Here is a 112,204-nt window from a genome sequence, read left to right as displayed (position 1 = left end):
AATGCGTGTGCTTGGCAGGGCTTTCAGTTGCTCCAGGCGCGGCGCGAGCGTGAAGGCGTCTGCACCCATTGCATAAAGGCGGCCAAGGCTGCCACCGGCTTGCGGCCATTGGCTGACCACGAGTTGGCGAGTTGGGTCTTCGGTGTTGAGCATCCAGGGCGTTTCGGAGAACTGGATGCCTTCCATGTCCAGATACTGGGCCTGGTTGTATACGCCGCTGTTGAGCGTTGATGTGGCGTAGACCGGCATATCACCTGCGTACTGGAATACCAGCGTAGGTTTGATTTGTTGGGCCTGCTGAGGTGTGGCTGCAAGGAACATGAAGTCAACATCCTGGCGGCGTGAAGGTTGTGCGGCGACTTCGGAGCCAAGCTTTTCCTCGATGCTCTGGCTGCGCGCTTCGCTTTGGCGAAGCTGCAGAAGCTTGCCAATTTGCTGGGCCAGTTCAACCGGTTGAGCAATGCTCTGTGCTGCAAGTAGCTCGCCGCCTTGGGCTTCCCAGCTCTGGCGGAACGCTGCTAAAACGCGATTGCCCCAGTCACCGCTCGGCGCAAGCGCGATTGCGCGGCGCATGCCGTCAGACCAGGCGCGGCGTGCTGCTTCGCGTGCCTCATCTTCAGCGGCCAAGCCAAACTGGAACAGTTGAGGTGGACTTTCTTGTTCGCTTTGGCTGTAGTTCAGGGCCAGGGTAGTGATGGGCAGTTGTTCGCGGCTGCTGAGTTGGGTTACCAGTTGTTTTTCCAGTGGTCCAACAACCAGCTGTACGCCGGCGCTTTGCGCCTGTTGGTAGAAACTGTCCATGGAGCTGATGCGCGAGCTGTCATAAACCTGTACGTCCGGTAGGGTTTCACCCGCTTGCTGGGCTTGATAGTACGCGGCCATGAAGCCGTCGCGTAAGGCTCGGCCCACGCTGGACAGCTTGCCTTCTTGGGGCAGGAGCAGGGCAATCTGGCCAATTGGCTCGCTCGACAGTTGCTTCAGGTCTTGCAGGGGCTTGGGTAATTGCACGGCTGCCGGGTGGGCTGGGTGAGTGGCGACCCAGTTATCAATTGCGGCTTGCTGCTGTTCTAGAGTTGCCGCGCTTTTCGACGCGCTGGCAAGTGCCAGCCAGCCCGTCAGGTCGGCATCGCCGGTGGTTTGCAGCTGGTCTGCAGGCAGGCGTGAGACCAGAGCCCAGATCGCTTCATGGTTGCTTGCGGCTGTTGCATCGCTAAGCAGGGGCGCGATGTAGATGCGCTCACGGGCTGCGGCAAGCAATTGGCCGTCTTGCTCAAGTGCTTTGGCGCGGGTCAGCTGGCTGCGGATCTGTTGCTCGACCGGAAGCTCGCCGAGACGCTCGAAGCTTGGATGGCTGAGCGCTTGCAGGGCGGCCTTGGGGTTTTTCCGTGCCAATGCCAACTCGGCAGAAAGGGTGCTGGCGAATATCTGTTGGGCTGGTTTGAGTGTTTCAAGCTGGACTTGTTCCAGAATGCTGCTGGAGCGGCCAATATCCTTTTGTTTGTATGCCAGGTCTGCTGCAGACAGGCGCAATAAATTGGCTTCTTCGGTCTGCGCATCTCCAGCCTGCTGGAGCAATTGCTCGATGCTGGCTTGAGGTGTGCGTGGTAGTTCACCGACAGAGTTTGATGAGCTGGCGCAGGCGGCAAGCAAGCCGACTAAGCAAAGGAGGAGAAGCGGACGCAGGCGGGCGATCATGTAAGCGTTCCTGATACTTGATCAAATGAGGGGTGAATTGTACCCAAGCTATGCCGAAGGTGCGATGTCGGCAGCGCTATGGAATCTCTTAAAAACTACTGCGCTAGGTATTACTGCGTTGAAAAACTGCTCAAAATGCTCATTTAGGACAACTAAACTGCGCTTTTTCGCACCTTTTCGCCTTGTACTCCCGTCGCTCGCTACTTTTTTCAGAAGATTCCATAAACGGGCTACAATGCGCGTTTTAGTGATAAATGAGGCGTGTGCAGTGACTTCTACAGATGCGTTGAGTTCAGGTTTGGGCACGCTTTATGTGGTTGCAACGCCAATTGGTAACCTTGAAGACATAAGTAGTCGTGCTTTGAAGATCCTGGCTGAAGTGGCACTTATTGCCGCCGAGGATACCCGGCATTCGGCGCGCTTGATGCAACACTTTGGTCTGACAACGCCACTGGCGGCCTGTCATGAGCATAATGAACGTGACCATGGCGGTAAATTTCTACAGCGATTGCAGGCGGGGGAAGACGTCGCGTTGATTTCTGATGCGGGCACGCCATTGATTTCCGATCCTGGTTATCACCTCGTTCGTCAAGCGCGTGCTGCGGGTGTTGCGGTGGTGCCGGTGCCGGGTGCGTGCGCATTAATTGCTGCGCTGTCGGCTGCCGGGTTGCCGTCTGATCGCTTTATTTTCGAGGGCTTCTTGCCTGCTAAGTCGGTGGGACGTCGCTCACGCCTGGAGCAGGTTAAAGAAGAGCCGCGCACGCTGATCTTTTATGAGGCGCCACACCGAATTGCTGAATGTCTCGAAGATATGCGTTCGATCTTTGGTGATGAGCGTCCGGCATTGTTGGCTCGTGAGCTGACCAAAACCTTTGAGACCCTCAAAGGTTTACCATTGGCCGAGCTGAGTGCGTGGGTTGCGGCAGATGCAAATCAGCAGCGTGGCGAATGTGTGGTATTGGTCGCGGGCTGGCAGGCGCCTGAAGGTGAGGCGGCTGTCAGTGCCGAGGCGGTGCGGGTGCTTGATTTGCTGTTAAAAGAGATGCCGTTGAAGCGAGCGGCGGCTTTGGCGGCTGAAATTACCGGCGTGCGAAAGAATCTGCTTTATCAACTGGCGCTGGAGCGACAGGCTGAAGAGTAACTGGCTCGGGCGTGTCGTTTGGACGGTTGTGCATGGAGTTTGAGTCGCCATTTTCGGCGCGCTTGATTGCTGATTTTACCGTCGATATTTGGGTTTTTGCCGCGCCGGTGCTCGGTTACGCTTGTTCTAATGTGCAAGTGCAATTACCCTATGCGGCGGAGAGTCGATCGGACAGTCGCTGCTGTGCTTCGTTTACGAGGTGCGGGGGAGGAAAGTCCGGGCTCCATAGGGCGGAGTGCCAGGTAATGCCTGGGAGGCGTGAGCCTACGGAAAGTGCCACAGAAAATAACCGCCTAAGCGTTTCGGCGCCGGTAAGGGTGAAAAGGTGCGGTAAGAGCGCACCGCACGGCTGGTAACAGTCCGTGGCTAGGCAAACCCCACTCGGAGCAAGACCAAATAGGGTTTCATTGGCGTGGCCCGCGCTGAAACCGGGTAGGTTGCTAAAGGCGTACAGTGATGTGCGTCGTAGAGGAATGACTGTCCTCGACAGAACCCGGCTTACAGATCGACTCTCCACCTTTCTTTCTAGTAGTACGCTTGGTGTTCTTCCTTGCGATTCTAATACCTAAATAATCTTACTCTTAACAAACTACTTTAAGTTTGAAGCGCAGCTATGTGTGTGTGCTGATATTTAGTCTTTGAATGTCGGCTAAAGCTGTTCTCCCACCTTCGTAAAATTCGCTAAATCTCCGTTCTATAAGGGTTTTTCCCTGTTTAAGCACCTTGACGGTGGGGTATGCGCGTTCCTATAGTGTGCGCAGGTGGTAAGAAGTGGCGGAAAGTGGGTTTTTTGGGCATGGATAGCTAAATAACAAGGGGAAACGCAATCGTGTTTCGTGGAGCCAACACCATAAGTCTCGACGCAAAAGGTCGACTCGCGATGCCAAGCAGGTATCGGGACGAGCTCGTGTCGCGCTGTGCTGGCCAGTTAATTATCACGATTGATGCGATTGACCCTTGTTTATGTGTGTATCCGCTACCCGAGTGGGAGCTGATTGAAGCCAAACTTCGTGAGTTGGCCTCTTTCCGTGAAGAAAACCGTCGTTTGCAGCGCTTGTTGATCGGTAATGCGGTTGACCTTGAGCTTGATGCCAGCGGTCGCTTTCTGGTGCCGCCACGCTTGCGCGAATACGCCAAGCTGGACAAGCGCGCCATGTTGGTCGGCCAACTCAATAAATTTCAATTGTGGGATGAAGACTCCTGGAATGCAGTGGCAGACGCCGATTTGGCAGCCATTAAGCAACCGGGTGCTTTGTCTGACGATCTACGTGACTTGATCCTGTGACTATGAATAGCGATTTTCGCCATATAACCGTGCTACTCGACGAGGCTGTCGAAGGGCTGGCTGTGCGAGCAGATGGTCGCTACATAGATGGCACGTTTGGGAGGGGTGGGCATAGCCGGCTAATTCTCGACTCGCTTGGCCCTGATGGCCAATTGCTAGGATTCGATAAAGATCCCCTGGCAATCGCCACGGGGAATGCGCTAGCGGCCGAAGACGGCCGCTTTGTCGTTGTGCAGAGAAGTTTTGCGGAACTTTTTGAGGAAGCGGCTGTCCGCGATCTGTCGGGTAAGGTCAGCGGCATTCTTCTGGATCTGGGTGTTTCCTCGCCTCAATTGGATGACGCCACGCGCGGCTTTAGCTTTCTCAATGACGGCCCGCTGGATATGCGCATGGATCCGTCGCGTGGCGTCAGCGCGGCGCAGTGGATTGCCTCGGCCAGCGAAGAAGAAATTGCCCGGGTTTTTAAAGAGTACGGCGAAGAGCGTTTCTCCAAGCGCATGGCGCGCGCCGTGGTCATGCGTCGTGCGGAACAGCCATTTGAGCGTACCGCTGATCTGGCGCAGGTGCTAACCGTTGCCAATCCTGCGTGGGAAAAAGGTAAGAATCCGGCCACCCGTGCTTTCCAGGGCTTGCGCATTTACATCAACAACGAATTGGGTGATTTGCACCTTGGGCTTGATGCTGCGCTGGAAACCCTGGAAGTCGGTGGGCGTTTGGTGGTGATCAGCTTCCACTCGCTGGAAGACCGTATCGTCAAGCAGTTCATGCGTAAGCACGCCAAGGGCGAGCAGGACAAACTCCCCCGTGATTTGCCGATTATTCCAAAGGCCTTTGAGCCGCGACTGAAACTGATCGGTAAGCCGGTTTTCGCATCTGAAGCCGAGCTCAAAGCCAACCCGCGCTCGCGTAGCGCGGTCATGCGTATCGCGGAGAAGCTGCGATGAACCTGCGCATGGTGAAATCCTTTCCGCGTGGCAGCCTGTTGATGCTGGGACTGTTTGTTGCAGTGCTCGGCTCATCGCTGGCTGTGTCCTATTGCGCGCATTGGAATCGCCAATTGCTCAACGAGCTGTATTCCGAGCTAAGCGTGCGCGATAAGGCTCAGGCCGAGTGGGGGCGCTTGATTCTTGAGCAAAGCACCTGGACTGCGCACAACCGTATCGAAACCTTGGCCAGCGAACAGCTGAACATGCGCATACCTGACGCCGCCGAAGTGCGCATGGTGAAGCCATGATCAAGCTCGAAGGCGCGCTCTATCCGTGGCGATTCCGCCTTGTATTGCTGCTTTTGGCGGCGATGGTCGGTGCAATCGTTTGGCGCATCGTTGATCTGCAGATTTTTGATCACGATTTCCTTCAGGCTCATGGTGATGCGCGTAGCGTTCGCCATATTCCGATTCCCGCACATCGCGGCTTGATGACTGATCGTAACGGTGAGCCGTTGGCGGTAAGTACGCCGGTAACTACCCTTTGGGCCAACGGTAAAGAGTTGCAGGCCGCGAAAGGTATGTGGCCGACGCTGGCTGAAGCCCTGGGTCAAAATCCGGATGATTTCGCCAAACGCCTGCAAGCTCACGCCAACCGTGAGTTTATGTATTTGGTACGTGGCCTGACACCGGAGCAAGGCCAGAAAATTCTCGACTTGAACGTGCCCGGCGTTTATTCGATCGAAGAGTTCCGTCGTTTCTATCCCGCAGGTGAAGTGGCTGCTCACGTGGTTGGTTTTACCGATGTAGACGATCGCGGGCGCGAAGGTATGGAGCTGGCGTTCGATGAGTGGTTGGCGGGCGTGCCAGGCAAGCGTCAGGTGCTGAAGGATAGGCGCGGCCGCTTGATCAAGGATGTGCAGGTTACCCAGAACGCCAAGGCCGGTAAGGCATTGGCGCTGTCTATTGATCTGCGCCTGCAATATCTGGCGCACCGTGAGTTGCGCAATGCATTGGTTGAGTTCGGCGCCAAGGCGGGCAGCCTGGTGATGGTTGATGTGAAGACCGGGGAAATCCTGGCTATGGTCAACCAGCCTACCTACAACCCGAATAACCGTCGCACCATTCATCCGGCGGCCATGCGCAACCGGGCCATGACTGATGTATTCGAGCCGGGCTCGACGGTTAAACCGTTCTCGATCAGCGCAGCGTTGGAATCAGGTCGCTGGAAACCGACCGATACGGTAGACGTAGCGCCAGGCTGGCTGCGTATTGGCAAGTACACAATTCGCGATGTCTCGCGCAACAGTGGTGTGCTTGATCTGACCGGTATCCTGATTAAGTCGAGCAACGTCGGGATCAGCAAAATCGCATTCGATATCGGCGCAGAGTCGATCTACAGCGTTATGCAGCAAGTTGGCTTCGGGCAAGATACTGGTTTGAGCTTCCCGGGTGAGCGGGTTGGCAATCTGCCGAACCATCGCAAGTGGAGGCAGGCCGAGACCGCAACTCTGGCTTATGGCTACGGCCTTTCGGTAACCGCTGTGCAGCTGGCGCATGCCTATTCAGTGCTCGCCAACAACGGTCGCTCAGTGCCTTTGTCGATGATTCGCGTCGATAAAACCCCGGACAGCGTTCAGGTGATTCCCGAAGACATCGCCAAAACTGTGCAAGGCATGTTGCAGCAGGTAATCGAGGCACCGGGCGGAGTCTATCGCGCCAAGGTGCCTGGCTATCATGTGGCGGGCAAGAGCGGCACGGCGCGTAAAACTACCGCTGGGACCAAAGGCTATACCCCACATTCTTATCGTTCGTTATTTGCCGGTTTTGCTCCTTCGCATAACCCGCGTATTGCCTTGGCCGTAGTGATTGATGAGCCGACCAAAGCTGGCTATTACGGCGGTCTGGTTTCGGCGCCCGTATACAGCCGGGTCATGGCTGGTGGCCTGCGGTTGATGAACGTGACACCAGACAATCTGCCATCTGAAGAAGATGTGAAAACAGTTGATGCAACATCGAATAAAGGAGGGCGCGGCTGATGCCAATGCCTCTTAATCAGCTGTTACCTAAAGCGAGCAGCAGTGTTTTGATCCGCGAGTTGACGCTGGACAGCCGCAAGGTGCGTCCGGGCGATCTGTTTCTGGCTGTGCCGGGTTTGAATCAGGATGGTCGCGAGCACATCGCCGATGCGCTTGAACGTGGTGCAGCCGCCGTGGCCTATGAAGCTGGCGGAGCCTTCGACATGAGCGTCGATAATGCTGAGCTGGTTGCAATCAAGGATTTGGCTGGCCAGCTATCGGCGATCGCCGGGCGCTTTTATGGCGAGCCAAGTCGCGGTCTGCACATGGTTGGCATTACCGGCACTAACGGTAAAACCAGTGTCAGCCAGTTACTGGCGCAGGCGCTGGATATGCTCGGCGAGCGTTGCGGGATTGTTGGCACGCTTGGCAATGGTTTTTATAACGCTCTGGCCCAAGGCCTGCATACAACGCCTGATCCTATTGGCGTGCAAGCGGTGCTGGCTGACCTGAAAAAGTCTGGCGCCCGTGCGCTGGCGATGGAGGTGTCCTCGCACGGCCTGGATCAAGGCCGGGTTGCAGCGCTTGATTTCAACATCGCAGTGTTTACAAACCTGTCCCGTGACCATCTTGATTATCACGGCACCATGGAAGCTTATGCCGCTGCCAAGGCCAAGCTGTTCAACTGGTCGAGCCTGCGTTGCCGGGTAATCAATCTGGATGATGCGTTCGGTCAGCAGTTGGCGCTGCAAAAGCATGAGTCGCGGCTGATCAGCTACAGCCTGGATAACGCAGATGCCTATCTGCATTGTCGTGATGTGCAGTTTGATGACCACGGCGTGCGCGCTACATTGGTTACTCCGCGTGGCGAAGGCAGCCTGCGCAGCTCACTGTTGGGTCGTTTCAACCTGAGCAATTTGCTAGCAGTGGTGGGGGCCTTGCTTGGGCTGGACTACGCACTGGATGAAATTCTTAAAGTGTTGCCAAACTTGCAGGGGCCAATTGGTCGCATGCAGCGCCTCGGTGGAGTAAATGTCGCTGGGTTCAAGCAACCGCTGGTTGTAGTTGACTACGCGCACACGCCGGACGCCCTGGAGAAAGTGCTAGAAGCCCTGCGCCCACACGTCCAGGGCAAGCTGCTCTGTGTGTTTGGCTGTGGCGGCGACCGTGATCGCGGCAAGCGACCGTTAATGGCAGCCGTAGTTGAGCGCCTGGCTGATCAGGTCATCGTCACTGATGACAATCCGCGTAGCGAGAAGCCTGAGCAAATCTTCGCCGATATTCGTGACGGTTTGGTTAATGCCGACAGCGCACAATTTATTGCCGGTCGTGGTATTGCCATCGCCCAAGTGATCAGCGCAGCAAGTGCTGACGATGTTGTGCTGCTGGCAGGTAAGGGCCACGAGGACTACCAGGAAATCAACGGTGTGCGTCAGCCATTTTCCGACTTGCAGGAAGCGGCCAAGGCCTTGACTGCTTGGGAGGTGGCCCATGCTTAAGGCATTGCGACTGAGCGAAATCACCGATGCACTGAATGCACGTTTGATTGGTCAGGACTGCGCCTTTGCCGCTGTCGGAACTGACAGCCGCTCGATCAAGCCCGGACAGTTGTTCGTAGCACTGACCGGCCCGAACTTTGATGGCCACAATTATCTGGCTGAAGTTAGTGCCAAAGGCGCAGTCGCCGCGTTGGTTGAGCGTGAAGTGCCAGACTCACCGCTGCCACAGTTGCTCGTCGCCGATACGCGCCGTGCCTTGGGCCAGCTAGGTGCACTAAATCGTCAGGCATTCGGCGGGCCATTGGTTGCGGTGACTGGGTCCAGCGGTAAAACCACAGTTAAAGAAATGCTCGCCAGCATTCTGCGCGAAGCCTTTGTTGAACATGGCGACGCAGTATTGGCCACTCGCGGCAACCTGAATAACGAGTTGGGTGCGCCACTGACGCTGCTGGAACTGGGGCCTGAACATAAGGCTGCGGTAGTCGAGCTGGGCGCATCCGGGGTAGGTGAAATCGCTTATACCGTGGCCTTGGCTAAACCCCATGTTGCGATCATTACCAACGCTGGCACCGCGCATGTGGGTGAGTTTGGCGGCCCTGAAAAGATTGTTGAAGCCAAAGGCGAGATCCTGCAAGGCCTTGATACTGGCGGCGTGGCAGTGCTCAACCTTGACGATAAAGCCTTCGCGATCTGGGCTGAAAAGGTTAAAGACAAGGCGTTGTTGAGCTTCTCGCTGAGCAACAGTAATGCGGACTTCTTCGCCAGCGAAATCGCGCGCGACTGCCGCGGCTGCCCAAATTTCCACTTGCACAGTGAGCAAGGGCAGGCTCGTATCCAGCTCAACTTGCTCGGTGAGCATAACGTCGGCAATGCCTTGGCTGCGGCAGCTGCTGCAAGTGCATTGTCCGTTCCGCTGGTTGATATCAAAACTGGCCTTGAAGCACTGCTTCCGGTCAAAGGTCGCGCCGTAGCGCAACTGACTGAAACTGGCATGCGCGTGATTGATGACAGCTACAACGCCAATCCCGCATCAATTTGTGCGGCGATTGACATCCTCGCCGGATTCTCCGGGCACAAAGTGCTGGTCCTGGGTGACATGGGCGAGTTGGGCGACTGGGCCGAGCAAAGCCATCGCGATGTGGGTAATTACGCAAAGGGCAAGGTTGATGCGCTATTCGCCGTTGGCCCGCTGATGGCATACGCCGTAGAAGAATTTGCAAGCAATGGCCGGCATTTTGCCGATCAAGCCAGTCTGATCGAAGCCTTAAAGGCCGAGAGCAGCGACACCACAATTCTAATTAAAGGTTCACGCAGCGCCGCGATGGAAAACATCGTGGCGGCGCTTTGTGGCACGTCTGGGGAGAAACACTAATGCTGCTGCTGCTGGCTGAGTACCTGCAACAGTTCCACAAGGGCTTCGCAGTGTTTCAATACCTGACACTGCGCGGAATTCTTGGCGTGCTCACCGCACTGGCCTTGTCCCTGTGCCTGGGGCCCTGGATGATCCGCACCCTGCAAATCCGTCAGATTGGCCAGTCGGTGCGCAATGATGGCCCGCAGTCGCATCTGTCGAAAAAAGGCACGCCAACCATGGGCGGCGCACTCATTCTTTCGGCGATTGCTGTCAGCACCTTGCTTTGGGCAGACCTTAGCAACCGTTATGTCTGGGTAGTGCTGGCGGTGACCTTGCTGTTCGGTGCCATTGGTTGGGTCGATGACTACCGTAAAGTGATCGAGAAAAATTCCCGTGGCTTACCGAGCCGCTGGAAGTATTTCTGGCAATCGGTGTTTGGTCTGGGCGCAGCGGTTTTTCTGTTCGTCACTGCACAAACGCCAGTGGAAACCACGCTGATCCTGCCACTGCTTAAAGATGTCAGCATTCCTTTGGGCGCTGGCTTCGTGATCCTGACGTATCTGGTTATCGTCGGCTCGAGCAACGCGGTCAACCTGACTGATGGCCTCGATGGCCTGGCCATTTTGCCAACGGTGATGGTCGGCGGCGCGCTGGGTATTTTTTGCTACCTGTCGGGCAACATCAAATTCGCTGATTACCTATTTATTCCCTATGTGCCGGGTGCTGGCGAGTTGATCGTGTTCTGTGCCGCGTTGGTCGGTGCCGGGCTGGGCTTTCTCTGGTTTAACACTTACCCGGCGCAAGTTTTCATGGGTGACGTGGGCGCGCTGGCGCTGGGTGCTGCATTGGGCACCATTGCCGTGATTGTGCGTCAGGAAGTGGTGCTGTTCATCATGGGCGGGGTGTTCGTGATGGAAACCCTGTCGGTGATCATCCAGGTTGCATCTTTCAAGTTAACCGGCAAGCGGGTTTTCCGCATGGCGCCGATTCATCACCACTTTGAACTCAAGGGCTGGCCTGAACCACGCGTCATCGTTCGTTTCTGGATCATCACCGTGATTCTGGTGTTGATCGGCCTTGCCACTCTTAAACTGCGCTGAGGACGAGATGAGTCTGATTGCTTCTGATCACTTCCGCATTATTGTCGGCCTCGGCAAGAGCGGCATGTCTCTGGTGCGCTTCCTGGCGCGCCAAGACGTGCGCTTTGCTGTGGTTGATACGCGTGCGAACCCGCCGGAGCTGAGCGCCTTGCGTGAACAGTATCCGCAGGTGGAAGTGCGTTGTGGTGATCTGGACGTCGAATTCCTCTGCCGTGCCAGCGAGTTACTGGTTAGCCCGGGTATTGCGGTTTCAACTCCGGCGCTGCAGGAAGCGGCAAGCCGTGGAGTGAAAATCTCCGGTGATATCGAGTTGTTCGCACGTAACGCTAAGGCGCCGATCATTGCGATCACCGGCTCCAACGCGAAAAGCACAGTCACTACCTTGGTGGGTGAAATGGCTGCGGCGGCCGGTAAGAAGGTTGCGGTTGGCGGTAACCTGGGCACGCCAGCTCTTGATCTGCTTGGCGATGACGTTGAGTTGTACGTCATGGAATTGTCGAGCTTCCAGCTGGAGACCACTGATCAGCTGAATGCTGAAGTCGCGACTTGCCTGAACATCAGCGAAGACCACATGGATCGCTACAGCGGTTTGCCGGCTTATCACTTGGCCAAGCACCGCATCTTCCGTGGCGCCAGGCAAGTGGTGGTCAACCGTGACGACGCTTTGTCGCGTCCGCTGATTGCCGATCAAGTGCCGTGCTGGAGCTACGGTCTGGGTAAGCCAGATTTTCAGCGCTTTGGTCTGATCGAAGAAAACGGCGAGAAATACCTTGGCTTCAAGTTCGACCGCTTGATGCCCGTGCGCGAGTTGAAAATTCGTGGTGCGCACAACCAGTCAAACGCATTGGCGGCACTGGCCTTGGGTCATGCTGTTGGCCTGCCGATGCCGGTGATGCTGGATACGCTCAAAGCATTCGCCGGGCTTGCGCATCGTTGCCAATGGGTTGGCGAACGCAAAGCGGTTAGTTATTACGATGACTCCAAGGCGACTAACGTTGGCGCTGCCATCGCCGCCATAGAAGGTTTGGGCGCCGATATCCAAGGCAAGTTGCTGTTGATTGCGGGCGGAGACGGCAAAGGTGCTGATTTCTCGGCGCTGCGCCAACCTGTCGCCAGCTTCTGTCGAGCGGTGGTGTTGCTGGGGCGTGACGCTGAGCGCTTGGCGCAGGCGCTGGGTGATGCCGCACCATTGATTCAGGTCAAAACCCTGGAAGAAGCCGTTTTGCGTTGCGCTGAACTGGCCGAACCGGGCGATGCAGTATTGCTCTCGCCAGCATGCGCAAGCTTCGACATGTTCAAGAACTTTGAAGAGCGCGGGCGTTTGTTCGCGCAAGCAGTGGAGGGACTTAACTAATGTTGTCCTTACTGCGTCCTTATCCTTCGCCACTGTTCAGCCGTCGCGGCTTTGACATGGACTTTGGCCTGCTTGCCGGTTGCTTGGCGCTGCTGGGGCTGGGGTTGGTGATGATTTCATCGGCTTCAACCGAAGTCGCTGCGGTGAACACAGGCAATCCGCTGTACTACATGATTCGCCACCTTATATACCTGTTGATAGGTTTAGGTGCGGCAGTGGTTGTGGTCATGATTCCGCTGGCGACCTGGCAGCGTTGTGGTTGGATTTTGCTGATTGCCGCCATTGGCCTGTTGGTGCTGGTGTTGATTCCGGGTGTGGGGCGTGAAGTGAATGGCTCGATGCGCTGGATTGGCTTTGGTGCATTCAACGTTCAGCCTTCTGAGGTCGCCAAGGTGTTTGCGGTGATTTACCTCGCAGGTTATCTGGTGCGTCGTCAGGAAGAGGTTCGCGAAAGCTGGGCTGGTTTCTTCAAGCCTTTTGTCGTGCTATTGCCGATGGCGGCCCTGTTACTGGCAGAGCCAGACTTTGGCGCCACCGTTGTGATGTTCGGCGCGGCGGCGGCAATGCTGTTTCTTGGCGGTGTTGGCCTGTTCCGTTTTGGACTCATGGTGTTGTTGGCCGTTGGTGCTGTCACGGCGCTGGTACAAGACCCGTACCGCTGGGCGCGTATGACTAACTTCGCCGACCCATGGGCCGATCAGTTCGGTGCGGGTTACCAGCTCAGCCAGGCTTTGATTGCCTTTGGTCGTGGCGAATGGTTTGGCGTTGGCCTGGGCAACAGCATTCAGAAGCAGTTTTATCTGCCAGAAGCACACACTGACTTTGTGTTCTCGGTACTTGCCGAAGAGCTAGGTATGGTCGGCGCGCTGGCGACGGTTGCTTTGTTTGTGTATGTCTGCGTCCGTGCCCTGTACATCGGTCTTTGGGCTGAGCGTGCCAAGCAGTTCTTTGCGGCTTACACCGCTTATGGTTTGGCATTTCTGTGGATTGGTCAGTTCTTGATCAATATTGGCGTGAACATTGGTTTGTTGCCGACTAAAGGCCTGACCTTGCCTTTCCTGAGTTACGGCGGCAGCTCGCTGGTTATTTGCTGCATCAGCCTGGCGTTGCTGCTGCGTATCGAGTGGGAGTGTCGCAATCAGTTTGGCAGTGAAGACGTCGAATTCGATGAGTCTGACTTCGCCGAAGAACAGCCGGGCAAGCTGAGTGTCGTCAAGGAGGCCAGTCATGCGCGGTAATGTGCTGATAATGGCTGGCGGTACCGGCGGGCATGTGTTCCCGGCATTGGCTTGTGCGGCTGAATTCAAAGCCCGTGGTTACAGCGTTCACTGGTTAGGGACGCCGCGCGGCATTGAGAACGAATTAGTGCCTGCCGCCGGTTTGCCGTTGCACCTTATTGATGTGTCGGGCTTGCGCGGCAAGGGTAAGTTGTCATTGCTGAAAGCACCCTTTCAATTGCTCAAAGCATTGTTTCAGGCGCGCAAAGTGATGCGCAAACTTGAGCCTGTTTGTGTGCTGGGCATGGGGGGTTACGTCACGGGTCCCGGCGGCTTGGCTGCCAAGTTGGCCGGCGCGCCATTGATCATCCACGAACAAAATGCTGTGGCCGGTACGGCTAACCGCAGCTTGGTGCCATTTGCCAGCCGTGTGTGCGAAGCCTTCCCGAACACCTTTACGGCGTCGGACAAACGTCGCACAACCGGTAACCCTGTACGTGAAGAACTGTTTCTTGCAACCCCGCGCGACAGTTTGCAGAACCGCAAGCCACGGTTACTGGTGATGGGCGGCAGTTTGGGCGCCGAACCACTTAACAAAATACTGCCAGCAGCTCTCGCGCTTGTACCTGCTGAATTGCAGCCTGAAGTGTTCCATCAGGCTGGCAAGCAACACGCTGAAATTACTGGCGAACGTTATCGCGAGGCAGGCGTCGAAGCGCAGGTCGCACCGTTTATAAAAGACATGGCCCAAGCCTACGCCTGGGCTGATCTGGTGGTTTGTCGTGCTGGCGCGTTGACCATCAGTGAGTTGGCTGCAGCAGGGCTGGCTGCATTTTTGATTCCGCTGCCCCATGCCATCGACGATCACCAGACACGCAATGCAGATTATCTGGTAAGCGAGGGTGCAGCCATCCTCCTGCCACAACGTTCCACTGATGCAGCCGCGCTTGCTGCACAGCTGACCGAGGTTTTGATGCACTCCGAACAACTGACCGCAATGGCCGCCAAAGCACGTCAACTGGCGAAACCTGACGCAACCCGCACTGTCGTCGATATCTGCCTGGAGGTGGCCCGTGGTTGAGAATCAAAAAGCTTATCCGCAGCCGGAGATGCGCCGTATTCGCCGGATCCATTTCGTTGGCATCGGTGGCGCAGGCATGTGCGGCATTGCCGAGGTTTTGTTGAATCTTGGCTATCAGGTTTCAGGCTCTGATCTGAAAGAGTCTGCAGTGACTGAGCGTCTGAAAAATTTTGGTGCGCAGATCTTCATCGGTCACCGCGCAGAAAACGCCGAAAGCGCTGATGTATTGGTGGTATCGAGTGCAATCAATACTGCGAACCCGGAAGTTGCCGTTGCCCTTGAACGACGCATTCCAGTGGTGCCTCGCGCCGAGATGCTTGCCGAGTTGATGCGCTACCGGCATGGCGTTGCGGTTGCCGGCACCCACGGCAAAACCACCACGACCAGCCTGCTGGCTTCGGTATTTGCCGCTGGCGGTCTTGATCCAACCTTTGTGATCGGTGGTCGCCTTAATGCTGCGGGTACGAACGCACAGCTTGGCACCAGTCGTTATCTGATTGCCGAAGCAGATGAAAGCGATGCCAGCTTCCTGCACCTACAGCCGATGGTTGCGGTTGTTACCAACATCGACATGGACCACATGAGCACTTATGAGGGCGACTTCAATCGCTTGAAGAAGACCTTCATCGAGTTCCTGCACAACCTGCCGTTCTATGGCCTGGCTGTGATGTGTGTGGATGACCCTGTTGTGCGCGAAATCCTGCCGCAGGTGGCGCGTCCAACCATGACTTACGGCTTTGATGAAGGCGCCGATGTGCGCGCAATCAACGTTCGCCAGCAAGGCATGCAAACCTTCTTCACCGTGTTGCGTCGTGACAGTGAGCCGCTTGATGTATCGGTCAATATGCCCGGCAACCACAACGTGCTCAATGCCTTGGCAACTATCGCCATTGCAACAGACGAAGGCATCTCTGACGAGGCGATCGTACAGGGCTTGTCGGGTTTCCAGGGCGTTGGCCGACGTTTTCAGGTGTACGGCGAGCTGCCAGTTGAAGGCGGTGAAGTGATGTTGGTCGATGACTACGGTCATCACCCGCGTGAAGTGGCGGCAGTCATCAAGGCGGTACGTGGCGGCTGGCCAGAGCGTCGCTTGGTCATGGTTTATCAGCCACATCGCTTTAGCCGTACCCGCGATCTGTACGACGACTTTGTGCAGGTGCTGGGCGAAACCAATGTGTTGCTGTTGATGGAAGTGTATCCAGCCGGTGAGGAGCCGATTCCAGGCGCCGACAGCCGACAGCTGTGCCACAGCATCCGTCAACGCGGCCAGTTGGACCCTATTTATATCGAGCGCGGCGTTGACCTCGCTCCGCTGATCAAACCACTGCTGCGCGCCGGGGACATTCTGCTGTGTCAAGGCGCGGGCGATATCGGTGGTTTGGCTCCACAACTATTGCAGAGCCCGCTGTTCAGCGCGGCTGTAGGTAAGTCGAAATGAGTGGCCAAGTGTTTAGCGGTTTGAAGTCAGAGCTGCCTGTCAGTGCTTTCGGTCGTGTTGCCGTGTTGTTTGGCGGCAAGAGCGCTGAGCGTGAAGTTTCACTGAAGTCGGGCAAGGCCGTGTTAAAGGCGCTGCAAGCGGCGGGCGTTGATGCGTTTGGTATCGATGTCGGTGATGACTTGCTGCAGCGTTTGCTTAACGAAAAAATCGACCGCGCTTTTATTGTTCTGCACGGCCGTGGCGGTGAGGACGGCAGCATGCAGGGCTTGCTGGAGTGCGCCGGTATTCCTTACACCGGCAGCGGCATCCTCGCATCGGCTTTGGCCATGGACAAATTGCGGACCAAGCAAGTGTGGCAAAGCCTTGGTTTGCCGACGCCGCGCCACGCTGTGCTGGCAAGCGTTGAGGATTGTCAGGCAGCGGCAACCGATCTGGGCTTTCCGCTGATTGTCAAGCCTGCTCATGAAGGTTCGAGCATCGGCATGGCCAAGGTCAACAGTGCTGAAGAGCTGGTCGCTGCATGGAAAGACGCGAGCCAATACGACAGTCAAGTACTGGTCGAGCAGTGGATCCACGGTTCTGAATACACCATCTCGATGTTGCGCGGTCAGGTGCTGCCGGTGATCGGTTTGGGCACGCCGCACAGCTTTTACGACTACGACGCCAAGTACTTGGCCAGTGACACTCAATACCGCATTCCCTGCGGCCTGGACGCCAGCAAGGAGCTTGAACTTAAAGAGCTGACCAAGCGTGCTTGTGATGCAGTCGGGGTGCAGGGGTGGGCGCGTGCAGATGTGATGCAGGATGCCAACGGTGCTTTCTGGCTGCTCGAAGTCAACACGGTGCCGGGTATGACTGATCACAGCTTGGTGCCGATGTCAGCGAAGGCTGCCGGTTTGGATTTTCAACAGTTGGTGTTGGCGATTTTGGCCGACAGTATTGAGGCTCGGGGTTAAGTCATGAACGCCTTTGCCCGCCATCAGCCAGGAGCGACCGGTGCACCCGTGCGCGGTAAGCCTGCGCAGCGTGGCGCCAGCCGGTTGGTGGCTAAGGAGCCGATTGGTTCGCGCTTGCGCAAGCCTGATCTGACCTTCCTTAAGCGTCTGACGTGGCCGCTGTTGCTGCTGGCTCTGGGCTTTGGGGCTTATGAACTGTCAGTGCGCTTGATGCCTTATGCCGACCGGCCGATTGCCAAGGTCAGTGTTGAGGGTGAATTGAGCTACGTCAGTCAGGATGCGGTGCAGCAACGAATCGCACCGTTTATCAAGTCGAAGTTTTTCAGTGTCGACTTGACCGGGATGCGCCATGAGCTGGAACAGATGCCATGGATCGCCAATGCGACTGTGCGCCGGGTATGGCCCGATCAGATTGTGGTCAGTCTTGAAGAGCAAATGCCGATCGCCCGCTGGGGGGATGGCTCGCTGTTGAACAACCAGGGCCAGGCGTTCGCGCCAGAAGGTTTGGCCCGATACGAACATTTACCGCAGTTGTACGGTCCTAAGCGTGCGCAGCAACGGGTTATGCAGCAATACCAAGTGCTGAGCCAGATGTTGCGGCCTATGGGCTTCTCAGTTGCCCGGCTTGAACTGCGTGAGCGTGGAAGCTGGTTTTTAGTGACATCGCAGGGGGTTGCGCTGCTGTTAGGGCGTGATCACCTGGTTGAAAAAATGCGCCGATTCATTGCCATTTACGACAAAGAATTGAAAGAGCAAATCGCGAATATCGCGCGTATCGATCTGCGTTACTCCAACGGCCTGGCCGTTGCGTGGCGTCAGCCGGTAGCGCCCACAGCGGCTGAAACCGCTGCTGTGCAGTGAATCAGGAGAAGGCAATACACATGGCAAACGTTGAGAGTGGCAAGATGATCGTCGGCCTCGACATTGGCACCTCTAAAGTGGTGGCACTGGTGGGTGAAGTTACCCCGGACGGCCAATTAGAGATCGTCGGTATCGGTACGCATCCATCACGCGGCCTGAAGAAGGGCGTGGTGGTTAATATTGAGTCGACGGTGCTGTCGATCCAGCGTGCTGTCGAAGAGGCGCAGCTGATGGCGGGCTGCCGTATCCACTCGGCATTCGTCGGCGTCGCTGGCAATCACATCCGTAGCCTCAACTCCCACGGAATTGTTGCGATCCGTGATCGCGAAGTCAGCCGCGCCGATCTTGAGCGTGTGCTTGATGCCGCCCAGGCGGTCGCCATTCCGGCAGATCAACGTGTGCTGCACACCTTGCCGCAGGATTACGTAATCGATAACCAGGAAGGCGTTCGTGAGCCACTGGGTATGTCTGGCGTGCGTCTGGAGGCCAAGGTTCATGTGGTCACTTGCGCAGTGAATGCCGCGCAGAATATCGAGAAGTGCGTGCGCCGCTGTGGCCTTGAAGTTGACGACATCATTCTTGAGCAACTGGCTTCGGCCTACGCAGTGCTGACTGACGACGAGAAAGAGTTGGGTGTTTGCCTGGTTGATATCGGCGGCGGTACGACCGACATCTGCATTTTCACCGAAGGTGCTATTCGCCACACTGCGGTGATCCCGATTGCGGGTGATCAAGTCACCAACGACATCGCCATGGCGCTGCGTACACCGACGCAATACGCCGAAGAAATCAAGATTCGCTATGCCTGCGCACTGGCCAAGCTGGCCGGCCCTGGTGAAACCATCAAGGTGCCTAGCGTGGGTGATCGTGCCCCACGTGATCTGTCTCGCCAGACGCTGGCCGAGGTGGTTGAGCCGCGTTATGACGAGCTGTTCACCCTGATTCAGGCAGAGCTGCGGCGCAGCGGTTATGAAGATTTGATTCCAGCAGGCATTGTCCTGACCGGCGGCACCTCGAAGATGGAGGGCGCGGTTGAGCTGGCAGAGGAAATTTTCCATATGCCGGTGCGCCTGGGTGTAGCTCAAGGCGTTAAAGGTCTGGGTGATGTAGTGCGTAATCCAATTTATTCAACAGGCGTTGGCTTGTTGCTGTACGGCCTGCAAAAGCAAGCCGACGGAATTTCCATGTCTTCAGTTGGCAGCAGTGGCTTCAGCGAAGACAAAAAAGAACCCGTACTTGAGCGTTTAAAGCGTTGGGTACAGGGCAACTTCTGATTTATCAGAAGTTGTTTAAGCGTGTGTAGTAGGCGTTACAAAACTAGAGTGTAAAGGAGAGGGAAAATGTTCGAACTCGTAGATAACATCCCGCAGAGCGCAGTTATCAAAGTTATTGGTGTCGGTGGCGGTGGCGGTAATGCCGTGAACCACATGTGCGTCAGTAACATTGAAGGCGTTGAATTTATTTGCGCCAACACCGACGCTCAAGCGTTGAAGAATATTGGTGCGCGCACCGTGCTGCAACTTGGTACTGGCGTGACTAAAGGTCTGGGTGCTGGTGCTAATCCAGAAGTTGGCCGTCAGGCCGCTATGGAAGACCGCGAGCGTATCGCTGAAGTGCTGCAAGGCACAGACATGGTCTTTATCACCACAGGCATGGGCGGCGGTACCGGTACCGGCGCTGCTCCAGTGATCGCTGAAGTTGCCAAAGAGATGGGTATTCTGACCGTTGCCGTGGTAACGCGTCCGTTCCCGTTCGAAGGTCGTAAGCGTATGCAAATTGCTGAAGAGGGCATCCGTTCTCTGTCGCAAAGCGTTGATTCGCTGATCACTATCCCTAACGAAAAACTGCTGACTATCCTCGGCAAAGACGCCAGCTTGCTGTCGGCTTTCGCTAAGGCTGACGATGTATTGGCAGGCGCCGTGCGCGGTATCTCCGACATCATCAAGCGTCCAGGTATGATCAACGTCGACTTTGCTGACGTTAAAACCGTGATGAGCGAAATGGGCATGGCGATGATGGGCACTGGTTGCGCCAGTGGTCCGAACCGTGCGCGTGAAGCAACTGAAGCGGCTATCCGCAACCCACTGCTGGAAGATGTAAACCTGCAGGGCGCGCGTGGCATCCTGGTGAACATCACTGCTGGTCCTGACCTTTCGTTGGGTGAATACTCCGACGTGGGTAACATCATTGAGCAATTCGCTTCCGAGCACGCCACCGTTAAAGTCGGCACCGTGATCGACCCGGATATGCGCGATGAGCTGCACGTAACGGTTGTTGCAACGGGTCTGGGTGCGAAAATCGAGAAGCCGGTAAAGGTTATCGACAACACTGTTCAGGTTAGCGCTGCGCCGGTTTCGGCTCCGTCAACCTCTCAGTCGGCTCCAGCTGCGACTGCTGCACCACGTGGCGAGCAAACCGTTAACTACAAAGACTATGAGCGTCCAACCGTTCAGCGTCAGAGCCACGGTGCTGCGACTGCAGCTAAGCTGAATCCGCAAGACGATCTGGATTATCTGGACATTCCTGCGTTCTTGCGCCGTCAGGCCGATTAATGAAATGTATCAGGAGCATTAGGGTGATTGGTATTCAGCAAAGGCCGGTTCTGCTATTATCGCCGGCCATTGTTGAAAACAATTCGCAACTAGCGCTATAGCGGCCAGAGACATGATCAGACAACGCACCTTAAAGAACATTATCCGCGCCACTGGCGTCGGCCTGCATTCCGGGGAAAAGGTTTATCTGACCCTGAAGCCGGCACCCGTGGACACCGGTATCGTGTTCCGACGTACCGACCTAGACCCCGTCGTAGAAATTGCTGCGCGGGCAAGCAATGTCGGTGAAACCACCATGTCAACCACGTTGGTTAATGGTGACGTCAAGGTGGATACTGTAGAGCACTTGCTTTCGGCCATGGCAGGCCTGGGCATCGATAACGCCTACGTCGAACTCTCTGCATCCGAAGTCCCGATCATGGACGGCAGTGCGGGTCCTTTTGTTTTCCTGATTCAATCCGCAGGCCTGCAAGAGCAGGAAGCGGCTAAGAAATTTATCCGAATCATTCGCGAAGTGACTGTGGAAGAGGGCGACAAGCGCGCCACCTTCGTACCGTTCGAAGGATTCAAGGTAAGTTTCGAGATCGATTTTGATCACCCTGTTTTCCGTGACCGTACGCAAATGGCAAGCGTTGATTTCTCCAGTACATCCTTTGTTAAGGAAGTCAGCCGGGCGCGCACATTTGGTTTTATGCGCGATATCGAGTTCCTGCGTTCGCAGAACTTGGCGCTCGGTGGCAGTGTAGATAACGCAATCGTGGTAGACGAAAATCGTGTGTTGAACGAAGACGGCCTGCGTTATGAGGACGAGTTTGTTAAGCACAAGATTCTAGATGCGATTGGCGATCTGTATCTGCTGGGTAACAGCTTGATTGGTGAGTTCCGTGGTTTCAAATCTGGACACGCCCTGAATAACCGTTTGCTGCGCGAGCTGATTGCGCAGCCGGATGCTTGGGAAACTGTGACCTTTGATGATCCGAAGAATGCGCCAATTTCCTACATGCGTCCTGTGGCTGCGGGTTAAACCGAACACTCTCCGCTTTACGCTTAAGGCCACCCTCAGGTGGCCTTTTTTATTAAATGTTTCGATGCAGGGAAGTTGCTACAAAACTCCAGCTAGATTTTCGTTGGGCTTGTTGGCTCGTCAGTGAAGTCAGTCGGCGGGTTTGGTGTGCTTGGCCAGTCGCTCAAGGGCTGCGCGCAATGTTGGGTCGCTTATACCTTCGGCTGTGGCTTGAATATTCTCGGCTGCACTGTCCGATAGGATAATTGTGCGACGTCCCGCACGCCTTTCAGCTGTTGGCGGTTGCACCTTGAAGTGGATCTTGGTTAATGTCGCGAACGCTTCGAGCGTCTGCAACTGTTTGAGCAGGCGTTTTTGCTGATAACGCAGGCGGGTGGCCCAGTGACCATCCGTGACAATAAGAAGCAAACAGCCTTCACGCCAGGTCGCTACATGACAGTGTTCTCTGGCAGCAGGTTGAAGCTGGCTTTCAAGCAAGCGCTGCAGTTGATCAAGCCGCTGAGCTTGATTAAACAAGGCTTGCAAAGGCTTCGCCTCGCGCAATAGCGCGGCAGGAGCTTTAGCTGGCAACGGACGAAAAGTCATGGCTGGACGCCTACGTTTGTGGAATCGCCATGGTAGCAGAAATGCTGCTACTGACTTGGGCTCCACTAAAAGGGGAAGTCGTGCAAATAATTTTACTCAGTCGGCGCCATGGCGCTGCCCGAACACTAAGCTTCGATTTAAGGTGGTTGGTAGCAGGAATATTCATATTGGTGGGCGTTTCGCTCAGCCTCGGCACCTTTGTCGGTGTGCAGATGTCACCTCAAACCGAGGCGATTGCGCATGATGACAGCCAAATAATTAACCAAGCGCTGGATGAGCAGCGTGCCGAAGTGGGTGCTGTGCGCGTAGATGCTCAGCGTCAACTTGACGCATTCGCTGTCTATGTTGCGGAACTGCAGGCACGTTTAACGCGCCTCGACGCGCTAGGTGAGCGCCTGACCGAGCTGGCAGATATAGACTCAAGCGAGTTCGACTTCTCGCTGAACGTAGGGCAGGGTGGGGCTGAAGATGCTTATGGTAGCGCTGCCTATGCACCACCCGCATTCATGAGCACGCTGGATGATCTGGCTTTACAGCTCGACAGCCGTGAGCAGCAGCTAGAGGTGCTTGAGCAGTTGTTGGCTGAGCGCCGGCTCACCGAAGCTGAATATTTGGCGGGCCGTCCAGTCTTGCAAGGGTATGTCTCCTCACCCTTTGGACGCCGTATACACCCGTTGACCGGGCGTGCCACTGTGCATAAAGGGGTTGATTTCGCCGCTAAGGCAGGCAGTCCTGTGATTTCTGTAGCGGCGGGCGTTGTAACCTTTTCCGGGCGTAAAAACGGTTATGGTAATGTGGTTGAGGTTAGCCATGCGGATGGTTATACAACCCTTTATGCGCACAATAAACGCAACGTGGTGCAAGTCGGTGATCTGGTCAAACGAGGGCAAACAATTGCTCTGGTTGGTAGCACCGGGCGCTCTACGGGGTATCATGTGCACTTCGAAGTAACCAAGCTTGGTCGAGTGGTAAACCCTTCCAGCTACATAGCTCGTGTAAGCGGCAACTGATAACGCCGCTTTCATCATCTTCGTTTCCGGGTAGAATGCCCCCTTCGCACGCAGCCATTAGGGCTGCATGGGCGACTCTTGGGCCGCCCTCCATCCATACGTGTGGGAAGAACCTGTCGATATGTTTGCGCCTTTGTTGAAAAAACTCTTTGGAAGCAAGAATGAGCGTGAGGTTAAGCGCATGCTCAAGGCGGTTCAGTCCGTTAATGGCTTTGAGGAGCAGATGCTTGCACTCACGGATGAGCAACTGCGTGCCAAAACCGATGAGTTCAAAGCCCGTTTAGCCAAGGGTGAAACGCTTGATCAGCTGTTGGCCGAAGCCTTCGCTGTGGCCCGTGAGGCCGGTAAGCGTGTAATGGGCATGCGCCACTTTGATGTACAGCTGATCGGCGGTATGACCTTGCATGAAGGCAAAATTGCCGAAATGCGCACCGGTGAGGGTAAAACCCTCGTAGCAACTCTGGCTGTGTACCTCAATGCGTTGGCCGGTAAAGGTGTGCATGTGGTTACGGTCAACGACTACTTGGCCCGTCGTGACGCCAACTGGATGCGTCCACTGTACGAATTCCTTGGTATGTCGGTCGGCATTGTTACCCCATTCATGCCGCCTGAAGAAAAGCGCGCCGCCTACGCTGCTGACATTACCTACGGTACCAACAACGAGTTCGGTTTCGATTACCTGCGCGACAACATGGCGTTTAGCCTTGAAGACAAGTTCCAGCGTGAACTTAATTTCGCGGTAATCGACGAAGTCGACTCGATCCTGATTGACGAAGCCCGTACCCCGCTGATCATCTCGGGTCAGGCTGAAGACAGCTCAAAAATGTACGTTGAGATCAACAACCTGATCCCGCGACTTGAGCTGCACGTCGAGGAAGAAGAAGGCGTGGTGACTAAAGAAGGTCACTACACTGTTGATGAAAAAACACGTCAGGTTGAACTCAATGAACAGGGTCACCAGTTCATTGAGGATATGTTGACTCAGGCCGGTTTGCTCGCTGAGGGTGAAAGCCTGTACTCCGCACACAATCTTGGCCTTCTGACTCACGTCTATGCTGGCCTGCGTGCGCACAAATTGTTCCATCGCAACGTCGAATACATCGTGCAGAACGATCAGGTCTTGCTGATCGACGAGCACACCGGCCGTACCATGCCGGGGCGTCGTCTATCCGAAGGCTTGCACCAAGCGATTGAAGCCAAAGAAGGCCTGAACATTCAGGCTGAAAGCCAGACGCTTGCGTCGACCACCTTCCAGAACTATTTCCGCTTATACAGCAAGCTCTCCGGCATGACTGGTACAGCTGACACTGAAGCGTTTGAGTTTCACCAGATTTACGGGCTTGAGGTCATGGTTATCCCAACCAACCGTGCGCTGGCGCGTAAAGACTTCAATGACCTGGTCTACCTGACTCAGGAAGAAAAGTACGCTGCGATTGTTGCGGACATCCAAGAGTGTCAGGCGCAAGGTCGCCCAATTCTGGTGGGTACTGCCTCGATTGAAACTTCCGAGTACATGTCGGCCTTGCTCAACAAGCAAGGGATCGAACACAAGGTTCTCAACGCGAAGTTCCACGAAAAAGAAGCAGAAATCATTGCTCAGGCTGGCCGTCCAGGCGCGCTGACCATCGCCACCAACATGGCTGGTCGTGGTACTGACATTCTCCTGGGCGGTAACTGGGAAGTTGAAGTCGCTGCGCTTGAAAACCCAACTGACGAACAAGTTGCTCAGGTTAAGGCTGACTGGCAGAAGCGTCATCAGGCGGTGATTGAGTCGGGCGGTCTGCATGTGATTGCCTCGGAACGTCACGAGTCGCGACGTATCGACAACCAGTTGCGTGGACGTTCCGGTCGTCAGGGTGACCCAGGCTCCAGTCGTTTCTATCTGTCGCTTGAAGACAGCCTGATGCGTATCTTCGCCTCTGATCGGGTGAAGAACTTCATGAAAGCGCTGGGCATGCAGCCGGGCGAAGCGATTGAGCACCGCATGGTGAGCAACGCTATTGAGAAGGCGCAACGTAAGGTTGAAGGTCGTAACTTCGACATGCGTAAGCAATTGCTCGAATTTGATGACGTGGCAAACGAACAGCGTAAAGTGATTTATCACATGCGTAACACGCTGCTAGCCTCGGAAGAAATTGGCGCAACCATCGAAGAGTTCCGCCAGGAAGTTCTAGAAAGCACCATCAATGAGCATATTCCACCGCAGTCCCTGCCAGAGCAGTGGGATGTAATCGGTCTGGAATCTGCGATTTATACTGGTTTCGGTATTAACCTGCCGATTCAGCAGTGGTTGGATGATGATCACAAACTCTATGAAGAAACCCTGCGTGAGCGCATTCTTCAGGAGCTGATCAGCGCTTATAACGAGAAGGAAGAGCAAGCCAGCGCGGAAGCTCTGCGCACCTTCGAGAAGCAAATCCTGCTGCGTGTTCTTGATGACCTATGGAAAGATCATCTGTCGACAATGGATCACCTGCGTCACGGTATTCACTTGCGCGGTTACGCCCAGAAGAACCCGAAGCAAGAGTACAAGCGTGAGTCATTCACCTTGTTCCAAGAACTGCTTGATTCGATCAAACGCGACACCATCCGTGTGCTTTCGCATGTTCAGGTTCGTCGTGAAGATCCGGTCGAGGAAGAAGAACGTTTGCGCCGCGAAGCTGAGACCATGGCCGCACGCATGCAGTTTCAGCATGCCGACGCTTCTGCTCTAGATCAGCCAGAAGTTGAGCCGCAAAACGATGAGGCGGCTGGGACGGCTGTACCAGTACGCGCCGATCAGAAGATCGGACGTAATGAACCTTGTCCTTGTGGCTCTGGCAAGAAATACAAACATTGCCACGGGCAGTTGGGCTAATTGACATGACCTTGGCTCGCCGCTGGCTGCCAAGGTGATTGAAAGTAGTTAAGCTCGACTGACCCGTAAACGCCGCGACCGGTTAAGCCGATCGCGGCGTTTTACCATCCAACTAACCGCACGACGCTTCAACATCTCAAGGAGTTTATTCATGGCTGTAGGTCTTGGCCCGCTGTCTACCCTACACCCGGTTGCAGGCTTTGAACTGGGAATCGCGAGTGCTGGCATCAAGCGCCCGGGGCGAAAAGATGTTGTCGTCATGCGCTGCGCTGAAGGCTCAAGCGTTGCTGGCGTATTTACTCTCAATTCATTTTGCGCAGCGCCGGTGATCTTGGCTAAAAAGCGGGTACTCGGCTCGGTGCGTTACTTGCTCACCAACACGGGCAATGCCAATGCGGGTACCGGTGAACCTGGGTTGGAAAATGCTGCGCGTATCTGTGCCAAGCTGGCCGAGTTGGCCGGTGTAGATGAACAGTCAGTCTTGCCGTTCTCAACCGGTGTGATTGGCGAGCCGTTACCTGTTGAAAAGATCGAAAGTGCCCTGCAAGCGGCGCTTGATAACCTATCAGAGAACAACTGGGCGGATGCCGCAACGGGCATCATGACTACCGACACCTTGCCTAAAGGCGCCAGTCGCCAGTTCGTTCATGAAGGCGTCACCGTTACCGTCACTGGTATCAGCAAGGGCGCTGGCATGATCAAGCCCAACATGGCGACCATGCTCGGTTACATCGCCACTGATGCCAAGGTAAGCCAAGGCGTGCTCCAGGATTTGCTGCGTGATGCGGCGAACAAGTCGTTTAACCGCATTACCATTGATGGCGACACCTCAACCAATGATTGCTGCATGCTGGTCGCAACCGGCAAGGCTGAGCTGGATGAGATCAGCCAAGCCAAAGGCGCTTACTTTGCGGCCTTGAAACAGGCCGTGTTTGAGGTGTGCATGGAGGTTGCTCAAGCCATCGTCCGTGATGGTGAAGGTGCGACCAAGTTCGTTACTGTTGTTGTTAATGGTGGCGCGACGCATCAAGAGTGTCTGGATGTGGGGTATGCCGTTGCACATTCACCACTGATCAAAACCGCGCTGTTCGCATCCGACCCTAACTGGGGGCGTATTCTTGCCGCAGTTGGCCGTGCGGGTGTAGCGCAGCTTGATGTCAGCAAGATTGATGTATTTCTTGGTGATGTATGTATCGCCAGTAAAGGCTGTCGGGCAGAGACTTATACCGAAGAGCAAGGTTCGACGGTGATGGCTGAAGAAGAAATCACCATTCGTATTGAACTCGGGCGTGGCGCGAGCAGTGAAACCATCTGGACCACCGACTTGTCGCATGAGTACGTAAAGATCAACGCTGAATACCGCACCTGATCTAGGCCTCGACCTGGCGCAGGGGTGTTCTATTGCCCCTGCGTTGCCATGACCAACTCTAAGTCACCGGAGAGCACCTATGTCGCTGCAATTAGTTATTGGGGATAAACGCTATTCTTCCTGGTCATTGCGTGCGGCTCTTGCACTTGAGCTGGCGGGTGCCAGCTATTCTGAAATACTCATTGTGCTGAACCAACCCGATACCGCTCAACGCATTGCCTTGCACTCTCCGACCGGTAAAGTGCCTTTGCTGAAAACAGCAGAGGGCCCGGTTTGGGATTCCTTGGCGATTGTTGAATATCTCGCTGAACAACATCCAGAGCTTTGGCCGCAGGACACTTATGCCCGGGCAGTGGCACGCAGTGTGTGCGCGCAAATGCACAGCGGTTTCGCGAGCTTGCGAACGCACATGCCGATGGATCTGCAGCGTGACCAGCCGTTGGCCCATATGCCTGCGGAAGTGGCTATCGATATTCAGGTGGTATGTGCATTGTGGGCCGAGTGTCGGGCTGCATTTGCTCAGGATGGTCCATTCCTGTTTGGTCAGCCAAGTGCTGCTGATGCTTTTTACGCGCCGGTGGCCAGCCGTCTGCGCAGCTACCAGGTTGAGTTGCCGCCTGAAGCGCGTGCCTATGTTGAGACCATCTATAACTGGCCAGCTTTTCAACGCTGGTACAACGCAGCGCAAGAGGAACAGTTTGGGTGAAACGAGTACATGTTGTCGCGGCTGTTATTCGTGGAAACGATGGCCGGATCCTGATTGCCAAACGTGCGGATGAGCAACATCAAGGCGGTTTGTGGGAGTTCCCTGGCGGTAAGGTGGAGTCGGACGAAGCTGTCGAAGCCGCGCTTGCCCGTGAGCTGAGCGAAGAACTGGGTATTGTGCCGACGGCCGCGCAGCCGCTGATACAGATCATGCACGATTATCCAGACAAGCAAATTCTGCTCGACGTCTGGAATGTCAGCGCTTTTCAGGGTGAGCCCCATGGCGCAGAAGGTCAGCCATTGATGTGGGTAACCAACCGGCAACTTCTGGAGTACCAGTTCCCGGCGGCGAACAAGCCGATCGTGGCCGCCGCACGGCTGCCTGAACACTACCTGATTACCCCTGAGGGTCTTGATGCGGGCGAGCTGTTGCGAGGTATCAAGCGCGCAGTAGACGATGGCGTTCGTCTGATACAGCTGCGAGCGCCAGACATGTTTGACCCGCAGTATCGCGATCTCGCACTCGATGCGGTTGGTCTCTGTGCTGGCCGCGCTCAGCTGATGCTTAAAGGCCCGCTGGAGTGGCTCAGTGATTTTCCTGCGGCAGGTTGGCACCTGACTTCGAAGCAACTGCGCCAGCTGGCCTCCGGTGAGCGGCCTATTCCAGTTGAACGCTGGTTGGCCGCGTCATGTCATTCGGCTGAGGAGTTGTTGCTTGCACAACGGTTAGGCGTTGATTTCGTCACGCTGTCACCGTTACAGGCAACAAAAACGCACCCTGACGCCCAGCCTCTGGGTTGGCAGTACGCTGAGGCGTTGCTGGCAACAGCGCAACTGCCGGTTTATTTGCTCGGCGGTGTCGGCCCTGAAGATCTAACACATGCGCGCCAGCTAGGTGCACAAGGCGTGGCTGGCATTCGTGCGTTTTGGCCACAGTGAGTATTCCCCTGCAATGACAGGGGCAAGCTGCTTGCACGACGCACGGTTGATGCAGTGCCAAATTAATCATTTTTATAGCTGAGGGGCACCGGTGAGTAGTACTAAAGCGTGGCTGCGATCTTTCTGGCCCGCGCCGATGGCAATCAGCAAAAGCCAGCAGGCAGTTAGTTGTCTTGGCGCTTTTTTCGGCTTGTCGTTCACGGCCTGGTTTTGCCATTCAGTCCTTGGTGCATCGAGCTTATGGCTTATAGCGCCAATGGGGGCCTCCGCTGTACTGTTGTTTGCCGTGCCTTCGAGCCCGCTGGCGCAACCATGGTCAATCCTTGGGGGGTGTATCGTCTCGGCGCTGGTAGGTGTCAGCTGTGCGCGCTGGTTGGGGCATAGTGGCTGGGTTGCAGGTTTGGCGGGAGGGCTGGCAATTGGCTTGATGTTCGCCTTGCGTTGTCTGCACCCGCCTGGCGGTGCAGTGGCTTTGTCCGCGGTATTGGCTGGAGAACCTGTCGCCCAGTTGGGTTATCACTTTGTGGTTTTTCCGGTAGCGATTAATGCTGCAGCGATGCTGTTGATCGCATTGTTGTTCAATAACCTGTTGCAACGGCGATACCCACACCGGGCGAGTGATCATCAAAACCCACACAAAACCATCGATGCCTTGCCGCGTGACCGGGTGGGGTTTACTCCTGACGATCTTGATGCTGTGCTCAATGCGCGCGGAGAATTGCTCGACATTGCCCGTGATGATCTTGAGGAGATTCTTCGTCAGACTGAAGAGCGTGCTTACCGTCGCCGGTTTGGCGAGATACGTTGCGGCGACATAATGTCAGAAGATGTTCTCAGTGTGAGTGCGCAAACATCTGTCAGCGCTGCGTTGACGATAATGCTCGAGCACCGTCTGAGTGCGCTGCCGGTCATCAACCAAGGCAAGCAACTGCAAGGCATGTTGAGTTTGCATGATGTGGTGGCGACAGCAGATGTCCAAGGCAATTGTGAGCGCATCATGCAGCGCAATGTGTTGACCTGCAAAAGCGATTGGCCGGTTTCATATTTGCTCGAAAGCCTTGGCTCTTCAGTTGAGCATCGCATGCCGGTTCTAGGGGAAAATAAGGTATTGCTGGGTATCGTGACTCAGACCGATCTTGTCGCCGCGTTGTATCGGAGCGCACTAGAGAAAGCCGGATAACTCTTATGTGTCTGGCTAAGGTGTTCTAGCGTGCTTTGATGTGCGTGCCGGGCAATCCATGTTCTAGCAAGAGAGCTGTTTTTTATGGCGTCAGTGCTGAGTGTCATCCTGCCGATTTTTGCGTTAATTCTGGCAGGCTTTGCATGTCGAAAGCTGAAATTGTTGGGGCCCGACGCCGCCTCAGAAATTAATCGAATGGTGGTCTGGCTATGCTTGCCAGCCATGCTGTTTGAGGCTACAGCTACAGCCTTGTGGTCGCATATATGGCAGCCTGAATTTATTTTGGCCTATACCATAGGCACCTTGGTTGTGTTCATTGCTACCGTGTTTTGGCGCATGCGTAAGTCCGGTGATTTGGCTGATGCCAGCATTCAGGGGCTGAGTGCTTCGTACGCTAACACCGGCTATATGGGAATTCCGCTGTGCATACTGGTATTTGGTGACGATGGTTTGGAGCCTGCACTGATTGCCAGTTTGATTGTGATCTGCGTGCTCTTTGCGCTGTCAGTTGTATGCATCGAAGTGGCTCTGCAAGGCGAGAAACACATGTTGCGTGCAGTGCGCAAAGTTGCCTTGGCACTTGCTAAGAATCCGCTGGTTATTTCCCCTGTTTTGGGTGGGCTTTGGGCTTATTCAGGGGTGCCGTTACCTACGCCTGTACATTCCTTTCTGACCTTGTTGAGTAATGCCACGGCGCCTTGCGCGCTTATTTCGCTGGGCCTGTTCTTGGCGCATAAACAGTCGGGGCAAAGTCAGGGGAGTATTCCATTAGTGTTGCTTAAGCTGTTTTTGCACCCGTTGCTGGTCTGGATTCTGGCATTCTGGGTGTTTCAGTTGCCACCGTTGTGGGCAATGTCGGCAGTGTTGTTGGCCGCGCTGCCAACGGGTACTGGCCCCTTTATGCTGGCCGACTTTTATCGTCGCGATGCAGCCGTTGTCTCTAACAGTATTTTGTTGTCGACGGTCGGTTCTCTGATCACGCTGTCGCTGTGTTTGTTCTGGATTGAATCGATTCGTCATAACGCTGCTTTCTAGACGTTGCAGGTTGGTAAAGCAAAAAGTGTGAGCTTGCTGTCGCTAGTTGTGAGCGAAAGGTTAAACCTATTCAAGTGCTTGACTGATAACCGCTGTAACGACCGGCGCATCGACCACTACGCGGAGATTGGTGTTTAATACCCGGGCATAGTATTTCAGTAGCGTTGCCCGGAGGCATGATCAAGATGCGTATTCTTGTGGTTGAAGACAACCAAGACATCCTCGCCAATGTAATGGACTACTTGACCATCAAAGGTTATACGGTCGATTGTGCTCAAGATGGTGTCAGTGGTTTGCACCTGGCCGTTACGGAGCACTACGACTTGATCGTGCTGGATATCATGCTGCCGCGCATGGATGGCTATCAGGTGTGTAAGCGGCTACGAGAAGATGCTCTCAGCGAGACGCCTGTGATCATGCTGACCGCCCGTGATGCGCTGGATGATCGGTTGCAAGGGCTGGGTGCAGGTGCTGATGATTACCTGCTAAAACCCTTTGCGTTGTCTGAATTGGTTGCGCGTATTGAAGCCGTATTGCGCAGAAGCCATGGCAGTCGTAAGCGAAAGTTGCAAGTTGGGGACCTTGTTTATGATCTCGACACCTTATACATCTCGCGTGCTGACCAAGCCTTGAAGCTAAATCCTCTTGGCCTGAAACTGCTGGCTGTACTGATGCAAAAAAGCCCCGCAGTGGTTCGCCGTGAGGTGCTGGAAGAAACCCTCTGGGGAGACCATTGCCCAGATAGCGACAGCTTACGCAGCCATATCCATCAGTTGCGTCAAGTCCTCGACAAACCATTCGATAAACCTTTGCTACACACCATTCACGGCGTCGGCTATCGCCTTGCGGAGTCCGCTGATGGTGGCTAAACAACCACTACTGAGACGCATTGTTATTGCTTTTGTGGTGATGACTTTTTGTGTCAGTGGACTCTTTTCGTTGAGTATTGTCGCGGTTGTTCATTTCATTGAGGAGAACTTGGTTTCACAAGAGCTCAATGAGGAGTTGGTCGGTGTTTTACAGCACGATCTGGCCAACGGTTTGCCACCACGCCTTGACTCACGTACGCGCTTTTTTGCCTCAGACTTGCCTCGTTATGCAACGCCGCCACAGTTTGCAAAGGCCGAAAAAGGTTTTTCTGAAGTGGTAGACGAGACTCAAGCCTTCTACATTTTTAGACGTGATATTGAAGGGCAGAGCTTCTTTTTAGTGCAGGAGCAGCAAGAGTTTGAAGAGCGTGAAACGGCGCTTTATCGCGCAGTTGTTGCGGGCTTCGTGCTCAGTGTGATTCTGTCCTGGATACTCGGCTTGTGGCTGGCCCGCAAAATCGTCGCGCCTGTTGTGCGCTTGGCCAGCCAGGTGCGGCACCGCGATCAGCTACATCAACTTGCACCCAATATTGCACCCGACTATGCCGATGATGAGGTCGGGCATCTAGCTCAGGCTTTTGACAGCACGTTGGGGCAGTTGCGTAAATCGCTCGAACGCGAGCGATTGTTTACCAGTGATGTAAGTCATGAATTGCGGACTCCGCTAATGGTCATCAACTCATCTTGTGAGTTGCTCGATGTGGCGACCAATCTTGAGCCGCGTCAGCGGGATAAGATCCAGCGCATTAAGCGGGCAACAGATGAGATGAGTTCATTGGTGCAAACATTCATACTCTTGGCTCGCGCTACCAGCAGTGACTCCATTGAGGGCGGTCGGGCAACGTTACGAGCAGTCGCCGACGAGCAGAGTACGCGGTGGGGCGGGATGATCAGAGAAAAAGGCCTGACATTCGAAATGATCGATCAGGGGGCTGATAATACGAGCTACAACCTGACATTTTTGCGTACCGTTATGTCCAACCTGCTACGCAATGCTTTGCATTACACAGAGACAGGAGGCGTACGTCTGGAGTTAATGGCGGATGGTTTTTGTGTTGCGGACAGCGGCGTGGGGATTCCATTAGAGCAACATGAGCAAATGTTCAAACCCTTTGTGCGCGGGCAGCAATCACGAGGTGAAGGTTTAGGTCTCGGTTTGTCTTTGGTCAAGCGCATTTGTTCTCATGAAGAATGGGTCGTTAGTGTCAAAAACCTGGAACCATCCGGAAGTGAGTTCAGAGTGTTTTTAAAAGCGGCGGAGTAATATTTCGCATTACTTAAAAGCCCTGAACGGTGAAAAGTCGGCTGGTTTCACGATTTTTTCACGCTGTCTTGACGGCAGCATGATGAATTGCCGGTTAGCTTTGATTCACGTCATTCAAGTGAGTCAAAGCTATGTCTAAAGCACGCCCAATAGAGCTCGAGTTCTCTAGCAAGTACGATCGCGAGCACGCCAACATGTATTTAAACAAGCACAAGACAGGCTTGTCTCGGCGCATGTCACACTGGCGTGAGGTACAAATTGCCCGTGCTGCATTGAAAATGGCAGGTGATCCAAGCTTGGTTCTGGATCTGCCATCGGGTGCCGGGCGTTTTTGGCCGATGCTCTGTGAACAACCCAACCGCATGATTTTGGCTGCCGACAATTCGCAAGACATGCTCGATGCCGGTATGTACGGGCAGCCAGCTGAGGTTACCGCCCGGGTCAAGCCGTTTCAAACCTCGGCCTTTGCTATCGACCTGGGTGAAAACGCAGTCGACTGCATTTTTTCGATGCGACTGATGCACCACATCGGCAAATCAGATCACCGTCAGGCCATGCTCAAAGAGTTCAGGCGCGTAACCCGCGATACCGTGGTTATGTCCTTGTGGGTGGATGGTAATTACAAAGCGTGGAAACGTAAGCGTAGCGAGGCTCGTCGTCCTGCTGCCGAACGCGATCCTTTGCTGCAAAACCGTTTTGTGATTCCACGCGAGACCATCGAGGCAGAGTTCAAGCAGGCCGGTTTTAAAATTGTCGGCCATAAAGATTTCATTCCGGGTTATGCCCTGTGGCGTATATACGTTTTGCGTAAGCTCGACTAAGTCTGCCCGAAACACGGGTGCGCTTGATGACGCTGAACTACGGCCTTGAATTGCTATGTTCACAGCCGTGGCTCAAATACGGACAGGCGGTGCTTATTGCCGCGTGTCTGCTGGCACTGGTCGCCGTGTTGAGCATGATTGCTCTCGTTTGGGCGGTAATTTTGCGCTAGCTGTTGCGGCGCTCGACGCGACTACGGCCTAATAGGCCGGCGCTGCCTGTGTATCCGTTGTCGAGAGTCTAAATGCCTGTTCAAGCCCGTTCTCCTTCCAACATGCGTCCCAGCACCGTCCACTTGCCGCAGGGCCAGTGGCTGACGGTTCTGGATTGCCTGTGCGCGCATTTTTCCGGGGTTACGCGTGAGGTCTGGATTGACCGTTTTGCGCGTGGTCGCGTGCTCGATGCTGATGGTGTTTCGCTCGGCTTAGAGCATCCTTATAAAGCCGGGCTGCGTGTGCATTATTTTCGTGAAGTGCCTTCTGAAATAGTCATTCCATTCGACGAAGTTGTTTTGCACTTTGATGAGCATTTAATGGTTGTCGACAAACCGCATTTTTTGCCGGTGATGCCTTCCGGAGGCTACGTTGAACAGACCTTGCAGGCGCGGTTGACCAAGCGTTTTGCCAATGCGGATATTGTGCCGTTACACCGCATTGATCGGCATACCGCGGGCTTGGTGCTGTTTTCGACCAATGTACAAACTCGTGGGTTGTATCAAGCGTTGTTTCGAGAACGAAAAATCACTAAGCGTTATGAAGCCCTTGCCAAGGCATTGCCTGAGCTGACATTTCCGCTGTTGCGCAAAACGCGCTTTGGGCCTGGCGAACCATTCTTTCGCATGCAAGAAGTTGAGGGTGCTGCCAATACCGAGACGCGCATAGAAATTGCGCAGAAGTTGGGTGATCAATGGCTGTATGCGTTGTATCCGGTGACGGGTAAAAAGCATCAACTGCGTGTACATCTCGCCGCATTAGGTGCGCCAATCTGCAATGATCCGTTTTACCCCGAGGTGATAGATGCTCCCGGCACTCCTGATGACTACAGCAAGCCGCTGAAACTGCTGGCGCAGGGGCTGGAGTTTATTGATCCGGTTAGCGGTGAGGAACGCAGTTTTCGAAGCCAGTTGAGTTTGCTCTGAGCAGTTCTCAGGGTAAGACCATGCGAAGCGTGTCCAGCATTGCTTAGCCAATACACCGAATATCTGTAGCCGCATTTGGTGGCTGGTAAAACGCCAGCCACACTACGCTACTTATTACTCAACGAGTTTTGGTGCTGCTTGCCAGAGCACTTCGCTGACGTGTTGGTGCCGGGCGATGATTCTGGCAGCAACGAACAGTAGATCAGACATACGATTTATATAAGCCAGCCCGACCTTGCGCATAGGCTCTTGTGCGTTCAGATGCTGGCAACGCCGCTCAGCACTACGCGCCAGACTCCGACAAATATGTGCTTGCGCGACGAGTTTTGAGCCGCCAGGGAGGATGAAGTTCTCAAGTGGGCCGAGAACTTCATTCCAGCGGTCAATAGCCTGCTCCAGGCGTTCAACTTCAGCCGTTTGCAGAGCTTGGTAGTCGGGCATTGCCAGCTCGCCACCCAAGTCAAACAAACGGTGTTGGCAGGGCTCCAGCACCTCGATTACATCGCTCAGGTCTGGGTGCTGGCTTGTTAGCTGTTGCAACTCGGCAATCAACAGGCCGATATGACTGTTTAGCGTGTCAATTTCGCCCATGGCTTCAACTCGGGGGTGATCTTTGGTCACTCTCCGGCCATCTGCCAAACCGGTTTCGCCGGCGTCGCCGGTGCGCGTATAAATTTTTGAGAGGCGAAAACCCATGTTTATAAACCTGTGGCTTGAGGTGGGGCTATCAGTGGTAAGCGCAGAATAAAACAGGTGCCTTTATCCTTGTTGGCCTGTACTTCCATCTGCCCTTTGTGGTTGTTGGTGATAATGAAGTAAGACACTGATAAACCCAGCCCAGTGCCTTGGCCTACTTCCTTGGTGGTAAAAAACGGTTCAAATATACGTTTGCGTACAGATTCGGGCATGCCGATACCGTTGTCTTCAACTTCAATGATTGCCCAAGGTGGACTCAGGCGAGTGCGTAAGCTTATTCGTCCTGGAGTACGTTGATCATCGCGCTGATGAATAGCTTGGGCTGCGTTCTTCAACAGGTTGAGCAAAACCTGCTCTAGCTCGTTTGCAGTGACCGGTACCGGGCCAAGAGTGTTGTCAAATTTGCGCTCGATAATCAGGCTCTTGAAGTCGAAGCGTTCGGCCAGGTCAAAGTCATTACTGGCAATTTCGAGTGCTTGGTCGATAAGTGCAGGCAGTTGACAAGGGATTAATTGACGGTTGCTCAACCGGCTAAAATTGAGCATGTGGCTGACTATTTTAGAGGCCCGCGTACCAGCCTGCTGAATGCCCGCGAGTAACTGTGGAATTTCTCTGGCTTGCAAATAGCGGTCGATGGCATCGAGTGAGATATTTTCTTGTGCCGCTATGTTGCGGTTGCGCTCAAGCTCTGGCGACAAGCGCCGGCGAATGTTTTGCACGTTATGCAGTATGGCGCCGAGCGGATTGTTGATCTCATGGGCCATGCCTGCAGCTAAGCCACCTACCGATAGCATTTTTTCGGATTGAACCATGACCTCTTCAAGGTTGAGGCGCTGGGTAATGTCGTCAATTCGGATCACTACGCCACGGCCGCTAACGCCGGTCAGAGGGTAGAACGTCAGGGCGAAGTGATGTGGCTGACCCTCTCGGCTCCAGGTAATTCGCTCAATTTTCTCGACCTTATGTTTATCGATGGTGCGCTTGAGTTGGTTGAGGTAAAGCTTAAGGTGTGGAAAGGCTAGGAACACTGGCTGGTTAAGGGCTTCATCTAGCGTGGTCCCTGACAGAGCACTGGCCTCCTGATTCCATTGCGTGACGTAAAGCTCGTCATCCAAGGCAATAAGCGCGGAAGGCATCGAGTCGATGATGCTGTTGAGATAGTTCTGAAAGCCGGTGAGTTTCTTTTCAATTTTGCTGCGGAACTGAACTTCCAGCTCGAGCTTGCGGTTTGAATGACGGGTTTCTTCTGCGAGTTGCTGGGCTTGATCGAAGGCTGTTTGCGACTCGTCACGGGCGCGCTTGAGTTGTTGCTCACGTGCCTCGATGCGCATCATCATGGTATTAAACGCATCCGCAAGACTGCCGATTTCGTCTTTATTTCCGCGCTTGGCGCGCAAGGAGTAATTTTCTTCGCGGGTCACTTGGCGCGACAGCTCTTCGAGCTTACGAATTGGTTTGGTGACTAAACGACGGATCTGTCGAGCAACCAAAAACCAGAGCATTGCGCTAACGGCCAGAATCAACAGGCTGGCTGTCAACGTACCGGTGTAGAAGGCGCCCGGTAGCTCGCTGGAGGCGACCAGCAGCAGATGACCGGGCCGCCCATTAAGCTGCGGCAATTCGATTAGTTGATTGCTGCGAAATTCGGTTACACGCCAAGAGTCCAGCTCCTCGAGGCGTTCAGGCATCTCGAGCTTTTCACCGCGCTGTAACTGCGCGAGGCTGCGCCCGTTACTGCCGTAGATCACCGCGCCACGTAATGGCGGGTAGTCGTCCAACCGCTTGAGCACCGCTTGCGCCTCGCTGGCTGAGCTTAAGGCTTTATGGCTCAGCTCGGGGCTGGCGATGATTCGTCCGAGCGTGTGCATCGCTTGCGGCGCCATGCTTTGCTGGGAAATCCAGTAAGCCGCACTGATAAAGGCCAAGTTGGCAACCAGCAACACGGCGATGACGAGCACCAACAGTGCTGCAAGCATTTTTCGGCCAACGGGTAGGTTTTCTAAATGCTGGCGCAGGGACATAACAGGAGAGGTCGCAATGGCTAGAATGCTATGAGGGTAGCGTGGTGCTAGTGGCGGGGCAATCCGTGTGCATCAAGGTACTGGCCAAGTCGTTCGTTTAAGGCATTCAAATGCGGTAGTTGCAGCTGTTGGCGTTCAGCGGCGACGCAGGCGTAACCGATCAGATAAGCAATCTCAGTGCGGCGTCTTTGGCTGACATCCTGATGCATTGATGAGTAGTTCGCGGCGGTGGCGTTGATCACACGTATTACTTGTTCATGCAGACCTGTTGCAGCTGTCGACATGCCGCAGGCGTGAAGCAATTGGCTCAGCTCATTACACAGGGTGGCCACTTCAGCCTGGTGTTCAAGCAATCCACCATTGCGGCAGTTGTATAAAACTGTCAGTGGATTGATCGCGCAGTTGAGTGCCAGCTTGCGCCACAAACGACTGACTATGTCCTCTGCCCAGTCGTGATTGATCTGACTTTGCAGTAAATCGCCAAGCCAAGACGGTGGTTCAGGCTGCAGTGGGTCGCCCAACCATGTGTGGCCGCGTCCAGCAAACACAGTGCAAAAATCGGCCTGACGAAATGCCCCTTCAGTACTCGAAGCCAAAATGCAGCGGGCTTGGGGGATCAGTGCCGCTACACGCTCCTGACTGCCGAGGCCGTTTTGCAGCAGGATAACCTCTGCATCGGCCGTAAGCAGGGGCGCGAGTTGGATGATAGCCGTTGGCGCATCGTAGGCTTTGCAGGCCAGCAGTAGTCGCGAGATAGGGCCGCAGTCATCAATACTGACAGCAGGTATTGGGTAGCAATGAGGTTGATTGTCTTCGACCAGGGTCAAGCCACCGGCGCTTTGATAGCTAGCAAGGCGCTGCTGGTCGCGTAAAATTAACTCTACATCGCAACCGGCTCGAAACAGTCTTGCCGCCCAGAGGCTGCCAAGAGAGCCTGCCCCGAGGATATGCCAGCGCATACTCAAGCGGTCTCAGGCAAACGCATCGCAGCGACTCGGCCGCTGGCGTAGGCATCGGGTAACAGGCGCTTGGCACTGTTGATCAAGTCGGCTGGGCTAACGGGCAAGTTGCGGTTGTCGAGCCCGATCAAGCAAACCCCCGCCTTGAGGCTGATAAAGCCTTCACTGGTCTTGAAGGCTTTGAGGTTAAGGCCCTCGTGCAAACGCTTGAAGCTGCTCGGTGAGCACTCTTGCAGGTTGGACAGCAGCGTAACCAGACCAAAATGATTGTCATCTATGCGGGTCAGCACATCGAGTGGACGAACCAGCTGTTGCAAGCGCCTGCCAACACTGTGTAGAAGCTCGTTGTAGAGGGGTTCACCGTATTGTTTACGCAGTTCGTTAGCTTCTTGTAGACCAATCAGCAAGTAACCCAGCGCGCCACCGCGTGACTCGACATTGCGCAAGCCTGTGTCGAGTTTTTGCTCCAGGTAACGCAAATTTCCAAGGCCTGTAAGCGAATCAACCAAGTTGCGCTGTTCGAGGCTGGCGATATTGTCAGTCAGTAGACGATTTTCGATCAACAGGCGTTGCAATGTACTGCATAGGCGGTCAGCGGCGTACACGCGCGGCACCAGTTGCTCGTTCATCACGGATTTGTTGATGAAATCATCCACGCCGCTGTCAAAGGCTTCGCTAAGAACGTTTTCCCCTTCCTTGCCAGTGAGCAAGATCACGTAGGTGTAATGATCGGAAGTCTCATCCAGCTGGCGCACTTGGGAGGTGAGCATTAGGCCGTCTGTTTCGGGCATTAACCAGTCGGCAAGGAGCACGCTTGCAGGGCGTGCCTCAAGCTGCTTGATCGCCTCGTTGGCGCTGGTGGCGAAGCGGATATCAATGTAACCGGCCTGGTTCAGCATGCGGCCGATGATTGCGCTGGAGAACTTGGCATCGTCCACCACCATGATGCTGAGGTGTGGGTTGGGCATTTAAAACTCACAAAAGGAGGTGTGATCTGGGGCCGTCGCTGGGCAGTCGATGTCGCTCCCGATATATAATGGCTAGGATTTTTACTCGTCAAGCAATCAGCGGCCCATTCGTGATGTGGGTCGCGCCAAATACAGGAGGAAACCTATGCCTTCGTTCGACGTGGTGTCCGAGCTAGATAAACACGAAGTGACTAACGCCATCGACAATGCCATGAAAGAACTGGAACGTCGTTACGATCTTCGCGGTAAAGGCAGCTTCGAAGCCAAAGATTTAACGGTCACTTTAACCGCTGATGCAGATTTTCAGCTTGAGCAAATGGCTGAAATCCTCAAACTCAGTTTGGTGAAGCGCAAAATTGATGTGCAATGCCTTGAGTTCAAGGATGCCTACGCTTCCGGTAAGTCCATGAAGCAGGAAGCCAACTTGCGTGAAGGTATCGACAAAGAACTGGCGAAAAAAATCGTCGCGCACATAAAAGATGCCAAGTTAAAAGTACAGGCGGCCATCCAAGGCGAGCAGGTTCGTGTCACCGGCAAGAAACGTGATGACTTGCAGGAGGCTATTGCCGTATTGCGTGCGAAAGAGTTTGGTATGCCACTGCAGTTCAACAATTTCCGCGATTAATCCATACTGGATTGAACCTTGGCGGTGCTTTGTCGTCGCAAAAAGGTGTTATAGCAATTTCATCGCCATGGCTTGCCGTGGCGATTTCGTTTTACGCATTGGGTTTAGTGCGTGTTTGTTTATAAAGGGAGTGCTCCATGGATATAACTGTCGATCAAATTCTCACGATGTCCGAGGCATGGTTGCCAATCATCGTCAGTTACAGCTTGAAGTTTGGTTTAGCCTTACTGACCCTGTGCATCGGCTGGTGGTTGATCAATTCATTGACTCGCCGCGTTTCCAAGCTGCTCAGTGCGCGTAGTTTTGATCCTGCACTGAATGGTTTTATCGGCAACTTGGCCAATATCATCCTGAAAATACTGCTGATAATCAGCGTTGCGTCGATGATAGGGGTTGAGACCACTTCATTTATTGCGATGATTGGTGCCGCAGGCTTGGCAATTGGCTTGGCGCTGCAAGGCAGTCTGGCCAACTTTGCCGGTGGCGTGCTGATCATGATGTTCCGCCCGTTTCGGGTGGGTGACTGGATCGAAGGGCAAGGGGTGGGCGGCACTGTCGATACCATTCAGATCTTCCACACCACACTGAAAACTGCGGATAACAAAGTGATTATTGTGCCGAACGGCAGCCTGTCGAATGGCAATATCACCAACTATTCACGTGAACCCAAGCGTCGTGTTGATATCGCCGTGGGCATCGATTACTCAAGCGACATCAAAAAAGCCCGAGAAGTGTTGCTGAAAATCGCTGAGGACCCGCGTGTACACACCTTGCCAGAGCCTGTGGTGTATGTGACGGGGTTGGGCGAGAGTTCGGTTGATTTAGCGTTGCGCGTTTGGGTCGCGACGGGGGATTACTGGCCAGTGACTTTCGATTTCACTGAAAGAGCCAAAGTGGAGTTGACTGAAGCGGGTATCGGAATCCCGTTCCCACAACGTGTCATGCATATGGTGCAGGCGCCTGCGGCGTAAGCTTTTCCAAGCACCGGTGACGAATACAACCCAGTCAGACAGATGATTGCCAAATGTCTGGCTGGGTTGTTCAGGTTTTTAATCAGTCGGGCAGTTCGCTCAGTTTGCGACCAAATTCCTGTTCGTAAGCGTCTTTAAGGATTTTCCAGTCGGCTGCGCTCCAGTTGGAATGGCGGCGCAACTGCTTCATGTCGTGCAATGCGGCTTGTTTGCTGGTCAAGCGCTGGCGACACTTTTCAAGGTCAAGTAGCGCTGCATGCGGTTTGGCCGCAGCCCCTTCACCTTCAACATAAACAAACACATGCTTGGCATAGATGCAGCCATGCTGCCAGCGTGCACGGTTGAGTCTGGCGATGTTGATGCCTATGGTTTTTAGCAATTGGGTGTGCAGGGCTTCACCATATTGCTCGCGGCCGCCAGCGGCGTACCAGTCTTCAATGGTTTGGTAGCCTTCCAAAGCCGCAGTGATCAGCAAGCCACGCTCATTGCTGGTTGAGCAGTACACAATCTGCGGCACATTCACACCAGCCTGTCTTGCGCCGATTAGCGCATCGCGCTCACGCAAAACAGTCAGGCGACCGAGTGGATGTAACCAACTGCGGTGAATGTGTCCCGTTTGGCGCTTGGCGTAGAGCAGGTTGCCGTTGTCATCGTAGATGCGCTGTACACCACTTTCTCCACCACGACGAACGTTGGGTTCTTCAACCCATTCGCCTTGTTTTTTCCACCATGAATCAAACACATTGTTTTCAGAGGTGGAAGCTGGGTGTTGCTCTGCCTGCATGCTGCGCTCCGTAGCGTAAAACCAATCGCTCTACGCCTCTGTCGTGCAATCAAACTGAGTTGTTGCGTCGTCGTTGGCGTAGCGTTGTTTTTATTGTTATTTGGATTAATAGAATTGTCTTGAGTGAAAAAATTCAAGGTGATTGCCAACGATACCATCACTTTGTTGCAGGATTGCAGCAGATCAATATTAAGTTTTAGATAATGTGTCTGTCAGGCATGAGGTGGTGCTTTTGCTTGCACCACCATTGCCTTGAGAGATTCAGGCCTGCTCGGTCGAGCGTGGCGGCTGGGAGGGGCTGGCTGGCGCAGACGATTCGCCATTGGTTTGTGAGCGTTCACGGCGCCACTGAATGATGATCAAAAACAGCGTTGGCAAACCGAGCAGAGCAGTTATCAGGAAAAAATGCGGGTAACCGAACTTCTCGACCATAACCCCGGAGTAGCCCCCAATCAGCCTCGGCAGCAGCAACATGATGGAGCTGAGCAGGGCATATTGAGTGGCTGAGAACTTGAGGTTGGTCAGGCTCGAGAGATAGGCTACAAACGCCGCTGTGGCCAGGCCTGCGCTGAAGTTGTCGGCTGATATGGTGATAATCAGCATATCCAGATTCGCGCCCATGCCGGCGAGCATAAGGAACAGTAGATTAGTCGCTGCTGACGCTGCACCGCCGATAAGCAAAATCGGCAGAATGCCAAAGCGGACGATCAGCAACCCACCAAACCCTGCGCCGAACAGGGTCATCACCAAACCAAACAACTTGCTGACGCTGGCGATTTGATCCTTGGTGAAGCCTTGGTCGATATAGAACACGTTAGCCATAACGCCCATCACCGTATCGGACATACGGTACGTGGCGATCAGCCCGAGCAGGATGAAGGCTTGCCAGCGATAACGCATGGCAAAGTCGTTCACTGGTGTCAGTACCGGTGCCAGGCTGCGGCGGCCCATTGATGACAGGCACAGGGTCGTCAGAATGGTGTAGAGCAGGGCGCGCAGGAATGCGCGATCGGTCAGCAGCAGGTCTAGCATGCTCATCTGACCCGATATAACGCTGGCGAAGTCGGTGTTATAAAGCTGCGTGAACATCGCGGGTACCGAAACCAGCAGTACGATCAGTACCAGTACCGAGGCAATCTGATGGCTAAAGCCATAGCGAGCAGCTGCCAGTTGTGTGCGGATCGGCACGTCGGGTTCACGCATCCACAGGCTGGTAATCAGCGCAGGCACCATCAGCAGAGCAAATACCAAGTAGGTGCTCGACCACGCGCTGAACTGATAGAGCTGTGTGGTTGAGCCGAAACCTTCGGCGAAGTACAGCGCGCCTGCAGTAGCAAGCAGTGCGGCGATGCGGTAACCGGCCATGTAGCTGGCGGCGAGGGCTGCTTGACGGCTGTCGTCCACAATCTCAAGGCGATAAGCATCGACTGCGATGTCTTGGGTGGCGGAGGCGAACGCGACCAATACCGCAAGCGCAATCAGCCAAGTCAAACGGGTTTGTGGATCACACATGGCCATGCCAGCCATGCCGATAACAATCAACAATTGCGAAAGCACGAGCCAGGAACGGCGACGCCCCAGACTCCCCAGTAGCGGCAGACGCCACTGGTCGAGTAGCGGCGACCAAACCCATTTAAAGGCATAGGCAAGGCCGATCAGGCTAGCAAAACCGATGGTTTCGCGGGCGACACCGGCTTCACGCAGCCATACTGACAAAGTGGAAAACACCAGCATGTAAGGCATGCCTGCGGCGAATCCAAGTAGCAGTAGTACCAGTGTCGAGGGGCTAGAGTAGGCGTCGAGTGCTTCGCGCCAGCTTTTTTGAGGCATTAGGCAGGTTTCAGCTTAGAGAAATACTTAACAAAGGGCGCACTCTAACCGCTGTGCTCCATTGGACGCCAGCCGTGCTGTCGGATATCCACTTTTTCTCCTCGAATAGTGATGCCTTCGGCCCGTAATCGAGCGCGTTGCTCTGCCCCAGAATGGCTGCCTGCACTTAAGCTCAGTCTGCCTCCTGCGGCAACTACTCGATGCCACGGCAAGCTGCTGCCGTCTGGCAGTTGGCTTAACGTGCGGCCCACCCAGCGCGCGGCACGGCCAAGGCCCGCGAGTTCGGCCAGCTGGCCATAACTCACTACACACCCCTCAGGAATTTGTGCGAGCACGGTATACAAGGCTGTTTTACGCTCCTGTTGACTTGCGTTGGATGATGGCAAGGCGGCATCCTTGGCTGATTTAACCTGTTCCAGGTCTGGGTGATCAATCATGTGGCTGCGTACCTGCTTGCTCTTAATTTCGTTGTGGGTTGCCGCGCCGCTTATGGCCGATACGGTCTGGTTGAATAATGGAGACCGTCTTAGCGGCGAAATTATCCTGCTCGATGGTGGGAAACTGTCTTTAAAGACCAAGTATGCGGGCCAAGTATTAATCAACTGGTCTGATATCGAAACACTCAGCTCAGAGCAACCGCTACTCATTCGCCGCCAAGGTTTAGACAGCAAACATAGTAAGCAGCTAGCAGCGGCGGGCAAAGGAATGGTGCGGATCACCGATGTCACGACGCAAACCGTACCGCTGGCCAGCGTGACGCGTCTGGTGCCTGCGCGTGAGTTTCTTCAGGATTTTACGTGGGAGGGCAATCTTGACGCCAAGCTTGATCTCGAACGCAAGGATGATAAGTCCGATGAGTTCAGGCTCAAGGGCGACACGCGAATCGAGCAAGGACGCTGGCGGCAGGTGATGAATGGCGAATATGAACGTGAGACTAAAAACGATCGTGTGACCGATGACAACTGGAACCTTGAATACGATATCGATCGATTTTTGACCGAGCATTGGTTTTGGCGTCTGGGCGGTGAACAGCAAGTCGATCACCTTGAATTTGTCGAAAAACAGCAAATTATCGGCACCGGTCCCGGCTATCGGTTCTGGGATGATTCTCTGGGGCGTTTTGATTTGATTGGCCAGGTCAACCACGTCAAGTTTGACTACCCCGGTGGCGATTTGAGTTTTCGCACATTCTCACTGGTTTGGGATTACAAGCGCCTGCTGTGGGGGACTCGTCTGGAGTTCTATACCAATGCGGAAGTCCAGTTCCCTGAAATCAGTGAAATTGACTATGTCTATGAAAGTGAGTTTGGCCTGCGTTACCGGCTAAATGACTGGGCGCGGGTGTCTATTTTGTATGAGCTAGACCGCATCGAAGCGCAAGCTGGTGATAACACCGATGAGAACTTTTTGATTGGTGTTGGCGTGGGTTGGTAGGTATTACTTGAGTCGGTTGGTCGGGAAAATCCTGAACTTGACTGGAAAAGCTCGGTCTGTGCTTGTTCAGGTGTCGCGAAAGTAGATAATGCGCGACTTTTTCTAGAATCTGAGCAGTCATAGTCCATCTATGTTTTCACAAACAGTTTCTCGTGCGTTACTGAGCATCACATTGTCCTTGGTTGCCTCGCCACTTTTAGCTGACACAGTCTGGCTTAAAAATGGCGACCGCCTGACCGGGACAATCAAATTCTTTGACGGCAACAAATTACTCCTGCAAACCGATTACGGTGGAGCGATTCCGTTGGCGTGGAGCAAAATCAAAACGCTTGAAAGCGACCGTGAGCTGTTGGTCAAGGAAGACGACATCCATGGTGAACGAGCCAAGTCGCTGCGGGCTGGCGAGGCTGGGCAAGTAGTGTTGGTCAATGGCGAGGCGCCGCGCACTATTGAGCTGGCAAGCATCACCCAGATCATGAAGCCTAAGCCGATTGTCGAAGACCTGACGTGGCGCGGTAATATTGATGCGGCGCTTGATTACAAGCGAGCAGATAGCGATACCGATGATTACGACATCGACCTGAAGACCCAGGCGCGTCACGGTCGCTGGCGCCACAATGCGACAGCAGGTTACAACCGTGAACTCTCGGATCATGTGGTCACAACGGATAACTGGGACGCTGAATATGCCCTTGACCGTTTTCTTGATGAGCACTGGTTCTGGCAAGGGCGTCTTGAGTACAAGCGCGATAAAGTCGAAGAGTTAGAGCGCCAACGTACGGTCGGTACGGGTCCCGGCTATCAGTTCTGGGATGACGAGTTGGGTGCTTTCTCTGTCGCGGGGCTGATCAACCGGACTGATTACGAGTATGCCAACGGCGACGAGTCAAACTTCTACGCAATTAGCGGCAAGTGGGATTACAACCGCTATTTGCTGGGTAAAGCTGTTGAGTTCTTCACCACGGGTGAGGTCGGCAAGCCGCTTGATAACGTAGCCGAGTACACCTTTGATGCTGAGGTCGGACTGCGCTACAAGGTAACTGACTGGGCTTCGCTCAATATGAAGGCCGAGAAAGATCTGGTCAGTGGCGGCGACTCCGACAACGAGTTGGATGAAACCCGTTATAGCCTCGGTTTCGGCGTTGGTTGGTAGTATCGAGTAAACGTAATTAAAACGCCCCGCAATGCGGGGCGTTTTTAGTTGCACGTGCTAGTCGCGCGCAGCGATTACAAACGCAGACCGCCATCAAGCTCAAGAATACGGCCAGTGTAATAGTCGTTTTCAAGGATGTAGGCGACCGAATGGGCGATTTCAGCTGGTTTGCCCAGGCGGCGCAGCGGAATACCTGAGGTCATTTTTTCCAGCGCTTCTGGCTTCATGCTGGCAACCATTTCGGTTTCGATAAAGCCAGGTGCAACGCCCGCAACACGGATACCGTAGCGCGCCAATTCTTTGGCCCAGACTACGGTGTCAGCAGCCACACCAGCCTTGGCGGCTGAGTAGTTGGCCTGGCCCATGTTGCCTGCGCGTGAGATCGACGAAATGTTGATGATCGCGCCTTGATTCTTCAGTTCAACCATCTTGGCCGCGACTTCACGGGTGCAAAGGAACACGCCGGTCAGGTTGACGTCGATAACGGCTTGCCACTGAGCCAGGCTCATTTTGCTCATCTCACCATCTTTGACTTTGATGGTCAGGCCGTCGCGCAGAATGCCAGCGTTGTTAACCAGGCCATTGATGGCGCCGAAGTCTTCAGCGACTTGAGCGACCATGTGCGTGACTTGTTCTTCATTGGCGACGTTGCACAGGTACGCGCGCGCCTCAGCACCCAGCGCTTTACAGGCAGCCACCGCTTCATCGAGGCGCTCTTGGTTGAGATCGACCAGTGCCAACTTGGCACCTTTGCTCGCCAGGTATTCGCCCATGGCACGGCCCAGGCCTTGGCAGCCGCCAGTGATGATGATGACTTTGTCTTGCAGTTGCATGGAGGTTCCCCATCTAAAATGTGTGTATGCCCCTGCGGCAGCCAGTCATCCCCCTCGAACGACTAGCCGCTTCACTCAAAAGAGGCGAAACCTGCTGAACAAAAATATCGGCAGCGCGTAAACTGCTCGTTTCAACGGGTGTTTCATATTGGTTTTTAAGCATTCAGTTTCGCGGAAGCTGGTTGCAACAGCCATTCCAATTTCTTTTTTGTGACGGATTCTTTGCAGGGAGTCATATTATGAGCTTAAGCGCGGCTAAGCATGCCCGAGAATTGCTGCTCAAGGAATACCGCGGCGTACTCTCGACACATTCCAAGAGCATGCCCGGCTTTCCTTTCGGCTCAGTGGTGCCGTATTGCTTGGATGCGCAGGGCTACCCGCTGATCCTTATCAGCCGCATCGCCCAGCACACTCATAATCTACAGCGTGACCCAAAGTGCTCGATATTGGTCGGCGAGCGTGCCGCTGAAGATGTTCAGGCCGCAGGCCGCTTGACCATTTTGGCCGAGGCTCGTCGACTTGAAGATACTCAATCGATTGAGGCTGCAGCCGAACGCTATTATCGCTATTTCCCCGAGTCTGCAGATTACCATCGGGCTCATGATTTCGACTTCTGGCGCCTTGAGCCAGTAAGAAGTCGCTATATCGGCGGCTTTGGCGCTATTCACTGGGTTGATCAGGTTACGTTGGCAAACGAGTTTGCTGGCGAAGCTGAGCTGAGCATGCTCGAGCATATGAATGCCGATCACAGCAAAGCCATCGCCCACTATGTCGAACTGGCCGGTTTACCGGCTCAGCCTCCGGCGCAAATGGTGGGTATTGATAGCGAAGGCTTTCACCTGTCTATCGCTAAAAGCATCTATTGGCTGGCTTTTCCAACAATTTGTAACACTCCTGGTGCGGTGCGTCAGGCATTGGTGGCGCTGGCTCACGCCGATGAATGGCCGGGAAATAATGCTGCTTAAGCTTGAATTAAGTGCGCGAACCCATACTTCATCCTCATAGGAAGCTGTTCTTCCGTTAAGGAAACTCTGATGCGTGCTTTTTTGTTTTTGTTTCTGTTATTCCCGCTCATAGAGCTGGCCGTATTGATTAAAGTCGGTAGTGCAATTGGTGCGCTGCCGACTATTTTGCTGGTAGTCGGCTCTGCCGTACTGGGTAGCATACTTCTGCGTGTAGCCGGTATCGCTACGGCATTCCGTGCTCGTGAGCGTCTTGCTCGTGGTGAACTGCCAGAGCAGGAAGTACTTGAAGGTCTGATGATTGCTGTCGGCGGTGGTTTGCTGCTGCTGCCAGGTTTTATCAGCGATATCTTCGGCCTGTTCTGTCTGATTCCGTTCACTCGTCGAATCTTCGTCGGTAAAATTCGTGCCCGGGCCGCCGAACAGGCGGCACGTCAGCGCGCATTTGCCGATGATATTGCTGCGGCGCAGCGTCCGGCGGACTCGCGTCCTAATGTGCTCGAAGGTGAGTACGAGCGTCGCGACTGACATCGTAGCGATTGCAGCGATCGTAGCCTTATGTTGAACGGAGCCCGTGCCTAGCGCGGGCTTTTCTTGAGTGCCTGTTATGGCCCAAGTGAGCAGGCTGATTCGGCCTGCGGCTCGAGCCTGTAAATGCTGGCGTTTATGTAAAAAAAATACATGGCGCCCTTGAAATCCTCTTTTACGCCCACATGTAGCAGACACCGCAAGGTTTTCTGTCATTTAGACAGAACAGACTTCAGCGTTGCGCATTGCGCAACGCTACCGGCAACGCCGGACTTTGCTAACCGTCGGTGAAGACACCGGCTGATAAAACAATCTATTGGGAGAGATCGACAATGAAGCTTCGTCCTCTGCATGACCGCGTAGTGATTCGCCGCAGCGAAGAAGAAACCAAGACCGCTGGCGGTATCGTGCTGCCAGGTTCCGCTGCAGAAAAGCCTAATCAAGGCGAGATCGTTGCCGTAGGCACTGGTCGCGTGCTGGACAACGGCGAAGTTCGTGCACTGGCCGTCAAGGTTGGTGACAAGGTTGTGTTCGGCCCTTACTCCGGTAGCAACACCGTCAAAGTTGATGGCGAAGACCTGTTGGTAATGGGTGAAAGCGAAATTCTGGCTGTTGTTGAAGCCTGATTTCCACGAATCTCCGTTTAACCGTCAAGAATTGAGGAACCATTTCCATGGCTGCTAAAGAAGTTAAATTCGGCGACTCCGCCCGTAAAAAAATGCTCGCCGGTGTAAACGTCCTGGCTGACGCTGTTAAAGCAACTCTGGGCCCTAAAGGCCGTAACGTTGTGCTGGAAAAGAGCTTCGGTGCTCCAACCATCACCAAAGACGGCGTTTCTGTTGCTAAAGAAATCGAGCTGAAAGATCGCTTTGAGAACATGGGCGCTCAGCTGGTTAAAGACGTTGCCTCCAAGGCGAATGACGCAGCAGGCGACGGTACAACTACCGCCACCGTTCTGGCTCAAGCTATCGTCAACGAAGGCCTCAAAGCCGTCGCTGCTGGCATGAACCCAATGGACCTGAAGCGCGGCATCGACAAAGCGACCATCGCTATTGTTAAAGAATTGAAGAACCTGTCCAAGCCATGCGCTGACACCAAGGCTATTGCTCAGGTTGGTACTATCTCGGCCAACTCCGATAACTCCATCGGCGACATCATCGCTGAAGCCATGGAAAAAGTCGGTAAAGAAGGCGTGATCACCGTTGAAGAAGGTTCGGGCCTGGAAAACGAATTGTCTGTTGTAGAAGGCATGCAGTTTGACCGTGGTTACCTGTCGCCGTACTTCATCAACAAGCCAGACACCATGGTTGCTGAGCTTGAAACCCCGCTGATCCTGCTGGTCGACAAAAAAATCTCCAACATCCGCGAAATGCTGCCGGTGCTGGAAGCTGTTGCCAAAGCCGGTCGTCCGCTGCTGATCGTTGCTGAAGACGTTGAAGGCGAAGCCCTGGCGACTCTGGTTGTGAACAACATGCGCGGTATCGTGAAGGTTGCTGCCGTTAAGGCCCCGGGCTTCGGTGATCGTCGTAAAGCCATGCTGCAGGACATCGCGATCCTGACTGGCGGTACTGTGATTTCTGAAGAAGTCGGCCTGAGCCTTGAGAGCACTACTCTTGAGCACTTGGGTAACGCCAAGCGCGTGATTCTGAGCAAAGAAAACACCACCATCATCGACGGTGCTGGTCAGCAGGTTGATATCGAAGCCCGCGTTGCTCAGATCCGCAAGCAGGTTGAAGACACTTCTTCGGACTACGACAAAGAGAAGCTGCAAGAGCGTCTGGCCAAACTGGCTGGTGGTGTTGCGGTAATCAAAGTCGGTGCAGGCACCGAAGTTGAAATGAAAGAGAAGAAAGCCCGTGTTGAAGACGCCCTGCACGCTACCCGTGCTGCGGTAGAAGAAGGCGTGGTTCCTGGCGGTGGCGTGGCATTGGTTCGCGCTCTGCAGGCCATCGTTGACCTGAAAGGCGACAACGAAGATCAGAACGTTGGTATCGCACTGCTGCGTCGCGCGGTTGAAGCGCCACTGCGTCAGATCGTTGCTAACGCAGGCGACGAGCCTAGCGTTGTAGTCGACAAGGTCAAGCAAGGCGAAGGTAACTACGGTTACAACGCTGCGACTGGCGTATACGGCGACATGATCGAAATGGGTATCCTCGATCCAGCTAAAGTGACTCGTTCGGCGCTGCAAGCTGCTTCCTCTATCGGCAGCCTGATGATCACTACTGAAGCGATGATCGCTGAAGTAGCTGACGACAAAGCCCCTGCAATGCCTGATATGGGCGGCATGGGTGGTATGGGTGGCATGGGCGGCATGATGTAATCCAGCCTGCACCTGGTACCTGAAAACCCCGCGCAAGTCGCGGGGTTTTTTTATGCCTGATAAAAGCCACTAATGAGCTTTAGTTCGAGGCAATTGACGCTTTCTTCACGATCGATCTGTAAATATCGATTACAGATTGAACCAATCATGGCGCATGAGGTTCAGAACCCTGCCGATATTCCTTGAGTCCTGCGCATGTTGTTGCTTTATTCACCTGCAGCCTTGATTTAAGCGTCTACCGTTTGTCGCCTAAGCTGACAAAATTAAGCTAGGTGATCTACGTTAATACAACGCGTTTGGCAGCGCTATCAAGAGGTTGCGGTAATGAAGTTAGAAATTGCTCGAGGTTTGTTTCTGGTCGCCGCACTCGGTGTGACGTCTATAGCATTCGCCGCGTGGAGTGAAGGCAGCCCGCAAGTCATTACTGGCTTCAGTCAGGGTTATTGCCCAATGCCAGTCAGTCAGCGTATGGATCAACAAACCAAACCTGATCATGACCTGCTGTTATTTATGTTCGGCATGTCCCAGCCCGTACGCTAGGCCACCACAAAGCATCGCGCGAGTGGATTGTTCGCGGCGTATGTCATCAGGCAGTGTCTTCAGCCTCAACAAAAAGCCCCGCGAGTGCGGGGCTTTTTGTGTTCAAGCGCTTTATGGCGCTATAGGTTGAGTGGTTAATTCAGGCGCAGGTGCATCAGCTTTGGTGTCCGGGTGTGCAATCAGGCTGTACACACATGGCAATACGAACAAGGTGAACAAGGTGCCGACAGTCATGCCGGTGGCAATCACCAAGCCGATGTCAAAGCGACTCACCGCGCCCGCACCGGTCGCTAGAATCAGCGGCACCATACCGAAGACCATTGCGGCGGTGGTCATCAGTACTGGACGCAGACGAATTGCGGCTGCTTCCTCAATAGCCCGACGACGAGACATGCCTTTTTCCCGGCGCAACTGATTGGCGAACTCGACAATCAGAATACCGTGCTTGGTAATCAGCCCGATCAAGGTCACCAAGCCGACTTGAGTATAGATATTCATACTCGATAGCCCGAGAAACAGCGGTATCAATGCTCCGCAAATCGACAGCGGTACGGTAACCATAATCACCAGCGGATCGCGGAAGCTCTCGAACTGCGCAGCCAGCACTAGGAATATCAGTGCCAAGGCGATACCGAAGGTTGTATACAGCGCGGCGCCTTCTTGAATGTACTGACGTGCAGAACCCGCGTAGTCAAACGAGTAGCCAACAGGGGCTTCTTCCTCCGCGATCTGGCGAACCGTGTCGATGGCCTCACCCATGCTGACAATCGGAAAGCCTTGGATGATTGCCGAGTTAAGCTGCTGGAATTGGTTGAGCTGAGTCGGCCGTGCACGGTCGCTGACTTTAATCAGCGTCGACAGCGGTAACAGTGCGCCACTTTCACTCTTTACGTAGTAGCTGTTCAGCCAATCGGCGTTATCTCGGTAAGCCCGCTCGACTTGAGCGATAACCTTGTAGCTGCGGCCCTCGATAGTGAATCGGTTGATTTCGCCTTCGCCGAGCAAGCTGGAAAGGGCGGTGCCGATATCTTCCATTGACACGCCCATCTGCGCGGCTTTTTCGCGGTCGATATCAACCACCACCTCTGGCTTGTCGAATGCGAGGTCAACGTCAAGGAAAGCGAACTTCCCGGATTCTTCTGCACGCTTTTTGATCTTGTCAGTCAGTGCCAGCAGTGACTCGTAATCATTCGGTGTGTTGACCACAAACTGAAATGGCAAACCTTCTCCCGTGCCTGGCAAGGAGGGCAGGTTGAAGGCAAATACCTGCAAGCCCGGGATCTGGTCGAGCTTGGCTTGCACCTCAGGCAGCAATTCCATTTGGGTGCGTGAGCGTTGGTCCCAGGGTTTCAACTGGAAACCGCCAATACCCGATTGCACACCGTTAAAACCATTGATCTGGAACCAGGAGTTGTACTCTGGGATGTCCTTGAATATCGGCAGGAATTGATCGGTGTACTTGTTCAGGTAATCAAGGTTGGTCGGTTGCGGCGCATTGGCAAACATGAAGATGATGCTTTGATCCTCTTCAGGCGCCAGTTCGCTTTTGGTGAATTTGAGCAACACCGGAATCAAACACATGACGATGATTGCGAACACCAGAACCACAGCGCGGGTTTCAAGAGTGCTGTGCAAACTGCGCTGGTAACGGTTTTTCAGTGCATCGAAGATTTTATCCAGCTTGTGGGTAAGCCCGCTGGGCTTTTCTTCATGGCGCAGCAGTTTCGAGCACATCATCGGTGACAACGTCAGGGCGACGATACCGGAAATAATCACCGCACCTGCAAGGGTCAGGGCAAACTCTTTGAACAGCGCCCCGGTAAGCCCTGAAAGGAAGCCAATAGGCGCGTACACGGCAGCCAAGGTAATGGTCATTGAGACCACCGGCACAGCGATTTCGCGTGCCCCTTCGATCGCGGCATCGAACGGGGTTTTACCTTCTTCGATATGGCGGTGGATGTTCTCCACCACGACAATCGCGTCGTCCACCACCAGACCAATCGCCAGTACCATCGCCAGCAGCGTCAGCAGGTTGATCGAGTAACCCATGAGCTGCATGAAAAACAGCACGCCAATCATCGACAGCGGGATGGTGATCACCGGGATCAACACTGAACGCAGCGCACCAAGGAACAGGAACACCACAACGATGACAATCAGGACTGCCTCGCCGAGGGTCTTGACCACTTCATCAATCGAGGCCTGGATAAATAGCGTGGCGTCGTAGGCGATCGAGACTTTGAGGTTTGGCGGTAGCTGAGCCTCAAGCGATGGCATGATCTTGCGAACTTCCTTGATCACGTCCAGCGGGTTGGCGCTCGGGGTGCCTTTGATACCGATGTAAACCGAGGGAATACCATCAAAGGAACTGATCGAATCGTAGTTTTCCGCACCCATTTCAACGCGTGCAACATCGCCGATCAGAACCCGGCTATCGCCATCGGTTTTCAGCGGGATTGCAGCAAAGCCCTCAACACTCTTGAGGTCGGTTTCGGCATTGATGCTGGTAACGACATATTCGCCTTTAACCTCGCCAGCCGCGGAGAGGAAGTTGTACTTGCGTACGGCCGTATTTACATCACCTGCGGTGATTCCATATGCGGCCATCTTCACCGGGTCGAGCCACAAGCGCATGGCGAATACCTGATTGCCGAGAATCTCGGCCTCGGCCATGCCCGGCAGAGTCGCCAACTTTGGTTGGATAACGCGTGACAGGTAATCAGTGATTTGCGGGTTGGTCAGTTCATCACTGTAAAAACTCACGTACATCAACGCAGAGGCATCAGCTGCTTCTTTTGAGAGCACTGGGTCTTCGGCGTCTTGCGGCAACTGGTTCTTGACCTCGTTGGCCTTGGCCAGCAACTCGGTAAACAAACGGTCGCTATCAGAACCAATACGCGCGTAGATCGAAATCACCGAGAAGTTCTGGCGACTTACCGAGGTCATGTAATCAATGCCCTCGGCGCTGGCCAGGCTTTGCTGCAAGGGCTGAGTGATGTAGCCCTGAATAGTCTCCGCATTCGCTCCGGGGTAGGAGGTGGTGACGGTGATTAGCGCATTCTCGAGTTGCGGGTATTCGCGAATAGTCAGTTTATTGAAGGCCTGCAAACCGAGCAGGATAATCAACAAACTGACCACGGTCGCCAAAACTGGGCGCCGAATAAATGGGTCAGTAAAAGCCATGTCTGATTCCTTGGGCTGAGCGCCGCTTATTGTTCGGCGCCAGACGTGCTGGCCGTTGCTGAAGGTTGGTCGGCGATTTTTACGTGAGCATCGTTATCGAGTTTTAGCTGGCCCGAAGTCACCACCCGTTCACCGGTCTGCAAACCTTTCAAAATCACCACTTGGCCATCGCGCCGCTCGCCAGTTTCAACTACGCGCCGCTGGGCAACCAACTGGGGTTGGCCATCCTCTTCTTTGACCACATTGCCTTGTTCGTCTTTCTTTTCAGAGATCACATACACCGAGTTGCCATACAGGGTGTAGGTGATGGCTGTTTCAGGAATGACTTTCTGCGCACTGTTGTCAGGTAACAGCAATTGCAGGTTGGCAAACATGCCCGGCAGTAGTTTGTTGTCTGGGTTTTCAAGCGTCGCGCGCACTTGTACGTTGCGCGTGCTGTCCTCAACCTTAGGGTTGATCGCAGAAATAGTTGCGGTGAAATTTTGCTGCGGGTACGCCGCGACACTGAAGCTAATGGTCTGGCCAAGGGCTATTTTCGGGACATCTTGCTCCGGGAGGAAGAAGTCCAAATACAGCTGCGAGATGTCCTGCAAGGTGGCGATGTAAGTGCCTGATGAGAGGAAGTCGCCTACGTCTACCTGACGGATACCGATGGTTCCGCTAAAGGGGGCAAGTATGCGTTTCTTCGCCAGCAATGCTTCCAGCTGTTTGACACTGGCACTGGCCTTGGCGTTCTCTGCTGCAAGGCGGTCGTATTCACTTTTTGACAGGTTCTGTTGAGCGACCAGTTTTTTCCCGCGTGCAAACTCCACGCGTGCGAGATCAAGGTCTGCCTTGGCGGTTGCCAGGTTTGCAGTTTCAACATCGCTGCTCATCTGAACCAACGGCTGATCTTGCTTGACCTGCTCGCCTGAATTAAACAGCACGCTTTGCACAATGCCGCTGACCTCAACTGTCAGGTCAACACCTTGAAATGCCCTTAGAGTGCCGATCGCGGGAATACGTTGCTGCCACGGGCGCTCTGCAACAGTGCTGGCACTGACACTGATCGCTGGCGCGGGGGCTGAGAACATTTGGATTTGTTGGTAGATGGTGTAGCCCTTGTAAGCGCCCAGAGCGAGCACTACCAGAACAACGACGCCTATCATTATTAGCATCCGGCGAAGCAACATGTTGCATATCCTTGGCAGGTAAAGGGAGCCTAAATTATTGGCCAAGGTGGAACATTAGTGCCGTTGTGAGGGCAAGTCAAAGCCTGCAATTAACAAATGATTTCGGTGTGTGCGCGATCTGGCAAGTTCGCCTGTTTTCGTTGCGTTGCCTGCATCTTCAGCGCTGAACGACGCAATAGGCATGCAACCATACATGCCTATTGTGCAGTCAGGTTATGCGCTCAAGCGCTGGGTCACATCGCTAAGGCCAGTTGACAGGTTGCGCAGGTTTTGGCTGGCAATTTCAGTGCGCTGCACGTTTTTTTCATTTTCACTGGCGATGGTGGTTATCTCTGTCAGGTTGCACGAAATATCTTCGGCAACTGCTGTTTGCTCTTCTGCGGCGGTTGCGATCTGACGATTCATGTCACGGATCGCCTCAACCGCTGCCGTGATCTGTTGCAACTTGAGGCCTGCTTCTGTGACTTGCTCAAGGCCTTTGTCGCTTAGCTTTTGACCGCTGTCGATAGCCTGCACGGCATTGCTGGCGCCGGTTTGTACGGTGTTGATGATCTGGTTGATCTCAGCGGTTGATTCGGCGGTACGCTGGGCCAGCGTGCGCACTTCATCAGCAACTACGGCAAAGCCGCGACCCGCCTCACCGGCACGTGCAGCTTCGATCGCCGCGTTGAGCGCGAGCAGGTTGGTTTGCTCAGCAATCCCGCGGATGACTTCAAGAACCTTGCTGATGCGGCCACTATCGCCTTCGAGTTGGCGGATTACCCCAGCGGTGGTCATGATTTCCTGACTCATGTGGGTGATGGTTTCGATGGTGGCCTGCATAACCTGCTCGCCTTGCTGCGCAGAGCTGTCGGCATCATCGGCAGCGTTGGCAGCTTCACCGGCGTGGCGGGAAACTTCTTGCGCGGTGGCGGACATCTCATGCATGGCGGTGGCAACTTGGTCTGTACGGGTAAATTGGTCGCGGCTGCCTTGGGCCATCACCGTCGCTATTGCACTCAATTCGCTACTGGAACTTTCCAGGTCGGTGGTACTGCGCTGGAGTTGAATGAAGGTCTCAGCCAGGAAGTCGCGCAAAGTATTCGCTGCGACAGCCAAGCGCCCGAGTTCATCTTGGCGATTGACCTCGGCGCGATTGGCAAAGTTGCCCTGGCTGAGTTGAGCGATGTACTCGATCAGTTGCTGTATTGGATTCACAAGGTTGCGATTGACCAGCCACAGGCTGACCAGGCCGACAATCACACTCGAAATAAGCATAAAGCCAATGCCTAAGCTCAAGGCCTGACTGGCTTGGGCACCAATCATGACTGATTGCTCTTGGCTGTGTTTAGACAATTGACTGACCAACTCTTCCATCTTCTGGCTGGTCGCTCGGTCTATACCTTTAACTGCCGCATCACCAACCGCTGCATCGCCACCTGCGTCGACAAACGCTTGAAAGCCACTTCGGTAGGCGTTGCCCATTGTACGGTGTTCACTAAGCAGATTTTCAGTTTGGGTTTGTAGTTGGTGCTTATTGTTTGCAGCGGCATTTTGCGCAAGCTGTTTGAGCGTTTGCTGAACTTTGGTTTCTTTGGTTTGAAATTGCTGCCAATACTTGTCGCGGTCGGCTGGGTTCTTGCCGCGCAGAAGTACATTCTTCCACTCCTGAACCTGAGTTTTGAATTCAACGTTGGCTTCATTGACCAGCCGTGATGAGAGCATTGGGCCATCAATCAGGCTGCGGTAGGACTGCATCGAACTGGACAGAAATGCAAAGCACAGCAGTGCGATGACCAATATGAGCAGTAGACTTCCGCTCAGCAGGGCAAGGATTTGCGCGCGTAGGGAGTGTTTTAAAATCATCGCTTTGATCTCTATCCAAAAGTTGTAAGCCGCTTTGTGCGCACCACTTTGCTAGGTGGTGAAACTTCCGTGTTGTGCACAATGTGCGCATGGAAAGTTGCTGTCGCCTTTGTCGGCGATAAACTTTGGTTCTTGAGAGTGGGCGGGGGGAATATGACCGCCGGCCAGTCAAGTTGTCTGGCTGGCGGTCGTGGGCAGGGTGTCAGGCGAGACGCAGATGGTTGTCCCACAAGCCAGCGGGCAACTGCAGGGGTTGCATAGCGATTTTGTCTTCACGGCAGTCGTACAGCCGGCAACGGCCCTGCCCGGAACTCACCACGAAACCTTGTTCGACAGCGCCGACCCCGGCGCAATCGGGCAGTGGGGCGTCGAGTCGTACCGCGCCGCTGTCCAGATCCCAGATAAATACCCGGTTGCCGCGTGGCGCGGTCATGGCCAGCAAGCGTAGCTCGCTGTTGATCGCCACGCTTGCGGTGTACTGGCGCATGGCTTGGCGTTGCTCTTCTGCCAGGGGAAAGTGCTCGAATGGCTTCCCTGGGCGTTTGATTGCCAGCAATGGCACTTTGTCCGCCATGTCGCCCATATATTGCTGGCCGCTGACAATGGTGCCGTCGCTGGCAATCGCCAGGTGGCGTACGCTGTTCATACGCTCCGGCAACTGTTCTTTGCTGATTAGCGTGCCATCAGGTTTGAGCAATACCAGGCTGGGTTCCATCGCATCGAGGTTCATCTCGACCCGGCTTTCTGCCTCGGTTCGAATGCCGCCATTGGCTACGACCAGTGTTTCGCCATCGGGCAGCCATAGCAATTGGTGTGGCCCGACGCCGTGGGTTGAAAGCTCATGGTCACGCTCAAGCTTCGTGCCTTGTACGCGGTAGACGCTGATTACACCGCGCCCCGGTTCAGAAGTGTCGTTTTCCGTGGCGTACAGCCAGTTGCCATCTTTATGAAAAGCGCCATGGCCATAGAAGTGACGCTCGGCAGGCGAGGTCAATGTCTGCAACAGCTTGCCGTCGCGGGTGTCGATCAAGTAACTCTCGGTACTTGGACGGCGCCCCACGAACAATGCCATTGGCTGGCTCGGGTGCGGCACTACGTCGTGGCAGCGTTCTTTGACCTGGGTGGCGAACGCCTGGCTGCCATCGAGATGGTAACCGACTGCGTAGTGTTGGCCATTGCTGCCGTCACGGGCCGAGACCAGTAATGGCTGTGAAGTGTTGTTGACCAGTGTCCAGCCACCGAAGGCGCTAGCGGCAAGCGCGGTGCCGGCCAGGCCCAGAAATGCTCTGCGTTTCATTCAGTCTCCGTCGTTGGCGTTAAAGCCGAGCTGGATGCCCAGGGTTCGTGCCAGCTCGCCCTCGTGCAGTCGGTGCAGCACATTGAGGCTATCGTAAAATTCATTGAGTACGGCGCGGCCGTCTTCTTCTTTGAGCAGTTCAGCCAGCGGGCGTTTCACGGCAGCAAGACGTTGGCGAGTGTCGATATAAGCCGCGTTGATACGTTCTTTCAGTGCGTCCTGATCGCTACCAAGCAAACTTTGCACACCATCCTGATTGGCGCCATGCCAGATGCGTTCGGCGCTGGCCAGAGTTGCCGCGATGTTGGACAGGCTTGCGTGACTGCGCCAGGCTTCGGCCTGATAAGGTTGTGGCTGGCCTTTGCTTTGACGACCCAATGGAGTGCCGAGCTTTTTCTTCAGCACATCAATTGCAGTGACCTGGCTGCGCAGTACATCAGCAAGCGCCTCAGGTGCTTCGGTGTAGCGTGCGTTAGGGAACTCTTTGAGCTGGTTGGCAACGCCGTCTTTAGCTTGCCAATCAGCCAATACGTCGGCTGAGAGCTTTTGCTGGTGATCACCGATCGCGATAATCAGCGGGCAGTAGCGGGTTTTCTGTTGAGCATCGGTCAGATCGATTGACTCGTCGTAGAGGATGTATTCATAGGCGGTCAAACCCTGGACTACGACGCTGGACTTCTCCAGGTCGGCAGGTGTGAGCTGTGGTTTGTTCTTCAGCAAAGCTTGCACCTGGCGGGCGACAAGGTTCTTTTTGTCCGGCCAGAACTGTACCTGCCAAGCCCGGTTACCCTCTGTCATTGGTCCGACCAGAACGGTTTGCAGGCCAGCCCATGCACTTTGTGCCGCGAGGAATGCTTCACGCGCTTGCGGCAAGTCCTGCTCACCTGCGCAGAATGCTTGGGCGCTTGCTGCCAGTTTTTGGTCTGCTTCAGCCCAGGAGCTGTAGGCGGGCAGGATCACACCATCGGCTAATGCAGAGGTGACTTTTTGTTGTGGATCACTTGGTGCGCAGGCGCCGAGTAAAACGCTCAGTAGTGCGAGAGTTAATGGTGAGCGATTCATGTGCAGCTCCTATAGCGAATTCAGAAAGGCCAGCAGCGCTTTGCGCTCCTCGGCGTTAAAAGCTAAAACGCGTTGTTTGGCCGCTTCGGCCTCGCCTCCATGCCAGGCAATAGCTTCGAGCAGGTTGCGTGCGCGACCGTCATGTAAAAACTGGGTATGTCCGTTGACGGCTTGAGTCAAGCCAATGCCCCACAGTGGCGGTGTGCGCCATTCTTGAGCGGTGGCAGCAAACTCAGGGCGATTGTCAGATAAATCGGGGCCCATGTCATGTAGCAGCATATCGGTGAATGGGCGAATGGTTTGATTCGCCAGTTCAGGCTCGGCTGCATCGGCCGCCGTGGTGAATTTCTCTATGTGGCAGGCATTGCACTGGGCTTGGTAAAACAGGTTTTTGCCTTTGAGCACTTCAGCGCTGCCAACATCGCGGCGCGCTGGCACAGCCAGATTGCGACTGTAAAACAGAATGCTGGCGAGCAGTTTGTCGCTGACTTCGGGTTCTCCGCCATTAGGTGCGGCAAGGCAATCGGCCTGTGCCGCCGTGCAGTCGTCGCTCTTCAGTAAACTGGTGGTGAGGCCCATGTCGCCGGCAAAGGCATGAGCATTTTGTTGGTTCAGGGTGGGTTGTCCAGCTTTCCAACCGAAACGACCAAGCACGGTTTGCCCCAACTCATCATTCCAAACTTGATTGGGCCGACCCGAGATACCATCGTCGTTGCTGTCGTCCGGGTCGGCGTTGGCCAGAATGTCAGCCTCGGCAATAGCTTCGAGCAAACCCAGGCCAATCATAGGCGGGGCGATGCGCGCCGAAAACATCGTGTCTGGATGCATCGGGCCATAGCCGAGTTGAGTGATGTTCAGCGTTGGTTTGCGCAACTCAAACTTGCTGCCGTCTTTGAACTCGACGTTGCTCAGGGTATAGCTCATGCGTACTTTGCCTTCCGGGGCGACGCCGGGGTTGGCCATATCCTGCAACTGGCCGCCGTAAGTCGGCTCTGGAACCACGCCAAGGCGTTGAATTATTTTTGCCTGCTCGGCAGTCGTTGCCGGGATCGACAAGCGCACCAACATTGAGGTGGCGGTGACGGCATCAGGCTTTGGCGGATGTCCACGGCCGTCTTTTATATGACAATTTTGGCAGGCGTTTGTATTGAAGAGTGGGCCAAGACCGTCACGCGCGATTGTTGTGGCTGGGGCGATAACCCATGGGTTACGGAAGAAGCTGTTGCCCACGCTGAAATCCAAACGCCGCAAGGGTGAGAGATTCGCCGAAGGTTGCGAGTAAGCATTGTGATCTGCTTTGGACACGCTGGTGCTGCCGCCGGAGAGTGCTTCACCCGGTTCTGCCTGAGTGAACTGAGGAGGCTTTTCACACCCACTCAAGACCAACGCCAAAACGAGGGCTATTAATTGGGTAGGGCGTTGCGACAGCGTCAACATCAGCATGAATCCGAGAAAAACTGCGCGCAATCATATCAGCACAGCAGTATTTAAATAAGAGCGATTTGCGTTATCAACAAGGTTTGGATGGTACTGCGCTACTAGGTCGCAGGGCAAAGGCGGTCAAGTCAGTGTCGCGCAGACATAAAAAAGCCGGTGCGCTGTTAACGCACCGGCTTTGATCGACAACCGTCTCGCTTAGAACTCGTGATCGGCGGTATCTGGGTTGAGGTCGCTGATGCCGAGTTTGCCAGCAGCTTGCTCGATAGCGCCGGTTTGCTTGACCAGTGCGGCGATTGCATCACGTACGATCTGGTTGCCTTTGGCGTTGTCGGCGGCAATCAGTTGGTCGTAGTGCTCACCGTTGTTGGCGCTGTCGACCATGACTTGCAGCTTGGCTTCGGTGTCAGCCAGGTCAGCTTTCAGGGTCTCGTCAGCTTTTGCGTCAGACTTGGCTACCAGTGAAGACAGGCTTGGACCGGAAAGCATGGTGCCATCAACTTTCTTGTACTCGCCCAGGTAGATGTTGCGGATACCTTTGGCGTCGTAGAAGTGTGCGTTGTGAGTGTTGTCGCTGAAGCAATCCTGCTCGTCTTCAGTCGAGTTGGCTTCCAGGGAAACCTTCATGCGTTCGCCAGCCAGTTCACCCAGCGACAAGCTGCCCATGCCGAAGAGCATTTTACGCAGGCCGTTCTTAGCATCGTCTTTTTCAAGGCTGGCGCGATAGTTGTCAGCAACACCGGCTTGCCATTGGCCAACCATTTCATCCAGGTCGCTTACTAAAAGGTCAGCGGCGGCTTTCAGGTACTCACGGCGACGCTCGTTGTTGTCGCCAGTTGCACCTTCGCCAACAACGAAGTCGGTCGCTGGGCGCTCGCCCGCACCTGGGTTGGTGCCGTTAAGGTCTTGGCCCCAAAGCAGGAACTCGATCGCGTGATAACCGGTAGCAACGTTGGCTTCCGAACCGCCCAGCTCATTCAGGCTGGCGAGTACTTCTGGAGTGATTTTGCTGACGTCGACTTTATCTTCGCCAACTTGAATTTCAGTGTTAGCCACGATATTGGCTGTTGCGCCAGGGTTACCCAGTGCGTGCTGGTAATCCTTGGCGACGTAGTCAATCAGGCCTTCATCGAGAGGCCAGGCATTGAGTTGGCCTTCCCAATCGTCAACGATTGCGTTACCAAAACGGAACACTTCGGTCTGCATGTAAGGAGTACGTGCAGCGACCCAGGCTTCGCGAGCAGCCTTCAGGTTGGCGTCGTTTGGTGTGGCAAGAAAGGTCTCAATCGCAGCGTGCAGGGCTTTGCCTGTGCTGGCCGCGTCGCTGAATACCGCGAAGGCGATGTCGGCATAGTGTGAAACAACTGCTTTGGCAGCAGCTTCATCATATGAGTTTGCGCTATCTACTTTCTCTGCAGCGGCAGTTGGAGTGGCTTGCTCGGTTTCAGTATTGGCTGCCTGAGTGGTAGGCGCCTTGTCTTCGCCACAGCCGGCGAGAGAGATAGCAATGGCCAGCAGGCTGGCGGAGGCCAGGGGCATACGAATCATGACAACATCCTTTGCAGTTGATAAGAAGAATTAGCGCTTGCGCCTATAAACTCACAACATAATGCGAAAGATTTGCATTCCGTGTAAAGAGTGTTACGACTAATTCTTATAAAAAACTCATGCACTGGGTCACTCTGTTAGCAACTGAATGCCGCTAGAATGCCACTATCAACCATTTGTAGTCGTTATGGGGAAACCTTCATGAGCCTCACCAGTATTGTGTTCATCGTCATCATAGTGCTGCTCGCAGGCTATGCAGTGACGCTTTATAACGGCTTGGTGCGTTTGAAACACAGCATCAGTAAAGCTTGGGCTAATATCGATGTGATGCTCAAGCAGCGCCACGAAGAACTGCCCAAGCTGGTAGAAACCTGCAAGCAATACATGCAACACGAGCGCACAACACTTGAGCAGGTTGTTGCTGCGCGCCAAGCGGTATCCAAGGCGCGTGAGCAGGGCGACGTGCCTGCTTTGGGCAAGGCCGAAAGCGGTCTGCGCGCGGGTTTGGGCCAGCTGTTTGCCTTGGCTGAGAATTACCCTGAGCTAAAAGCCAATGAAAGCTTTCAGCACCTCCAGCAACGCATCAGCGGTTTGGAGAACGGCATTGCTGATCGTCGTGAACTGTATAACGAGGCCGTTAATCTCAATAACGTGCGCATCGAGCAGTTCCCGGATGTGCTTGTCGCGCGGGCGATGGGCTTTAAATCAGGCGACTTGCTGCAGTTCAGTGAGGCCGAGAAAGCTGATGTAAGTATCAAGTCATTGTTCAACTGAGTCATGGCCATCGAAGCGCAGTGGTTTGGCTTGGCCGTGAGTGTTGGCGCTTCGGCTGTAAGTGCTTGGTGGTGTCTGCGCCGAGTCTCACAGGCGCGGCATTTGCTGGATACGCCAACCTCCAAGATTCGTTCGGCGGCGCAAGGTTATGTTGAATTCTACGGGGTTATAACTGCGCAGCCTGAAAGCACTGTGATCGGCCCATTAACCGGTAAGCCCTGTGTTTGGTGGCGCTTCAAGATCGAAGAGCATGTTCAGGACGATAACAAGCGATCCTGGCGCTCGCTCGAATCGGGTGTCAGTGATGCGTTATTTACGCTGAACGATGGCACCGGCGATTGCTTGATTAACCCTGACGGCGCGCACGTCCGAACGACGACGCGAGAGGTCTGGAATGGCCGCCAGCGTCACCCACGTTTGGCCAATAAGCGCGGCCTGCTGGGCTTTCTCAGTATCGGTAAAAATTATCGCTATACCGAGGAACGTTTGCACGTTGGCCAACCCCTTTATGCGATTGGGGATTTTCGCAGTTCGGGTGGCGGTCGTCAGGGCTTGGATTTAGCGGCGCAGCAAGGCGCAGTGATTCGTGAGTGGAAGTCTGATTTTTCCGGCCTGTTGCAACGCTTCGACAGCGACAATAACGGCCTGCTCGATGATCAGGAATGGCGCCGTGTGCGTTTGGCTGCACAGTTGGAGGCGGAGGATCGCCATCGGCAGCAGAGCCTCAAGCCTGCTTTGCATCACCTGGCAAAGCCGCGCGAGTCGCAACCTTTCGTGCTCTCAACCACGGGGGAGGATGAATTGGCCCGCGGCTTTTACTGGCAAGCTGCAGGTGCTGCGCTGGTGTGTCTGCTGGGAGCAATAAGTTGTGCCTGGTTTCTCGGCATAAAACCATTATAGGTTCAGCGCAGAATTAACACCTTAAAGCAGCCGGTAATTGCCTGCTGTTTAATCCAGGCGACTACAAGATTTGCAGGCGACTACAAGGCTGTCGAGTCAGATGCTGCGCGGACACGACGAGCTTGTTTCAGGTACAGGGTCAGTTCACGAGCTGGCAGTGGCTTGCTGTAGAAATAGCCCTGACCTTCATGGCAGCCTTCGCGGATGATGTAGGCTTCTTGGCCTTCTGTCTCAACGCCCTCGGCAATCACTTGCATGCCTAGGCTTTTGCCCAGTTGGATAATGGCGCGGACGATGGTCGCGTCGTCTTCATCCTCAAGCAGGTCCTGAACAAAGCTTTTATCAATCTTGATCTTGTCCAGCGGCAAGCTTTTCAGATAGCTCAATGACGAATAACCGGTACCGAAGTCGTCAATCGCGATGAGTGCTCCGGCGCGGCGCAGGCTGAGCAAGTGTTGGGCTGCGGTGCTGATGTCTTCCATCAGGCCGGTCTCAGTCACTTCAAGTTCAAGGCTGCGAGCCGGAAGGCGGTACATTTGCAGCAAGTTATTGACCATTCTTGGCAATTCAGCGTGATGCAGTTGCACGGTTGAAAGGTTGACTGCCATGCGCAATTGGTTGAAGCCTTGGTCGTGCCACTCGCGCAGTTGTCGGCACGCTTGATCAAGCACCCACTCACCAATTGCAATGATGCTGCCATTTTGCTCTGCCAGCGGGATGAACTGGTCGGGTGGGATCCAGCCAAGCTGCGGATGCTCCCAGCGCAGCAGGGCTTCAACGCCAACCGTATTTTTAGCTTGATAGCTGATTTGTGGCTGATAGACCAGGTGCAGCTGATTGCCCTCAAGTGCAACGCGCAGGTCTTTTTCCAGCTCTCGTAGACGGCGCATTTCGCTGTCTACGCTGGCGATGTAGAACTGGTAACGGTTGCGCGAGCGGGTCTTTGCCAGCGTCATGGTTTGCTCGGCTTTTTGTAGCAGCTTTTCAGTACTGTCACCGTCTTCGGGGAACAGGGTAATGCCGATCGTTGCGCGCAGGTGCACAGGTTGGTCATCGAGGATGAACGGGTTGCTCAAGTCATCCAAAACGTTTTGTGCCAGCTCGGCAGCCTCGTAAGGTTGTTCAATATCCGCCTGGACCAAAGCGAATTGGTCGCCGCCCAGTCGTGCCAAAGCGCCGAGTCGTCCGCCGTGACCACGCAAACGGTCAGAGAGCGCTAGCAGTAGCTTGTCACCGGCTTGGTAACTGTATTGCTCATTGATCCCTTTGAAGTCATCCAGGCCTACGCACAGTACAGCGACGCGGCGCTGCAGGCGGCCCGCATCATTTAATATCTGATCTAGTTGCTGCTGTAGTTGTTGACGGTTTGGCAGGCCCGTGAGGAAGTCATATTGAGCCATGCGCTGCAGGCTGTTCTCCGCCTCGTGGCGCAGGCTGGTATTACGTTCGATGGATTCGAGTAACTGGTTCGCAGTGTTGACCCATAAGCCCAGCTCATTGTGCTCGTTACCTTTGATCATCGGCAGTTTGTGAGCGCTGGGTCGGTCAGGGTTAATGTGGCTTAGGTGTTCAATGATTTTGGCCAGTGGTTTGGTCAAAAACCAGTGATAGACCAAATACAACACCAAGCCCATTGCGAGTGCGCGCAGCACCCCTGAAATAAAGATAATCACCGAGTTGGTGATGAAGCTTTCACCATATTCCGCAGTGTCGAGAGTGATGTTGAGGTCGCCGTAATATTCGCTGTACGGGCCCTTGCCCACGAGGTCGGTTGAGAATTTTTGCTCTTTGCCGAGTATGGGGTCAGTCAGCCATCGCGTAGCGATATTTGCCAGTGGCCGTTCACGCTCTGCGAGCATCGGCTCGTTCGGGTGGCCGATCGAAGCCATTTGCACGGACTCATGCTGAAACAGGCCTTCGATCACTTGCATGCCCATTTCCCGGTCCAGGCTATACACCGCCTGAGTCGAGGGGTCGCGAAACATCCCGAGGATGCGATGGGCGTCGTTCGCCACAGCCTGCTTGGTTTTATAGGCGTCAAAGACAATTTGCGCACAACTCAAAACCACGCCAACAATTAATGCTGAGAGCAGCACTATGCGGAGTAATCTCAGTGACAGTCTATGCTTGAGTTCCAACTTCAAAAGATAGGTCCTTGTGATGCCGGCTGCTGGGAGGCGCTTTGAGTATTGGCAAACTCAGGGTTGCAGTCAAAAAAGCCATTGCTGGCTGAGTGTCTTCTGACGACTGAAATCTAGTGTTCTTTTTATAACTCTTGCGGGCAGTAGCTTACTGCCATGCTGGCAAAAGTTTACTCTGCTTTAATTCGTGAGGCCGACTTTCTAGCATAGTACTTTCAGTGGGGTGGCGTTTAGCCATCTTCTGATTAAGCTACCTAGGTCTACGAAATAGTGCAAAAAAAACCCGGCGATTGCCGGGTTTTTTAAACAAGCGCAAGGCCTGTTGGGGTGCTGACATTAAGCGGCGAAGTTTTTCGCTACGAAATCCCAGTTCACCAAATTCCAGAAAGCTTCTACATACTTCGGACGCGCATTGCGATAGTCGATGTAGTAAGCGTGCTCCCAGACATCGCAAGTCAGCAGCGGAGTATCACCGCTGGTTAGCGGGCAGCCAGCACCAATAGTGCTAGCCAATGCCAGGGAACCGTCGGCTTTCTTGACCAGCCAGCCCCAGCCAGAACCGAAGGTACCGATCGAAGTCTTGCTGAACTCTTCTTTGAACTTGTCGAACGAACCGAATGCGGAGTTGATCGCATCGGCCAGTGCGCCAGTAGGCTGACCGCCGCCGTTAGGGCTCAGGCAGTTCCAGTAGAAGGTGTGGTTCCAGATTTGTGCAGCATTGTTGAAAACACCACCCGAAGAAGTCTTGATGATCTCTTCTAGAGTTTTGCCTTCAAACTCGGTGCCAGGCACCATGTTGTTGAGGTTCACAACGTAGGTGTTGTGATGCTTGCCGTAGTGGTAATCCAGAGTCTCGGCGGAAATGTGCGGCTCGAGGGCGTTTTTCTCGTACGGCAGCGGTGGCAATTCAAAAGCCATGGTTAATCTCCTACTCAGGTCATGTGCGGTGAGCGCAAGGCCGATCACGGACGGCCATACAATACAGACTGTGTGAAAAAGACTGCGTTCGGCGCTGAGACGATTTAACCGGACAAAAGCTACAGGTTGACGCAATGTCACCCGCAGCCAGTCAGTTTTCGCTGCGCTCTCTACATTTTTCACATAAGACTGTTCGCGTCGATGTTAACTGTTTTAGAGCCTGTTCACCGTATGGGCAGGCTCGCAACGACGCAGACCAACGATCATAGCATCGGCATTGCGCCATAACCACGCAACAACTGTGTGGGAAAGCATTCGCAGTGGAGGTTTCAGCCCTTGCTGGAGTGAATAAGCGTCGGCTGAGTCTTCAGATAACTTCACTCAGGAGCTGCCAGGCAATGCTGAACATCATCAACGCAACGCCTAAATCAATTAGCCGCCAGGTAAGCGGTCGGGCCAGCCACGGTGCCAGCCAGGCTGCGCCCAGAGCGAGGCTCAAAAACCAAAGGAACGAAGCGCTCGCTGCGCCCATAACATAAGCTCCGGGCACTGTTTGTTGGGCGCCGAGTGAGCCAATCAGCAGCACTGTATCGAGGTACACGTGTGGGTTGAGCAGGGTGACGGCGAGTGTCGTCAGAATAACTGCTTTCAAAGAGCGTGGCAGCGGCGAGCCACCTTGGTCCAATGCATTTGGACGCCAGGCCCGGCGCAGAGCCTGGCTGCCGTACCAGAGTAAAAATGCTGCGCCGCCCCAGCGCGCAATACCCATCAAAGTCGGGCTTTGGCTGAGCACTGCGGCCAAGCCAAACACCCCGGCAGCAACCAAAACTGCGTCGCAGGCAATGCACAGCAGTGCGGCGGGCAGGTGGTGTTCACGGCGCAGGCTTTGTGCGAGGACAAAGGCGTTTTGCGCACCAATTGCCATGATCAGGCCGATTGCTATCAGCAAGCCGTTTGAATAGCTTTGCCACATGATTTTACTCCTGCGGTACGGATTGAAGGCTCAGCTGTTGCAAAACCTCCAAGGCGCGTTGCCCTTGGTTGATGTCGACAAAAATATGGTCATGGAAATAGCCGGCAATCACGTTGCAGCTGATGTTGTGTTTGGCCAGTGCATTGGCAAACGCAGCGGTCAGGCCGACGGCGCTGAGCGCGGAGTGCACTTCAAGGGTGAGCCATGCTGCGATGTAATCCGTCTTGAGCGAGAGTTGTTGCGCTTGCGCTTGAGAGATAATCACCGTGAGCCCTTCGTGCTCACGAAAGCTGCCAAGCGGCTCGATGTCGCCCAACTGCTTTAGCGACTCAATGCTGCAAAACACATAGGCGCCAGGGTTTAAAGTTGGCTTCATGCTTTGCAGCAGTGTTTGCAGCGATGTTTGCCCTGACATGACTGGATTCCTGTTGATTGGATGTAGCCAGTTTGAGTGTTTCGGCTGTATAAGGAAAAGCAATCTTGCTCATGTGTCATTAGGAAAAATGATTTGTTTGATTACAAGTTACTTGCCGCTTTAGCTGCTGTTGTTGAACAGGCAGGGTTTGAGCGCGCGGCTCAGGTGCTGGGCTTGTCACAGTCGGCGGTATCGCAGCGGGTCAAGTTGCTGGAGGCGCGTGTCGGCCAGCCGGTGCTGGTGCGCGCCACACCGCCAACGCCAACGGATGTTGGTCGGCGTTTGCTCAATCATGTGCAGCAAGTTCGTTTGCTTGAACGAGACTTGCAGGGGCAGGTGCCGGGCTTAAATGAAAACGGCACACCGGAGCGTTTACGGGTTGCATTGAATGCAGACAGTTTGGCGACGTGGTGGGCGGGTGCGGTTGGGCAGTTCTGTGCTGATAAGCAGTTGCTACTGGAGTTGGTGGTTGAGGACCAAGACGTAGGTTTAAAGCGTATGCGCGCAGGTGACGTTGCCGCCTGTGTATGTGCCACGGACCGGCCTGTGGCAGGCGCGCGCAGCGTATCGTTGGGTTCGATGCGGTATCGGGCGTTGGCCAGCCCAGCGTTTATCCATCGCCATTTCAGCCGCGGCTTTAGTGCTCAGGCACTGGCTGAGGCGCCAGCAATCGTATTCGGGCCTGATGATTTTCTGCAGCATCGCTATTTGGCAACGCAGGGTGTCGAAGGAGGTTTTGTGCATCACCTTTGCCCATCATCCGAAGGCTTCTTGCGCTTGGCTCAGGCCGGTTTAGGTTGGGGCTTGGTGCCTGAGCAGCAAGTCGCCAATGAGTTGGCCAGCGGTGGGTTGGTAGAGCTACAGCCGCAGCAGCCAATTGATGTGCCGCTGTATTGGCACCATTGGCGTAATGGTGGCGAGCTGCTCAATCAGCTCACTGATCACCTGCTCTGTACAGCGCGTGCGAGCCTGATTGCTGCAAAAAGTTCTGACAGCAACTAGTTGGCAGCAACTAACTGATAGTAATTTTTCCTGAGCCAGGCAACTGCTCAATAACGCGCTCACCGAGCAGTCTTGATGGGGTGAAGTAGCCGCCATCGCCCTGATAATCAAGCAGGTACTGCACCGCATGCAGCACGCCGTGTACTGTCACATCGTAGCCATTGGCGGTTTGCAAATAGGCAGTTTTGACCTCGCCCGCACCATTGCGGACTTCACCCCAGAGCCATGTGTGCAGCTGTTTGCGTTGCGCTTCGCTTGGGCCTTTGATGAATTTGTCGACCAAGCCCTTCAAGCCGTTCTGGATCACGTTCAGGCCAAACAGTTTACGTATCGGGCTGAGCAACGCCATGCTGATAGCTACAGCTGAAGGGGCGGGTAAATAGACCTCAATATTGTCGATACCAGTCGAGTGGTAGGCAGTTGAAACATCGCCCCATGGAATAGTCACCGCGGCTTTGGTGCCTCGTCCAAAATTGATCTGGCGGCGCTTATAGCCTAACGGTACGTCGGTAACTACACCGGCGCGGCGGATTTTGCCACCCAGACTCAAGCCTTCAATAGTGGTTTTCGCGGTACCCGGTGACAGCCCGCTGGCGGTTTCAAAACCCAAGGCTAAGTGCGTCGCGTCAGGCATGGTTTGATGCAAGCAGGCCGCAATGCAGTCAGTCGGTATGACATCAAATCCAACGCCGGGGCAGAGCACTATGCCAGCTTCACGTGCTTGCCGGTCGCGGGCAAATGCACCTTCAAATACGCTGATTTCACCGGTGATATCAACATAATGGGTTTTGCTGGTCAGGCAGGCTGAAATAATCGCTGCACCGGTTGCCGAGAATGGACCCGCGCAGTTAGCAATTACGGCAACATCATGTAAGGCGTCAGCCGCTTGGTCCTGTTGTTGTGGGTCGAAAATCCGGCACTCAAGGCCGAGCAGCGTGCCAAGCGCATGAATGGCCCCGGGATTGCGCCCAGCCAATATTGGCGTCATTCCTTGGGCGGCGGCCTGGGAAGCAATCAGGTGACCGGTATAGCCGTTGGCCCCATAAATCATCCATTTGCTTTTAGTCATGCGCTAGTTCCTTTAATCCAGTCGGCTGACCTGTAGCTTAGCAGATTGCAAAAAGCCGGATTTTAAACCGGCTTTTGCTGAACTTAGCCTGCATTTTCCTGAGGTTTACAACAAGTTCTTTATATCCGAGCTAAAGGTCGGATAGGCGTAAAACTGATCTTTGAGCTGAGCTCGGGTGATGTTGAAGCGCATCGCCAGAGCAATCAGGTTGATCAGTTCTTCACCTTGATGGCCGAGCATATGTGCGCCAAGAATCAGGTCGGTATCCTTATCAATGATGATTTTCGCCCACGCATGTTTGGCCAGCACATTCTGACTGGAAAACCAGTCGACCATGTCATTGGTGACAACTTCGATTGAGGCATTTGAGTCACGCGCTTCTTTTTCGGTCAGGCCGACACTGCTCAATGCCGGAATGGTATACACCGCCGTGGGCAATACCCGGTAATCACTGGTTTGCTTATTGTTGAGAATATTGTTGCCGACAATTTGCCCCTCATAGGTAGCAACGGGGGACAACTGTGGCGTGGTGGCTAGGGCATCGCCAGCCACCCAGATATGCGGGTTGGAGGTCGACTGGAAATTTGCATTGACCTCGATGCGGGCGCCGTCATGGCGGATGCCGGCGGCTTCGAGATTGAGGCCCTCAGTATTGGCGACACGGCCTGCGCCGTTGACCACGGTGTCAGCCTTGAGTACCAAGGGTTTGCCCTGATGCTGGATGTGTACGGCCAAACCCGTTGCATCTTTGCTGATTTTCTCAACCGTGACGCTGGTTTTAACCTTGATGCCAAGTGCTTCTGTGGCGGCTTGCAGTGCGGCTACGGCGTCAGCATCAAGACGCGGCAACAGTTGCGGCATTGCTTCAACAATGGTCACGTTAATCCCAGCTCGGGCATACACGTGGCTGAATTCCAGCGCGATCACGCCACCGCCGATAAAGACCACGTTCTTGGGCGGCTGCTTGTTGGAAAGCACGTCGTTAGAGGTAATCATCAGCTCGGCGCCAGGAATTGGCAGCGGACGCGTTTTCGAGCCTGTTGCAATGATGATGTGCTCGGCTTCAAGGATTTGGCCGTTCACTTCAACCTGATTTTTGCCGACAAACTTGCCTTGGCCGGTAAATACCTTTCCACGCTTCTCGGCCACAGCTTTCATGGCGCCTGGAATAAAGTCGATCATCTGGTCTTTACGTGCGATCAACGCGCCCCAGTCAATGCTCGGTTTGCCAACGTTGATGCCGTGGCCTGCTGCTTTGCCAATTTCGTCGAGTGATTTGGCTGCAGCAACCAGCACTTTTTTCGGGGTGCAGCCACGGTTTGGGCAGGTTCCGCCAAACTCGGCCTGTTCAATGAAGGCAACGGTTTTGTTGGCTTTGCCCAAGATCGACGAAACGCCAAGCCCGGCGTTCCCTCCACCAATAATGATTGCGTCAAATTTCTCTGACATTCGTGCGTCCTTTCAGTCGATTATTGAATGGGAGCGCCGGCTGGTTTGCCGACGCGCGCTATCTCATGCAAAGGATAGTAAGGGCTGAAAGGCATATCGTCACGTCGTTGCCTGCCAGAGGGATGTTGAGGCCTGACGCTGCATGATGTGCACTGGCGGCTACAATAAGTGCTTGCGCTGTGGTTTTTAAGATATTTCCTATGCGCGGTGCTTGTGTATTAGTTTAGGGTGCAGCGCGGCGATTACTGATGTGAGCGCCTGTGTTTGAAGCGAGCGTCTAGTCTTGCAGCAATTAAGCCGTGCTTGACGTTGCCGGACGGCAACACAACGTTATCTGAGGCCTCAGCTAACGATTAATACCTGAAGAGAAAGTAGAGGGATCTATGGCTAATCAAGGCAATGAAATTAAGTTTGGCGATGTAACCATCAAAATCTTGAGCAACAGTGATGATCTGACTGTATCCGAGCTTGAGATTCCGGCTGGCGCAATCGCGACGCCACACCATCACCCCCATGAAGAGGTGAATTATGTGGTCAGTGGTACGCTGGATTTTATGTCGGATGGTGAAACTGTCACCTTGGGTGCTGGGGAATCAATCACCATTGATCCAAACCAACTGCATAACATTACCAATAACTCGAATACTCCCGGTGTTGTCCTGAGCATCTGGACGCCTTCTCGCAAGGACCTGATTGCCAAATTGGCATAAGCTCAATTGAGCGACAGGAGCGCTGACACTGCAGCGCTCCTATTCAAGCTGTCGACTAAAATAATTTCCGCGTTATTGCTCAACCCTTCTTGTTTCGCAAAGAAACCGCGCCTCAGTCGCAGTCTAACGCTGGCAGCTTCAACCATTGTGAGTAAGCTTGTGTTCAACCATGCCTGAACGGCTTGGACGGCCTTGGATCTGGCGTGTTAAGACAGGGTATCCGGCAGTACACGCTGCTACAGTAGCGCATCAGTCGATAACAACAATTGAGGGTGCTCAATGAAAATTCTCGTCACCGGCGCAAGCGGTTTTATTGGCGGGCGCTTTGCTCGCTTCGCCCTCGAGCAAGGTTTGCAGGTGAGAGTTAACGGGCGCAGGCCCGAAGGTGTTGAGCATCTGATCAAGCGTGGTGCTGAATTTATTCAGGGTGATCTGAACGATCCTCAGTTAGCGCTGGCGCTGTGTGATGACGTTGAAGCCGTGGTGCATTGTGCCGGCGCGGTGGGCGTGTGGGGCACGTATGAGCACTTCCACCAAGCCAATGTCGTAGTCACCGAGAACATTATCGAAGCCTGCTTGAAAAAACATGTGCGTCGGTTGGTGCATTTATCTTCACCGTCGATTTATTTCGATGGCCAGTCACATATCAATATCAACGAAGAACAGGTGCCCAAACGGTTTTCCGATCATTACGGCAAGACCAAGTATCTGGCTGAGCAGCAGGTATTTGGCGCGCAGGAGTTTGGCCTTGAAGTGCTGGCGGTACGTCCGCGTTTTGTTACGGGGGCTGGGGATACCAGCATTTTTCCGCGCTTGATCAACATGCACCGCAAAGGTCGCTTGTCGATTATCGGTAATGGCCTGAACAAGGTTGATTTCACCAGCGTGCACAATCTAAATGACGCCTTGTTTAGCTGCCTGCTGGCTGCCGGCCCTGCTTTGGGCAAGGTCTACAACATCAGTAACGGTGCGCCCGTGCCGCTGTGGGATGCGGTCAACTATGTGCTGCGCCAGATGGGCCAGCCACAGGTTACTCGGCACTTGCCGTACTGGCTTGCGTACAGCGCTGCGACCCTGAATGAAGGTGTCTGCAAATTAATTCCGGGGCGACCTGAACCTACTCTGTTTCGCTTGGGCGTTGCGGTGATGGCCAAGGACTTCTCGCTGGATATCAGCCGAGCGCGTGAGCTACTCGATTACGACCCGCAAGTTAGCGTATGGACAGCGCTGGATGAGTTTTGCCAATGGTGGCAAGCCCATCAGCAGGGGTGACCAACCAAGCACTTAAGGCTTTTAAGCGTAAACGCGTTGGCCTCGGTACATGCGCAACGAACCTGTAGGCGCTTTAGGCTGAATCGGCGCGATATCGGTTTGCAAAGGCTTACTTGGCGGTGCAAATGCGTTGGGATTATCACTGAATTGCGCCAGCTTTTGACCCAGTTGGCGGGTGTCTTCGTTGCTGGAGCTGAGACAAGCACTGAGCATCGCGGTAATCGCGTCCGGTTGGCTGAGTCGAATATCAATCGACATTTCCTCACGCAAGCGTCGACGTAAACTTTGCATGCAATCGAGTACAGCTTTATTCAACTCCATTGTTCATCCTCGTAACTATCAGGTTCTTTTTATGTCAGGAACTAGGTACGGGCAGACACCGCTTTCATTGCGTCTTGGCTGTGTTCAGGGCGATGCAAGGTGCATACCAGATCACATAATGAGGAACTGTGTGGCTTCTGGCAGGTCGATCTGCTGAAGATTTGAACGGCTTCGGTGCGGCTTGCACTGGCTTGGCGCAAAACTGCTTACAACTCTGCGAGTCGTTATACTAACCGTCGTCTGCTCTCGGTACTTGAACCAGTGCCCGGCAGTTGTTTGCTCAGTCTGCTTTGCAATGCATCAGGCGGGCGCTGCGATCCAAAGGCTTTGCAGCCCTTTCCGTGTTTTTTGTTTGAAGGTTTAACCATGCGTAACGATGCAAATGATGAACTTGATGATGTGCCGAGCTTGTCTGCCGGTACGCGTGAGGAAGAGGAATATGTGGCACCGCGTCGCGAACCCGCGCCTGAGGTGATCCGTTCGACACAGCATGCTCCCGCTGTGCAGGTTAAGGCTGCGAGCACTGGCCCATTGTGGGCATTGGTGGGCGCATTGATGATCGCTTTCGCTGGCTTGGGCTGGTGGAGCTTCCAGCAGATCAACCTGATGGAGCAGCAGCTGGTTGCCACTCAGGAGAGCTTTGCGCGAATCAGTGAAGAGGCTGCGGGGCGAATCAAGGACATCTCCGGCAAAGTGGTTGCCACCGAGTCCTCCGTTACCAGCGGCAGTGAAGCGCTAAAACTGCAAGTCAGACAGCTGGAAAGCAAGCTGGCCGAGTTGAGCAAGCAACAGCAAGGCAGCAGCGGGCAGCAGGGCGACCTGAGCAAGCGTCTGGAACAAATCGGCAGTGACCTGAAGGCACAGCAAGATGCTAACGCTGAGTTGAATAAAGCCTTGAAGGCTCTGACTGCTGAGCAGGCCACATTGACCGATGCTCAGACTGAATTGAAAAGCGTGTTGACCGATCAAGGCAAGCTATCGACTCAGATCAAAGCGCTTAACACTGACGTGCAGGCCCTGAAAAAGGTGGAGAATCCAACTCAAGCGATTAATGATTTGCAGGACGAGTTGCTGGTGTTGAAGAGCACCTTGGATAACCGTCCGGCGCCAAAGAACAACACCGCCGAGTTCGATGCCTTCCGCGCTCAGGTAACTCGTACCACCAGCACCTTGCAGGCGCAGATCCGTAATCTGCAGGATCAAATCGACGCTAAATAGTCGATAGCTGTATACCTAAAAAACCCGCGTTAGCGGGTTTTTTAGTACTTAACGCACCAGATTACAGGCGCGGATAGTCGATGTAGCCAACGGGGCCCGAACCGTAGAACGTCTCTGGTTGCGGCTCATTGAGCGGTGCATCGGCTTGCAGGCGCGCAGGCAAGTCCGGGTTGGCAATAAAAGGCACACCGAAGGCAATAGCATCGGCTTTGCCGCTGGCCAGCCACTCGTTGGACTGCTCTTTGGTAAAGCGCTCATTGGCGATGAATACGCCGCCGAAAGCTTGCTTGAGGCTTGGCGCCAGGCTATCGTCCGCGGCTTTTTCACGGGCGCAGATAAAGGCGATACCACGCTTGCCCAACTCGCTGGCAACGTAGGTAAAGGTTTCGCTGCGTTGTGAGTCGCCCATGTCGTGGGAGTCAGCACGGGGAGCCAAGTGAACCCCGACACGGCCAGCGCCCCATACCGAGATGACAGCGTCAGTCACTTCGAGCAGCAAGCGGGCACGGTTTTCAATCGAGCCGCCGTAACGGTCAGTACGCTTGTTGGTGCTGTCCTGCAGGAATTGGTCGAGCAGATAACCGTTGGCGCCGTGAATTTCAACGCCATCAAAGCCAGCCGCTTTGGCGTTTTCTGCACCTTGGCGGTAGGCCTCGACAATGTCATCAAGCTCTTCGGTTTCCAGGGCGCGCGGCACAGGGTAGTCACGCAGCGGGCGAAGCAGGCTGACATGGCCGTTGGCTGCGATTGCACTGGGAGCAACCGGCGCTTCGCCATTGAGGAAGCTTGGGTCAGAGATGCGGCCTACGTGCCACAGTTGCAGAACAATCTTGCCGCCGTTGGCGTGAACCGCGTGGGTGATGTTGCTCCAACCGCGTATTTGCTCGTCAGACCAGATGCCCGGAGTGTTGGCATAACCGACGCCCATTGGCGTGACGGCAGTGGCTTCCGAGATGATCAGGCCAGCGCTGGCACGTTGCACGTAATACTCAGCCATCAGAGCATTTGGCACACGGCGTTCATCTGCACGGGCGCGGGTGAGTGGCGCCATGATGATGCGGTTGTTCAGTTCAAGATCGCCGATTTTGATTGGATCAAACAGAGTTGTCATTGCTTGGTTCTCCATCAGGTTTATTCGTTGAGTGCAAAAGCTGCAGTCGGTTCAGTGGCAGGTACTGCGTCAGGACGACGCGAGTTGTAAGTCAGTAACAGGGCAAGCAAGGCAAGAACAGCTAGGCCAGCAGCGGCAAAGGGCACACTTGAGAGGCCGAAACCCTGAGCGATAACCACGCCGCCGAGCCAGGCGCCAAGCGCGTTGCCGACGTTAAATGCGCCGATATTCAGGGTGGAGACCAGGTTTGGCGCACCGCTGCCAAAGGTCACTACATTGACTTGCAATGCAGGCACGGCGGCAAAGGCAGCCACGGCCCAGAAGAACAGAGTGATCTCTGCGGGGACCACGGCTTGGCTGGTCCAGCTAAACAGCGTTGAAATAATCGCCATGGAGGCGAAGACAGTAATCAGGGTGTATTTCAGGTGGCGATCAGCGAACCGCCCGCCGAGCACATTGCCGAGGGTCAAGCCAAGGCCGATCAGCAAAAGCGTCAAGGTGATGCCTTTGGGGGATACGCCGGTGACTTCGCCAAGCAGCGGGGCGATATAGGTGAACAGGGCGAACATTGAGGCCGAGAACAATACGGTGGTGCTCAGCGCCAACCACAAACCACTGTTCTTGAGCGCGCGAATCTCACCGCGCAGATCAGTTTTTTCGGCGTCATGCTGGTTAGGTAGGTAACGCCACAAACCAATCAGGGCGACTACACCAATCAGGGTGACGGCCCAGAATGTCGAGCGCCAGCCGGCCATTTGGCCAAGGGCCGTGCCCAGCGGTACGCCAAGTACGTTGGCCAAGGTCAAACCGGTGAACATCAAGGCAACTGCTGAAGCGCGGCGGTTAGCTGGCACCAAGCTGGCTGCGACAACCGAGCCAATGCCGAAGAAGGCACCGTGGCACAGTGCTGTGACGATGCGAGCTGCCATCAGCATTTGATAATCAGGGGCCAGCGCGCAGAACAGGTTGCCGGCGATAAATATGCTCATCAAACTCATCAGCGCGGCTTTGCGCGGCCAACTTGAGGTCGCCAGCGCCATGATCGGGGCGCCAATTGCCACGCCGAGGGCGTAGCCTGTCACCAACCAGCCCGCACCGGGAATCGAAACAGACAGGTCTGTAGCAACCTCGGGCAACAGGCCCATGATCACAAATTCTGTGGTGCCAATGGCAAACGCAGATAAAGCAAGAACGATTAGCGCAATGGGCATGCCCGCGACTCCGCAATAAATAAAACTCTGGTTGAACGATCAGGCAGTCAAAGCTGTTGGCTGAGTTGCGTCAGGAATGCTTGGATGGTGTCTTCATCGCGTTTGAAAAAATGCCACTGGCCAATCTTCTTGCTGGTGACAAGACCCGCTTGTTGCAAGGTGCGCAGATGCGCTGACACGCTCGACTGTGAAAGCCCGGTGCGCTGGTCAATCTTGCCGGCACAGACACCAATTTCCAGTGGATGATCCTGGTCAGCAAAATACGCTTCAGGGATTTTCAGCCAGGTCAGAATGTCGCGGCGAACTGGATGGGCCAGTGCTTTGACGATTTCATCGATGTCGAGTTGTTGGGTGGCGCTCATGTAACTGACTCCGTGACCAGCAACTGGCTGATCGGGGTTATATCGGCTTGAAACGAACTGTATATCGTGTTTGGACGATATACAGATCGTTTGTAGCGATACTCTTCATCGACAGCACTGATAAACAGCTCGAATCGCCCACCATGTAGTTTGCAGTTTTACTGGCATGCCAATATTGCAGAACGTCAAGAACAGGTAAGCTGTCGGCATGAACTACCTTGCCCATCTCCACCTCGGTGGTAACGCACCGGCACAATTGCTTGGCAGTCTTTATGGCGACTTTGTCAAAGGTCCGCTTGCCGGTCAGTGGCCAGCCGATATCGAAGCGGCGATCCGCCTGCATCGACGTATTGACGTGTTTACCGACAGCCATCCGCTGCAGTTACAGGCTCGCGCACGTTTTCCTGAGGCGCGCAGGCGTTATTCCGGTATCTTGCTGGATGTGTTCTTTGACCATTGTCTGGCCTTGAATTGGAGGCAATTCAGCGATGAGCCTTTGGCGCAGTTCACCGGGCGGGTTTATCAGGTCTTGACCGATGAGCCCGAGCTACCAGAGCGCTTGGCGTACATTGCACCGCGGATGGCGGCGCAGGATTGGCTCGGTAGTTACACTGATTTTAGCGTGCTGGAGCAGGTGATTTACGGCATACAGCGGCGTTTATCACGGCCGGAGGGCATGCATGGCTCGATGCATGAGCTAGAGCGGTTGTACGAGCCGTTGATGGATGATTTCCAGCAGTTCTACCCGCAGTTGCAAGCATACGTTGACCAGCAACTTGCAGGTGCGGATAAGCCTTAAGCGGCTTCGAGTTCGCCGTCGTCAGTCACCGGTTCTACGCTTGCGCCAAACAGCGCTGCCGATATTGCTGCTTGAGCCTGACGCGCCAAGGCGTTGCGGTTCAGGTTGCTGCTTTCGATAGGCTTTAGCAGTTGGATTTCGACCTGTGAGACGTCGCTGCGAAACAGTCGAAGCAGGTGCGAAAGCATATCGTCATCACCAATAAACGGGGCGATCTCGTCGCGTTCGCCGTTGCGCAGATAACGAATCGCTACCGGTTGCAGCGCTACCGATGTATCAATCGCACTGCTCAGTAAGCGGCCGTGGAAAGTGCGTACCGCCTGACCGTCGGTGGTGGTGCCTTCCGGGAACATCAACAGGTTGCGCGATTGCTGCAAGTGACGACTGAGTTGTTGGTTAAGCACCGTGCTATCACCCGCGCCACGGCGAATAAACAAAGTGCCGGCTTTTTGCGCCAACCAGCCAGCTATCGGCCAACTGCGCACTTCAGCTTTGGATAAGAATGAAAGCGGCGCGAGCATGCCGAGCAGTGGAATATCGGTCCAGGAAATGTGATTGCTGACCCACATCATTGGCGTTTCTGGCCGCTCCCCGCTGACCTTAATGCTAAAGGGCAGGGCGGCGCTAAGGCGTGCCATAAACCAGCGGGTCAGGCGTTGCCGGGTACTCATCAAATCATGTTTAACCATGCGTTCGATCAAGCTGATCATCCCTGCCATCAAGGTGCCAAGGGCAATGACTGCAAGTAAGCGTAGCAGGCGAAGATAAAGGCGCAGTTTAATCATGTGAGTTCCAGAGCTGGCGGGTGACGACGCGCCTGAGTGTACAAGGCGCGGGGGGTTATGTGCAGTCACCGATTAGCAGAGTTAGCGCCCCGCACGCGCAATACCGCGCCGCGAGGCGCTAGCCGTTTATAGTCAACCAACAGCTTTGAAGTGGCGGGCGTAACGTGGGCACAGTTCGTCACGCTTTAGCAGAATGAACACGTCGGCCACTTGAAAGTCTGGGTCCCAGCACGGCTCGCCACAAATCTTCGCCCCCAAGCGCATATAAGCTTTGAGCAGAGGTGGCATCTCGGCAATGATATTGCTGGGTAGATCAAGGCCCGGCAGCGGTGTTTTCGGCTCGGCGCGCAGGTGTTCGGTGCACAGATAGCGCTCGCGCAACCGCTGCATGATGGCTTGGGCTTGAATACCGCCGTCCTGCATCGGAATGCTCGCACACCCCATCAAGTAGCTGTAGCCGCCTTCATTGAGCACCTCAGCCAACTCGCTCCAGAGCACCGCGATAGTGCCGCCATTGCGGTACGCCAAGTCAACGCAGGTACGACCAATTTCCAGCACCGGACCTTGTAGGTGAGCCAAGCCATGCAGGCTGAATTCTTCTTCGCTGTAGAAGCGGCCTAAGCTGGCAGCTGCGTGATGATCGAGCAGACGAGTGGTGGCAACCAGTTCACCGCTATTGAGGTCCCTCACACCAATGTGGCTGCAGTGAACGTCGTAATCATCCATGTCCAGACCGAGCTCTGCGCCCTTGAGCTTTGCATCAAACTCACTGCTGAATACGCGATAGCGCAGTGCCTGGGCCTCTTTAAGCGCGGCACTGCCAATCAATCGTTCAGCTCGCAAGCGGCGAGTTGCAGTGCTTTTGTCATGCGCTACCTGAGTCATAACGTTCCCTCCGTTAGCCGACTGTTGTCTGTGCTGTTGTCAAACCTTGTGGTTCGAAAACTGGCGCGGTGCCTTTCAGTCGATCAGTCTTGTTAGGCAAACTCAGGCTAAGTAGGCTGGGTGTCACCACTGTGAAGTTTTAGTGATGCTTGTGTGACAGCGGCCGCTTGCTCAACTCATAACTGAAAAGGATTCGCCAATGCTCTGGGATAAATTGTTGCAACCGCACCAACACATGCCTGCCGGGCTTGCGCTTGAAGAATGGTATTCGACGCTGCTTGAGCGCTTGGCCAGTCCGTCAGCATTTGAGTTAGCCGTGCTCGGCGCAAGCCTGGCGCCCACCCCGGGCATGGCATTTCTGGCTGGTTATCAAGGTGCTTTGCGTGCCCTCTGGCCATCCGCTCCGTGGACGTTGGGCGCGCTCTGCGTGACCGAGCGTAAAAGTGTTCGCCCAGCGGATATGCAGACGCGCCTGAGTCAGTTGCGACTCAGCGGCACTAAAGACTTTGTCACCGCCGGGGATGCGGCGCAGTGGCTGTTAGTTGCTGCGCGAGAGGAGGCGGAGGGTGAACCGCCGCAAGTGGCTGTTACGGTGGTGGAGAGCGGTGGCGCAGGAGTGTTGGTTGAGCAATTGCCTGCGCTGAAGTTTATCCCCGATGTCAGTCATGCACGGTTGACGCTTGAGGATGCCATGTGTGAGCGACTGCCGGGTGATGGCTGGGCAGACTATGTAAAACCTTTTCGCAGCATCGAAGACCTGCATGTGCTGGCAGCGATGAGTGCGTGGCTGTATGGGGTTGGTCAAAATTCAGCTTGGCCGAATGCTCTGCAATTGCGTTTGCTTGGACTTTTGAGTGGCTGTGCTGAGGTCAGCAAAATGAGCGCCAATGCCTCAACTACGCATGTATTCCTCGGCGGCCTGTTTGCCCAATTCGCGGCGCTTGGTCCTGAGTTGGACAGTGCTTTCGCGTCCGGTGAACCGCACTGGAAGGCTCTGTGGCAGCGCGATAAAGCGCTAATGTCGATTGCCAATAGCGCCCGCACGACGCGCCTGCAAAGAGCCCAGGCGCAATTTGTCATGCCGGTTGAGTAATTCGGTCGAAGCTGTTTTTTGCATCGCTTTGTGGGGCGGCAGAATTTGCTGCGTTGAATTGATCCAGATCAGTAACAGACAGGCACAAGCTGGCTAATGTCGCGTCGTTTGGGGGGGAGGTAAATCCATGCGCCGCGAGCCAATTGTGTTGTTTGAGAAAGACGGTCATCAGTGCCTGATGTTTGATGATCTGGTCAGTGGCGAAGGCGTGCAGTCCAATCAGTTTCTGATCATCGATGATGATAAATACCTACTGCTTGATCCCGGTGGTGATCTGACTTACACACCGCTTTCGTTGGGTTTATCCAAGTACATCCCGGTACAGGATCTAACCTATATCTTCGCCTCTCACCAAGACCCTGACATTATTTCCTCGCTGGACAAGTGGCTGCTGCATACCCGAGCCAAAGTGATTTGCTCGAAGTTGTGGGCGCGATTTTTACCGCATTTAACCGCTAACTACCTGGCCATAAATCACGGTATTTCGACTTACGACCGGATTATTGCCTTGCCTGATCGCGGTGAATCATTCGCCTTGGGGCGCAGTAAACTTAAAGCGATTCCCGCGCATTTTCTGCACTCTGTGGGTAACTTCCAACTTTACGACCCGTTAAGCAAAATTCTGTTTAGTGGCGACATGGGCGCCTCGTTGGTCGATGACGCCAACCCGGTCACTGACTTCATGAACCATGTGCCAAACATGCTGGGGTTTCACCGGCGATACATGGCGAGCAACAAAGTCTGCCGGTTGTGGGTAGCGATGGTTCGGCAGATGGATATCGACATGATTGTGCCGCAACATGGCCGGCCCTTTGTGGGTAAAGAGATGATCAATGCGTTTTTGTTGTGGGTCGAAAACCTCGACTGCGGTTTGGATCTACTCAGCCAGGAAGACTTTCGCGAGCCGCGTTGATTGAGCGCGATGATAATGTGCCGAATTGCCACTTAAACAGGCGCGTTCGGTGCTACTTCGGTCATATTTGCCGTGCTAGTGTGCTGCCTCGAACCCAACAAGAGGCGCATCAATGCCCGCTTCAATTTTACCCAAGCTGAGCTTCGCGCTGCTGCTCGCCACCGCCAGCATGACTGCGCACGCAGAGAATTGGCCGATACCTGATTGGTCGACGCAAGCGGTCAGCCAAAGCGCTGCACAGAAGTCGGCACTCGCCGCACTCGAAGACTATGCCTTTCCTCAACGTGACGACCAGACGCGCAAGGGTGTGCGTACCGACGCGTTACTAGTTGTGCGTGATGGTCAGATTATTTATGAGCGCTATGCTGGACCAACCAAGGCCCGTACGCCGCATCTGACCTGGTCAGTGAGCAAAAGTATATTTGCTGCAGTACTGGGCGTTGCTTACGGACAGGGGCGTTTTAAGCTTGATGCGCCGGTGGCTGACTATTATCCCGCCATGGCTGCGCATCCCGATATCAAAATGGGCCACCTGCTTAACTGGGCCTCGGGGCTCGACTGGCAAGAAGACTACGAATATGCGCCGCTAAAATCATCAGTAGTCGCCATGCTCTATACCCGTGGTCGCAGTGATATGGCGGCGTTTATCGCCGAGCATCCGGCTGATGCCGAGCCGGGTCAGCGCTTTCGGTATTCAAGTGGTGACAGCACCGTGCTCGCCGCTGCGCTGCAAGGCATGCTCAGTCCTGATGAATACAAGAACTACCCTTGGACGGCGCTGTTCGAGCCGTTGGGTATTAACTCTGCGGTGTGGGAAACCGATCCGAAGGGCACTTTTGTCGCGTCATCCTATGCCTACATGAGCGCGCGCGATCTGGCTCGGGTTGGCTTGTTAATGCAGCGTGGCGGACGTTGGGGCGAGCGGCAGTTATTGCCCAAAGCCTGGGTCGATTTCAATCTCACGCCATTTGCCAACTATCAGGTTAATGCTGAGCAACCGAATGATTCGATTCCGGGCGGTCAGTGGTGGCTCAATCTGGCACTGAACGGCGCCGCTAAACCTTGGCCGGATGCGCCGCAAGACACCTTTGCGGCGCTCGGTCACTGGGGGCAAAGCTTATATGTGATCCCCAGCGAAGACCTGATTATCGTGCGTTACGCGGACGACCGTGACGGCAGCTACAGGCATAATCAGCTACTCAAACTTGCGCAGGCAGCGTTTGTCGAGGTGCAGCCATGATCCGTCGTTTGCTGACCCGGCTGTTAATCATCTTACTGGTTCTGCTGGCTGTCTGGGCATGGTTGAATCGTGACCATCTGCAAGCTTTTCCAGGCATCCTCGGGGCGTACACGGCTAAAGAATATTGCTCCTGTCGCTACGTGATGGACAATCCCGCCGATTACTGTGCTGGCTACAGCAAACAGTATTTGCCGCTCAGTGGCTTTGTTGATGATGAGGCCAATGAGCGAGTGACTGCGCGTGCCCTGGGCCGTAGCCAGTCAGCGCAGTGGTTGGGGCAACGTCAAGGTTGTCAGTTATTGCCACAAGCCGTTGAGTTACCCGAGTAACCCGGACAAATTGAAGGATCAGCCTCGAGAGGGTTTGCAAGGCGCGCTCATGCGGCTATCGTTGCGCATGTGCCGCGTTGCACCCCTTCAGCAACTGTTGATCTGGAGACTTATGCGCCTGCTGTTTGCCGTACTTCTGAGTTTGAGCATTGTGCTGCCTGCTCAGGCTGCGTGGTACCTGGATAATGAGTCTTCGCGGCTGTCGTTTATCTCAACCAAAAATCTTGATAGTTCCGAAGTCCATCGCTTTCTGACCTTACACGGAATGGTCAGCGACAGCGGTAAAGCCAGTTTGCGGGTTGAGTTGGAGTCAGTCAGTACCGGCGTGTCACTGCGTGATGAACGCATGCGCACATTGTTGTTTGATATCGATAAGTTTCCTCAGGCCACGGTATCTGCACAACTGGATGTCCGGCCTATCGATACGTTAGCTGCAGGAGCGCAACTCGAATTGAGCTTGCCGCTAACCCTGACGCTGCACGGTAAAAGCCAAACCTATACCGCTGAGTTATTGGCTACGCGCCTTGATGATCATCGTTTTCAGGTGGTTACGCTTGCGCCTTTGGTGCTCAATGCCGGGAACTTCGATTTGGTCAAAGGGTTGGATGCGTTGCGTAAAATCGCCGGGTTATCCGCTATCAGTCGCTCAGTGCCGGTTGGCGCTGTACTCATCTTTACGCGTCGCTGATGCCGGGCCTGGTTTTTGATTGGCGCCCAGGTAATCAATTTACTTTGCTCAATGACGGGCCAGAATTCTTTCCTCGAATGCTCGAAGCAATAGACAGTGCGCGGCGGCAAGTTGAGTTCGAGCTTTACCTGATTGAAAGCGGCAGCTGTGCTGATCAGGTTGTGCGTGCGTTATGTGCAGCTGCCCAGCGTGGCGTTGCTGTGCGTTGCCTGTTTGATGGTTATGGGGCTCAGGCACTGGTTAAGGCGGATCGTGCTTTACTCAGCAATGCGGGTGTTGATGTGCGTTGGTACAACCCTATACGTTGGCGTCACGGCCTGCATAATTTTTACCGTGACCATCGAAAACTGCTTTTGGTCGACGGACACACCGCATTTGTCGGTGGCACCGGTGTGACTGACGATTTCTGGTGCATCGGCAACCCCGACAGTATCTGGCATGAGTTGATGGTCGAAATCGACGGGCCGCTGGTTGAGGATTGGCAGCAACTGTTTGAGCGCCAATGGCAGGCCTGCAATGCCCGCCTTTCATGGATACCCAAGGCGACTGCTGGGCTTAAACGGTTACCGGCGTCACCACCTGTTGGTGTCGGTCTTGGCCGAGTCGCCTATGCCGATGCCAAGCAGCATCGGGATATTTTGCAGTCTTTGGTACGTGCGCTGCAGTCAGCCGAAAGCCGCATCTGGTTTGCAACGCCTTACTTCTTGCCAACATGGAAAGTGCGAAGGGCTTTGCGCAAGGCGGCCGCACGGGGTGTTGACGTGCGTTTGTTGCTCAGCGGAAGCCGCACTGATCACCAACCTGTACGGTTGGCTGGGCATCGCTATTACCCGCGACTGTTGCGTGCAGGTGTACAGATTTTTGAATATCAACCGCGCTTTTCACACCAGAAAATCGTGCTGGTTGATGACTGGGTGAGCATTGGCTCATGCAATTTCGATCATTGGAACCTGCGCTTTAATCTGGATGCCAATCTCGAAGCGCTGGATACAGCATTTACCCAGGCGATTGTTAGTTGCTTCGAAACTGACTTTGCCGACAGTCGCCAAGTCGATTTGGACCTGTGGTTGGCGCGCCCTTGGTGGAAACGCGTGCAACAACGGCTTTGGGGGTGGCTCGACCGAGTGGCGGTCAATCTTTTGGATCGGCGCCGCTAAGGCATGACTGGCGCCTATTATGGTGCCGCACTTTTGCTGGGGTTTAGTAGTTGTTCAGCAGGATTATGCTCGGCGCATAACGACAAGGGAATTGTTATGCGCACAGCTCACCGCTTACTCATATTGCTTAGCCTAATGCCCCTTGGACTTACCGCATGCTCAACTCTGGGCGGTTTTTTTGGGGAGACTCAAGGGCCAGTGTTCACGGCCCAGCAACCTGTAGGCACATCGCGAGTGATCGCCTATATATACCGCCCGAAAAGTGATTGGGCTGACCAGGAGCTTGAAGCGCCGGGGCTATTTCTGAACAACCAATTCAAGGGCAGCCTGCCAAGCAATGGTTATCTGGTATTCGAGTTTGATCCCGCGCGCTACAAGATTGAACTGCGTCGACCCCTCTTCGGCGGTTACTGGACATGGTTCGCCGACGGTCCATTAGACTTTGTCCGGATCGCCAGTTTTAGTTTGGATACCGAAGTCGGGCGCAGCTACTTTTTTCGCTATGACGAGCTTAATCCTCCGCCGGGTGTGAGTGCGTCGCCAATGATTGGTGATGGTCCACTGCAACTGGTGTCCGCATCGGTTGCTCAGCCGGAGATCGCTTATGCGCGCAAGATTCAGCCGCTGCTCAAGATAGATGCAGAGGTTCCCGAGGAGCGTCCTCAGCGCAGTTTTTGGCGCAGCGTAGGCGAGTCTTTGCAGCACATTGGTATCTAACGCACAGCATTGTGCTGCGGCGCTTGTAGGTATTTTTCACTATTGCTTGAAGTAGTCATCGGCTATTACCTGTCTACCCTGCATGGGGCAGATACTGATTGCCGAGATTAACAATCTAGCGAGGAATGCAAACATGGCTGCGAAGAAGATTCTGATGTTGGTGGGTGACTACGTCGAAGATTACGAAGTGATGGTGCCGTTTCAGGCATTGCAGATGGTGGGTTACACCGTTCACGCTGTTTGCCCTGATAAAACCGCTGGGCAGTCTGTGCGCACGGCGATTCACGACTTTGAAGGCGACCAGACCTACAGCGAAAAGCCGGGACATAACTTTGTTCTGAACTTTGATTTTGCCGATGCCAAAGCCAAGGATTATCACGGGCTGGTTGTACCTGGCGGTCGTTCCCCCGAGTATTTGCGTCTCAACGCCGATGTGTTGAAGCTGGTGCAAGCCTTCGCCAAAGCCGATAAGCCGATCGCGGCCGTCTGCCACGGTGCCCAGTTGCTTGCGGCTGCTGGCGTGCTCAAGGGCCGTGAGTGCAGCGCTTACCCGGCCTGCGCGCCTGAGGTGACTTTGGCCGGTGGCACTTTTGTCGATATCGCCGCTGACCATGCTCACGTTGAAGGTAATCTGGTGACCGCTCCTGCGTGGCCAGCACATCCGACCTGGCTGGCAGGTTTTTTGATGCTGCTGGGCGCTAAAATTTCCCTGTAGGTTATCCGTATGCACTGAGTAACCGACGGTATGCCTCGATTACTCTGGCTGCAGTAGTTGAGATTCGCTGAAGGAGAGCAGGCTTATGTGTGAGCTATATGTCAAAGCGGACCCGATTCTGTACGAGTCGCGTTCGCGCTCACTGCGCATTCGCGGCGTGGTCACGACTTTGCGCCTGGAGAATCAGTTTTGGGATATCCTCCACGAAATCGCCGAGGTTGACGGTATGACCACCAATCAACTGATCAGCAAGCTTTATGACGAGGTCATGGATTATCGCGGCGAGGTGGTGAATTTCGCCTCCTTTTTGCGGGTGAGTTGCAGTCGTTACCTGGTTCAGCGGCAGAGCCGCGTTACCGAGTTGACTGTGGTTGGACGCACAGGCTGAGCGGCGGTGTAACGTAACTTGCTACAGGCCCATAACAAAACGCCCCGAGCAAGTCGGGGCGTTTTGTTTAAGGCAGTAATCGCGGGGTAAGACCGATTAAAAAGCGTGCGCTTACTTAACCTCAACCGCCAGGCTGTCAGTGATCTTTTTATTCCAGATCGCCGGGCCAGTGATGTGCACAGACTCGCCCTTGGTGTCGACTGCCACAGTGACCGGCATGTCTTTGACCTCAAACTCGTAGATCGCTTCCATGCCCAGCTCGGCAAATGCCAGAACCTTGGATTTTTTGATCGCCTGCGACACCAAATAAGCGGCGCCGCCAACAGCCATCAGGTACACCGCTTTGTTGTCCTTGATTGCTTCAATGGCGATAGGGCCGCGTTCGGATTTACCGATCATGCCCAGCAAGCCAGTGCTTTCGAGGATTTGACGGGTGAACTTGTCCATCCGCGTAGCAGTAGTCGGGCCTGCCGGTCCAACGACTTCGTCACCTACTGGGTCAACCGGGCCCACGTAGTAGATGAAACGACCTTTGAGGTCGACTGGCAGTTCTTCGCCACGGTTGAGCATTTCAACCATGCGTTTGTGCGCCGCATCACGGCCGGTGAGCATCTTGCCGTTGAGCAAGACTGTTTCACCTGGCTTCCAGCTTTGTACGTCTTCTGGAGTCAGGGTGTCGAGATTAACCCGGCGCGCCGAAGGACCTGCTTCCCAGACGATTTCCGGGTAGGCGTCCAGCGATGGTGCTTCAAGTTCGGCCGGGCCAGAGCCATCCAGTACGAAGTGAGCGTGACGTGTGGCCGCGCAGTTAGGAATCATGCATACCGGCAGCGAAGCTGCGTGGGTCGGGTAGTCCATGATCTTAACGTCAAGCACGGTGGTCAAACCGCCAAGGCCTTGAGCGCCAATGCCAAGTTGATTGACCTTTTCGAACAGCTCAAGACGCAGTTCTTCAATACGGTTCTGAGGGCCGCGGGCCTTCAATTCGTGAATGTCGATGGATTCCATCAGCACTTCTTTGGCCATGACCGCAGCTTTCTCAGCCGTGCCGCCAATACCGATGCCGAGCATACCCGGCGGACACCAGCCTGCGCCCATGGTCGGAACGGTTTTCAGTACCCAGTCAACGATCGAGTCGGATGGGTTGAGCATGGCCATTTTCGACTTGTTCTCGGAGCCGCCGCCTTTGGCCGCAACGTCTACTTCAACCTTATCGCCAGGGACGATAGAGAAGTGGATAACCGCTGGCGTGTTGTCCTTGGTGTTCTTGCGTGCGCCAGCTGGGTCAGCCAGGATCGATGCGCGCAGCACGTTTTCAGGCAAGTTATAGGCGCGGCGCACACCTTCGTTGATCATGTCGTCAACGCCCATGGTCGCGCCATCCCAGCGCACATCCATACCGACGCGGATGAAGACGGTGACAATACCGGTGTCTTGGCAAATTGGGCGATGCCCGGTAGCGCACATGCGCGAATTGATCAGGATTTGCGCCATTGAGTCGCGTGCAGCTGGCGACTCTTCTCGCAAATAGGCCTCGTGCATCGCCTGAATGAAATCAACGGGATGGTAGTAGGAGATAAACTGCAGGGCGTCTGCAACGCTCTGGATCAGATCGTCTTGCTTGATCACGGTCATGCTTGGCGCTCCTTTATTTGGGCAGGAACTTGATGGGTGCACCGATAGAGCTATCCGGCGTGCGTACGATAAAAAAGGGCGCGTAGTATAGCGCGCACACGGGTTGGCGGGCACCTGCCTATTGAGGGGCGTATTCTGCTAAACCGCGCTAGTTAGTTTATAGAGTTAAAGGTACAGTAGTGGCGATATGCCTTTATGGGATGGAATCCATGAGCAAAAGCGCTCAAGTCCTTGCTAGCCGCTCCCTGCAAAGCCTTATGCTGAAACGCTTTGGCATGGCTGTCTTCACCTATTTTTTGGCGCTAGCCCTAGGCACTCTTGCCTTCATCTATAACCATTTAGAAATACCGCTCGGCAATTTTTTATTGCTTATCGGCGGCGTCATATCCAGTCAGTTGATGTTTCTTGGATTGTTTCTTTCAGGCAAGAACCTGCTGTTTCAGGATCCTAGCTTGACCGAGCCGCAGGTGCTGGTGGCGTTGCTCTGGCAAACCCTGACCCTTGCCATGCTGGACGATGCGCGTGGACCCATGCTGGTCATGTATGTGCTGATTTTGTTGTTCGGGGTTTTCCAACTGCGGCCGAAAGTGTTTGTGCGCTGCGCAATCGCGGCTTTTATCGGTTTTGCAGGCTTGAACATCGTTGATGCCTACAACCTCAAGTTAGACAGGCCGGGGATCGCTGTACTGGAGGTTTGTGTGCTCAGCGTGGCACTGGCGTGGCTGAGTTTGTTCGCCAGCTATGTGCATAGCATGCGCCAACGTATGCGCCAGCGCCGCTTCGCCTTGCAGGCGCACCAAGACACCTTGCGTGGGATGATGCGTCAACTTGAGGACCTTGCCTCGACAGACGAACTCACCGGCTTATTCAACCGCCGGCATTTCCTCAATCTTGCCACGCGAGAGCTGTCCGGCTTGCGTCGGGGCCACCAGCACGGGCTGGCGTTGATCGATCTGGATCATTTCAAACGGATTAATGATGTCCATGGGCACGCATCGGGTGACAGGGTGCTACAAACTTTCGCCAGCGTGGCGCAAGCCTGTCTACGTGACGGTGATGTGGTTGCGCGTTATGGCGGCGAAGAGTTTGTGTTGTTATTGCCCGATACCGAGCCTGACCACTTTGTTGCCTGTTGCGAGCGTTTGCGGGTGGCCTTTAGCCGAGCTGAACCTTTAGGTATAAAGGTGGATAATCTCAGCTTATCGATTGGAATGACCCTGCTTAAAATGGATGATGATCTAGACGAAGCGCTACACCGCGCCGACCAAGCGTTGTACCAGGCGAAACGCAGCGGCCGCAACCGTTGTGCTGCTTCATGGGCAGGCGCGGATGCCTGAGCTGCGCGCAGCGGGCCAAGTAGTCACGGTCGCAGCGGCTGCAAACCTGCTTGATAGCTTGCTCGATAGCGGCATCAAAGTGCCTTACAGCTGTCGGGCGGGCAGTTGCCATGCCTGTCTCGTGCGTTGTGTAGCTGGTGAGCTGCAGGACAACCAACCACTGGCGCTGGATACTCAAAGTCGGGCACAAGGCTGGCGGCTGGCCTGTCAGTGCCAAGTCATGGGTGATCTGAGTATTGAACTCTATGACCCAAGCAAGCAGGCAACCCGCGCCGCTATAAGTGCATGTGACTGGCTCAGTGCTGAGGTGTTAAGACTGCGCCTGACTCCCGATAAACCAGTGATTTACCGTGCAGGTCAGCATGCATTGTTGTGGTCGGAACAGGGCGTCGCTCGGCCATATTCGTTCGCCAGTGTGCCTGATGTTGATCCTTGGCTGGAGTTTCATATCGATTGCCGACACAGCGGAGCGTTTACCGATGCTGCGCGTTTGTTCAGTGTCGGTGGGGCTGTGCATATCGGCGTCGTTAGCGGCGGAGAGTTGCGTTACGAGCCGGATTGGCAAGAACGCCCACTGATTCTACTGGCTGCTGGCACCGGCTTGGCACCGTTGTATGCAGTACTGCGTGACGCCTTGCAGCACAATCATCAAGCTAAGATACGGCTTATTCACAGCGCCCATGATGCTCAGGCGCTGTACCTGCGTGAACCCTTGCAAGCACTGGCAGCAAACACTCCACAGCTGGAGGTGCAGCACGTGAGCACGGCTGAGTTGCCCGCGGCTTTGGCGCAACTGCGGCTTGTCCCCCGGCAAACACTCGCCTTAATCTGCGGGAAACCCGACAATGTTGAGTTGTTTGCACGCAGCTTGTACATGGCAGGCGTGCCGCGCAATCAGACATTTTCTGACCTTTTCTTACCGCACGCTCAGTAGCTACAGGCGTTTGCGGACTGTTTCTAGGAGTTCGCATGAGTGAGCACGTACTGACTGAGCGCGAAGGTGGGGTGTTGATTCTGCGTATGGATCGACCCGAGAAAAAGAACGCGCTGACCCGAGCGATGTATAAAACCATGGCGCAGGTGCTGACTCAAGCCGATCAGGATGCAAGCGTTCGCAGTGTACTGATAACCGGCGGGCATGATTGTTTCACCAGTGGCAATGATGTCGCCGACTTTTTACAAGCACCGCCTGACGGGCTGAACAGTGAAGTGTTCATGTTTATGCAGGCCTTGTTCGACTTCAGCAAGCCGGTGGTGGCCGCTGTCTGTGGTTCAGCCGTGGGGATTGGCACCACCTTGTTACTGCATTGCGATTTGGTTTATGTCAGCCGTGATGCGACCTTGAAGATGCCATTCGTTAATCTAGGACTTTGCCCTGAATATGGCTCGAGCATGATTCTGCCGCGCTTGCTGGGTCAGGCAAAAGCCGCGGAGCTGTTGCTTTTGGGCAGTGCCTTCAATGGTGAGCAAGCTGCTGCCTGGGGCATTGCCAATCAGGCGCTACATGACAGTGCTGCAACCATCGCCAAAGCCTTCGACATGGCTCAGCGATTTAGCCTGCTGCCACCCTCGGCGGTGGCGGACAGCAAACGTTTGATGCGTGCCCCCGATCGCGAGCAGTTGCGCCAAGTCATCGCAGAGGAAGGCGAGTTGTTCAGCCAGCGCCTGCATTCGCCGGAAGCACGCGAAGCGATGACTGCGTTTATGCAGCGGCGTAAGCCTGATTTTTCTAATCTGTAGTTGGCGGTCAAAAAAAGCTATTTATGCTTGGATGCATAGGTATTAACAACAAAAAACCGCTCAGATGAGCGGTTTTTTGCAGCTGCGAAGCTTAGACCAGTGCTTCGCCGACATGCAGGATCTTCATGCCGTTGGTGCCACCGATGGTGTGGTAGCTGTCGCCCTTGGTCAGGATGACCCAGTCGCCGGGCTCAACCACGCCGCGTTTGAGCAGTTCGTCCACCGCCGCCTGGCTGACTTGCTCGGGCGGCAGCTCTGCTGGGTCGAAGGGTACTGTGTAAACCCCACGGAACATGGCTGCGCGTGCTTGCGTGCCACGGTGCGGGGAGAACGCGTAAATCGGGACTGATGAGCGAATCCGCGACATGATCAGTGGCGTATAGCCGCTTTCAGTCAACGCGATGATCGCTTTAACGCCCGGAAAATGGTTGGCGGTGTACATTGCCGCCAGCGCAATGCTCTCGTCGCAACGCTGGAAACGCTCGCCCATGCGGTGCTTAGAGGTTTTGCTGGTTGGGTGCTTTTCTGCGCCGATGCAAATACGTGCCATCGCCTGTACGGCTTCCAGTGGGTAAGCGCCTGCGGCACTTTCTGCCGAGAGCATGACCGCGTCGGTGTAGTCGAGCACGGCATTGGCCACGTCAGATACTTCAGCGCGGGTTGGCATCGGGTTTTGAATCATCGACTCCATCATCTGCGTTGCAGTGATTACAGCCTTGTTGTGCGTACGCGCATGCTGGATGATTTTCTTTTGAATGCCGACCAGCTCAGCGTCACCAATTTCAACGCCGAGGTCGCCACGGGCGACCATTACGGCATCACTGGCGCGGATCAGGCCGTCGAGGGTTTCGTCGTCGGCAACCGCTTCAGCGCGTTCAATCTTCGCCACCAGCCAGGCAGTGCCGCCCGACTCGTCACGCAATTGACGTGCGTACTCCATATCAGAGGCATCGCGCGGGAACGAGACGGCAAGGTAGTCCAGATCCATTTCAGCAGCGAGTTTGATATCGGCCTTGTCTTTTTCAGTCAGTGCTGGCGCAGTAAGGCCGCCGCCACGACGGTTAATACCTTTATGGTCAGAAAGTGGACCGCCAATCAGCACGGAGCAATGCAATGCGTCGGCGGCTGCAGACTCAACGCGCATCACAACGCGGCCGTCGTCGAGCAACAGCTCGTCACCCACGCCGCAGTCTTTAACCAGGTCCGGGTAGTCGATACCCACAATTTGTTGGTTACCTTCGGTCAGCGGGTGGCTGGTTGAGAAGGTGAAACTATCGCCAACGGCAAGCTCGATACGCTTGTTTGCGAACTTGGCGATACGAATTTTAGGGCCTTGCAGGTCACCGAGCAGCGCTACGTGGCGGCCATGTTTGGCGGCGAGCTCACGAACGAGGTTGGCGCGCGCTTTATGCTCGTCTGGTGTTCCGTGGGAGAAGTTCAAGCGAGCAACATCAAGGCCAGCGAGAATCAGTTGTTCAAGCACCTCTGGCGAGTTGCTGGACGGGCCAAGGGTGGCAACGATTTTGGTACGACGAAAGGTCATGCACAGACTCCTGAGTTGAAGCTGGCTGGGAGGCTACTACGCTGTAAGGCTGTAGTCATTGTTCATCTGCACTACCGGCTTATTTTATCTGTCACCGAATGGTGACACAGCGTCTGTACTGCGCTGTGTCCTCAATCATTACTTATTACAGGGTAGTAGAAGAACATGACGGCTTAATGCCGGTTAGATAGGGCCCTGATTCAATGCTCGATCAAGGTGTGCAGATGCCTTATGGCTCAGCTTGGGCTCAGGTTTTTGTTGCAGCAACTGACGAAGGTAAGCGATTGCTTTGTTGCGATTAGCGCGAGGGTTATCGGGGGCTTGATACATCAGCGCCATTTGATAAAGGGCCTTATGTTTGATAACCGCTGGCACGCCCGGGTCATCTACTGCCAGGCGGTAGAGTGCTTCAGCCTCGGCAACACGGTTCTTCAATACGGCGCGGCGTGAAAGCAAGGTCATGTCATGGTCTAGGCTTGGCTTGTTGAGGTCCAGATTCAGTTGCGGCTGCCAATGTGCGAGCAGTTCGCGTGAGTTTTTTTGTACGCCTTGTGCCGCGCGCTGCTCGATAATCAACAGCTTGTTGTGGCTGCGAATTGCAGCTTGGCTGCTGGGGAACTCGCGGTTTATTTGCAGCAGGTAGTCTCGTGCTTTGCTGTCGTCTCGCTGATCGTTGAAACGGTTCATGTAGATCAGGGCGATCTGGTAAAGGGCGATGGCCCGAATTTCGTTGCTAAGGTTGCGATCTCTATAGCCTGATAGATAGAGGTTCTCTGCCTGTGGGCTTTGGACATCGCGAATGGCCAGCGCACTGTAAGTCAGAAGGTCACCTTCTTCTTCAATTGCTGCGGTCATTCGGTTGGCTTTCAGGGCTTTGTATTCAACCACTTCACCCGTTGTTACTTGAGCTATAAACAATGGAGTAGTTGGAGCGCACGCGCTGATGGCCAAACAGCTGGAAAGCAGATACCTGACAAGGCGCTTAGGTAGCATTGTGCTTCCTTGCTCGTAGATTGAGTCCCGAGTTTAGGCGTGGACAAGTTGCTGGCAGTACCGATCTGAGGTTTGGGCTGAAGCTTTTGCCTAATGTGCCGATAGACTCTTCAGAAAAGGAGAGAGTGTATGCGAACCTTGTTGTTGATAACCCTGCTGTTAGCCATGTCGGGCTGTACGCGCTGGGCGCTTGATCGGCATCTGAACAGTGCTTATGAGGCGTATGACCAAGGTAACTGCGATAAGGCAATGCTGGAATTGTCCCAAGCTGAGCGTTACAGCCGGTCACGGCGTTATATTCAGCCGGAAATCTCACTACTGCGCGGACAGTGCCTTGAGCGTCAGAGTTTGTTTGTCGATGCTGCACAAACTTATGGCTTTATTATTAGTCGTTATCCCACCAGCGAATATGCATTTCGCGCCAAAGCACGCCTGCAAACGCTGAGTGAGCTGGGGCACAAGGTGACTCCGCCAGTGTTAAAAACGACTCATACTTCACTTTGAAGTTTGGTTGTTACGGGCTGTTAATTTATTGCTTGGAAACAGCACTCAATATTGCCGGATGAGGGAAATATGCGGTTGTTACTTTGCTTCTTTTTGCTGCCGGGACTCGCGGCGGCGGAGATTTATCGATGGACCGACGCTAAGGGACAGGTCCATTTCGACCAGCGACCAACGGGGCAGGGAGCCACAGCGGTTGAGGTCAAGCCGCAGGTGATTGAGCGTGATCAGGCCACCCGTGACAGCGAACAGCGCTCTGAACGATTCTATGATGCGCGCCGCCAAGAGCAGGCCCAAGCGGATGCAGCATCTGCGCAGCGCCGTAGTGAGCGTGAGGCGCAATGTCAGAAGTTACGCAGTAGCCTTGCGCAAATGCCCGAAGGCCGTCGTTATTATCGGGTTGAAGCGAGTGGTGAACGGACTTATTACAGTGATGCGCAACTGGATCAGGCGCGCGCACAGTTGCGTGAAAAAATCTCCAGTCGTTGTTTGTGAACTGGTCTAAATGCATAAGTACAGCCATACTATTTGGCTAAACATAGCGATATGCCATCATGCCAATGCAGCGACATATTGAGCGCCATCAACTACCTTATTATCTGAAGGTATATAACCGTATAACCGATAAACCTATGGGCTATATCGGCAACGTGTCTTACGACGGTCTGTTACTGGTCAGCGAGTTGCCGATGTTGGTTGCGGGCCGGTTCGATATGCGGATTAAGCTTCCTGGCCAGATCACACAATGCTTTATCGACTTTACAGCGACCTGCAAATGGTCCCGCGAAGATGTGACTCCCGGCTACTTTGACTCAGGCTTCTCGTTGACCGCCCCGCCAACTGAATACATTGAAATGGTTGAAGCCTTACGCGTCTATTTCAGCTTCCATCCGCTTTCGGCGTCTGCCTGAGTTTGCGCCGCATTTGAGTGCGCTGTAGGCATAAAAAACCGCCATTGAAGGCGGTTTTTTATGCAACTAATCCAACTTGGATCAAGCGTTTTCAGGCTCGTCGAGTTGCAGCAGGCGGTCGCAGCGCGCCTGAGCTTCACGGTAACGCTCAGCATCAGTCGCCAGCACATCACCCATCGCTGGGAAAATAGTGTTGAGCTTGCTGCTCCATTGTTCGGATTTAGCTTGTTCAGGGAAGCAGCGACGGATTAGATCGAGCATGATTGAGACCGTTACCGATGCACCTGGCGATGCCCCCAAAAGAGCTGCCAGAGAGCCGTCAGCCGCAGCAACTAGTTCCGTACCAAATTGCAGGATGCCGCCGCGTTTAGGGTCTTTCTTGATGATTTGCACGCGCTGACCTGCGACTTCAAGACGCCAATCAGCAGGGTTCAGTTCCGGGTAGAAGCCGCGCAGGGTTTCCAGGCGCTTCTCTTCCGATTGCAATACTTCCTTGATCAGGTAGCGGGTCAGGTCGAAGTTATCGCGGGCAACTGCGAGCATCGGGCCAATATTGTTTGGACGTACCGACAGCGGTAGGTCCATCAATGAGCCGTGACGCAAGAACTTGGTTGAGAAGCCAGCGTAAGGGCCGAACAAAAGCGACTTTTTACCGTCGACTACGCGCGTATCAAGGTGCGGTACCGACATAGGCGGAGAGCCAACCGCTGCCTGGCTGTAGACCTTGGCCTGGTGCTGTTTAACCACTTCCGGGTTGTCGCAGCGCAGCCACTGACCGCTGACCGGGAAGCCGCCGTAACCTTCACCTTCAGGGATGCCAGACTTCTGCAGCAGTGGCAGCGCCGCGCCGCCAGCACCGAGAAAGACGAACTTGGCTTGTACCTGACGATTGCTGCCATCTTTAACATTCTTGATGGTGACACGCCAGCCGTCGCCGCTGCGCTCAAGCCCAGTGACTTTCTGGTTGCACGTGACGAGTGCGTCTGGTTGCTTGGTCAAGTGATCGAGCAGGTGTTTGGTCAATGCACCGAAATTAACATCCGTACCGGCCATTACACGGGTTGCGGCGTTGCGTTCGTTCGGGTCGCGGCCCGGCATCATCAACGGCATCCACTGCGCCATGGTTTCGCGATCTTCGGTGTACTCCATCTTTTCAAAGGCGTGATGCTTGCTCAACGCTTCGAAGCGAGTTTTGAGAAACTCAATGCCCTTTTCGCCGCGGACAAAGCTCAAGTGCGGCACTGGATGGATAAAGCTTTTTGGCGAGCCGAGGCTGCCTTGTTCGAGCAAATAGGCCCAGAATTGCTTGGACTCTTCGAACTGTGTGTTGATGCTGACCGACTTCTTAATGTCGATCGAACCATCCGCTGCTTCAGGCGTGTAGTTCAGTTCACAGAGGCCAGCATGGCCGGTACCTGCGTTGTTCCACGGATTGGAGCTTTCAACGGCCCCAGAGTCCATAAGTTCAACAATTTCAAGCTTGATGGTCGTGTCGAGTTCTTTCAAAAGCACGGCCAAAGTCGCGCTCATGATACCGGCACCGACAAGCACCATATCGACTGATTCGTAATCGTTTTGCGCCATTACCACTTCTCCAAAATCAGCACCCAAGTCAAGGCTTAAAGCCTTCGCGTGAAACTTCGCAGGTCAGCAGTTGCTGAAGCCTCTAGCTGTTTGGGATTGGGTGATAACAGAGCGCTTGCCGCACGCAATGCTGTTCATATTTTCGCCACACTCTTGTGAAGTTGTTAAAACCGTTTTTTTCACGCTCTTTTGGAGACGTGAACCTCAAAAGTTCGCGCCGCTGTTTGGCGTGTGTCAGCCGTACGCTCAACTGATGCGGCACAAGATGCCAGCATTGTTGCACGACCAACTGATGGATTGCAGCCAAAGCAGGGGTGCGAAATGGGCGACTCTCTGTGGGCATTGCCGATGGCTTAAGCATCAGCGGGACGGCGAGGCCGATCAGGAGGCGTCCTTATAATCGGGGCGCGATTATAAGGCGAAAGAGGAAAAATTGATCGCCCTGTGTGACTTTTATTCTTCCGCCGGTCAGGCAGCCAACGGTTTTTTCCGATTTGAGTATGTGACGACCGGTGCAATTCTGGCATGGGCAGGCAGTGGCTTGTTGAGCCAGTTGAGGCGTTGCTCGCATACTTCAATCCAACCTAAGCCTTGTGGGGCTTGGCTTGACTGCTTAAAGGCACGGCAAACTCCGTGGCTGTCGAGCAGGGCAAAAGTACGCATTGGGTGGCGTGGCGAAAACAACGAACGCAATAGTGACATGGCTCAATCCCCCGCTAAAACAAAGACTAAAGTCTTATCTCACAAGCGCATTACAAGGCAGTTACAGGAACCTGCGGTGGCCTTTTAGACTCTTAATGCTTGGCGCTGTTAGCCTAGGTATACTGCTGGCAACTTTTTACGCCTCAATTTAGGGAGAAACGAGCATGCTGCACCGCCTGTTTATTGGTCTGTTAGCTATAGCGAGCCTGACACTGGCTGGCTGCGCACTCAGCCCTCAACAACTTAATCCCGACCCAAAGCTGACCGGTCCGCTCACCGCCGTTGGCCGTGGCCAGCCGGTTGTGGTCCGCGTGGTTGATGGACGCCCGTCTCCAGTGCTGGGCACGCGCGGCGGTTTGTACCCGGAAACCAGCTCAATTTCAGTCTCGGCCAATAGCATCGTGCCCAAACTGCAGGCTCAAGCAGAAGCTGCAGTACGCTTGCTGGGCTTCACCCCGACGGCAAACGCAGTCAATGCACCAACCTTGACCCTGACCTTGGCTGAATTGAAGTTCCAATCGCCGAAGGACAATATGTTCGTCAATGAGTCTGATATCAGCGCTACTATTCGTTCCGAGGTGCAAAACAGCACGCGTCGCTACACCGGCCGTTACGGCGCGTCGCTGAATCAACGTTCAGGCACTGCGCCTAATCAGGAAACCAATACCAAACTGGTTAGCGATGTACTCAGTGACGCGTTGACCCGTAGCTTTAAAGATCCAACGATTGGCCAGATTCTGGCTCAGTAATAGTTTTGCCCAGCCAACAAAAAGCCCGCTGATTGCGGGTTTTTTGTTGGCTGGGCGTTTAACTCGAAGGGCTCTTAAGCAACTTCTTCGTAGAGTTCGGGCAGGCTCAAGCCAGTGTGGGTATCGATATCAGGCAGGTCGTAATGTTCGTGACCGCCCATTGAGCAGTACACCAGCCAGTGATTGTCCTGGACATTGAAAGAAAGCTCATCAATCACATCGTCCACTTCATCCAGTGATTCGATCATGTAATCGTGGTCAACAGGTTGTGGGTTGAGCATGACAGTTTCCTCTTCTTTACCGTAGGAAGCGCGCCGCGCAGTGTTGCGTAGCTGCGTAACAAAGAGGATTCAAACATTAGGCCAGTTTTATGACGATTTTCAGACAGCTTTGATCTGAGCTTTTCATTCGTCGGAAGCGAATCATCTAAGTCCACGGTTGGCGTAAACTGCGCCGCTTTATTTCGGCCTTTGAGGCGCGCCGATCAGTTTTCAGCGGTGCGCTAACCCCACGGATTAGGGCTTGCTCAGCCATTTTGATCCCTAAAATGCGATTTTTCCGAGGCAGATAAGGCTTTTTATTTAGGGTTTATAAGCAATGCGGGCAGGTTTTGTCCCCTTGCTGGTGCGGCCCGTCGCAAGTTGCACCAATCTGATGTGGAGATGTTGATGTTATTGCAGCTGTTGTGGTCGTTGTTTACCGCGTATCCGAGGCGAACGGTGAATGCCTTGGCGCTGTTTTTTGCTTTGGCTGGAGGTCTGTTGCTGTTGATGACCCGTGTCCGTGAGCAGCGTGCGATAGCGCGTATGCTTGCCAGTGATGTCGACGCGCGGGTCGATGAGTCCGCAATGATTGATGCGCCAACACAGCGCCTGAATCAGTTTTTTTATGGCTTTGCCAGTGCGGCGTTGCTGTTTGGTTTGCTGTTATCTGAGGCGAGCACGCAACTCTAGGTTTGCGCGTAACTGATCTGAAAAAGGCAGCCTCAGGCTGCCTTTTTGGATTCAGCGTTGGGTTACAACGGCAAACCTGCTTTGACTCGATACTGGTTACGCACCGGGTTGGCGTATTGCAGGATCAAGTACGGTTGCTGTTCCGCTGGGCACGCAGCCAAGCGCTTACTCCACTGCTCTTTGGCAGCTTCAAGCTCGTCTTTGCCGAACAATTGAAGTGCTGGCGGCACCTGCAATTGAGGATCCTGCTCCGCCCACATTTCGTAAGCCAGATAGTGAACAGGGAACAAGCGGTAGTCGCCGAGAATGCATTTATCCATTTCGAGCGCCAGTTGCTTACTGTCTTCGCACTCACTCTCAATCGGCTTGCCAAAGTGGATATGCACACGGCCTTTGTAACCGGTGATACCCAGACCGATGCTTTGGTCATCTTCGCCAGCGGCTTTTTCATAGGTGCCGGTGGTGGCACGGATATACAGCTCACGGGCTTTGGCCAGATCGCAAGGGTCGTATTCATAGCTGATCGAAACAGGGGTCAGCTTCAGTGAGCGGATCACATCACCGAACGCTTCGGTTTTGCGGCTCATATGAAACATCTTCAGGATTGCCGAGTCAGTTCTGTCATCGCCATCTTTGGCGCGCCCTTCAGCTTGGGCGATCCAGATCGATTCACAATCATTGATAATCGAATGGCTGATATAGGCCGAGAGCAATTGGTATGCCGCCAGTTTTTCTCGCCGACCGCTGAGTGTCCGGTGCACGATAAAGCTTTTGTTGAGGCGCATCAGGTCGCTAACGAAAGGCTTTTGCAGTAAGTTGTCGCCAATCGCTATACGCGGTGTAGGCAAGCCTGCGTGGTACACCGCATAGTTGACAAAGGCCGGGTCCATCACGATGTCTCGGTGGTTGGCCAGCAGCAAATAAGCACTGCCGCGCTTGAGGCCCTCGACGCCTGAATAGGTGACGCCGTCGGTTGCATCTTCAATCGAGCGGTCAACGTAGGGTTCGACTTTGTCCTGCAAGGCAGAGACAGAATTGACCCCAATAAACTCTTTGCGCAGCCGATAGGCTATAAGTGGTTTAAGCAACCAGCCGAACGGTTTGGCCAAACGGGGGAAACGGAACTGGGTGAGGATGCCGAGAAATACGTCGTCCGCAAGCAATCGCGCCAGAACGGCGGGAACTTCGGCGTCGGCGTAGGGCCGGATGGAATCGAATTCGCCCATCATGATCTCATGTGGTTAGCCGGTTAGGTGCTACCGGTATTTTGAAGTAAACGTCCTGCAAATACTGTGGGTCTGCACAGCGGCGTATATCAACAGTAAGTGCATGGGCTTGCAATAGACCCACGATTATACCCTCAAGTCACACGGAGGCTGGGATGCTCGAAAGTCAGATGTATCAATGCCCATATTGCGGTGAGACAGTCGAGGCGCTGCTTGACCTGTCTGCCGGGGATCAGCAGTACATTGAAGACTGTGAAGTGTGTTGCCGGCCGATTGTCTTTGACCTCTCCACTAATGGTGAAGACTGGACGCTGGATGTCAGAGCGGAGAATGACTAATGCAACGGATCTACGAGCCGCAAGACTTGATCGAGGCTGAGCTGCTACTTGGCATGCTCGCAAGTGAAGGGATCGAAGCATTTATATCGGGGCGCCATCTCTCCGGTGCGGTTGGTGAGTTGCCGGCCAGCGGTTTGCTTGGCTTGATGGTTAATGATCGGCAGGCGGGGCAGGCGCGCGAGTTGATCACTGCGTACAATGGTGCGCAACCGCTACCGGGCGATGAACCCGAGAGCTATCAAGGCGAATTAGTCTGTTAGACCTATCGTCAGATTAAATCCGGCATGCATTGCATGGCCTGCTGCAAAATTGAGTAAAACCATGTGTGGACGTTATGCTTTTTTCCGTTGGTCGCCAGCATTTGCAGGGTTGCCGGGCTTCCCGCAGGACCAACAGCCACATTGGAGTATTTCGCCAAACTCGCAGGTGCTGTTGCTGCGTCGTGAAGCTGGCGAGCAAACCCTCAGCCGTGTGCGCTGGGGCTTAACGCCGCCTTGGCTGGTTGACCTCAGCAAGACACCGGCACAGGCGCGTGCTGAAACTGTCGCCGACCAGCCAATGTTTCGTGAGGCATTTCGCTTGCGTCGTGGTTTGCTGCCTGCCAATGGCTTTTACGAATGGCGTGGCACTACACGCAAGCGCCCTTACTGGCTGGCTGGCGACAGCCCGACGCTGTATTTCGCTGCGTTGTGGGAGGCGTATCCTGTTGATGGCGCTGTCTATTTAAGTGCTGCGGTGGTTACTCAGGCGGCAGCCAATCAGCGGCGGCCGTTGATTTTAAATGAGGCGCAGCAGCAACTCTGGCTTGATCCAGACACTCCTTTTGATGAGCTACTGATGATACTCACCAGTGCGCAGCCGGTATTGCGCGAGCGTGTATTGGCCAACTTTGTTAATGATCCCGCGCTTGATGCACCTGAGTGCCTGACACCGGCGTAATAGGGCGTTTTGACTTATTTGTTATTCTAAGAAATTCTTCACAAACAGCGGCTTATGCGTATGTTTTCCAGTTGCTCAGAGACGTTGTGCGGCCTAGCATAGTGGTCTTACCCAAAGGAGATTCAGGATGAAGAAGTCGTTGCCCGTAACGGCGCTCGCTGCGGCACTGCTGCTGGCTGGATGCCAAGCTGTGAACACCACAAGTGGCGGCGCTGTGGGCGTCGATCGCAAACAGTACATGTTCAGCATGCTCTCGACCGATGAAGTTAATCAGTCGTACGCTCAGTCGTATAAAGAGACAGTGGCTGCCGCCTCAAGCAAAGGCAAGTTGGAAAAAAACACGGCCGACGCCAAGCGCTTGCAAACCATTGCCAACCGCTTGATCAAGCAAGCGCCGAACTTTCGTCCTGACTCCGCGCAGTGGCAATGGGAAGTCAATTTAATTGATAGCCCGGAACTCAACGCCAATTGCGGCCCTGGCGGGAAGATTATTTTCTACAGCGGCCTGATCGACAAACTAAAGCTAACCGACGATGAGATCGCCGCGGTCATGGGCCATGAGATTGCTCACGCTCTGCGCGAGCATGGGCGTGAAGCCATGTCCAAGGCTTACGGCATCGAGATCGCCAAACAAGGTGCTGGCGCGTTATTGGGGCTGGGCCAGGATGTGATGGGGCTCACCGACTATGCGGTGCAATATGGTATGACGCTGCCAAATAGCCGGTCGAACGAAAACGAAGCGGACTTGATCGGTCTGGAGTTGGCCGCGCGTGCAGGTTATAACCCAAATGCTGCGGTTAGCCTGTGGAACAAGATGGCCAAGGCCAGCGAGGGCGCGCCACCGGAGTTTATGAGTACTCACCCTTCATCAGATAGCCGCATTGCCTCATTGCAAGCAGCGATTCCAAAGGTGATGCCGCTGTACCAGCAGGCCAAACGCTGAGACAAACCTTGTAAGTTAAATCGCCCAGTGACCGTATTGGTCTTCTGGGCTTTTTTATAGTCTCAGGAGTCGTTGTGAAGTACGCCGTCATTGGTTCTACCGGTTTATTGGGCCATCACGCCGCCCGCGCCATTCGTGCTGCAGGACATGAGCTGGTACTTATTCATCGGCCATCTTCGCGTATCGAGCGTCTTTCCTACTTGAGTCCCGAGTGTCGCAGTGCCGATCTGTTTGATCATGCAGCCTTGGTGCAGGCTTTAAGCGGTATAGATGGTGTGATCTTTAGCGCTGGCTACTACCCGACGCGGCCCCGGCGTTGGCAGGATGATGTGTCGAGTGCGCTGGATCTCAACAACCATTTCTATGCCGCATGCCTGGCCGCTGGTGTGCCGCGTATTGTCTATGTCGGTGCGGCGATTGCTTTGCCACGTGACCCGCAGGTTCGGCTCGGCAATGAAGGGCTGTTTTACCCATCAATGCCACAATGGCGTAATAGCTACTTACTGAGTAAATGGGCGCTTGATGAGCAGGCCCGAGAACAGGCCCGCAACGGTTTGCCGGTTATAACCGCGATTCCGGCCATGAGCTTGGGCGAATACGACAGCGGACCGAGTACCGGGCGTTTGATTACCGCCATCGCCAGTGGGAAAATGACTCGTTATGTGCAAGGCGCACGTAATGTTATTGATGCTGCCGATGCCGGACGAGGGCTGTTGCTGGCGCTGGAGAAAGGCCGGGTTGGCGAGCGTTATCTGCTGACTGGAGAAAACATCATGCTGTCTGAGCTGAGCGCAAAGATTGCTCAGCAGTTGGGCGTGCCAGCTCCCAAACCTGCATCGTTAAAAATAGTGCGGGTTATCGCCGCTCTTGGGCGTCTACGTTACCGCTTAACTGGCAAGCTACCGCTGCTCAGCGACACCGCAATTGCGGTGATGGCTGGCGGTCAGTTTCTCGACGGCAGCAAGGCGCGGGAGGAGTTGGGTTTTGTCGCCGAGCAGTCATTGGATGAGACCTTGGCGCGCACCATTAAGTGGTTTCGTGACAACGGCTATATCGATAAATGATTGTGTTTGCTCAGGCAGCGCAGCTGAATATAGCTGTGCCACCTGAGCAAATACCTTCAAGCTTCGGGTCGATTATAAATAACCGCTGAACTTGAGTGCTTGATAGGTCGCATACACTGCCAGAACCGCGAAGGCGCTTGCTGCCAAACGGCGAATCAGGGTGAGCGGCAGGCGTTCAGCGGCAAAGTTACCTGCCAGAACCACAGGTACGTTGGCAATCAACATGCCCAGCGTGGTGCCGATGACAACCAAAATAAAATGCGGGTATTGCGCTGCCAGCATCACCGTCGCGACTTGGGTCTTATCGCCCATCTCAGCCAGAAAGAATGCGATCAAGGTCGTCAGGAACGGTCCATAACGCTTGAGGCCTGAGGCTTCATCGTCATCGAGTTTATCTGGCACCAGTGTCCATAACGCTACGGCGATAAACGAGATTGCCAGCACCCAGCTTAGCGTGGCGGGAGAGAAGAACCCTGCAACCCAATTGCCGACGGCACCCGCTAGAAAATGGTTGGCCAGTGTCGCCGCGATGATACCCGCGATAATTGGCCAGGGTTTGCGAAAGCGCGCAGCCAGCAATAGCGCAAGCAGTTGCGTCTTATCGCCGATTTCAGCCAAGGCAACGATTAGGGTTGGGACGGTTAGAGATTCAAGCATCAGGTTTCCGAAGGGGCGGGTCAAAACGGCTATGACACGTACAGCCTTCCCGCCCCGGGTAAGGTGTGCGTGTCATAGGTCTTGTCAAACCGCTGGCCGCTTGGGCCTGGGTCGCACTCGCCATGGTCTGTTGACCAAGTATGTTGACGAGCGCCGGGCAAACTCGCTGCTGAGCAGGGCTTGCGGGAGACTACTCCCCTAGGACGCGAGCATTCTGCCTAAACAGGCAAGGTTGGGCAAGTTGAATTAACCAAGCGCTCAGTTTTTTCGTGCGTCATAAATACGAAAACCCTTGGCCTCGGCTTGTGTCGTGCAGGCGCCAAGGTGCTGTTCGATCAATGCTGGGTATTTCAGGAAGCTGTTGGCAACGATGCGCAACTGACCACCGTGCTTTAGGTGTTTCTCAGCCTGACGCAGCAGGTTTTCGCTGGCATGGTAGTGCGTGTGCACACCTTGGTGAAACGGCGGGTTGCTGAGGATGGTACTTAGCTCAAACGGCGCGGCGTCAATGCCGTCGCCACAGATCACATCGGCTTCAAGGTTGTTTTGCGCCAGCGTCAGGCGGCTACTGGCAACTGCAAAGGCATCGACATCAAGCATGCTCACACGGCTATCTGGATAGCGGCGTTTCAGGGCTGAGCCCAAGACCCCGGCGCCACAGCCAAAATCGAGTATATGCCCGCTTTGCAGGCCATCAAGGTGCTCCAGCAGCAGTTGGCTGCCGATATCCAGGCGGCCGTGGCTGAATACGCCAGGCAGGCTAACAATCGTTAATGGGCCGTCAGGCAGTTGCAGTGTGTAGTGCTGCGCTAATGCAGTCAGGTCAGGCGCTGGTGGGGCATTATCAATCCGCACCTGCCAAAGCTGACAGTGACGAGCGCTGTCGAGTTTACGTGGCTTGCCGAATGCCGCCATTTGTTTGGCTGCGCGCTCAATGCCCGCACGTTTTTCACCGACCAAGAATAGTTCGCGTCCCGGCAGCACTGCGGCCAGAGCGTTGAGCAGGTATTCGGTCAGTTCGCGGGATTTAGGCAGAAACAGCACGCCGGCTTCTGCTGAGGTTTGCGGGGCGCTGACACCAAAGTGATTGCGCCCGGCAAAGCGGGCTTCAAGCAGAGCGTGATCACCTGCATGCCAGCTCCAGCTTTGCGCATCCGGCAGATGCCCGAGCAAATCATCGCTGGGCAGTCCCGCCAAGAGTAGTGGGCCGGCAAACAGCTCTGCCTGTCGCAGCAGCACTTCGCTTCGCGGGTCCATGATCGCTCCTCTATCTAAAAAGGCGCGCAGCTTAGCTGACTACGCGACGCGCTGCACCGCTGAAAAATGCCTGAGCATTCTCCGCCATCTGTACCACGATACGTTGGCGTGCTTCTTTACTGCCCCATGCGCTGTGTGGCGTGATGATCAAACGAGGAATGTCACCCGCCAGCAAAGGATTGTCGCTGGTAGGCGGCTCCTGAGTGAGAACATCGGTTGCAGCCCCGCCCAGATGCCCGCTGCGCAAGCTGTCGGCCAATGCTTGTTCATTAATCAAGCCGCCGCGCGCGGTATTGATGATGTAAGCGGTTGGTTTCATCAGCTTGAGCTGTTCAGCACCGAGCATGTTTTCGGTGTCGGCGTTGAGCGGACAGTGCAGGGTGAGTGCATCAATCTGTGGCAACAGCTCGGCCAGCGGCAGACGATCAGGGCGAGCGGGACGGCCTGGAATTTGGCCGATCAGAATACGCATGCCAAAGGCTTCTGCCAGTTTAACAACCGCACCGCCAAGCTCACCGTGGCCGAGCACGCCAAGGGTTTTGCCTTCAAGTTCAACGATTGGATAATCAAGCAAACAAAACTGCGACGATTTTTGCCACAAACCAGCTGCTACGTCACGTTGGTAATCCGGTAGGCGAGTTGCCATGGCCAGCAGCAGCATCAAGGTATGTTGAGCAACCGAAGGTGTCCCGTAGCCTTGGCAGTTGCACACGGTCACTCCGTGCTCACGCGCCGCATTCAGATCGACGTTGTTAGTGCCGGTTGCTGAGATCAGAATCAGCTTGAGGTCAGGGCAGGCCTTCAGCGTTTGCGCGTTGATTATGGTCTTGTTGATGATGGCTACTTGAGCACCTTGCAGGCGTTCGATGATCTGTTGCGGGGCAGTGCGATCATGCACGCGTAACTCGCCAAAGGCTTGCTGCAATGGCGCCATGTCGAGGTCGCCGAGGTCAAGAGAACTGTGGTCGAGGAATACTGCGAGGTGACTGTTGCTCATCAGCTGTACCTTTATTTTGCGGATGGAAAGGGCGTAGTCTTGAAGACTAACAGACTCATGGGAACGAAGACTGCCATGTATTGGGCCGAGTTTTTTACCGTAGCATTAATTCATCTGCTCGCTGTCGCCAGTCCCGGCCCTGACTTTGCGATTGTCGTTCGCGAGAGTGTTGGCTCTGGACGTCGTGCAGGAATCTTTACTGCCCTTGGTGTTGGCGTCGGTATTTTTGTTCATGTTGCCTATTCTTTGCTCGGCATTGGCCTGATCGTATCGCAATCGATCGTGCTATTTAATGCATTGAAGTGGCTGGCTGCGGCTTATTTGCTCTACATCGGTATCAAAGCTCTGCGCGCCAAGCCAGCAGACCCGGCCAGCCTTGATCTGGATAAACCTATTGATGAGCGCTCAGCGCGTGGGGCTTTTGTCACTGGTTTTGTTACCAATGGGCTTAACCCTAAAGCCACATTATTTTTCTTGTCACTGTTTACCGTGGTGATCAATCCACACACGCCGCTGCTGGTACAGGCCGGCTACGGGGTGTATTTGGCGGCGGCTACGGCATTGTGGTTCTGTCTGGTGGCGATGCTGTTTAGTCACCAACGTGTACGTGCTGGCTTTGCCCGGATGGGACACTGGTTTGACCGGTTGATGGGCGTGGTGTTGGTGGGGTTGGGTATAAAACTGGCGTTTACCTCTGTGCACTAGAAACCTTGTCTGTAAGCAGCAAAACGCCCGGCATCAAGCCGGGCGTTGTTTTTGCGAGACGGTAATTACAACAGTTCAACTGCCACAGCAGTGGCCTCACCACCACCGATACACAGTGCTGCTACGCCACGCTTGCCGCCGGTGTTTTTCAGGGCATTGATCAGCGTCAGAATAATTCGCGAACCAGTAGAACCAACCGGATGGCCCTGGGCGCAAGCCCCTCCGTAGATGTTGACCTTGCTGTGGTCGAGATTGTGTTCGCGCATTGCCAGCATGGTCACCATGGCAAAGGCTTCGTTAATCTCAAACAGATCAACCTGATCTGCGCTCCAACCTGTTTTGTTAAACAGGTTGGTCATTGCACCAACTGGCGCAAGCGTGAATTCACTGGGGTCCTGGCTTTGAGTGGCATGGCCAACGATTTTTGCCAGCGGTTTGAGGCCACGCTTGGCTGCTTCTTCAGCGCTCATCATAACCAGTGCCGAGGCACCATCGGAGATGGAACTGGCGTTGGCCGCGGTGATGGTGCCATCCTTTTTGAAGGCCGGGCGCAGGCTTGGGATTTTCTCCATGTTGGCATTGTGCGGCTGCTCATCATCCTTAATCACAACCTCGCCTTTGCGACTGCTGACTGTGACCGGAACGATTTCGGCGTCGAGCGAGCCGTTGCTGATCGCCGCTTGAGCACGTTTAAGCGACTCAATGGCGTAGGCGTCCATTTCCTCACGGCTAATCCCATGGGCGTCGGCAGTTTCTTGGGCAAAGGAACCCATCAGACGACCCGTACGTGCGTCTTCCAAACCGTCGAGAAACATGTGGTCTTTGATTTCGCCGTGGCCCATACGCAAGCCATTGCGCGCTTTCTCCAAGACATATGGCGCGTTAGACATGCTCTCCATACCGCCAGCAACCATGATCTTGCTGCTGCCCGCTTTAATCAGATCGTGGGCCAGCATTACCGCTTTCATGCCCGAGCCACAGAGCTTGTTGATAGTGGTGCAACCGGTTTTGCTTGGCAGACCTGCGTTCAGCGAAGCTTGACGAGCGGGGCCTTGTTTTAGGCCCGCAGGCAGCACACAGCCCATAATTACTTCTTCTACATCGTCTGGGGCAATGCCAGCCCGGTTGACCGCTTCACGAATAACAGTGGCGCCAAGCTCGACAGCCGGAACGCTGGATAAGTTGCCCTGAAAGCCGCCCATTGGGGTACGAGCGCCGCTAACGATGACAATCTCAGACATGGTTGTTACCTCATAAACAAAGGGTATAAATCGATACGGAGGACGAATTGTGACTTACATGTACTTGAGTGATGCAGTGTGACTTAAGTTGGTTTTATAGTCATATTTCAAATCATTCTTTTGGTTGATTTGCGTCTTGCTAGAGCGTTCTAGAGTCTTAGCGACTCAAATACCCGAATGTCGAAAGGTGCCAAATGTTGCAAACTCGGATAATTCCTCCTTCAGCTAATGCACATCAATCGCCTCTATTGCTAAAGAGCTTGCTGCTTTCAGGCGGGCGTTATGAAAAAACCCGTGAAATCGTTTATCGCGACCAAGTTCGCTACGACTACAAAACACTGAATCAGCGTATTGCGCGTTTAGCCAATGTTCTCAGCGAAGCAGGTGTCAAGGCTGGGGATACTGTCGCTGTGATGGACTGGGACAGTCACCGTTATCTTGAATGCATGTTTGCCGTGCCGATGATCGGAGCGGTGCTGCATACCATCAATATCCGTTTGTCCGCAGAGCAAATCCTCTACACCATGAATCATGCTGAGGATAAGTTTGTTCTGGTCAATACTGAGTTTGTCGAACTCTACAACGGCTTGGCGGATCAGTTGACCACCGTTGAGAAGACGCTGTTACTGACCGATACAGCGCTTAAAACCTCGAGCCTTCCTGATTGCGTGGGTGAATACGAAGAACTGCTTGCGGGTGCGAGCCCGAGCTATGACTTTGCTGATTTTGATGAGAACTCAGTCGCGACTACTTTCTATACCACCGGCACTACAGGTAATCCGAAGGGTGTGTATTTCACGCACCGTCAGTTGGTGTTGCATACCCTTGCATTAGGCACGACTGTTGGCTCTCTCGATAGCATACGTTTGCTCGGCAACAGCGATGTTTATATGCCCATTACGCCGATGTTTCACGTGCACGCCTGGGGTATTCCATATGTGGCGACCATGCTCGGGATCAAGCAGGTTTATCCGGGGCGCTATGAACCTGAACTGCTGTGCAAGTTGATCCGCGAAGAAAAAGTAACCTTCTCGCACTGTGTTCCGACCATTTTGCAGATGCTGCTTAACAGCCCAAGCGCCAAGGGCCATGACTTTGGCGGGATGAAAATGATCATTGGCGGCAGCTCGTTGAACCGTGCTGTTTACGATGCAGCCAAAACGGCTGGTATCCAGTTGACTGCGGCGTATGGCATG

The 112,204-nt window shown here is 54.5% G+C and carries 109 protein-coding genes, 1 other RNA gene and 1 riboswitch (2 of these 111 running past the window's edge); of the genes, 70 read left to right on the top strand and 40 right to left on the bottom strand.

The genetic code is table 11. The features are described from left to right. Positions 1-1,695, bottom strand: the 5' portion of a protein-coding gene (locus ACN0UH_RS02130; RefSeq protein ID WP_417660500.1) for a penicillin-binding protein activator. The gene continues 117 nt to the left of window position 1, outside the view; the window shows 1,695 of its 1,812 coding nt (coding positions 1-1,695); its start codon is at positions 1,693-1,695; its stop codon lies beyond the left edge, outside the window. Positions 1,696-1,930: 235 nt separating this feature from the next. Here ACN0UH_RS02130 and rsmI point away from each other — a divergent pair, with 235 nt between their 5' ends. The 18 genes from rsmI (at position 1,931) to lpxC (ending at position 21,500) form a co-directional block, all read left to right on the top strand. Next, complete coding sequence (gene rsmI, locus ACN0UH_RS02125; protein ID WP_417660499.1) at positions 1,931-2,836, top strand: 16S rRNA (cytidine(1402)-2'-O)-methyltransferase; 906 nt, start codon at positions 1,931-1,933, stop codon at positions 2,834-2,836. A gap of 159 nt (positions 2,837-2,995) precedes the next feature. Next, positions 2,996-3,353, top strand: an RNA gene (gene rnpB / locus ACN0UH_RS02120) — RNase P RNA component class A. A 312-nt stretch (positions 3,354-3,665) separates the two neighbouring features. Continuing rightward, on the top strand, positions 3,666-4,121 hold the full coding sequence (mraZ, locus tag ACN0UH_RS02115; RefSeq protein ID WP_087518065.1) for a division/cell wall cluster transcriptional repressor MraZ: 456 nt from the start codon (positions 3,666-3,668) through the stop codon (positions 4,119-4,121). A 2-nt stretch (positions 4,122-4,123) separates the two neighbouring features. Then, positions 4,124-5,065, top strand: coding sequence for a 16S rRNA (cytosine(1402)-N(4))-methyltransferase RsmH (gene rsmH, locus ACN0UH_RS02110; protein ID WP_417660498.1), 942 nt, complete (start codon positions 4,124-4,126; stop codon positions 5,063-5,065). Next, positions 5,062-5,355 (top strand): cell division protein FtsL, encoded by a 294-nt coding sequence (ftsL, locus tag ACN0UH_RS02105; RefSeq protein WP_417660497.1) that lies wholly within the window; start codon positions 5,062-5,064, stop codon positions 5,353-5,355. The genes rsmH and ftsL overlap by 4 nt, the downstream gene beginning before the upstream one ends. Further along, positions 5,352-7,085 carry a peptidoglycan D,D-transpeptidase FtsI family protein gene (locus tag ACN0UH_RS02100; RefSeq protein WP_417660496.1) on the top strand — a complete coding sequence of 578 codons (1,734 nt, stop codon included), beginning with the start codon at positions 5,352-5,354 and terminating at the stop codon, positions 7,083-7,085. The genes ftsL and ACN0UH_RS02100 overlap by 4 nt, the downstream gene beginning before the upstream one ends. Beyond that, entirely contained in the window at positions 7,085-8,563 is a 1,479-nt protein-coding gene (locus tag ACN0UH_RS02095; RefSeq protein ID WP_417660495.1) for a UDP-N-acetylmuramoyl-L-alanyl-D-glutamate--2,6-diaminopimelate ligase, read from the top strand. The genes ACN0UH_RS02100 and ACN0UH_RS02095 overlap by 1 nt, the downstream gene beginning before the upstream one ends. Continuing rightward, a complete protein-coding gene (locus ACN0UH_RS02090; protein ID WP_417660494.1) occupies positions 8,556-9,935 on the top strand; it encodes a UDP-N-acetylmuramoyl-tripeptide--D-alanyl-D-alanine ligase in 1,380 nt (459 codons plus the stop codon). Before ACN0UH_RS02095 ends, ACN0UH_RS02090 begins: the two co-directional genes overlap by 8 nt. Next, positions 9,935-11,017 (top strand): phospho-N-acetylmuramoyl-pentapeptide-transferase, encoded by a 1,083-nt coding sequence (gene mraY / locus ACN0UH_RS02085; protein ID WP_417660493.1) that lies wholly within the window; start codon positions 9,935-9,937, stop codon positions 11,015-11,017. The genes ACN0UH_RS02090 and mraY overlap by 1 nt, the downstream gene beginning before the upstream one ends. Positions 11,018-11,024: 7 nt before the next feature. After that, positions 11,025-12,371 (top strand): UDP-N-acetylmuramoyl-L-alanine--D-glutamate ligase, encoded by a 1,347-nt coding sequence (murD, locus tag ACN0UH_RS02080; protein WP_417660492.1) that lies wholly within the window; start codon positions 11,025-11,027, stop codon positions 12,369-12,371. Then, positions 12,371-13,609, top strand: a complete 1,239-nt coding sequence (gene ftsW / locus ACN0UH_RS02075; RefSeq protein ID WP_417660491.1) for a putative lipid II flippase FtsW — start codon at positions 12,371-12,373, stop codon at positions 13,607-13,609. The genes murD and ftsW overlap by 1 nt, the downstream gene beginning before the upstream one ends. Further along, positions 13,599-14,669, top strand: coding sequence for an undecaprenyldiphospho-muramoylpentapeptide beta-N-acetylglucosaminyltransferase (gene murG / locus ACN0UH_RS02070; RefSeq protein ID WP_417660490.1), 1,071 nt, complete (start codon positions 13,599-13,601; stop codon positions 14,667-14,669). Before ftsW ends, murG begins: the two co-directional genes overlap by 11 nt. 28 nt (positions 14,670-14,697) lie before the next feature. Next, a complete protein-coding gene (murC, locus tag ACN0UH_RS02065) occupies positions 14,698-16,107 on the top strand; it encodes a UDP-N-acetylmuramate--L-alanine ligase (protein WP_417660703.1) in 1,410 nt (469 codons plus the stop codon). Beyond that, positions 16,104-17,063 carry a D-alanine--D-alanine ligase gene (locus ACN0UH_RS02060; RefSeq protein ID WP_417660489.1) on the top strand — a complete coding sequence of 320 codons (960 nt, stop codon included), beginning with the start codon at positions 16,104-16,106 and terminating at the stop codon, positions 17,061-17,063. The genes murC and ACN0UH_RS02060 overlap by 4 nt, the downstream gene beginning before the upstream one ends. A gap of 3 nt (positions 17,064-17,066) precedes the next feature. Beyond that, positions 17,067-17,924 carry a cell division protein FtsQ/DivIB gene (locus ACN0UH_RS02055; RefSeq protein WP_417660488.1) on the top strand — a complete coding sequence of 286 codons (858 nt, stop codon included), beginning with the start codon at positions 17,067-17,069 and terminating at the stop codon, positions 17,922-17,924. A gap of 20 nt (positions 17,925-17,944) precedes the next feature. Next, complete coding sequence (gene ftsA, locus ACN0UH_RS02050) at positions 17,945-19,198, top strand: cell division protein FtsA (protein WP_087518052.1); 1,254 nt, start codon at positions 17,945-17,947, stop codon at positions 19,196-19,198. Positions 19,199-19,264: 66 nt separating this feature from the next. After that, positions 19,265-20,476 carry a cell division protein FtsZ gene (gene ftsZ / locus ACN0UH_RS02045; protein WP_417660487.1) on the top strand — a complete coding sequence of 404 codons (1,212 nt, stop codon included), beginning with the start codon at positions 19,265-19,267 and terminating at the stop codon, positions 20,474-20,476. Between the two features lie 112 nt (positions 20,477-20,588). Further along, positions 20,589-21,500, top strand: a complete 912-nt coding sequence (lpxC, locus tag ACN0UH_RS02040; RefSeq protein WP_089359589.1) for a UDP-3-O-acyl-N-acetylglucosamine deacetylase — start codon at positions 20,589-20,591, stop codon at positions 21,498-21,500. 129 nt (positions 21,501-21,629) lie between these two features. Here lpxC and ACN0UH_RS02035 read toward each other — a convergent pair whose 3' ends face one another. Further along, positions 21,630-22,085, bottom strand: coding sequence for a DUF721 domain-containing protein (locus ACN0UH_RS02035; RefSeq protein WP_087518049.1), 456 nt, complete (start codon positions 22,083-22,085; stop codon positions 21,630-21,632). An 80-nt stretch (positions 22,086-22,165) separates the two neighbouring features. Between ACN0UH_RS02035 and ACN0UH_RS02030 the strand changes: the two genes are divergently transcribed. From ACN0UH_RS02030 to ACN0UH_RS01975, 12 genes are all read left to right on the top strand, one after another. Then, positions 22,166-23,095 (top strand): M23 family metallopeptidase, encoded by a 930-nt coding sequence (locus ACN0UH_RS02030; RefSeq protein ID WP_417660702.1) that lies wholly within the window; start codon positions 22,166-22,168, stop codon positions 23,093-23,095. Positions 23,096-23,216: 121 nt separating this feature from the next. Continuing rightward, on the top strand, positions 23,217-25,952 hold the full coding sequence (gene secA / locus ACN0UH_RS02025) for a preprotein translocase subunit SecA (protein ID WP_417660701.1): 2,736 nt from the start codon (positions 23,217-23,219) through the stop codon (positions 25,950-25,952). Between the two features lie 151 nt (positions 25,953-26,103). Next, positions 26,104-27,321 carry a bifunctional glutamate N-acetyltransferase/amino-acid acetyltransferase ArgJ gene (argJ, locus tag ACN0UH_RS02020; protein ID WP_417660486.1) on the top strand — a complete coding sequence of 406 codons (1,218 nt, stop codon included), beginning with the start codon at positions 26,104-26,106 and terminating at the stop codon, positions 27,319-27,321. Between the two features lie 79 nt (positions 27,322-27,400). Further along, on the top strand, positions 27,401-28,027 hold the full coding sequence (locus tag ACN0UH_RS02015) for a glutathione S-transferase (RefSeq protein ID WP_417660485.1): 627 nt from the start codon (positions 27,401-27,403) through the stop codon (positions 28,025-28,027). Beyond that, on the top strand, positions 28,024-28,965 hold the full coding sequence (locus ACN0UH_RS02010; protein WP_417660484.1) for a Nudix family hydrolase: 942 nt from the start codon (positions 28,024-28,026) through the stop codon (positions 28,963-28,965). Before ACN0UH_RS02015 ends, ACN0UH_RS02010 begins: the two co-directional genes overlap by 4 nt. Before the next feature lie 256 nt (positions 28,966-29,221). After that, entirely contained in the window at positions 29,222-30,145 is a 924-nt protein-coding gene (locus tag ACN0UH_RS02005; protein WP_417660483.1) for an HPP family protein, read from the top strand. A gap of 84 nt (positions 30,146-30,229) precedes the next feature. Beyond that, positions 30,230-31,180, top strand: coding sequence for an AEC family transporter (locus ACN0UH_RS02000; RefSeq protein ID WP_417660482.1), 951 nt, complete (start codon positions 30,230-30,232; stop codon positions 31,178-31,180). 185 nt (positions 31,181-31,365) lie between these two features. Next, positions 31,366-32,049, top strand: coding sequence for a response regulator transcription factor (locus ACN0UH_RS01995; protein ID WP_417660481.1), 684 nt, complete (start codon positions 31,366-31,368; stop codon positions 32,047-32,049). Then, the gene (locus tag ACN0UH_RS01990) at positions 32,039-33,313 is read left to right on the top strand and encodes a sensor histidine kinase (protein WP_417660480.1); all 1,275 of its coding nucleotides are present in this window, start codon (positions 32,039-32,041) and stop codon (positions 33,311-33,313) included. Before ACN0UH_RS01995 ends, ACN0UH_RS01990 begins: the two co-directional genes overlap by 11 nt. Positions 33,314-33,444: 131 nt before the next feature. Beyond that, on the top strand, positions 33,445-34,134 hold the full coding sequence (locus ACN0UH_RS01985; protein WP_417660479.1) for a class I SAM-dependent methyltransferase: 690 nt from the start codon (positions 33,445-33,447) through the stop codon (positions 34,132-34,134). Positions 34,135-34,160: 26 nt separating this feature from the next. Then, positions 34,161-34,304: a hypothetical protein gene (locus ACN0UH_RS01980; RefSeq protein WP_417660478.1), complete on the top strand. Its 144-nt coding sequence runs from the start codon at positions 34,161-34,163 to the stop codon at positions 34,302-34,304. Positions 34,305-34,376: 72 nt separating this feature from the next. Then, positions 34,377-35,270: a pseudouridine synthase gene (locus ACN0UH_RS01975; RefSeq protein WP_417660477.1), complete on the top strand. Its 894-nt coding sequence runs from the start codon at positions 34,377-34,379 to the stop codon at positions 35,268-35,270. A 114-nt stretch (positions 35,271-35,384) separates the two neighbouring features. On the opposite strand, the gene ACN0UH_RS01970 is transcribed toward ACN0UH_RS01975, so the two are convergent. Genes ACN0UH_RS01970 through ACN0UH_RS01955 form a run of 4 tightly spaced genes read right to left on the bottom strand, consistent with a single transcriptional unit; the run spans position 35,385 to position 39,914 of the window. Beyond that, a complete protein-coding gene (locus ACN0UH_RS01970) occupies positions 35,385-35,966 on the bottom strand; it encodes a cob(I)yrinic acid a,c-diamide adenosyltransferase (protein WP_417660476.1) in 582 nt (193 codons plus the stop codon). 2 nt (positions 35,967-35,968) lie between these two features. After that, positions 35,969-37,987 carry an ATP-binding protein gene (locus ACN0UH_RS01965; RefSeq protein WP_417660475.1) on the bottom strand — a complete coding sequence of 673 codons (2,019 nt, stop codon included), beginning with the start codon at positions 37,985-37,987 and terminating at the stop codon, positions 35,969-35,971. 47 nt (positions 37,988-38,034) lie between these two features. Further along, positions 38,035-38,946, bottom strand: coding sequence for a putative 2-dehydropantoate 2-reductase (locus ACN0UH_RS01960; protein ID WP_417660700.1), 912 nt, complete (start codon positions 38,944-38,946; stop codon positions 38,035-38,037). 2 nt (positions 38,947-38,948) lie between these two features. Further along, positions 38,949-39,914 carry a response regulator gene (locus tag ACN0UH_RS01955; RefSeq protein WP_417660474.1) on the bottom strand — a complete coding sequence of 322 codons (966 nt, stop codon included), beginning with the start codon at positions 39,912-39,914 and terminating at the stop codon, positions 38,949-38,951. A gap of 145 nt (positions 39,915-40,059) precedes the next feature. Between ACN0UH_RS01955 and ACN0UH_RS01950 the strand changes: the two genes are divergently transcribed. Both ACN0UH_RS01950 and ACN0UH_RS01945 read left to right on the top strand, forming a co-directional pair. Continuing rightward, positions 40,060-40,539: a YajQ family cyclic di-GMP-binding protein gene (locus ACN0UH_RS01950; RefSeq protein ID WP_417660473.1), complete on the top strand. Its 480-nt coding sequence runs from the start codon at positions 40,060-40,062 to the stop codon at positions 40,537-40,539. Between the two features lie 137 nt (positions 40,540-40,676). After that, positions 40,677-41,510 (top strand): mechanosensitive ion channel family protein, encoded by an 834-nt coding sequence (locus ACN0UH_RS01945; protein WP_417660472.1) that lies wholly within the window; start codon positions 40,677-40,679, stop codon positions 41,508-41,510. An 82-nt stretch (positions 41,511-41,592) separates the two neighbouring features. Here ACN0UH_RS01945 and ACN0UH_RS01940 read toward each other — a convergent pair whose 3' ends face one another. From ACN0UH_RS01940 to ACN0UH_RS01930, 3 genes are all read right to left on the bottom strand, one after another. Beyond that, entirely contained in the window at positions 41,593-42,294 is a 702-nt protein-coding gene (locus ACN0UH_RS01940; RefSeq protein WP_417660471.1) for a lipopolysaccharide kinase InaA family protein, read from the bottom strand. Between the two features lie 261 nt (positions 42,295-42,555). Continuing rightward, entirely contained in the window at positions 42,556-44,124 is a 1,569-nt protein-coding gene (locus tag ACN0UH_RS01935) for an AmpG family muropeptide MFS transporter (protein WP_417660470.1), read from the bottom strand. A 44-nt stretch (positions 44,125-44,168) separates the two neighbouring features. Next, positions 44,169-44,561: an MGMT family protein gene (locus ACN0UH_RS01930; RefSeq protein WP_417660469.1), complete on the bottom strand. Its 393-nt coding sequence runs from the start codon at positions 44,559-44,561 to the stop codon at positions 44,169-44,171. Here ACN0UH_RS01930 and ACN0UH_RS01925 point away from each other — a divergent pair. Together ACN0UH_RS01925 and ACN0UH_RS01920 are read left to right on the top strand one after the other, a co-directional pair. Continuing rightward, positions 44,560-45,558, top strand: coding sequence for a DUF481 domain-containing protein (locus ACN0UH_RS01925; protein ID WP_417660468.1), 999 nt, complete (start codon positions 44,560-44,562; stop codon positions 45,556-45,558). The genes ACN0UH_RS01930 and ACN0UH_RS01925 overlap by 2 nt on opposite strands. Before the next feature lie 130 nt (positions 45,559-45,688). Beyond that, on the top strand, positions 45,689-46,711 hold the full coding sequence (locus ACN0UH_RS01920) for a DUF481 domain-containing protein (RefSeq protein WP_417660467.1): 1,023 nt from the start codon (positions 45,689-45,691) through the stop codon (positions 46,709-46,711). A gap of 74 nt (positions 46,712-46,785) precedes the next feature. On the opposite strand, the gene ACN0UH_RS01915 is transcribed toward ACN0UH_RS01920, so the two are convergent. Further along, on the bottom strand, positions 46,786-47,544 hold the full coding sequence (locus ACN0UH_RS01915; RefSeq protein WP_087518030.1) for an SDR family oxidoreductase: 759 nt from the start codon (positions 47,542-47,544) through the stop codon (positions 46,786-46,788). 239 nt (positions 47,545-47,783) lie between these two features. Here ACN0UH_RS01915 and ACN0UH_RS01910 point away from each other — a divergent pair, with 239 nt between their 5' ends. The 5 genes from ACN0UH_RS01910 to ACN0UH_RS01890 all read left to right on the top strand — a co-directional run bounded on the left by ACN0UH_RS01910 (position 47,784) and on the right by ACN0UH_RS01890 (position 51,894). Continuing rightward, positions 47,784-48,509 (top strand): HugZ family protein, encoded by a 726-nt coding sequence (locus tag ACN0UH_RS01910; RefSeq protein WP_417660466.1) that lies wholly within the window; start codon positions 47,784-47,786, stop codon positions 48,507-48,509. Positions 48,510-48,578: 69 nt separating this feature from the next. Beyond that, positions 48,579-49,034, top strand: a complete 456-nt coding sequence (locus ACN0UH_RS01905; RefSeq protein ID WP_417660465.1) for an FxsA family protein — start codon at positions 48,579-48,581, stop codon at positions 49,032-49,034. Between the two features lie 332 nt (positions 49,035-49,366). Further along, a complete protein-coding gene (locus ACN0UH_RS01900; RefSeq protein WP_010486228.1) occupies positions 49,367-49,660 on the top strand; it encodes a co-chaperone GroES in 294 nt (97 codons plus the stop codon). Positions 49,661-49,707: 47 nt separating this feature from the next. Then, positions 49,708-51,354 carry a chaperonin GroEL gene (groL, locus tag ACN0UH_RS01895; RefSeq protein WP_417660464.1) on the top strand — a complete coding sequence of 549 codons (1,647 nt, stop codon included), beginning with the start codon at positions 49,708-49,710 and terminating at the stop codon, positions 51,352-51,354. 324 nt (positions 51,355-51,678) lie between these two features. Next, the gene (locus tag ACN0UH_RS01890) at positions 51,679-51,894 is read left to right on the top strand and encodes a hypothetical protein (protein WP_417660463.1); all 216 of its coding nucleotides are present in this window, start codon (positions 51,679-51,681) and stop codon (positions 51,892-51,894) included. A 111-nt stretch (positions 51,895-52,005) separates the two neighbouring features. Here the strand turns inward: ACN0UH_RS01890 and ACN0UH_RS01885 are convergent, their stop codons facing one another. From ACN0UH_RS01885 to ACN0UH_RS01855, 7 genes are all read right to left on the bottom strand, one after another. Continuing rightward, entirely contained in the window at positions 52,006-55,077 is a 3,072-nt protein-coding gene (locus ACN0UH_RS01885; RefSeq protein ID WP_417660462.1) for a multidrug efflux RND transporter permease subunit, read from the bottom strand. A 26-nt stretch (positions 55,078-55,103) separates the two neighbouring features. Beyond that, the gene (locus tag ACN0UH_RS01880) at positions 55,104-56,249 is read right to left on the bottom strand and encodes an efflux RND transporter periplasmic adaptor subunit (protein ID WP_417660461.1); all 1,146 of its coding nucleotides are present in this window, start codon (positions 56,247-56,249) and stop codon (positions 55,104-55,106) included. Positions 56,250-56,462: 213 nt separating this feature from the next. After that, a complete protein-coding gene (locus ACN0UH_RS01875; protein WP_417660460.1) occupies positions 56,463-58,094 on the bottom strand; it encodes a methyl-accepting chemotaxis protein in 1,632 nt (543 codons plus the stop codon). Between the two features lie 202 nt (positions 58,095-58,296). Further along, the gene (locus tag ACN0UH_RS01870; RefSeq protein WP_417660459.1) at positions 58,297-59,391 is read right to left on the bottom strand and encodes a DUF1513 domain-containing protein; all 1,095 of its coding nucleotides are present in this window, start codon (positions 59,389-59,391) and stop codon (positions 58,297-58,299) included. Beyond that, complete coding sequence (locus ACN0UH_RS01865) at positions 59,392-60,453, bottom strand: imelysin family protein (protein ID WP_417660458.1); 1,062 nt, start codon at positions 60,451-60,453, stop codon at positions 59,392-59,394. Between the two features lie 9 nt (positions 60,454-60,462). Then, positions 60,463-61,890, bottom strand: a complete 1,428-nt coding sequence (locus ACN0UH_RS01860) for a di-heme oxidoredictase family protein (protein WP_417660457.1) — start codon at positions 61,888-61,890, stop codon at positions 60,463-60,465. A 198-nt stretch (positions 61,891-62,088) separates the two neighbouring features. Next, positions 62,089-63,438, bottom strand: a complete 1,350-nt coding sequence (locus ACN0UH_RS01855; protein WP_417660456.1) for an imelysin family protein — start codon at positions 63,436-63,438, stop codon at positions 62,089-62,091. Positions 63,439-63,639: 201 nt separating this feature from the next. Here ACN0UH_RS01855 and ACN0UH_RS01850 point away from each other — a divergent pair, with 201 nt between their 5' ends. Both ACN0UH_RS01850 and ACN0UH_RS01845 read left to right on the top strand, forming a co-directional pair. After that, the gene (locus ACN0UH_RS01850; protein ID WP_417660455.1) at positions 63,640-64,212 is read left to right on the top strand and encodes a LemA family protein; all 573 of its coding nucleotides are present in this window, start codon (positions 63,640-63,642) and stop codon (positions 64,210-64,212) included. A 3-nt stretch (positions 64,213-64,215) separates the two neighbouring features. Beyond that, complete coding sequence (locus ACN0UH_RS01845) at positions 64,216-65,112, top strand: GIDE domain-containing protein (RefSeq protein WP_417660454.1); 897 nt, start codon at positions 64,216-64,218, stop codon at positions 65,110-65,112. An 80-nt stretch (positions 65,113-65,192) separates the two neighbouring features. On the opposite strand, the gene ACN0UH_RS01840 is transcribed toward ACN0UH_RS01845, so the two are convergent. The 4 genes from ACN0UH_RS01840 to ACN0UH_RS01825 form a co-directional block, all read right to left on the bottom strand. Further along, positions 65,193-67,256, bottom strand: a complete 2,064-nt coding sequence (locus ACN0UH_RS01840) for a putative bifunctional diguanylate cyclase/phosphodiesterase (protein WP_417660453.1) — start codon at positions 67,254-67,256, stop codon at positions 65,193-65,195. Between the two features lie 333 nt (positions 67,257-67,589). After that, the gene (gene sodB, locus ACN0UH_RS01835) at positions 67,590-68,171 is read right to left on the bottom strand and encodes a superoxide dismutase [Fe] (RefSeq protein WP_087518015.1); all 582 of its coding nucleotides are present in this window, start codon (positions 68,169-68,171) and stop codon (positions 67,590-67,592) included. Between the two features lie 367 nt (positions 68,172-68,538). Continuing rightward, entirely contained in the window at positions 68,539-69,144 is a 606-nt protein-coding gene (locus tag ACN0UH_RS01830) for a LysE/ArgO family amino acid transporter (protein ID WP_417660452.1), read from the bottom strand. A gap of 4 nt (positions 69,145-69,148) precedes the next feature. Then, on the bottom strand, positions 69,149-69,559 hold the full coding sequence (locus tag ACN0UH_RS01825) for an ACT domain-containing protein (protein WP_417660451.1): 411 nt from the start codon (positions 69,557-69,559) through the stop codon (positions 69,149-69,151). 93 nt (positions 69,560-69,652) lie between these two features. Here ACN0UH_RS01825 and ACN0UH_RS01820 point away from each other — a divergent pair, with 93 nt between their 5' ends. Then, complete coding sequence (locus tag ACN0UH_RS01820) at positions 69,653-70,561, top strand: LysR family transcriptional regulator ArgP (protein ID WP_417660450.1); 909 nt, start codon at positions 69,653-69,655, stop codon at positions 70,559-70,561. A 10-nt stretch (positions 70,562-70,571) separates the two neighbouring features. Here ACN0UH_RS01820 and ACN0UH_RS01815 read toward each other — a convergent pair whose 3' ends face one another. Then, positions 70,572-71,630 (bottom strand): saccharopine dehydrogenase family protein, encoded by a 1,059-nt coding sequence (locus ACN0UH_RS01815; RefSeq protein WP_417660449.1) that lies wholly within the window; start codon positions 71,628-71,630, stop codon positions 70,572-70,574. Between the two features lie 105 nt (positions 71,631-71,735). Beyond that, complete coding sequence (locus tag ACN0UH_RS01810; RefSeq protein ID WP_417660448.1) at positions 71,736-73,079, bottom strand: dihydrolipoyl dehydrogenase family protein; 1,344 nt, start codon at positions 73,077-73,079, stop codon at positions 71,736-71,738. Between the two features lie 383 nt (positions 73,080-73,462). Here ACN0UH_RS01810 and ACN0UH_RS01805 point away from each other — a divergent pair, with 383 nt between their 5' ends. Together ACN0UH_RS01805 and ACN0UH_RS01800 are read left to right on the top strand one after the other, a co-directional pair. After that, the gene (locus ACN0UH_RS01805; protein WP_417660447.1) at positions 73,463-73,789 is read left to right on the top strand and encodes a cupin domain-containing protein; all 327 of its coding nucleotides are present in this window, start codon (positions 73,463-73,465) and stop codon (positions 73,787-73,789) included. A gap of 279 nt (positions 73,790-74,068) precedes the next feature. After that, positions 74,069-75,061 carry an NAD-dependent epimerase/dehydratase family protein gene (locus ACN0UH_RS01800; protein WP_417660446.1) on the top strand — a complete coding sequence of 331 codons (993 nt, stop codon included), beginning with the start codon at positions 74,069-74,071 and terminating at the stop codon, positions 75,059-75,061. A gap of 21 nt (positions 75,062-75,082) precedes the next feature. On the opposite strand, the gene ACN0UH_RS01795 is transcribed toward ACN0UH_RS01800, so the two are convergent. Beyond that, positions 75,083-75,382, bottom strand: a complete 300-nt coding sequence (locus ACN0UH_RS01795) for a hypothetical protein (protein WP_417660445.1) — start codon at positions 75,380-75,382, stop codon at positions 75,083-75,085. Between the two features lie 366 nt (positions 75,383-75,748). On the opposite strand from ACN0UH_RS01795, the gene ACN0UH_RS01790 reads away from it, so the two are divergent. After that, positions 75,749-76,600, top strand: a complete 852-nt coding sequence (locus ACN0UH_RS01790) for an ATPase (RefSeq protein ID WP_417660444.1) — start codon at positions 75,749-75,751, stop codon at positions 76,598-76,600. Between the two features lie 61 nt (positions 76,601-76,661). Here the strand turns inward: ACN0UH_RS01790 and ACN0UH_RS01785 are convergent, their stop codons facing one another. The 3 genes from ACN0UH_RS01785 to ACN0UH_RS01775 are packed head-to-tail and all read right to left on the bottom strand — an operon-like array spanning position 76,662 to position 79,284. Next, positions 76,662-77,711 carry an alkene reductase gene (locus ACN0UH_RS01785; RefSeq protein WP_417660443.1) on the bottom strand — a complete coding sequence of 350 codons (1,050 nt, stop codon included), beginning with the start codon at positions 77,709-77,711 and terminating at the stop codon, positions 76,662-76,664. A 20-nt stretch (positions 77,712-77,731) separates the two neighbouring features. Continuing rightward, positions 77,732-78,922 carry an MFS transporter gene (locus ACN0UH_RS01780; protein WP_417660442.1) on the bottom strand — a complete coding sequence of 397 codons (1,191 nt, stop codon included), beginning with the start codon at positions 78,920-78,922 and terminating at the stop codon, positions 77,732-77,734. A 47-nt stretch (positions 78,923-78,969) separates the two neighbouring features. Continuing rightward, positions 78,970-79,284: an ArsR/SmtB family transcription factor gene (locus tag ACN0UH_RS01775; RefSeq protein ID WP_417660441.1), complete on the bottom strand. Its 315-nt coding sequence runs from the start codon at positions 79,282-79,284 to the stop codon at positions 78,970-78,972. A 208-nt stretch (positions 79,285-79,492) separates the two neighbouring features. Here ACN0UH_RS01775 and ACN0UH_RS01770 point away from each other — a divergent pair, with 208 nt between their 5' ends. Then, positions 79,493-80,083 (top strand): ACP phosphodiesterase, encoded by a 591-nt coding sequence (locus ACN0UH_RS01770; RefSeq protein ID WP_417660440.1) that lies wholly within the window; start codon positions 79,493-79,495, stop codon positions 80,081-80,083. Here ACN0UH_RS01770 and ACN0UH_RS01765 read toward each other — a convergent pair. Both ACN0UH_RS01765 and olsB read right to left on the bottom strand, forming a co-directional pair. Beyond that, a complete protein-coding gene (locus ACN0UH_RS01765; RefSeq protein ID WP_417660439.1) occupies positions 80,080-80,868 on the bottom strand; it encodes a lysophospholipid acyltransferase family protein in 789 nt (262 codons plus the stop codon). The two genes, ACN0UH_RS01770 and ACN0UH_RS01765, sit on opposite strands and share 4 nt — an antisense overlap. Positions 80,869-81,000: 132 nt before the next feature. Next, positions 81,001-81,753: an L-ornithine N(alpha)-acyltransferase gene (gene olsB, locus ACN0UH_RS01760; protein WP_417660438.1), complete on the bottom strand. Its 753-nt coding sequence runs from the start codon at positions 81,751-81,753 to the stop codon at positions 81,001-81,003. Positions 81,754-81,952: 199 nt separating this feature from the next. Here olsB and ACN0UH_RS01755 point away from each other — a divergent pair, with 199 nt between their 5' ends. From ACN0UH_RS01755 to ACN0UH_RS01715, 9 genes are all read left to right on the top strand, one after another. After that, positions 81,953-82,846: an acyl-CoA dehydrogenase gene (locus ACN0UH_RS01755; RefSeq protein WP_417660437.1), complete on the top strand. Its 894-nt coding sequence runs from the start codon at positions 81,953-81,955 to the stop codon at positions 82,844-82,846. A 127-nt stretch (positions 82,847-82,973) separates the two neighbouring features. Further along, positions 82,974-83,759, top strand: coding sequence for an MBL fold metallo-hydrolase (locus ACN0UH_RS01750; protein WP_417660436.1), 786 nt, complete (start codon positions 82,974-82,976; stop codon positions 83,757-83,759). Between the two features lie 112 nt (positions 83,760-83,871). Next, positions 83,872-84,999, top strand: a complete 1,128-nt coding sequence (locus ACN0UH_RS01745; RefSeq protein WP_417660435.1) for a serine hydrolase domain-containing protein — start codon at positions 83,872-83,874, stop codon at positions 84,997-84,999. Next, entirely contained in the window at positions 84,996-85,328 is a 333-nt protein-coding gene (locus ACN0UH_RS01740) for an amidase (protein WP_417660434.1), read from the top strand. Before ACN0UH_RS01745 ends, ACN0UH_RS01740 begins: the two co-directional genes overlap by 4 nt. A gap of 100 nt (positions 85,329-85,428) precedes the next feature. After that, positions 85,429-86,016, top strand: coding sequence for a YceI family protein (locus ACN0UH_RS01735; protein ID WP_417660699.1), 588 nt, complete (start codon positions 85,429-85,431; stop codon positions 86,014-86,016). Further along, a complete protein-coding gene (locus ACN0UH_RS01730) occupies positions 86,016-87,173 on the top strand; it encodes a phospholipase D-like domain-containing protein (protein WP_417660433.1) in 1,158 nt (385 codons plus the stop codon). Before ACN0UH_RS01735 ends, ACN0UH_RS01730 begins: the two co-directional genes overlap by 1 nt. Before the next feature lie 96 nt (positions 87,174-87,269). Next, entirely contained in the window at positions 87,270-87,890 is a 621-nt protein-coding gene (locus ACN0UH_RS01725; protein ID WP_417660432.1) for a DUF2846 domain-containing protein, read from the top strand. A gap of 133 nt (positions 87,891-88,023) precedes the next feature. Further along, a complete protein-coding gene (locus ACN0UH_RS01720; protein ID WP_417660431.1) occupies positions 88,024-88,605 on the top strand; it encodes a DJ-1/PfpI family protein in 582 nt (193 codons plus the stop codon). An 85-nt stretch (positions 88,606-88,690) separates the two neighbouring features. Continuing rightward, positions 88,691-88,993, top strand: a complete 303-nt coding sequence (locus ACN0UH_RS01715) for a ribbon-helix-helix domain-containing protein (protein WP_417660430.1) — start codon at positions 88,691-88,693, stop codon at positions 88,991-88,993. 111 nt (positions 88,994-89,104) lie between these two features. On the opposite strand, the gene ACN0UH_RS01710 is transcribed toward ACN0UH_RS01715, so the two are convergent. Beyond that, positions 89,105-90,628: a fumarate hydratase gene (locus tag ACN0UH_RS01710; RefSeq protein ID WP_417660429.1), complete on the bottom strand. Its 1,524-nt coding sequence runs from the start codon at positions 90,626-90,628 to the stop codon at positions 89,105-89,107. Between the two features lie 209 nt (positions 90,629-90,837). Here ACN0UH_RS01710 and ACN0UH_RS01705 point away from each other — a divergent pair, with 209 nt between their 5' ends. The 3 genes from ACN0UH_RS01705 to ACN0UH_RS01695 are packed head-to-tail and all read left to right on the top strand — an operon-like array spanning position 90,838 to position 93,705. Continuing rightward, positions 90,838-91,965 carry a GGDEF domain-containing protein gene (locus ACN0UH_RS01705; RefSeq protein ID WP_417660428.1) on the top strand — a complete coding sequence of 376 codons (1,128 nt, stop codon included), beginning with the start codon at positions 90,838-90,840 and terminating at the stop codon, positions 91,963-91,965. Then, the gene (locus ACN0UH_RS01700) at positions 91,958-92,899 is read left to right on the top strand and encodes an iron-sulfur-binding ferredoxin reductase (RefSeq protein WP_417660427.1); all 942 of its coding nucleotides are present in this window, start codon (positions 91,958-91,960) and stop codon (positions 92,897-92,899) included. The genes ACN0UH_RS01705 and ACN0UH_RS01700 overlap by 8 nt, the downstream gene beginning before the upstream one ends. 35 nt (positions 92,900-92,934) lie before the next feature. Then, on the top strand, positions 92,935-93,705 hold the full coding sequence (locus tag ACN0UH_RS01695) for an enoyl-CoA hydratase (protein WP_417660426.1): 771 nt from the start codon (positions 92,935-92,937) through the stop codon (positions 93,703-93,705). A 91-nt stretch (positions 93,706-93,796) separates the two neighbouring features. Here the strand turns inward: ACN0UH_RS01695 and pyk are convergent, their stop codons facing one another. Beyond that, on the bottom strand, positions 93,797-95,248 hold the full coding sequence (pyk, locus tag ACN0UH_RS01690) for a pyruvate kinase (protein WP_417660425.1): 1,452 nt from the start codon (positions 95,246-95,248) through the stop codon (positions 93,797-93,799). A gap of 183 nt (positions 95,249-95,431) precedes the next feature. Further along, positions 95,432-96,241: an outer membrane assembly lipoprotein YfiO gene (locus ACN0UH_RS01685; protein WP_417660424.1), complete on the bottom strand. Its 810-nt coding sequence runs from the start codon at positions 96,239-96,241 to the stop codon at positions 95,432-95,434. A 129-nt stretch (positions 96,242-96,370) separates the two neighbouring features. Between ACN0UH_RS01685 and ACN0UH_RS01680 the strand changes: the two genes are divergently transcribed. The 3 genes from ACN0UH_RS01680 (at position 96,371) to ACN0UH_RS01670 (ending at position 97,653) form a co-directional block, all read left to right on the top strand. Then, positions 96,371-96,745 carry a tetratricopeptide repeat protein gene (locus ACN0UH_RS01680; RefSeq protein WP_417660423.1) on the top strand — a complete coding sequence of 125 codons (375 nt, stop codon included), beginning with the start codon at positions 96,371-96,373 and terminating at the stop codon, positions 96,743-96,745. A gap of 69 nt (positions 96,746-96,814) precedes the next feature. Beyond that, positions 96,815-97,237: a DUF4124 domain-containing protein gene (locus ACN0UH_RS01675; protein WP_417660422.1), complete on the top strand. Its 423-nt coding sequence runs from the start codon at positions 96,815-96,817 to the stop codon at positions 97,235-97,237. A 59-nt stretch (positions 97,238-97,296) separates the two neighbouring features. Then, positions 97,297-97,653, top strand: coding sequence for a PilZ domain-containing protein (locus tag ACN0UH_RS01670; protein ID WP_417660421.1), 357 nt, complete (start codon positions 97,297-97,299; stop codon positions 97,651-97,653). An 81-nt stretch (positions 97,654-97,734) separates the two neighbouring features. Here the strand turns inward: ACN0UH_RS01670 and mqo are convergent, their stop codons facing one another. Beyond that, entirely contained in the window at positions 97,735-99,237 is a 1,503-nt protein-coding gene (mqo, locus tag ACN0UH_RS01665; RefSeq protein ID WP_417660420.1) for a malate dehydrogenase (quinone), read from the bottom strand. 468 nt (positions 99,238-99,705) lie between these two features. Beyond that, positions 99,706-99,939, bottom strand: a complete 234-nt coding sequence (locus ACN0UH_RS01660) for a hypothetical protein (RefSeq protein WP_417660419.1) — start codon at positions 99,937-99,939, stop codon at positions 99,706-99,708. 164 nt (positions 99,940-100,103) lie between these two features. Here ACN0UH_RS01660 and ACN0UH_RS01655 point away from each other — a divergent pair, with 164 nt between their 5' ends. Beyond that, entirely contained in the window at positions 100,104-100,688 is a 585-nt protein-coding gene (locus tag ACN0UH_RS01655) for a YajG family lipoprotein (protein ID WP_417660418.1), read from the top strand. A 74-nt stretch (positions 100,689-100,762) separates the two neighbouring features. On the opposite strand, the gene ACN0UH_RS01650 is transcribed toward ACN0UH_RS01655, so the two are convergent. Beyond that, positions 100,763-100,969 (bottom strand): hypothetical protein, encoded by a 207-nt coding sequence (locus ACN0UH_RS01650; RefSeq protein ID WP_417660417.1) that lies wholly within the window; start codon positions 100,967-100,969, stop codon positions 100,763-100,765. Between the two features lie 387 nt (positions 100,970-101,356). Between ACN0UH_RS01650 and ACN0UH_RS01645 the strand changes: the two genes are divergently transcribed. Further along, a complete protein-coding gene (locus ACN0UH_RS01645) occupies positions 101,357-101,641 on the top strand; it encodes a hypothetical protein (RefSeq protein ID WP_417660416.1) in 285 nt (94 codons plus the stop codon). 62 nt (positions 101,642-101,703) lie between these two features. Here the strand turns inward: ACN0UH_RS01645 and ACN0UH_RS01640 are convergent, their stop codons facing one another. After that, a complete protein-coding gene (locus ACN0UH_RS01640; RefSeq protein ID WP_417660415.1) occupies positions 101,704-102,867 on the bottom strand; it encodes a 1-acyl-sn-glycerol-3-phosphate acyltransferase in 1,164 nt (387 codons plus the stop codon). A 155-nt stretch (positions 102,868-103,022) separates the two neighbouring features. On the opposite strand from ACN0UH_RS01640, the gene ACN0UH_RS01635 reads away from it, so the two are divergent. The 5 genes from ACN0UH_RS01635 (at position 103,023) to ACN0UH_RS01615 (ending at position 106,151) form a co-directional block, all read left to right on the top strand. Then, positions 103,023-103,205: a CPXCG motif-containing cysteine-rich protein gene (locus ACN0UH_RS01635; RefSeq protein ID WP_087517977.1), complete on the top strand. Its 183-nt coding sequence runs from the start codon at positions 103,023-103,025 to the stop codon at positions 103,203-103,205. After that, positions 103,205-103,465 (top strand): DUF2007 domain-containing protein, encoded by a 261-nt coding sequence (locus ACN0UH_RS01630; RefSeq protein ID WP_417660414.1) that lies wholly within the window; start codon positions 103,205-103,207, stop codon positions 103,463-103,465. Before ACN0UH_RS01635 ends, ACN0UH_RS01630 begins: the two co-directional genes overlap by 1 nt. 61 nt (positions 103,466-103,526) lie before the next feature. Then, a complete protein-coding gene (locus ACN0UH_RS01625; RefSeq protein ID WP_417660413.1) occupies positions 103,527-104,144 on the top strand; it encodes an SOS response-associated peptidase in 618 nt (205 codons plus the stop codon). A gap of 127 nt (positions 104,145-104,271) precedes the next feature. Continuing rightward, a complete protein-coding gene (locus tag ACN0UH_RS01620; protein WP_417660412.1) occupies positions 104,272-105,087 on the top strand; it encodes a M48 family metallopeptidase in 816 nt (271 codons plus the stop codon). 74 nt (positions 105,088-105,161) lie between these two features. Next, positions 105,162-106,151: an NAD-dependent epimerase/dehydratase family protein gene (locus tag ACN0UH_RS01615; RefSeq protein ID WP_417660411.1), complete on the top strand. Its 990-nt coding sequence runs from the start codon at positions 105,162-105,164 to the stop codon at positions 106,149-106,151. 72 nt (positions 106,152-106,223) lie between these two features. Here ACN0UH_RS01615 and ACN0UH_RS01610 read toward each other — a convergent pair whose 3' ends face one another. The 3 genes from ACN0UH_RS01610 to ACN0UH_RS01600 form a co-directional block, all read right to left on the bottom strand. Next, complete coding sequence (locus ACN0UH_RS01610) at positions 106,224-106,808, bottom strand: TMEM165/GDT1 family protein (RefSeq protein ID WP_417660410.1); 585 nt, start codon at positions 106,806-106,808, stop codon at positions 106,224-106,226. 9 nt (positions 106,809-106,817) lie between these two features. After that, positions 106,818-107,019, bottom strand: a riboswitch (yybP-ykoY riboswitch). Between the two features lie 47 nt (positions 107,020-107,066). Next, positions 107,067-108,065: a methyltransferase gene (locus ACN0UH_RS01605; protein ID WP_417660409.1), complete on the bottom strand. Its 999-nt coding sequence runs from the start codon at positions 108,063-108,065 to the stop codon at positions 107,067-107,069. 31 nt (positions 108,066-108,096) lie between these two features. After that, complete coding sequence (locus ACN0UH_RS01600; RefSeq protein WP_417660408.1) at positions 108,097-109,062, bottom strand: 2-hydroxyacid dehydrogenase; 966 nt, start codon at positions 109,060-109,062, stop codon at positions 108,097-108,099. A gap of 75 nt (positions 109,063-109,137) precedes the next feature. Between ACN0UH_RS01600 and ACN0UH_RS01595 the strand changes: the two genes are divergently transcribed. Beyond that, positions 109,138-109,767: a LysE family translocator gene (locus ACN0UH_RS01595; protein ID WP_417660698.1), complete on the top strand. Its 630-nt coding sequence runs from the start codon at positions 109,138-109,140 to the stop codon at positions 109,765-109,767. Between the two features lie 65 nt (positions 109,768-109,832). Here ACN0UH_RS01595 and ACN0UH_RS01590 read toward each other — a convergent pair whose 3' ends face one another. Continuing rightward, positions 109,833-111,008: an acetyl-CoA C-acyltransferase gene (locus ACN0UH_RS01590; protein ID WP_417660407.1), complete on the bottom strand. Its 1,176-nt coding sequence runs from the start codon at positions 111,006-111,008 to the stop codon at positions 109,833-109,835. Between the two features lie 194 nt (positions 111,009-111,202). On the opposite strand from ACN0UH_RS01590, the gene ACN0UH_RS01585 reads away from it, so the two are divergent. Then, positions 111,203-112,204, top strand: the 5' portion of a protein-coding gene (locus ACN0UH_RS01585; RefSeq protein ID WP_417660406.1) for a fatty acid--CoA ligase. 681 nt of this gene lie beyond the right edge of the window; the window shows 1,002 of its 1,683 coding nt (coding positions 1-1,002); the start codon lies at positions 111,203-111,205; the stop codon falls past the right edge of the window.

This window comes from Pseudomonas sp., from assembly GCF_048265905.1.
Lineage (GTDB): Bacteria > Pseudomonadota > Gammaproteobacteria > Pseudomonadales > Pseudomonadaceae > Aquipseudomonas.
Note: the sequence above shows the minus strand (reverse complement) of the source record. Positions and strands in the feature narration are given on the sequence as shown.

Coding starts and splice junctions, on each gene's coding strand:
- ACN0UH_RS01795 (WP_417660445.1), bottom strand. CDS start 75,382: ATGGAGTTGAATAAAGCTGTACTCGATTGCATGCAAAGTTTACGTCGA.
- ACN0UH_RS01890 (WP_417660463.1), top strand. CDS start 51,679: ATGAAGTTAGAAATTGCTCGAGGTTTGTTTCTGGTCGCCGCACTCGGT.
- ACN0UH_RS01940 (WP_417660471.1), bottom strand. CDS start 42,294: ATGCAGGCAGAGCAACACCCAGCTTCCACCTCTGAAAACAATGTGTTT.
- lpxC (WP_089359589.1), top strand. CDS start 20,589: ATGATCAGACAACGCACCTTAAAGAACATTATCCGCGCCACTGGCGTC.
- ACN0UH_RS01770 (WP_417660440.1), top strand. CDS start 79,493: ATGAACTACCTTGCCCATCTCCACCTCGGTGGTAACGCACCGGCACAA.
- ACN0UH_RS01645 (WP_417660416.1), top strand. CDS start 101,357: ATGTTATTGCAGCTGTTGTGGTCGTTGTTTACCGCGTATCCGAGGCGA.
- ACN0UH_RS01995 (WP_417660481.1), top strand. CDS start 31,366: ATGCGTATTCTTGTGGTTGAAGACAACCAAGACATCCTCGCCAATGTA.
- ACN0UH_RS02100 (WP_417660496.1), top strand. CDS start 5,352: ATGATCAAGCTCGAAGGCGCGCTCTATCCGTGGCGATTCCGCCTTGTA.
- ACN0UH_RS01775 (WP_417660441.1), bottom strand. CDS start 79,284: ATGAGCGCCACCCAACAACTCGACATCGATGAAATCGTCAAAGCACTG.
- mqo (WP_417660420.1), bottom strand. CDS start 99,237: ATGGCGCAAAACGATTACGAATCAGTCGATATGGTGCTTGTCGGTGCC.
- ACN0UH_RS01745 (WP_417660435.1), top strand. CDS start 83,872: ATGCCCGCTTCAATTTTACCCAAGCTGAGCTTCGCGCTGCTGCTCGCC.
- ACN0UH_RS01970 (WP_417660476.1), bottom strand. CDS start 35,966: ATGGGTTTTCGCCTCTCAAAAATTTATACGCGCACCGGCGACGCCGGC.
- rsmH (WP_417660498.1), top strand. CDS start 4,124: ATGAATAGCGATTTTCGCCATATAACCGTGCTACTCGACGAGGCTGTC.
- ftsW (WP_417660491.1), top strand. CDS start 12,371: ATGTTGTCCTTACTGCGTCCTTATCCTTCGCCACTGTTCAGCCGTCGC.
- ACN0UH_RS01595 (WP_417660698.1), top strand. CDS start 109,138: ATGTATTGGGCCGAGTTTTTTACCGTAGCATTAATTCATCTGCTCGCT.
- ACN0UH_RS02015 (WP_417660485.1), top strand. CDS start 27,401: ATGTCGCTGCAATTAGTTATTGGGGATAAACGCTATTCTTCCTGGTCA.
- ACN0UH_RS01855 (WP_417660456.1), bottom strand. CDS start 63,438: ATGATTCGTATGCCCCTGGCCTCCGCCAGCCTGCTGGCCATTGCTATC.
- ACN0UH_RS01670 (WP_417660421.1), top strand. CDS start 97,297: ATGCCAATGCAGCGACATATTGAGCGCCATCAACTACCTTATTATCTG.
- sodB (WP_087518015.1), bottom strand. CDS start 68,171: ATGGCTTTTGAATTGCCACCGCTGCCGTACGAGAAAAACGCCCTCGAG.
- argJ (WP_417660486.1), top strand. CDS start 26,104: ATGGCTGTAGGTCTTGGCCCGCTGTCTACCCTACACCCGGTTGCAGGC.
- ACN0UH_RS01965 (WP_417660475.1), bottom strand. CDS start 37,987: ATGTCCCTGCGCCAGCATTTAGAAAACCTACCCGTTGGCCGAAAAATG.
- ACN0UH_RS01705 (WP_417660428.1), top strand. CDS start 90,838: ATGAGCAAAAGCGCTCAAGTCCTTGCTAGCCGCTCCCTGCAAAGCCTT.
- ACN0UH_RS02055 (WP_417660488.1), top strand. CDS start 17,067: ATGAACGCCTTTGCCCGCCATCAGCCAGGAGCGACCGGTGCACCCGTG.
- ftsA (WP_087518052.1), top strand. CDS start 17,945: ATGGCAAACGTTGAGAGTGGCAAGATGATCGTCGGCCTCGACATTGGC.
- ACN0UH_RS01860 (WP_417660457.1), bottom strand. CDS start 61,890: ATGTTGACGCTGTCGCAACGCCCTACCCAATTAATAGCCCTCGTTTTG.
- olsB (WP_417660438.1), bottom strand. CDS start 81,753: ATGACTCAGGTAGCGCATGACAAAAGCACTGCAACTCGCCGCTTGCGA.
- rsmI (WP_417660499.1), top strand. CDS start 1,931: ATGCGCGTTTTAGTGATAAATGAGGCGTGTGCAGTGACTTCTACAGAT.
- ACN0UH_RS01780 (WP_417660442.1), bottom strand. CDS start 78,922: ATGCCCATTGCGCTAATCGTTCTTGCTTTATCTGCGTTTGCCATTGGC.
- ACN0UH_RS02000 (WP_417660482.1), top strand. CDS start 30,230: ATGGCGTCAGTGCTGAGTGTCATCCTGCCGATTTTTGCGTTAATTCTG.
- ACN0UH_RS02090 (WP_417660494.1), top strand. CDS start 8,556: ATGCTTAAGGCATTGCGACTGAGCGAAATCACCGATGCACTGAATGCA.
- ACN0UH_RS01830 (WP_417660452.1), bottom strand. CDS start 69,144: ATGTGGCAAAGCTATTCAAACGGCTTGCTGATAGCAATCGGCCTGATC.
- ACN0UH_RS02005 (WP_417660483.1), top strand. CDS start 29,222: ATGGGGGCCTCCGCTGTACTGTTGTTTGCCGTGCCTTCGAGCCCGCTG.
- ACN0UH_RS01930 (WP_417660469.1), bottom strand. CDS start 44,561: ATGATTGATCACCCAGACCTGGAACAGGTTAAATCAGCCAAGGATGCC.
- ACN0UH_RS01805 (WP_417660447.1), top strand. CDS start 73,463: ATGGCTAATCAAGGCAATGAAATTAAGTTTGGCGATGTAACCATCAAA.
- ACN0UH_RS01870 (WP_417660459.1), bottom strand. CDS start 59,391: ATGAAACGCAGAGCATTTCTGGGCCTGGCCGGCACCGCGCTTGCCGCT.
- ACN0UH_RS01675 (WP_417660422.1), top strand. CDS start 96,815: ATGCGGTTGTTACTTTGCTTCTTTTTGCTGCCGGGACTCGCGGCGGCG.
- ftsZ (WP_417660487.1), top strand. CDS start 19,265: ATGTTCGAACTCGTAGATAACATCCCGCAGAGCGCAGTTATCAAAGTT.
- ACN0UH_RS01905 (WP_417660465.1), top strand. CDS start 48,579: ATGCGTGCTTTTTTGTTTTTGTTTCTGTTATTCCCGCTCATAGAGCTG.
- ACN0UH_RS01640 (WP_417660415.1), bottom strand. CDS start 102,867: ATGGGCGAATTCGATTCCATCCGGCCCTACGCCGACGCCGAAGTTCCC.
- ACN0UH_RS01945 (WP_417660472.1), top strand. CDS start 40,677: ATGGATATAACTGTCGATCAAATTCTCACGATGTCCGAGGCATGGTTG.
- ACN0UH_RS01620 (WP_417660412.1), top strand. CDS start 104,272: ATGAAGAAGTCGTTGCCCGTAACGGCGCTCGCTGCGGCACTGCTGCTG.
- ACN0UH_RS01680 (WP_417660423.1), top strand. CDS start 96,371: ATGCGAACCTTGTTGTTGATAACCCTGCTGTTAGCCATGTCGGGCTGT.
- ACN0UH_RS01850 (WP_417660455.1), top strand. CDS start 63,640: ATGAGCCTCACCAGTATTGTGTTCATCGTCATCATAGTGCTGCTCGCA.
- ACN0UH_RS01635 (WP_087517977.1), top strand. CDS start 103,023: ATGCTCGAAAGTCAGATGTATCAATGCCCATATTGCGGTGAGACAGTC.
- ACN0UH_RS01935 (WP_417660470.1), bottom strand. CDS start 44,124: ATGCCTCAAAAAAGCTGGCGCGAAGCACTCGACGCCTACTCTAGCCCC.
- murC (WP_417660703.1), top strand. CDS start 14,698: ATGCGCCGTATTCGCCGGATCCATTTCGTTGGCATCGGTGGCGCAGGC.
- ACN0UH_RS01785 (WP_417660443.1), bottom strand. CDS start 77,711: ATGACAACTCTGTTTGATCCAATCAAAATCGGCGATCTTGAACTGAAC.
- ACN0UH_RS01605 (WP_417660409.1), bottom strand. CDS start 108,065: ATGGACCCGCGAAGCGAAGTGCTGCTGCGACAGGCAGAGCTGTTTGCC.
- ACN0UH_RS01900 (WP_010486228.1), top strand. CDS start 49,367: ATGAAGCTTCGTCCTCTGCATGACCGCGTAGTGATTCGCCGCAGCGAA.
- ACN0UH_RS01790 (WP_417660444.1), top strand. CDS start 75,749: ATGCGTAACGATGCAAATGATGAACTTGATGATGTGCCGAGCTTGTCT.
- pyk (WP_417660425.1), bottom strand. CDS start 95,248: ATGACCTTTCGTCGTACCAAAATCGTTGCCACCCTTGGCCCGTCCAGC.
- ACN0UH_RS01885 (WP_417660462.1), bottom strand. CDS start 55,077: ATGGCTTTTACTGACCCATTTATTCGGCGCCCAGTTTTGGCGACCGTG.
- ACN0UH_RS01925 (WP_417660468.1), top strand. CDS start 44,560: ATGTGGCTGCGTACCTGCTTGCTCTTAATTTCGTTGTGGGTTGCCGCG.
- ACN0UH_RS01845 (WP_417660454.1), top strand. CDS start 64,216: ATGGCCATCGAAGCGCAGTGGTTTGGCTTGGCCGTGAGTGTTGGCGCT.
- ACN0UH_RS02035 (WP_087518049.1), bottom strand. CDS start 22,085: ATGACTTTTCGTCCGTTGCCAGCTAAAGCTCCTGCCGCGCTATTGCGC.
- murD (WP_417660492.1), top strand. CDS start 11,025: ATGAGTCTGATTGCTTCTGATCACTTCCGCATTATTGTCGGCCTCGGC.
- ACN0UH_RS01810 (WP_417660448.1), bottom strand. CDS start 73,079: ATGTCAGAGAAATTTGACGCAATCATTATTGGTGGAGGGAACGCCGGG.
- ACN0UH_RS01865 (WP_417660458.1), bottom strand. CDS start 60,453: ATGAATCGCTCACCATTAACTCTCGCACTACTGAGCGTTTTACTCGGC.
- ACN0UH_RS01960 (WP_417660700.1), bottom strand. CDS start 38,946: ATGCGCTGGCATATCCTCGGGGCAGGCTCTCTTGGCAGCCTCTGGGCG.
- ACN0UH_RS01985 (WP_417660479.1), top strand. CDS start 33,445: ATGTCTAAAGCACGCCCAATAGAGCTCGAGTTCTCTAGCAAGTACGAT.
- ACN0UH_RS01755 (WP_417660437.1), top strand. CDS start 81,953: ATGCTCTGGGATAAATTGTTGCAACCGCACCAACACATGCCTGCCGGG.
- ACN0UH_RS01610 (WP_417660410.1), bottom strand. CDS start 106,808: ATGCTTGAATCTCTAACCGTCCCAACCCTAATCGTTGCCTTGGCTGAA.
- ACN0UH_RS01730 (WP_417660433.1), top strand. CDS start 86,016: ATGCCGGGCCTGGTTTTTGATTGGCGCCCAGGTAATCAATTTACTTTG.
- ACN0UH_RS02060 (WP_417660489.1), top strand. CDS start 16,104: ATGAGTGGCCAAGTGTTTAGCGGTTTGAAGTCAGAGCTGCCTGTCAGT.
- ACN0UH_RS01815 (WP_417660449.1), bottom strand. CDS start 71,630: ATGACTAAAAGCAAATGGATGATTTATGGGGCCAACGGCTATACCGGT.
- ftsL (WP_417660497.1), top strand. CDS start 5,062: ATGAACCTGCGCATGGTGAAATCCTTTCCGCGTGGCAGCCTGTTGATG.
- ACN0UH_RS01765 (WP_417660439.1), bottom strand. CDS start 80,868: ATGATTAAACTGCGCCTTTATCTTCGCCTGCTACGCTTACTTGCAGTC.
- ACN0UH_RS01950 (WP_417660473.1), top strand. CDS start 40,060: ATGCCTTCGTTCGACGTGGTGTCCGAGCTAGATAAACACGAAGTGACT.
- ACN0UH_RS01630 (WP_417660414.1), top strand. CDS start 103,205: ATGCAACGGATCTACGAGCCGCAAGACTTGATCGAGGCTGAGCTGCTA.
- ACN0UH_RS01590 (WP_417660407.1), bottom strand. CDS start 111,008: ATGTCTGAGATTGTCATCGTTAGCGGCGCTCGTACCCCAATGGGCGGC.
- ACN0UH_RS01990 (WP_417660480.1), top strand. CDS start 32,039: ATGGTGGCTAAACAACCACTACTGAGACGCATTGTTATTGCTTTTGTG.
- ACN0UH_RS01910 (WP_417660466.1), top strand. CDS start 47,784: ATGAGCTTAAGCGCGGCTAAGCATGCCCGAGAATTGCTGCTCAAGGAA.
- ACN0UH_RS01875 (WP_417660460.1), bottom strand. CDS start 58,094: ATGATTTTAAAACACTCCCTACGCGCGCAAATCCTTGCCCTGCTGAGC.
- ACN0UH_RS02095 (WP_417660495.1), top strand. CDS start 7,085: ATGCCAATGCCTCTTAATCAGCTGTTACCTAAAGCGAGCAGCAGTGTT.
- murG (WP_417660490.1), top strand. CDS start 13,599: ATGCGCGGTAATGTGCTGATAATGGCTGGCGGTACCGGCGGGCATGTG.
- ACN0UH_RS01975 (WP_417660477.1), top strand. CDS start 34,377: ATGCCTGTTCAAGCCCGTTCTCCTTCCAACATGCGTCCCAGCACCGTC.
- ACN0UH_RS01695 (WP_417660426.1), top strand. CDS start 92,935: ATGAGTGAGCACGTACTGACTGAGCGCGAAGGTGGGGTGTTGATTCTG.
- ACN0UH_RS01700 (WP_417660427.1), top strand. CDS start 91,958: ATGCCTGAGCTGCGCGCAGCGGGCCAAGTAGTCACGGTCGCAGCGGCT.
- ACN0UH_RS01650 (WP_417660417.1), bottom strand. CDS start 100,969: ATGCTCAACCCACAACCTGTTGACCACGATTACATGATCGAATCACTG.
- ACN0UH_RS01710 (WP_417660429.1), bottom strand. CDS start 90,628: ATGACCGTGATCAAGCAAGACGATCTGATCCAGAGCGTTGCAGACGCC.
- ACN0UH_RS01625 (WP_417660413.1), top strand. CDS start 103,527: ATGTGTGGACGTTATGCTTTTTTCCGTTGGTCGCCAGCATTTGCAGGG.
- ACN0UH_RS01740 (WP_417660434.1), top strand. CDS start 84,996: ATGATCCGTCGTTTGCTGACCCGGCTGTTAATCATCTTACTGGTTCTG.
- ACN0UH_RS01750 (WP_417660436.1), top strand. CDS start 82,974: ATGCGCCGCGAGCCAATTGTGTTGTTTGAGAAAGACGGTCATCAGTGC.
- ACN0UH_RS01880 (WP_417660461.1), bottom strand. CDS start 56,249: ATGTTGCTTCGCCGGATGCTAATAATGATAGGCGTCGTTGTTCTGGTA.
- ACN0UH_RS01685 (WP_417660424.1), bottom strand. CDS start 96,241: ATGCTACCTAAGCGCCTTGTCAGGTATCTGCTTTCCAGCTGTTTGGCC.
- ACN0UH_RS01600 (WP_417660408.1), bottom strand. CDS start 109,062: ATGAGCAACAGTCACCTCGCAGTATTCCTCGACCACAGTTCTCTTGAC.
- ACN0UH_RS01720 (WP_417660431.1), top strand. CDS start 88,024: ATGGCTGCGAAGAAGATTCTGATGTTGGTGGGTGACTACGTCGAAGAT.
- ACN0UH_RS01660 (WP_417660419.1), bottom strand. CDS start 99,939: ATGTCACTATTGCGTTCGTTGTTTTCGCCACGCCACCCAATGCGTACT.
- ACN0UH_RS01825 (WP_417660451.1), bottom strand. CDS start 69,559: ATGTCAGGGCAAACATCGCTGCAAACACTGCTGCAAAGCATGAAGCCA.
- ACN0UH_RS01725 (WP_417660432.1), top strand. CDS start 87,270: ATGCGCACAGCTCACCGCTTACTCATATTGCTTAGCCTAATGCCCCTT.
- ACN0UH_RS01980 (WP_417660478.1), top strand. CDS start 34,161: ATGACGCTGAACTACGGCCTTGAATTGCTATGTTCACAGCCGTGGCTC.
- ACN0UH_RS01800 (WP_417660446.1), top strand. CDS start 74,069: ATGAAAATTCTCGTCACCGGCGCAAGCGGTTTTATTGGCGGGCGCTTT.
- secA (WP_417660701.1), top strand. CDS start 23,217: ATGTTTGCGCCTTTGTTGAAAAAACTCTTTGGAAGCAAGAATGAGCGT.
- ACN0UH_RS01920 (WP_417660467.1), top strand. CDS start 45,689: ATGTTTTCACAAACAGTTTCTCGTGCGTTACTGAGCATCACATTGTCC.
- mraY (WP_417660493.1), top strand. CDS start 9,935: ATGCTGCTGCTGCTGGCTGAGTACCTGCAACAGTTCCACAAGGGCTTC.
- groL (WP_417660464.1), top strand. CDS start 49,708: ATGGCTGCTAAAGAAGTTAAATTCGGCGACTCCGCCCGTAAAAAAATG.
- ACN0UH_RS01715 (WP_417660430.1), top strand. CDS start 88,691: ATGTGTGAGCTATATGTCAAAGCGGACCCGATTCTGTACGAGTCGCGT.
- ACN0UH_RS01655 (WP_417660418.1), top strand. CDS start 100,104: ATGCTGCACCGCCTGTTTATTGGTCTGTTAGCTATAGCGAGCCTGACA.
- ACN0UH_RS01915 (WP_087518030.1), bottom strand. CDS start 47,544: ATGCAACTGCAAGACAAAGTCATCATCATCACTGGCGGCTGCCAAGGC.
- ACN0UH_RS01955 (WP_417660474.1), bottom strand. CDS start 39,914: ATGCCCAACCCACACCTCAGCATCATGGTGGTGGACGATGCCAAGTTC.